Source organism: Rhizobium bangladeshense (assembly GCF_001662075.1).
Classification (GTDB): domain Bacteria; phylum Pseudomonadota; class Alphaproteobacteria; order Rhizobiales; family Rhizobiaceae; genus Rhizobium; species Rhizobium bangladeshense_B.
Genome location: NZ_LYPL01000012.1, coordinates 115,344 through 227,682 on the forward strand (window position 1 = coordinate 115,344; position 112,339 = coordinate 227,682).

Annotated in this window: 113 protein-coding genes and 7 pseudogenes (1 of these 120 running past the window's edge); 51 read left to right on the forward strand and 69 right to left on the reverse strand. The window is 61.8% G+C overall.

Annotation, left to right across the window (positions count from 1 at the left end; genetic code table 11):
• The 4 genes in view from A7X77_RS22420 to A7X77_RS22435 are tightly spaced (at most 8 nt apart) and all read left to right on the forward strand, a layout consistent with a single transcriptional unit that may run on beyond the window.
• On the forward strand, positions 1–1,242 hold the 3' portion of the coding sequence (locus tag A7X77_RS22420; RefSeq protein WP_064685037.1) for an HAD-IIIA family hydrolase. It extends 708 nt beyond the left edge of the window; 1,242 of the gene's 1,950 nt are visible here — the last part of the coding sequence; its start codon lies beyond the left edge, outside the window; its stop codon occupies positions 1,240–1,242.
• Positions 1,239–2,219 carry a GHMP kinase gene (locus A7X77_RS22425; protein WP_064685038.1) on the forward strand — a complete coding sequence of 327 codons (981 nt, stop codon included), beginning with the start codon at positions 1,239–1,241 and terminating at the stop codon, positions 2,217–2,219. Before A7X77_RS22420 ends, A7X77_RS22425 begins: the two co-directional genes overlap by 4 nt.
• A gap of 8 nt (positions 2,220–2,227) precedes the next feature.
• The gene (locus tag A7X77_RS22430; protein ID WP_064685039.1) at positions 2,228–3,445 is read left to right on the forward strand and encodes an NAD-dependent epimerase/dehydratase family protein; all 1,218 of its coding nucleotides are present in this window, start codon (positions 2,228–2,230) and stop codon (positions 3,443–3,445) included.
• A complete protein-coding gene (locus A7X77_RS22435; protein WP_064685040.1) occupies positions 3,442–4,968 on the forward strand; it encodes an FAD-dependent oxidoreductase in 1,527 nt (508 codons plus the stop codon). The genes A7X77_RS22430 and A7X77_RS22435 overlap by 4 nt, the downstream gene beginning before the upstream one ends.
• Before the next feature lie 91 nt (positions 4,969–5,059).
• On the opposite strand, the gene A7X77_RS22440 is transcribed toward A7X77_RS22435, so the two are convergent.
• The 15 genes and pseudogenes from A7X77_RS22440 to A7X77_RS22505 form a co-directional block, all read right to left on the reverse strand.
• Positions 5,060–6,514 carry an NAD-dependent succinate-semialdehyde dehydrogenase gene (locus A7X77_RS22440; RefSeq protein WP_064685041.1) on the reverse strand — a complete coding sequence of 485 codons (1,455 nt, stop codon included), beginning with the start codon at positions 6,512–6,514 and terminating at the stop codon, positions 5,060–5,062.
• Positions 6,515–6,524: 10 nt separating this feature from the next.
• A complete protein-coding gene (locus A7X77_RS22445) occupies positions 6,525–7,604 on the reverse strand; it encodes an ABC transporter ATP-binding protein (protein WP_064685042.1) in 1,080 nt (359 codons plus the stop codon).
• Positions 7,601–8,401 (reverse strand): ABC transporter permease, encoded by an 801-nt coding sequence (locus A7X77_RS22450; protein ID WP_064685043.1) that lies wholly within the window; start codon positions 8,399–8,401, stop codon positions 7,601–7,603. Before A7X77_RS22450 ends, A7X77_RS22445 begins: the two co-directional genes overlap by 4 nt.
• 1 nt (position 8,402) lies before the next feature.
• Complete coding sequence (locus tag A7X77_RS22455; RefSeq protein ID WP_064685044.1) at positions 8,403–9,275, reverse strand: ABC transporter permease; 873 nt, start codon at positions 9,273–9,275, stop codon at positions 8,403–8,405.
• A gap of 112 nt (positions 9,276–9,387) precedes the next feature.
• A complete protein-coding gene (locus tag A7X77_RS22460) occupies positions 9,388–10,398 on the reverse strand; it encodes a polyamine ABC transporter substrate-binding protein (RefSeq protein WP_064685045.1) in 1,011 nt (336 codons plus the stop codon).
• Between the two features lie 39 nt (positions 10,399–10,437).
• The gene (locus A7X77_RS22465; protein ID WP_064685046.1) at positions 10,438–10,770 is read right to left on the reverse strand and encodes an NIPSNAP family protein; all 333 of its coding nucleotides are present in this window, start codon (positions 10,768–10,770) and stop codon (positions 10,438–10,440) included.
• 4 nt (positions 10,771–10,774) lie between these two features.
• Positions 10,775–12,238, reverse strand: coding sequence for an aldehyde dehydrogenase (locus tag A7X77_RS22470; RefSeq protein ID WP_064685047.1), 1,464 nt, complete (start codon positions 12,236–12,238; stop codon positions 10,775–10,777).
• A 4-nt stretch (positions 12,239–12,242) separates the two neighbouring features.
• Positions 12,243–13,283, reverse strand: a complete 1,041-nt coding sequence (locus A7X77_RS22475; RefSeq protein WP_064685048.1) for an LLM class flavin-dependent oxidoreductase — start codon at positions 13,281–13,283, stop codon at positions 12,243–12,245.
• A complete protein-coding gene (locus A7X77_RS22480) occupies positions 13,280–14,215 on the reverse strand; it encodes a flavin reductase family protein (RefSeq protein ID WP_064685049.1) in 936 nt (311 codons plus the stop codon). The genes A7X77_RS22475 and A7X77_RS22480 overlap by 4 nt, the downstream gene beginning before the upstream one ends.
• Positions 14,212–15,057: an alpha/beta fold hydrolase gene (locus A7X77_RS22485; RefSeq protein WP_064685050.1), complete on the reverse strand. Its 846-nt coding sequence runs from the start codon at positions 15,055–15,057 to the stop codon at positions 14,212–14,214. The genes A7X77_RS22480 and A7X77_RS22485 overlap by 4 nt, the downstream gene beginning before the upstream one ends.
• A gap of 16 nt (positions 15,058–15,073) precedes the next feature.
• Positions 15,074–15,676, reverse strand: a complete 603-nt coding sequence (locus A7X77_RS22490; protein WP_064685051.1) for an amino acid synthesis family protein — start codon at positions 15,674–15,676, stop codon at positions 15,074–15,076.
• A 386-nt stretch (positions 15,677–16,062) separates the two neighbouring features.
• Entirely contained in the window at positions 16,063–16,251 is a 189-nt protein-coding gene (locus A7X77_RS34300; protein ID WP_348626303.1) for a hypothetical protein, read from the reverse strand.
• A gap of 5 nt (positions 16,252–16,256) precedes the next feature.
• Positions 16,257–16,481 carry an NUDIX domain-containing protein gene (locus A7X77_RS34305; protein WP_348626304.1) on the reverse strand — a complete coding sequence of 75 codons (225 nt, stop codon included), beginning with the start codon at positions 16,479–16,481 and terminating at the stop codon, positions 16,257–16,259.
• A gap of 187 nt (positions 16,482–16,668) precedes the next feature.
• Positions 16,669–17,364 carry a GntR family transcriptional regulator gene (locus A7X77_RS22500; protein WP_064685052.1) on the reverse strand — a complete coding sequence of 232 codons (696 nt, stop codon included), beginning with the start codon at positions 17,362–17,364 and terminating at the stop codon, positions 16,669–16,671.
• A gap of 145 nt (positions 17,365–17,509) precedes the next feature.
• Positions 17,510–18,878, reverse strand: a pseudogene (locus A7X77_RS22505) (FAD/NAD(P)-binding protein).
• 200 nt (positions 18,879–19,078) lie between these two features.
• Here A7X77_RS22505 and tauA point away from each other — a divergent pair.
• The 3 genes and pseudogenes from tauA to A7X77_RS22520 all read left to right on the forward strand — a co-directional run bounded on the left by tauA (position 19,079) and on the right by A7X77_RS22520 (position 21,790).
• Positions 19,079–20,092 carry a taurine ABC transporter substrate-binding protein gene (gene tauA / locus A7X77_RS22510; RefSeq protein ID WP_064685053.1) on the forward strand — a complete coding sequence of 338 codons (1,014 nt, stop codon included), beginning with the start codon at positions 19,079–19,081 and terminating at the stop codon, positions 20,090–20,092.
• Positions 20,093–20,149: 57 nt separating this feature from the next.
• Positions 20,150–20,939 (forward strand): annotated as a pseudogene (locus tag A7X77_RS22515) (taurine ABC transporter ATP-binding protein).
• Positions 20,936–21,790: an ABC transporter permease subunit gene (locus A7X77_RS22520; protein WP_064685054.1), complete on the forward strand. Its 855-nt coding sequence runs from the start codon at positions 20,936–20,938 to the stop codon at positions 21,788–21,790. The pseudogene A7X77_RS22515 and the gene A7X77_RS22520 overlap by 4 nt, the downstream one beginning before the upstream one ends.
• Positions 21,791–21,803: 13 nt before the next feature.
• On the opposite strand, the pseudogene A7X77_RS32570 reads toward A7X77_RS22520, so the two are convergent.
• The 5 genes and pseudogenes from A7X77_RS32570 to msuE all read right to left on the reverse strand — a co-directional run.
• Positions 21,804–22,104: pseudogene (locus A7X77_RS32570) on the reverse strand (hypothetical protein); the annotation flags it as partial.
• An 11-nt stretch (positions 22,105–22,115) separates the two neighbouring features.
• Positions 22,116–22,697, reverse strand: a complete 582-nt coding sequence (locus A7X77_RS22525; protein WP_064685055.1) for an RBBP9/YdeN family alpha/beta hydrolase — start codon at positions 22,695–22,697, stop codon at positions 22,116–22,118.
• Between the two features lie 161 nt (positions 22,698–22,858).
• Positions 22,859–23,023 (reverse strand): hypothetical protein, encoded by a 165-nt coding sequence (locus A7X77_RS33585; RefSeq protein ID WP_197486879.1) that lies wholly within the window; start codon positions 23,021–23,023, stop codon positions 22,859–22,861.
• Between the two features lie 12 nt (positions 23,024–23,035).
• Positions 23,036–23,224, reverse strand: a complete 189-nt coding sequence (locus A7X77_RS22530) for a hypothetical protein (RefSeq protein ID WP_064685056.1) — start codon at positions 23,222–23,224, stop codon at positions 23,036–23,038.
• Positions 23,225–23,258: 34 nt separating this feature from the next.
• A complete protein-coding gene (gene msuE / locus A7X77_RS22535; protein ID WP_064685057.1) occupies positions 23,259–23,819 on the reverse strand; it encodes an FMN reductase in 561 nt (186 codons plus the stop codon).
• Between the two features lie 186 nt (positions 23,820–24,005).
• On the opposite strand from msuE, the pseudogene A7X77_RS22540 reads away from it, so the two are divergent.
• Together A7X77_RS22540 and A7X77_RS32575 are read left to right on the forward strand one after the other, a co-directional pair.
• A pseudogene (locus tag A7X77_RS22540) lies at positions 24,006–24,286 on the forward strand (type II toxin-antitoxin system Phd/YefM family antitoxin).
• Positions 24,286–24,606, forward strand: a pseudogene (locus tag A7X77_RS32575) (type II toxin-antitoxin system RelE/ParE family toxin); the annotation flags it as partial. The pseudogenes A7X77_RS22540 and A7X77_RS32575, both read left to right, overlap by 1 nt.
• A gap of 42 nt (positions 24,607–24,648) precedes the next feature.
• On the opposite strand, the gene repC reads toward A7X77_RS32575, so the two are convergent.
• The 5 genes from repC to A7X77_RS22560 form a co-directional block, all read right to left on the reverse strand.
• On the reverse strand, positions 24,649–25,953 hold the full coding sequence (repC, locus tag A7X77_RS22545) for a plasmid replication protein RepC (protein WP_064685058.1): 1,305 nt from the start codon (positions 25,951–25,953) through the stop codon (positions 24,649–24,651).
• 199 nt (positions 25,954–26,152) lie between these two features.
• Positions 26,153–27,142: a plasmid partitioning protein RepB gene (gene repB / locus A7X77_RS22550; protein ID WP_064685059.1), complete on the reverse strand. Its 990-nt coding sequence runs from the start codon at positions 27,140–27,142 to the stop codon at positions 26,153–26,155.
• Positions 27,139–28,356 carry a plasmid partitioning protein RepA gene (repA, locus tag A7X77_RS22555; protein WP_064685060.1) on the reverse strand — a complete coding sequence of 406 codons (1,218 nt, stop codon included), beginning with the start codon at positions 28,354–28,356 and terminating at the stop codon, positions 27,139–27,141. The genes repB and repA overlap by 4 nt, the downstream gene beginning before the upstream one ends.
• 275 nt (positions 28,357–28,631) lie before the next feature.
• Positions 28,632–28,808, reverse strand: coding sequence for a hypothetical protein (locus tag A7X77_RS33590; RefSeq protein WP_197486880.1), 177 nt, complete (start codon positions 28,806–28,808; stop codon positions 28,632–28,634).
• A gap of 431 nt (positions 28,809–29,239) precedes the next feature.
• Positions 29,240–30,313: a hypothetical protein gene (locus A7X77_RS22560; protein ID WP_064685061.1), complete on the reverse strand. Its 1,074-nt coding sequence runs from the start codon at positions 30,311–30,313 to the stop codon at positions 29,240–29,242.
• Between the two features lie 121 nt (positions 30,314–30,434).
• On the opposite strand from A7X77_RS22560, the gene otsB reads away from it, so the two are divergent.
• The 7 genes from otsB (at position 30,435) to A7X77_RS22595 (ending at position 37,317) form a co-directional block, all read left to right on the forward strand.
• Positions 30,435–31,214: a trehalose-phosphatase gene (otsB, locus tag A7X77_RS22565; protein ID WP_197486882.1), complete on the forward strand. Its 780-nt coding sequence runs from the start codon at positions 30,435–30,437 to the stop codon at positions 31,212–31,214.
• Between the two features lie 202 nt (positions 31,215–31,416).
• Positions 31,417–32,301, forward strand: a complete 885-nt coding sequence (locus tag A7X77_RS22570) for a helix-turn-helix domain-containing protein (RefSeq protein ID WP_064685063.1) — start codon at positions 31,417–31,419, stop codon at positions 32,299–32,301.
• Positions 32,302–32,532: 231 nt separating this feature from the next.
• On the forward strand, positions 32,533–33,606 hold the full coding sequence (locus A7X77_RS22575) for an ABC transporter substrate-binding protein (protein WP_197486881.1): 1,074 nt from the start codon (positions 32,533–32,535) through the stop codon (positions 33,604–33,606).
• Positions 33,607–33,678: 72 nt separating this feature from the next.
• Positions 33,679–34,500, forward strand: coding sequence for an ATP-binding cassette domain-containing protein (locus A7X77_RS22580; RefSeq protein WP_064685064.1), 822 nt, complete (start codon positions 33,679–33,681; stop codon positions 34,498–34,500).
• A complete protein-coding gene (locus tag A7X77_RS22585) occupies positions 34,497–35,756 on the forward strand; it encodes a sugar ABC transporter permease (RefSeq protein ID WP_064685065.1) in 1,260 nt (419 codons plus the stop codon). The genes A7X77_RS22580 and A7X77_RS22585 overlap by 4 nt, the downstream gene beginning before the upstream one ends.
• 25 nt (positions 35,757–35,781) lie before the next feature.
• Complete coding sequence (locus A7X77_RS22590) at positions 35,782–36,510, forward strand: SDR family oxidoreductase (RefSeq protein ID WP_064685066.1); 729 nt, start codon at positions 35,782–35,784, stop codon at positions 36,508–36,510.
• Positions 36,511–36,552: 42 nt separating this feature from the next.
• Positions 36,553–37,317 carry an SDR family NAD(P)-dependent oxidoreductase gene (locus A7X77_RS22595; protein ID WP_064685067.1) on the forward strand — a complete coding sequence of 255 codons (765 nt, stop codon included), beginning with the start codon at positions 36,553–36,555 and terminating at the stop codon, positions 37,315–37,317.
• A 113-nt stretch (positions 37,318–37,430) separates the two neighbouring features.
• On the opposite strand, the gene A7X77_RS22600 is transcribed toward A7X77_RS22595, so the two are convergent.
• The 5 genes from A7X77_RS22600 to A7X77_RS22620 all read right to left on the reverse strand — a co-directional run bounded on the left by A7X77_RS22600 (position 37,431) and on the right by A7X77_RS22620 (position 43,210).
• The gene (locus A7X77_RS22600; RefSeq protein ID WP_064685068.1) at positions 37,431–39,320 is read right to left on the reverse strand and encodes a bifunctional sugar phosphate isomerase/epimerase/4-hydroxyphenylpyruvate dioxygenase family protein; all 1,890 of its coding nucleotides are present in this window, start codon (positions 39,318–39,320) and stop codon (positions 37,431–37,433) included.
• Between the two features lie 22 nt (positions 39,321–39,342).
• Positions 39,343–40,203, reverse strand: a complete 861-nt coding sequence (locus A7X77_RS22605) for a shikimate dehydrogenase (protein WP_064685069.1) — start codon at positions 40,201–40,203, stop codon at positions 39,343–39,345.
• A gap of 64 nt (positions 40,204–40,267) precedes the next feature.
• Positions 40,268–41,284, reverse strand: a complete 1,017-nt coding sequence (locus A7X77_RS22610; protein WP_064685070.1) for a TRAP transporter substrate-binding protein — start codon at positions 41,282–41,284, stop codon at positions 40,268–40,270.
• 71 nt (positions 41,285–41,355) lie between these two features.
• Positions 41,356–42,636, reverse strand: coding sequence for a TRAP transporter large permease subunit (locus A7X77_RS22615; RefSeq protein ID WP_064685071.1), 1,281 nt, complete (start codon positions 42,634–42,636; stop codon positions 41,356–41,358).
• Between the two features lie 10 nt (positions 42,637–42,646).
• The gene (locus A7X77_RS22620) at positions 42,647–43,210 is read right to left on the reverse strand and encodes a TRAP transporter small permease (RefSeq protein WP_064685072.1); all 564 of its coding nucleotides are present in this window, start codon (positions 43,208–43,210) and stop codon (positions 42,647–42,649) included.
• Between the two features lie 278 nt (positions 43,211–43,488).
• Here A7X77_RS22620 and A7X77_RS22625 point away from each other — a divergent pair, with 278 nt between their 5' ends.
• Complete coding sequence (locus tag A7X77_RS22625; RefSeq protein ID WP_064685073.1) at positions 43,489–44,127, forward strand: TetR/AcrR family transcriptional regulator; 639 nt, start codon at positions 43,489–43,491, stop codon at positions 44,125–44,127.
• A gap of 136 nt (positions 44,128–44,263) precedes the next feature.
• On the opposite strand, the gene A7X77_RS34080 is transcribed toward A7X77_RS22625, so the two are convergent.
• Positions 44,264–44,452, reverse strand: a complete 189-nt coding sequence (locus A7X77_RS34080; RefSeq protein WP_064685074.1) for a hypothetical protein — start codon at positions 44,450–44,452, stop codon at positions 44,264–44,266.
• 167 nt (positions 44,453–44,619) lie between these two features.
• Positions 44,620–45,339, reverse strand: a complete 720-nt coding sequence (locus A7X77_RS22635; protein ID WP_064685075.1) for an Ig-like domain-containing protein — start codon at positions 45,337–45,339, stop codon at positions 44,620–44,622.
• Between the two features lie 641 nt (positions 45,340–45,980).
• Here A7X77_RS22635 and rpsU point away from each other — a divergent pair.
• Genes rpsU through A7X77_RS22650 form a run of 3 tightly spaced genes read left to right on the forward strand, consistent with a single transcriptional unit; the run spans position 45,981 to position 47,015 of the window.
• Positions 45,981–46,214 carry a 30S ribosomal protein S21 gene (gene rpsU, locus A7X77_RS22640; protein WP_010027648.1) on the forward strand — a complete coding sequence of 78 codons (234 nt, stop codon included), beginning with the start codon at positions 45,981–45,983 and terminating at the stop codon, positions 46,212–46,214.
• 23 nt (positions 46,215–46,237) lie between these two features.
• Complete coding sequence (locus A7X77_RS22645) at positions 46,238–46,432, forward strand: hypothetical protein (RefSeq protein WP_064685076.1); 195 nt, start codon at positions 46,238–46,240, stop codon at positions 46,430–46,432.
• Between the two features lie 7 nt (positions 46,433–46,439).
• Complete coding sequence (locus tag A7X77_RS22650) at positions 46,440–47,015, forward strand: alpha-ketoglutarate-dependent dioxygenase AlkB (protein ID WP_064685077.1); 576 nt, start codon at positions 46,440–46,442, stop codon at positions 47,013–47,015.
• On the opposite strand, the gene A7X77_RS22655 is transcribed toward A7X77_RS22650, so the two are convergent.
• Complete coding sequence (locus A7X77_RS22655; protein WP_064685078.1) at positions 46,982–47,941, reverse strand: LysR family transcriptional regulator; 960 nt, start codon at positions 47,939–47,941, stop codon at positions 46,982–46,984. The genes A7X77_RS22650 and A7X77_RS22655 overlap by 34 nt on opposite strands.
• A gap of 98 nt (positions 47,942–48,039) precedes the next feature.
• Between A7X77_RS22655 and A7X77_RS22660 the strand changes: the two genes are divergently transcribed.
• Positions 48,040–48,915: an aldo/keto reductase family oxidoreductase gene (locus A7X77_RS22660; RefSeq protein ID WP_064685079.1), complete on the forward strand. Its 876-nt coding sequence runs from the start codon at positions 48,040–48,042 to the stop codon at positions 48,913–48,915.
• A gap of 173 nt (positions 48,916–49,088) precedes the next feature.
• On the opposite strand, the gene A7X77_RS22665 is transcribed toward A7X77_RS22660, so the two are convergent.
• The 8 genes from A7X77_RS22665 to A7X77_RS22700 form a co-directional block, all read right to left on the reverse strand.
• Entirely contained in the window at positions 49,089–49,280 is a 192-nt protein-coding gene (locus tag A7X77_RS22665) for a hypothetical protein (RefSeq protein WP_064685080.1), read from the reverse strand.
• Between the two features lie 221 nt (positions 49,281–49,501).
• Positions 49,502–50,416 (reverse strand): polyphosphate kinase 2, encoded by a 915-nt coding sequence (gene ppk2, locus A7X77_RS22670; RefSeq protein WP_064685081.1) that lies wholly within the window; start codon positions 50,414–50,416, stop codon positions 49,502–49,504.
• A 107-nt stretch (positions 50,417–50,523) separates the two neighbouring features.
• Positions 50,524–52,176: a GMC oxidoreductase gene (locus A7X77_RS22675; RefSeq protein ID WP_064685082.1), complete on the reverse strand. Its 1,653-nt coding sequence runs from the start codon at positions 52,174–52,176 to the stop codon at positions 50,524–50,526.
• Positions 52,177–52,260: 84 nt separating this feature from the next.
• On the reverse strand, positions 52,261–53,337 hold the full coding sequence (locus A7X77_RS22680; RefSeq protein WP_064685083.1) for an ABC transporter ATP-binding protein: 1,077 nt from the start codon (positions 53,335–53,337) through the stop codon (positions 52,261–52,263).
• Positions 53,338–53,344: 7 nt separating this feature from the next.
• Complete coding sequence (locus A7X77_RS22685; RefSeq protein ID WP_064685084.1) at positions 53,345–54,229, reverse strand: carbohydrate ABC transporter permease; 885 nt, start codon at positions 54,227–54,229, stop codon at positions 53,345–53,347.
• The gene (locus tag A7X77_RS22690; RefSeq protein WP_064685085.1) at positions 54,229–55,116 is read right to left on the reverse strand and encodes a carbohydrate ABC transporter permease; all 888 of its coding nucleotides are present in this window, start codon (positions 55,114–55,116) and stop codon (positions 54,229–54,231) included. The genes A7X77_RS22685 and A7X77_RS22690 overlap by 1 nt, the downstream gene beginning before the upstream one ends.
• Before the next feature lie 100 nt (positions 55,117–55,216).
• Positions 55,217–56,449: an ABC transporter substrate-binding protein gene (locus A7X77_RS22695; RefSeq protein WP_064685086.1), complete on the reverse strand. Its 1,233-nt coding sequence runs from the start codon at positions 56,447–56,449 to the stop codon at positions 55,217–55,219.
• A gap of 58 nt (positions 56,450–56,507) precedes the next feature.
• Positions 56,508–57,461 carry a sugar phosphate isomerase/epimerase family protein gene (locus A7X77_RS22700; RefSeq protein ID WP_064685087.1) on the reverse strand — a complete coding sequence of 318 codons (954 nt, stop codon included), beginning with the start codon at positions 57,459–57,461 and terminating at the stop codon, positions 56,508–56,510.
• A 222-nt stretch (positions 57,462–57,683) separates the two neighbouring features.
• Between A7X77_RS22700 and A7X77_RS22705 the strand changes: the two genes are divergently transcribed.
• The 10 genes from A7X77_RS22705 to A7X77_RS22750 all read left to right on the forward strand — a co-directional run bounded on the left by A7X77_RS22705 (position 57,684) and on the right by A7X77_RS22750 (position 65,590).
• A complete protein-coding gene (locus A7X77_RS22705) occupies positions 57,684–58,754 on the forward strand; it encodes a LacI family DNA-binding transcriptional regulator (protein WP_064685088.1) in 1,071 nt (356 codons plus the stop codon).
• A 96-nt stretch (positions 58,755–58,850) separates the two neighbouring features.
• Positions 58,851–59,129 (forward strand): CopG family ribbon-helix-helix protein, encoded by a 279-nt coding sequence (locus tag A7X77_RS22710; RefSeq protein ID WP_064685089.1) that lies wholly within the window; start codon positions 58,851–58,853, stop codon positions 59,127–59,129.
• A complete protein-coding gene (locus A7X77_RS22715) occupies positions 59,117–59,407 on the forward strand; it encodes a type II toxin-antitoxin system RelE/ParE family toxin (protein WP_064685090.1) in 291 nt (96 codons plus the stop codon). Before A7X77_RS22710 ends, A7X77_RS22715 begins: the two co-directional genes overlap by 13 nt.
• A 198-nt stretch (positions 59,408–59,605) precedes the next feature.
• Positions 59,606–60,037, forward strand: coding sequence for an acetyl-CoA carboxylase biotin carboxyl carrier protein (locus A7X77_RS22720; RefSeq protein ID WP_064685091.1), 432 nt, complete (start codon positions 59,606–59,608; stop codon positions 60,035–60,037).
• A complete protein-coding gene (gene accC / locus A7X77_RS22725; RefSeq protein WP_064685092.1) occupies positions 60,037–61,431 on the forward strand; it encodes an acetyl-CoA carboxylase biotin carboxylase subunit in 1,395 nt (464 codons plus the stop codon). Before A7X77_RS22720 ends, accC begins: the two co-directional genes overlap by 1 nt.
• A complete protein-coding gene (locus A7X77_RS22730; protein ID WP_064685093.1) occupies positions 61,428–61,841 on the forward strand; it encodes an acetyl-CoA carboxylase biotin carboxyl carrier protein in 414 nt (137 codons plus the stop codon). The genes accC and A7X77_RS22730 overlap by 4 nt, the downstream gene beginning before the upstream one ends.
• Entirely contained in the window at positions 61,838–62,545 is a 708-nt protein-coding gene (gene pxpB, locus A7X77_RS22735; protein ID WP_064685094.1) for a 5-oxoprolinase subunit PxpB, read from the forward strand. The genes A7X77_RS22730 and pxpB overlap by 4 nt, the downstream gene beginning before the upstream one ends.
• Positions 62,542–63,537 (forward strand): biotin-dependent carboxyltransferase family protein, encoded by a 996-nt coding sequence (locus A7X77_RS22740; protein WP_064685095.1) that lies wholly within the window; start codon positions 62,542–62,544, stop codon positions 63,535–63,537. The genes pxpB and A7X77_RS22740 overlap by 4 nt, the downstream gene beginning before the upstream one ends.
• Before the next feature lie 21 nt (positions 63,538–63,558).
• Complete coding sequence (locus A7X77_RS22745; protein ID WP_064685096.1) at positions 63,559–64,326, forward strand: 5-oxoprolinase subunit PxpA; 768 nt, start codon at positions 63,559–63,561, stop codon at positions 64,324–64,326.
• 61 nt (positions 64,327–64,387) lie between these two features.
• Positions 64,388–65,590 carry a pyridoxal phosphate-dependent aminotransferase gene (locus A7X77_RS22750; protein ID WP_064685155.1) on the forward strand — a complete coding sequence of 401 codons (1,203 nt, stop codon included), beginning with the start codon at positions 64,388–64,390 and terminating at the stop codon, positions 65,588–65,590.
• A gap of 6 nt (positions 65,591–65,596) precedes the next feature.
• Here the strand turns inward: A7X77_RS22750 and nac are convergent, their stop codons facing one another.
• Positions 65,597–66,502: a nitrogen assimilation transcriptional regulator NAC gene (nac, locus tag A7X77_RS22755; protein ID WP_064685097.1), complete on the reverse strand. Its 906-nt coding sequence runs from the start codon at positions 66,500–66,502 to the stop codon at positions 65,597–65,599.
• 230 nt (positions 66,503–66,732) lie between these two features.
• Here nac and A7X77_RS22760 point away from each other — a divergent pair, with 230 nt between their 5' ends.
• From A7X77_RS22760 to A7X77_RS22790, 7 genes are all read left to right on the forward strand, one after another.
• Positions 66,733–67,506 (forward strand): SDR family oxidoreductase, encoded by a 774-nt coding sequence (locus tag A7X77_RS22760; protein WP_064685098.1) that lies wholly within the window; start codon positions 66,733–66,735, stop codon positions 67,504–67,506.
• Positions 67,503–68,210, forward strand: a complete 708-nt coding sequence (locus tag A7X77_RS22765) for an amino acid ABC transporter permease (RefSeq protein ID WP_064685099.1) — start codon at positions 67,503–67,505, stop codon at positions 68,208–68,210. Before A7X77_RS22760 ends, A7X77_RS22765 begins: the two co-directional genes overlap by 4 nt.
• On the forward strand, positions 68,207–68,965 hold the full coding sequence (locus tag A7X77_RS22770) for an amino acid ABC transporter permease (protein WP_064685100.1): 759 nt from the start codon (positions 68,207–68,209) through the stop codon (positions 68,963–68,965). Before A7X77_RS22765 ends, A7X77_RS22770 begins: the two co-directional genes overlap by 4 nt.
• Positions 68,962–69,726: an amino acid ABC transporter ATP-binding protein gene (locus A7X77_RS22775; protein WP_064685101.1), complete on the forward strand. Its 765-nt coding sequence runs from the start codon at positions 68,962–68,964 to the stop codon at positions 69,724–69,726. The genes A7X77_RS22770 and A7X77_RS22775 overlap by 4 nt, the downstream gene beginning before the upstream one ends.
• Before the next feature lie 32 nt (positions 69,727–69,758).
• Positions 69,759–70,595 carry an ABC transporter substrate-binding protein gene (locus tag A7X77_RS22780; RefSeq protein ID WP_064685102.1) on the forward strand — a complete coding sequence of 279 codons (837 nt, stop codon included), beginning with the start codon at positions 69,759–69,761 and terminating at the stop codon, positions 70,593–70,595.
• An 88-nt stretch (positions 70,596–70,683) separates the two neighbouring features.
• A complete protein-coding gene (locus A7X77_RS22785) occupies positions 70,684–71,358 on the forward strand; it encodes a 4-carboxy-4-hydroxy-2-oxoadipate aldolase/oxaloacetate decarboxylase (protein ID WP_064685103.1) in 675 nt (224 codons plus the stop codon).
• 240 nt (positions 71,359–71,598) lie between these two features.
• Positions 71,599–72,783: a hypothetical protein gene (locus A7X77_RS22790; protein ID WP_064685104.1), complete on the forward strand. Its 1,185-nt coding sequence runs from the start codon at positions 71,599–71,601 to the stop codon at positions 72,781–72,783.
• Here A7X77_RS22790 and A7X77_RS22795 read toward each other — a convergent pair.
• Genes A7X77_RS22795 through A7X77_RS22830 form a run of 8 tightly spaced genes read right to left on the reverse strand, consistent with a single transcriptional unit; the run spans position 72,780 to position 80,966 of the window.
• The gene (locus A7X77_RS22795; protein WP_064685105.1) at positions 72,780–73,793 is read right to left on the reverse strand and encodes a succinylglutamate desuccinylase/aspartoacylase family protein; all 1,014 of its coding nucleotides are present in this window, start codon (positions 73,791–73,793) and stop codon (positions 72,780–72,782) included. The genes A7X77_RS22790 and A7X77_RS22795 overlap by 4 nt on opposite strands.
• 30 nt (positions 73,794–73,823) lie before the next feature.
• Positions 73,824–74,168, reverse strand: coding sequence for a RidA family protein (locus A7X77_RS22800; protein WP_064685106.1), 345 nt, complete (start codon positions 74,166–74,168; stop codon positions 73,824–73,826).
• A 35-nt stretch (positions 74,169–74,203) separates the two neighbouring features.
• A complete protein-coding gene (locus A7X77_RS22805; protein WP_064685107.1) occupies positions 74,204–75,514 on the reverse strand; it encodes an alanine racemase in 1,311 nt (436 codons plus the stop codon).
• Positions 75,507–76,463, reverse strand: a complete 957-nt coding sequence (locus tag A7X77_RS22810; RefSeq protein WP_064685108.1) for an amidohydrolase family protein — start codon at positions 76,461–76,463, stop codon at positions 75,507–75,509. The genes A7X77_RS22805 and A7X77_RS22810 overlap by 8 nt, the downstream gene beginning before the upstream one ends.
• Complete coding sequence (locus tag A7X77_RS22815; RefSeq protein WP_064685156.1) at positions 76,460–77,401, reverse strand: ABC transporter permease; 942 nt, start codon at positions 77,399–77,401, stop codon at positions 76,460–76,462. Before A7X77_RS22815 ends, A7X77_RS22810 begins: the two co-directional genes overlap by 4 nt.
• Entirely contained in the window at positions 77,398–78,360 is a 963-nt protein-coding gene (locus A7X77_RS22820) for an ABC transporter permease (protein ID WP_064685109.1), read from the reverse strand. The genes A7X77_RS22815 and A7X77_RS22820 overlap by 4 nt, the downstream gene beginning before the upstream one ends.
• Positions 78,357–79,871, reverse strand: coding sequence for a sugar ABC transporter ATP-binding protein (locus A7X77_RS22825; protein ID WP_064685110.1), 1,515 nt, complete (start codon positions 79,869–79,871; stop codon positions 78,357–78,359). The genes A7X77_RS22820 and A7X77_RS22825 overlap by 4 nt, the downstream gene beginning before the upstream one ends.
• Before the next feature lie 21 nt (positions 79,872–79,892).
• Positions 79,893–80,966, reverse strand: a complete 1,074-nt coding sequence (locus A7X77_RS22830; protein ID WP_064685157.1) for an ABC transporter substrate-binding protein — start codon at positions 80,964–80,966, stop codon at positions 79,893–79,895.
• Positions 80,967–81,217: 251 nt separating this feature from the next.
• On the opposite strand from A7X77_RS22830, the gene A7X77_RS22835 reads away from it, so the two are divergent.
• The 5 genes from A7X77_RS22835 to A7X77_RS22855 all read left to right on the forward strand — a co-directional run bounded on the left by A7X77_RS22835 (position 81,218) and on the right by A7X77_RS22855 (position 86,350).
• Entirely contained in the window at positions 81,218–82,003 is a 786-nt protein-coding gene (locus tag A7X77_RS22835; RefSeq protein WP_064685111.1) for an IclR family transcriptional regulator, read from the forward strand.
• A gap of 330 nt (positions 82,004–82,333) precedes the next feature.
• Positions 82,334–83,686 (forward strand): LLM class flavin-dependent oxidoreductase, encoded by a 1,353-nt coding sequence (locus A7X77_RS22840; RefSeq protein ID WP_064685112.1) that lies wholly within the window; start codon positions 82,334–82,336, stop codon positions 83,684–83,686.
• A 10-nt stretch (positions 83,687–83,696) separates the two neighbouring features.
• Positions 83,697–84,548 (forward strand): ABC transporter permease, encoded by an 852-nt coding sequence (locus tag A7X77_RS22845; protein ID WP_064685113.1) that lies wholly within the window; start codon positions 83,697–83,699, stop codon positions 84,546–84,548.
• Positions 84,549–84,586: 38 nt separating this feature from the next.
• Positions 84,587–85,570 (forward strand): ABC transporter substrate-binding protein, encoded by a 984-nt coding sequence (locus tag A7X77_RS22850; protein WP_064685114.1) that lies wholly within the window; start codon positions 84,587–84,589, stop codon positions 85,568–85,570.
• 9 nt (positions 85,571–85,579) lie between these two features.
• Positions 85,580–86,350: an ABC transporter ATP-binding protein gene (locus A7X77_RS22855; RefSeq protein WP_064685115.1), complete on the forward strand. Its 771-nt coding sequence runs from the start codon at positions 85,580–85,582 to the stop codon at positions 86,348–86,350.
• Positions 86,351–86,372: 22 nt separating this feature from the next.
• Here the strand turns inward: A7X77_RS22855 and A7X77_RS33165 are convergent.
• Positions 86,373–86,489 (reverse strand): annotated as a pseudogene (locus A7X77_RS33165) (VapC toxin family PIN domain ribonuclease); the annotation flags it as partial.
• A gap of 74 nt (positions 86,490–86,563) precedes the next feature.
• Between A7X77_RS33165 and A7X77_RS34085 the strand changes: the two are divergent.
• Positions 86,564–86,688 (forward strand): annotated as a pseudogene (locus tag A7X77_RS34085) (MarR family winged helix-turn-helix transcriptional regulator); the annotation flags it as partial.
• Between the two features lie 28 nt (positions 86,689–86,716).
• Here A7X77_RS34085 and A7X77_RS22860 read toward each other — a convergent pair.
• The 8 genes from A7X77_RS22860 to A7X77_RS22895 form a co-directional block, all read right to left on the reverse strand.
• Entirely contained in the window at positions 86,717–87,505 is a 789-nt protein-coding gene (locus A7X77_RS22860; protein ID WP_064685116.1) for an ABC transporter ATP-binding protein, read from the reverse strand.
• Positions 87,502–88,554, reverse strand: coding sequence for a FecCD family ABC transporter permease (locus tag A7X77_RS22865; protein ID WP_064685117.1), 1,053 nt, complete (start codon positions 88,552–88,554; stop codon positions 87,502–87,504). Before A7X77_RS22865 ends, A7X77_RS22860 begins: the two co-directional genes overlap by 4 nt.
• 69 nt (positions 88,555–88,623) lie before the next feature.
• Positions 88,624–89,742, reverse strand: a complete 1,119-nt coding sequence (locus tag A7X77_RS22870) for an ABC transporter substrate-binding protein (protein WP_064685118.1) — start codon at positions 89,740–89,742, stop codon at positions 88,624–88,626.
• Positions 89,743–89,916: 174 nt separating this feature from the next.
• Positions 89,917–90,825, reverse strand: coding sequence for a homocysteine S-methyltransferase family protein (locus A7X77_RS22875; protein ID WP_064685119.1), 909 nt, complete (start codon positions 90,823–90,825; stop codon positions 89,917–89,919).
• 76 nt (positions 90,826–90,901) lie between these two features.
• On the reverse strand, positions 90,902–91,591 hold the full coding sequence (locus tag A7X77_RS22880; protein WP_064685120.1) for an ABC transporter permease: 690 nt from the start codon (positions 91,589–91,591) through the stop codon (positions 90,902–90,904).
• A 12-nt stretch (positions 91,592–91,603) separates the two neighbouring features.
• A complete protein-coding gene (locus A7X77_RS22885) occupies positions 91,604–92,329 on the reverse strand; it encodes an ABC transporter permease (RefSeq protein WP_064685121.1) in 726 nt (241 codons plus the stop codon).
• Between the two features lie 12 nt (positions 92,330–92,341).
• Entirely contained in the window at positions 92,342–93,115 is a 774-nt protein-coding gene (locus A7X77_RS22890; protein ID WP_064685122.1) for a transporter substrate-binding domain-containing protein, read from the reverse strand.
• Between the two features lie 48 nt (positions 93,116–93,163).
• Complete coding sequence (locus A7X77_RS22895; RefSeq protein WP_064685123.1) at positions 93,164–93,943, reverse strand: ABC transporter ATP-binding protein; 780 nt, start codon at positions 93,941–93,943, stop codon at positions 93,164–93,166.
• Positions 93,944–94,105: 162 nt separating this feature from the next.
• On the opposite strand from A7X77_RS22895, the gene A7X77_RS22900 reads away from it, so the two are divergent.
• From A7X77_RS22900 to mctP, 5 genes are all read left to right on the forward strand, one after another.
• A complete protein-coding gene (locus tag A7X77_RS22900) occupies positions 94,106–94,570 on the forward strand; it encodes an Lrp/AsnC family transcriptional regulator (RefSeq protein WP_064685124.1) in 465 nt (154 codons plus the stop codon).
• A gap of 71 nt (positions 94,571–94,641) precedes the next feature.
• Positions 94,642–96,027 carry a cache domain-containing protein gene (locus A7X77_RS22905; RefSeq protein ID WP_064685125.1) on the forward strand — a complete coding sequence of 462 codons (1,386 nt, stop codon included), beginning with the start codon at positions 94,642–94,644 and terminating at the stop codon, positions 96,025–96,027.
• The gene (locus tag A7X77_RS22910) at positions 96,024–96,695 is read left to right on the forward strand and encodes a response regulator (protein ID WP_064685126.1); all 672 of its coding nucleotides are present in this window, start codon (positions 96,024–96,026) and stop codon (positions 96,693–96,695) included. The genes A7X77_RS22905 and A7X77_RS22910 overlap by 4 nt, the downstream gene beginning before the upstream one ends.
• A 248-nt stretch (positions 96,696–96,943) precedes the next feature.
• Positions 96,944–97,141, forward strand: coding sequence for a DUF3311 domain-containing protein (locus A7X77_RS22915; protein ID WP_064685127.1), 198 nt, complete (start codon positions 96,944–96,946; stop codon positions 97,139–97,141).
• The gene (gene mctP / locus A7X77_RS22920) at positions 97,131–98,606 is read left to right on the forward strand and encodes a sodium:solute symporter family monocarboxylate transporter (RefSeq protein WP_064685128.1); all 1,476 of its coding nucleotides are present in this window, start codon (positions 97,131–97,133) and stop codon (positions 98,604–98,606) included. Before A7X77_RS22915 ends, mctP begins: the two co-directional genes overlap by 11 nt.
• 76 nt (positions 98,607–98,682) lie before the next feature.
• Here the strand turns inward: mctP and A7X77_RS22925 are convergent, their stop codons facing one another.
• The 9 genes from A7X77_RS22925 to A7X77_RS22970 form a co-directional block, all read right to left on the reverse strand.
• Positions 98,683–100,653: a HAMP domain-containing methyl-accepting chemotaxis protein gene (locus tag A7X77_RS22925; RefSeq protein WP_064685129.1), complete on the reverse strand. Its 1,971-nt coding sequence runs from the start codon at positions 100,651–100,653 to the stop codon at positions 98,683–98,685.
• Between the two features lie 656 nt (positions 100,654–101,309).
• Positions 101,310–102,380, reverse strand: coding sequence for an LLM class flavin-dependent oxidoreductase (locus A7X77_RS22935; protein WP_064685131.1), 1,071 nt, complete (start codon positions 102,378–102,380; stop codon positions 101,310–101,312).
• A 247-nt stretch (positions 102,381–102,627) separates the two neighbouring features.
• The gene (locus A7X77_RS22940) at positions 102,628–102,966 is read right to left on the reverse strand and encodes a hypothetical protein (protein ID WP_064685132.1); all 339 of its coding nucleotides are present in this window, start codon (positions 102,964–102,966) and stop codon (positions 102,628–102,630) included.
• 88 nt (positions 102,967–103,054) lie between these two features.
• On the reverse strand, positions 103,055–104,152 hold the full coding sequence (locus tag A7X77_RS22945; RefSeq protein WP_064685133.1) for an ABC transporter substrate-binding protein: 1,098 nt from the start codon (positions 104,150–104,152) through the stop codon (positions 103,055–103,057).
• A 51-nt stretch (positions 104,153–104,203) separates the two neighbouring features.
• Positions 104,204–105,244, reverse strand: a complete 1,041-nt coding sequence (locus tag A7X77_RS22950) for an ABC transporter permease (RefSeq protein ID WP_064685134.1) — start codon at positions 105,242–105,244, stop codon at positions 104,204–104,206.
• Positions 105,245–105,262: 18 nt separating this feature from the next.
• Positions 105,263–106,759, reverse strand: coding sequence for a sugar ABC transporter ATP-binding protein (locus A7X77_RS22955; protein ID WP_064685135.1), 1,497 nt, complete (start codon positions 106,757–106,759; stop codon positions 105,263–105,265).
• Positions 106,760–106,862: 103 nt separating this feature from the next.
• A complete protein-coding gene (locus tag A7X77_RS22960; RefSeq protein ID WP_064685136.1) occupies positions 106,863–107,756 on the reverse strand; it encodes an NAD(P)-dependent oxidoreductase in 894 nt (297 codons plus the stop codon).
• A complete protein-coding gene (locus tag A7X77_RS22965; protein ID WP_064685158.1) occupies positions 107,746–108,300 on the reverse strand; it encodes a gluconokinase in 555 nt (184 codons plus the stop codon). Before A7X77_RS22965 ends, A7X77_RS22960 begins: the two co-directional genes overlap by 11 nt.
• A 13-nt stretch (positions 108,301–108,313) precedes the next feature.
• Positions 108,314–109,078, reverse strand: coding sequence for an SDR family oxidoreductase (locus A7X77_RS22970; RefSeq protein WP_064685137.1), 765 nt, complete (start codon positions 109,076–109,078; stop codon positions 108,314–108,316).
• Positions 109,079–109,205: 127 nt separating this feature from the next.
• Here A7X77_RS22970 and A7X77_RS22975 point away from each other — a divergent pair, with 127 nt between their 5' ends.
• Both A7X77_RS22975 and A7X77_RS22980 read left to right on the forward strand, forming a co-directional pair.
• Entirely contained in the window at positions 109,206–110,147 is a 942-nt protein-coding gene (locus A7X77_RS22975) for a 2-hydroxyacid dehydrogenase (RefSeq protein WP_064685138.1), read from the forward strand.
• Positions 110,148–110,157: 10 nt separating this feature from the next.
• Positions 110,158–111,189 carry an L-idonate 5-dehydrogenase gene (locus A7X77_RS22980; RefSeq protein ID WP_064685139.1) on the forward strand — a complete coding sequence of 344 codons (1,032 nt, stop codon included), beginning with the start codon at positions 110,158–110,160 and terminating at the stop codon, positions 111,187–111,189.
• Between the two features lie 10 nt (positions 111,190–111,199).
• On the opposite strand, the gene A7X77_RS22985 is transcribed toward A7X77_RS22980, so the two are convergent.
• A complete protein-coding gene (locus A7X77_RS22985; RefSeq protein WP_064685159.1) occupies positions 111,200–112,270 on the reverse strand; it encodes a LacI family DNA-binding transcriptional regulator in 1,071 nt (356 codons plus the stop codon).
• Positions 112,271–112,339 lie beyond the last annotated feature (69 nt).

Sequence of the window (112,339 nt, forward strand, 5' to 3'; positions counted from 1 at the left end):
GAGGATCTTCGCCGGGACCGTGTCCATGCAATCCACTTGTCGGTCCGAAGACCCGCGGTGTTCTTCGATTGCGACGGCGTGCTCAACGAAGACGTCGGCGGCCATGGCGTCATTCATCCCGATCAGGTGACGTTGGTCGGCCGCGCCGGCCAAGCGGTACGGCTCGCCCGCGAGGCAGGCTTCCTCGCGGTCGCCGTAACGAACAGGCCGCAGGTTGCCAAAGGCCTGCTTGACGAGGCCGGCCTGGATCATGTTCTCGGTCGTCTGGAGGCCGAGCTGGCCGAAGACGGCGGCGTGCTGGATCGCATCTACTTTTGTCCGCATCATCCGGACAAAGGGTTCCCCAACGAGGTGCCCGAACTCAAGATCGATTGCGCTTGCCGCAAGCCCGGAGATCTGATGATCCGCCAAGCCATGGCGGGATTGCCGATCGAAAAAACGAGATCCGCCATCATTGGGGATAGCCTGCGCGATATCGGTGCGGGCCGCAAAGCCGGAATCTGGGCCTATGGCGTCCGGACCGGTTACGGCCTGCGGGACGATAGGAGCTATCCTGCCGCAGAAACAGGAATCCCCCGCGCCGACCTGGTCTTCGACACGGTCTATGATGCTGTACGCTTTCAATGCAGCTACCACGACATTGGGCAAGCTCTCTTCAACGCGATTGATGAGCGGCTTTCCAATGCGGCAGGCCCGCTGCTCGTAGGCATATGCGGTCGTTCACGCTCGGGGAAAAGCACGTCCGCGCATGCCGCACAACGTCTTCTCTCGGAAGCCGGGCGCAGCGTGCTGCGGGTGGAGCTCGACCGCTGGATACTGCCGCTCGAGCAACGCCGACCCGATATGAATGCGGAAGAACGCAACAGGGTGGAGCATTATCCCGAGATCGTCAGAATGTTGCGTCAATCCGGACGGGTCGAGGCACCGGGTTACGACGCGGCAAGCCGTGGCCAGTATGCATCTCCGATCCTCTACGATGCGCGTGATGCCGACGTGATCCTTCTGGACGGCATCTTTGCCGGACATGCGTCGATCCGCGAGGACGTCGATATGACTGTCCTCGTCGAAGCCTCACAGCAGGCGCTGCTGGAGCGCTTTCATAAGTTTTACGCCTGGAAGGGCCTAACGCCAGCGGCGGCCGAAGAGCTCTGGCAGTCGCGAATTCAGGAAGAGTGGCCGAGGATCGATCTGCAGCGCACGTCGGCCGATATCATCATCAATCTCGAGGAGGCACTCCTTTGATCGTTTCATCCGCACCTTTTCGGGTCAGTTTTGCCGGCGGCGGCTCGGATATAGCGTCCTATTACCGTCGTCAGGCGGGCGCGGTATTGTCCTGCGCGATCGCCAAGTACAGCTTCGTGATCGTGCACAACTATTTCAACGAAAACAAATATCACCTCAAATACACTCGCACCGAACTGGCCGACACGCTGGAGGACATTGCGCATCCGCTGCTGCGCGAGGCCTTGCGCATGCATCGGGTCGAGCCTGGCATCGAAGTCGCCTCCGTCGCCGACATTCCCTCCGGCACCGGTCTCGGCTCTTCCAGCTCCTTTTCCGTGGCGCTGATCAATGCGCTTTATGCCCACAGGTCGCGCTTCGCCTCCAAGGATCAGTTGGCGGAAGAAGCCTGCAAACTCGAAATCGACATCCTGAAGGAGCCGATCGGCAAACAGGACCAGTACGCAGCAGCGCATGGCGGCCTGAACTTTATCGAGTTCAATTCCAATGGCGGCGTGAATGTTCAGCCCGTTGTCCTCAGCTCCGAGAAGATGGCTGAGCTCGAGAGCAATATCCTCTTGTTTTTTACCGGAAGCCAGCGCGATACGCGTTCTGTGCTGTCGACGCAGGTGCAGGCGATGGAGACGAACGAGGACAAGTTCCGAACCGTCGAGCGCATGGTGCAACTGGCTTACGAAATGCGCGACATCCTGATGAGCGGCGATCTCGGCGCCTTCGGCGAAGCGCTTCACCGTGGATGGATGATGAAGCGATCGCTGACATCGCAGATCACCAACAGCACGATCGACGAGTTTTACGATGCCGCGCGTGCTGCCGGCGCGATTGGCGGCAAGCTGGCGGGTGCCGGCGGTGGGGGCTTCCTCGTCCTCTATTGCCCGAAAGATCGCCAGGCAAAGGTCCGGCAAGCGCTGTCGCAACTCAAGGAGATCGAGTTTCGTTTCGACTGGAGCGGCGCGCGCATCGCCTTTGCACAGTAGAGGGTGTGATGGCATCGCGTCTCATCATCACGGGTTCGACAGGCTATATCGGCGCAAGACTTGCGGCGACAGCGCGTGAGCGCGGCTTCGAGGTGATTGAATTCGGCCGGCGCTCCGGAGCGAAATGGCGCATCGGCGATGAGCCCGTCGCATCCGATCTGGAGGGGGCGGCCGCAGTCATCCATCTCGCGCATTCCTGGGCGACCGAGCCGGAGGCGGCTGAAGAAAACAACATCAATATATCAGGAACCGTTAAACTGGCCGAAGCGGCAAAAGCGGCCGGCGTGCAGCACTTCGTCTTTTCCTCCTCCACCTCGTCCCGGCGGGAAGCGCTCAACGTTTACGGACGCACCAAGTTCAGGATCGAACAGCACCTGGCCGCCAGCTCTGCAGCACCCATCGTTCGCATCGCGCGGATCGGGCTTGTCTACGGCGGCCCACGGGTTGCGATGTACGGCTTGATGGCGAAGTTGGCAGCCTTGAGTCCGCTGCTGCCGATGATAGGGCTCAGCCGAAAGGTCCAGCCGATTCATCTCGATGAGGTTGCTGCAGGCCTTTTGGCGCTGGCGACCCGGGAAGACTTGCAGCCGCAAACATTCGTGCTCGCGCAGGAAAAACCGGTCAGCTTCGCCGCCTGGCTCAGCATTCTTCGCCGCAGCCAGGGCAAGGGCAAGCTTCATTTCATACCGATCCCGCTGGGCTTCGCTCTCTTTGCCTGCCGGATGACCAAGCTTGTGCCGTTGATCCCGACCGTCGACCCGGAGCGCGTCCTGGGGCTCGCGGGCGCAGCACCGATGGAGAGCGCGGAAAGCCTTAGGCTGCTGAGCTTGAACCCGGCCGATCCGATGACGGTGTTGACGCGGGAGTTTGCCGAAACAGACCAGGAAGAATTGCACTGTGAGGCGAAGGCTCTGTTGCAATATCTCGGCATCACGCCGACGGAGGCGCAATTACAGCGGCTCGGCGAAGGGCTTCGGCGCGAAGGGCTGTCGCCGCTCGGCCTCTCCCCAATGCTGATCCGGCGTCCGTGCCTGCTCGCCCTCTTCGAGCCACCGGCCAATCGCACGCAGCATCGCTTGGCGCGCGCCCTCTATCTCGCAGATCTCGCGAGCGAGCCGGAAAGATATTCGGCCAAAAAGACCGGACTTTTCGGCGCCATGTTGGCCATCACCAGCGATCTCCTGCTGTTCCCGCTCCGCGCGCTTTTGGCGGGACGATACCGATGAAGACGCCCGATGCCGACTTCATCATCGTCGGCAGCGGCCCGGCAGGCGTCTCCGCTGCGTTTCCACTGATAGCGGCCGGGCGCCGCGTGCTGATGCTGGATGCCGGCACTGATGCCGGATCGGAGGATGAGAGCCGCAGCGCCCGTGTCTTGGGACGCAATCTGGAATCGCTGCGCGCCGACGATGGCAGTTCACCGAAACTGCAGACCCCGGTGGCCCGCGGAATCCTTGAACGGTTCCGGCGCGAGTCAGAGATCACAGGCGATCGTTTCACGCCGGTCGCCAGCCTCGCCCGCGGCGGTCTCTCCAATATATGGGGAGCGCAAATCAGCTATCTCGATGCAGCGGACATCTTGGGTTGGCCGATCGATATCGACCCGCTGCAGAGATCCTACGAACGTATATCGCAACGCATCGGGATCAGCACGAATGCCGATTTGACCTCAGAGGCCGACAGCGGATCCGTCCTGCCGCTTGGCGCTGCAGCCGCCCATGTCCTTCATCGGCACAAGGCCGCAAAGCCGGCGGATGGCTCGTTTCGGCTTTTTCCCGCCGTCAACGCCATCCTTTCGGAGGCGAGGCCCGGGCGGGCGGCCTGCGACTTGCGCGGCGACTGTCTCTACGGCTGCCCGAGCGGCGCGATCTATAACAGCAGGCAGGATCTGCTTGCATTGCAAAAGTCGCCGCATTTTCGGTTGCTCGACAACGTGCGGGCCATATCTCTGGCATCCAACGCGGGCTGGACGATCGGCACGGCCGACGGATCGTCATTCTCTGCGCCGAGGATCATTCTTGCCGCAGGCGTGCTTGGAACCGCCGCCCTGCTGGCGGACCTCCTGCCGATCGGCGAGCGAGGACTTCGCCTTTTGAACAGTCCGACACTCGCCATTCCTCTGCTCTCTCCGGCAAGATTGCTGCGCTCGGCGACGGCGACCCACAGCCTGGCGCAACTTGGATTGTCGCTGCGTTACGGCGAGCGCGCATCCGATTATGTGACGGGAGCGATCTACGAAGTCAGCTCGCTGCCGACGCAGAGCTTCGTCAACAGGATGCCGCTCGGCAGAAAGGCCGGGCGCGCTGCGTTCGAAACGATCGCCGGCAGCCTGCTGGTTGCGACGATCTATTATCCTGGCGACCAAAGCCGGAGCTACATCCATCGCGAAGTTACAGGAAAGGACATGACCGTCCGCGGCGGTTTTGCCGACGGTTTCGATATCCGCGCGAAGGATCTGAAAAGAAGGCTTCGCCGCGAGTGGAAACGATTGGGGCTCGTTCCGCTTCCGGGCGCATCGCTGGCGGAACCGGGGGTCGATGCGCATTTTGCCGGCACCCTGCCTATGGGCGCAGCGGGGCCGTTCGGTACCTCTGTAGACGGCGAATTGAACCTCCATCCGGGTCTTCACGTCGTCGACGGCTCGATTCTTCCCGAACTCTCCTCGAAATACATCACAATGACAATTATGGCGAATGCCGATCGTATTGCCCACCGCCTCGCCGAGATGGAAGCAAACCCGGCGCTCTGACGCCCATCTGCCTCTTTCAGGGTCCGCAATTGCGGCAAGGCATCGCCGGCCAAGATAGCAGCTGCTCGGGGAAGCACCGTCGCCGACGAAATCAGGCAATGCCGCCGAGGCACACATATTTGAGCTCGGTATATTCGTCCAACCCATGCTTGGAGCCTTCGCGGCCGAGGCCGGACATCTTGACGCCGCCAAACGGCGCCTCGGCGGTGGAGACGAGACCAGTATTGACGCCGACCATCCCGTATTCGAGCGCTTCGGCCACGCGGAAGACCCGCGACAGATCGCGCGCATAAAAATAGGAGGCAAGTCCGAACTCGGTGTCATTTGCCTGCTCGATGACGTCCTGCTCGTCGCGGAACCGGAAAAGCGGTGCAAGCGGGCCAAAGGTTTCCTCACGCGCCACCTGCATGCCCGCAGCAACGTCACGCAGAATGGTCGGCTCGAAGAAATGGCCGCCAAGCGCGTGGCGCTTGCCTCCCGTTACGATCCCGGCACCCTTTGCCACGGCGTCCTGAATATGGCTTTCGACCTTGGCAACGGCATTGTCGTCGATGAGCGGGCCAAGCACGACGTCACGCTCCAGACCGTTGCCGACCTTCAACTGCGAAACAGCCTCGGCGAGCTTGGCTGCAAATGCCTCGTAGACACCGTCCTGGACATAAAGCCGGTTGGCGCAGACACAAGTCTGGCCGTTGTTGCGGAATTTGGCGATGATGGCGCCTTCGACAGCCGCGTCGAGATCGGCGTCATCGAATACGATGAAGGGTGCATTGCCGCCGAGCTCGAGACCGAGCTTCTTGATCGTCGGCGCACATTGCCGGTAAAGCAGCTCGCCCGTCCGGGTGGAGCCCGTGAATGTCAGGACCCGGACGTCGCGGCTGGCGGTCAGCGCCCCGCCGATTGCGGCTGCGTCACCCGTGACAACGTTGAGAAGCCCCGCCGGCAGGCCGGCGCGCTCTGCGAGGACGGCGATCGCGATCGCGGAGAACGGCGTCTGCAGCGCCGGCTTGAGAACGACGGCGCAGCCGGCGGCAAGCGCGGGGCCGATCTTGCGCGTGATCATCGCGTTCGGAAAGTTCCAGGGCGTGATCGCCGCCACGACGCCGGCCGGCTGGCGCAGCACAAGGATGCGCTTGTCCGGCTGATGCCCCGGCACAATCTCGCCGTTGATGCGTCGTGCCTCCTCGGCGAACCATTCGATGAAACTCGCACCATAGGTGATTTCCCCCTTGGCTTCGGCCAAGGGCTTTCCCTGCTCCAGTGTCAGGATCATCGCCAGATCGTCACGGTTCTCGATCATCAGGCGATGCCACGTCTTGAGCACGGTTGCGCGCTCGCCGGCGGTCTTCTTCGCCCAAAGCTTCTGGGCGACGACGGCGGCCCGGATGGCATCTTCCGTCTCCGCCGCACTGAGGTCAGGGACCGCACCCAGCACTTCACCTGTCGCCGGATTGCGGACCATGGCCGACGCACGACCTTCCGCTTCGATCCAGCGATCGGCGATGGGGCATGCCTGGCGGAACAGGGAGGGATCATTGAGTTTCATGGGACAACTTTCAACAGAATACGTGAGCAGCGCCGGGATCGAAATCGAGATGGACTATATCTCCACGATTGAGCCCGGCAATAGCCTCATGGCCGAACGGCAAGCGAACCGAAAGCGCCTCGCCTGTCGCCGTCTCCGTGGAGACGTGGATGTTGTTGCCGAGAAAGGTAATGTCGCTGACCGTCGCGGCAAGACCTGCGCCAGCGGCTCTCGTGCGCGACAGCCGAATGCGCTCCGGCCTCAGCATCAGCGCCGCCCTTGCGCCGGAGGTCCCCTTTCCATGCACCGGAATCTGGTTGAAGATGGTTCCGCCTCCGAGCGCTATGGTGGCTTGTCCATCGGAGGACGACACGAGGTCGCATGAAATGAAGTCACTATCGCCGATGAATTCGGCAACGAAGCGCGTCTTGGGATTGGCGTAGAGCTCCGGGCCTGTACCGATCTGATCGATGACGCCCTTGGAAAAGACGGCAATGCGGTCGGAGAGCCGCAGCGCCTCTTCCTGATCATGCGTGACATAAAGGATTGTCACTTCCGTGTGTTGGTGGATGCGGCGGATCTCGTGCTGGATTTCCTCGCGCAGCTTCTTGTCGAGCGCCGACAGCGGCTCGTCCATCAAAAGCACCGGCGGATCATAGGCAAGGGCTCTGGCAAGGGCGACACGCTGCTGCTGGCCGCCGGACATCTGCGCCGGCCTGCGATCCTCGAAGCCTTCGAGCCGGACGAGGCGCAGCATCTCCTTCACCTTGCTGTCGATCTCGGCCTTGGGCTTGCGCCGGACCTTCAGCGGAAAAGCAATGTTTTCGCCGACCGTCAGATGCGGAAACAGGGTGTAGCGTTGGAACACCATGCCGATATTGCGCTTGTGCGACGGCGTGGCGAGCAGCGTCTTGCCCTCGAGCGTAATGTCGCCTTTGGTCGGGTTTTCAAAGCCGGCCAGGATGTAGAGCGTCGTGCTCTTGCCGGATCCGGACGGACCGAGGAAGGTCAGGAATTCACCGCGCCGGACATCGAGATTGACGTCGTGGACGGCGACGACTGGGCCGTATTCCTTGCGTATTCCGCGGATCTGAAGGAATGGTTCGTTCATTGTTTCAGTACCTTACGCACGACGGCAACCAGCGCCATCAAGATGATCGTCAAAAGGATGAGAAGGGTCGAGGCCGCGGCGACAACAGGCGTCAGGTCTTGCCGCAGCGTCGCCCATACCTTCACCGGCAGCGTCTGCAGGGTCGGGCTGGACATGAAGATCGCCACCACCACCTCATCCCAGGAGGTCAGGAACGAAAAGACAGCGGCCGAAAACAGCCCATGGCTGATTGCGGGAAGAGTGACCCTGATCTTCGCTTCCAAAGGCGAGGCGCCGCAGAGCACGGCCGCGTCCTCGATCGACTTGTCGAAGCCTTCCAGCGCGCTCGATATGGATAGGATCGAGAACGGGAGCGCCAGCACGAGGTGCGAAATGACGAAGCCCGTCAGGGTGCCGCCAAGGCCGATCCTGAGAAAGAAGGCGTAGAGGGCAACCGCGAGAACCACGACCGGCAGGATCATCGGCGTCAAGAACAGCGCTTTCAGCGCATCGCCGAACATGAAGGAACCGCGCACCAGCCCGAAGGATGTCACCAGCCCGAGCAACACCGATAGGACCGTGACGATGACGGCGATCTTCAAGCTCGTCAAAGCCGATTCCAGCCAGCGCGGGTCGGCGAAGAGTTCATTGTACCACTGGAAGGTCCAGCCCGGCGGCGGAAAGATCAGCCATTGCGATGAGCCGAAGGACAGGGCCGCGATGAAGGCGATCGGCAGCAGCAGGAAGGCTGCCGTCAGAAGCGTTATGCCGAGAAGGATGTATTTCCACCAGCCGAGACGATCGAAATCGAGCAACATATCAACGTCCTCCCGGGTTCTGGTTGCCGAAGAAGCGCAGTTGCACGGCATAAAGCGAGAGCGTCACGACCAGGAGAACCAGCGCCGCAGCGCCCCCCATTCCCCAATTGACCAGCGACTGCACGAATTGCGCGATCAGCTCGGCGAGCATCATGTTGGCGGTACCGCCGAGAAGCGACGGCGTGACGAAATAGCCGAGCGACATGACGAAGACCATGAGTGCGCCGGCCGCCATGCCGGGCATGGCGAGCGGCAGGAGAACCCGCGTCAGGCACTGCCAGCGGTTGGCGCCGCAAAGGGCTGCCGCCTGCAGGGTCGACGGATCGATCTTCTTGACCACGCCGTAGAGCGGCAGGATGATGAAGGGCAGCATGATATAGGTCATGCCGATCGTCACACCGGTCAGATTGTTGACGAGCGCCAGCGGCTGGTCGATCAGGCCCATACCCATCAGCATCTTGTTGATCAGCCCGGTCCGCTGCAGCAGCACCATCCAGGCATAGGTGCGGGCGAGCAGGTTGGTCCACATCGACAGGAGCAGGATCGCAAAGATCACTGTGCTCAGCCGACCCGGCATGATCGCCAGCGCCCAGGCGACGGGAAATCCGATCGCAAGAGAAATCACGGTGACGAGGCCTGAGACGATGAAGGTATTGGCGAAAATCTTGAGATAGGTGGCAGAGCCGATCAGCTGGGCATAGTTTCCAAGGCCGGGAACAGGTTCCAGTACACTGCGCAGCAGCAGGATCGCCACCGGCGCGACGAAAAAGATGCCGACGAAGGCAAGCGCCGGAATGACCTCGCCAAAACCTGTTGCTCTGCGCGCCTTTGGCAAAGGCATGATTGCGCTGGAGGCATCGCTATACGTCGACATGACAGTCCTTCCCACCCGTCAATTCTGACAGCGCCGAGGTCCGATGGACGGTACCGCCGCTGCATGAGGCACGGCGAACGTTTCGCCGTGCCCGTTCATCTCAAGCTTCAGACTATTTCGCCTGCCAGGCGTACCACTTTTCGCCGATGGCATCGCGGTTATCAGCCCAGTAGTTCATATCGGCATTCACCTGGCTCGCGGTCTGCTGATCCGGCAGGGTCTTGGCCGTTTCCGGATCCATCAGCTTGGCCGAGTCAAGGTTGATCGGCGCATAGCCGGTGGCTTTTGCCAGGGCGGCCTGCGGTTCTGCCGAGGTCGCCAGCGCAATGAACTTCATCGCAGCCTCGGCATTCGGCGCGCCCTTCGGCACGACGAGCGCATCGGCGGCGGTGATATTCTGTTCCCAGGAGGTTTCAACCTTGATGCCGGTCGCCGCAAGCGCCGTCATGCGGCCGTTCCAGACGCTGCCGAAGGGCGCCTCGGCGGAGGCCAGCAGCTGCTGCGACTGGGCGCCGCCCGACCACCAGATGATATCCGACTTGATCGTATCGAGCTTCTTGAAGGCGCGGTCGAGATCGAGCGGATAAAGCTTGTCGGCCGGCACGCCGTCAGCAAGCAGCGCCGCTTCGATCACGCCGGGAGCCGACCACTTGTAGAAGGTGCGCTTGCCAGGAAATTTCGTCGTGTCGAACAGGTCGGCCCATGTCTTCGGGCAGGCTTTGACGGCATCGGCATTGCAGCCGATGACGAAGGAATAATAGAAGCTGCCGACCGAATAGTCGGTGACGAAGCGTGGATCGAGCTTCGACTTGTCGATGACCGAAAAGTCGAGCTTCTCGAGCTGGCCGTTCTTGCCGGCCTGGGCGGCATAGTCGCCTTCGACATCGACGACATCCCAATTGACTTCGCCGGCCTCGACCATGGCCTTGAGCTTGCCGTAGTCGGTCGGGCCGTCCTGCACGACGGTGATGCCGGTTTTCTCGGTGAACGGGCTTGCCCATGCTGCCTTCTGCGCATCCTGGGTCGTTCCGCCCCAGCTCGAGAAGACCATGCTGTCAGCGTGCGCCGGCGCGGAGACCGCCACGAATGCGGCAACCGCCGCGAAAGCAAATTTCGTTTTCATGTTCCCTTATCCTGTTCTGGTTTGTCCTGCGGGTATGCCTTATGCCGTCAGCGCGCCTCGCTCCCGGGGAGAAAAGCTTGCCGGCTTCATAATCTTGTTTTCCGCCACCTCGATGAGGTCGCGGATCTTGGGAAGGAAGGCCTGCCATTGCGGATCGGCCATGAGCCGCTGGCGTCTCGCCTCGCGGTCGTCCAGGCTCGTAAAGGCCCAGATGTGGACGATCTCGTTGATCGTGCCGATCTCCGAGAAGAAGTAGCCGACCAGCGTGCCGAGATGGCTCTTCTGGATTTCGATCCCTTCTTCCTCGACGACCTTGAGGTACTGGGGGACCGTTCCGTTCTTCAGCCGATAGGTGCGGATTTCGTAAAACATCGCGTCATCTCATCACGAAGGGATCGGGAATCGGATCGTCAGAGGTTCGGAGCCAGATCGTCTTGGTGCGGGTATAATCGAGCGCCGCGGCCATGCCGCCTTCCCTGCCGTGGCCTGACAGGCCAAAGCCTCCGAAAGGTGCGATGGGCGATACGGCACGGTAGGTGTTGACCCAGACGATCCCGGCGCGGATGCCCTTCATCAGCCGGTGCGCGCGGGTGAGATTCTGGGTGAAGATGCCGGAGGCCAGACCGTAGCGAGTGTCGTTGGCAAGCCGCAGCGCCTCGGCCTCGGTCTCGAAGGAGACGACGGAGAGGACCGGCCCGAAGAACTCCTCGATCAGCGACGGCGAAGCGACATCGTCGCAATCGAGGATCGTCGGCGGGAAATAATAGCCTTCGCCATCGATCTTGCGGCCGCCGGTGACCAGCCGCGCGCCGCTTGCGATCGATCTCTCGACGAGAGTGCCGATATTCTCCTGCTGGCGCTTGGTGGCAAGCGGACCGACTTCGGTTGCCATATCGAGCGGTGCGCCGATCCGGATCGCCTCCGCCTTCTCACGCAGCAGCGCGACGAACCTGTCCTTGACGCTGCGTTCGACGATCAGGCGCGAGCCGGCAACGCAGCTCTGCCCTGTCGCGGCGAAGATGCCCGCGACCTGAGCGTTGGCGGCACTTTCGAGGTCGGCATCGGCAAAGACGATGAAGGGCGATTTGCCTCCAAGTTCAAGCGAGGTGGAAGCGAGGTTTTCGGCCGAATTGCGAACGACATGGCGGGCGGTTTCCGGGCCGCCGGTGAAGGCGACGTGCGCAACTTTCGGGTGACGGCCAAGGGCCGCGCCGCAGGAGGCGCCAAAGCCGGTAATGATGTTAATGACGCCAGCGGGAAAGCCTGCCTCGTGCACCAGGCGGGCGAATTCGAGAAGCGGCGCCGGTCCGTCTTCCGAGGCCTTGACCACCATCGTGCAGCCAGCGGCGAGCGCCGGGCCGATCTTGACCGCAGACAGGAAAAGTTGGCTGTTCCACGGCACGACCATGGCGACGACGCCGATCGGCTCGCGGCAAAGCCAGACATCCATGTCAGGCTTGTCGATCGGCAGGTAGGAGCCTTCGATCTTGTCTGATATGCCGGCATAATAACGATAATATTCGGCGACATAGGCGATCTGCGCTGACGTTTCGCGGATGATCTTGCCGGTGTCGCGCGTCTCCAGTTCTGCAAGGATCTGGGCGTTTGCGGCAACCAGGTCGGCCAGCTTGTAAAGCAGCTTGCCGCGCTGCGTGGCCGTCATCTTCGGCCAGGGGCTTTGGTAAAGCGCCTTTTCGGCAGCGTTGACGGCCCGATCGACATCGGCTTCGCGGGCTTCGGGCATTTCAGCCCAGACCGCACCGGTCGCCGGATCGATGCTCGGATAGAAAGCCTCGCCATCCGAGAATTCGCCGTCGATAAAATGCTGGAAACGCCGCATGGTCCTACTCCTGAAATGCCGGCATGACTTCGGCGATGAAGCGCTCGAGCGACGCCTTCTTGCGCTCGAAACTCATGCCGGTGTCGATCCAGAAGGAATATTCGTCGTAGCCGAGGGCCTCATAGGCCTTGAGCCGGTCGATGACGGTCTGCACGTTACCAACGACGTTGTTGGTGCGCATGACCTCGTCCGACAGCATCGCGTTTGCGCGAATCTGCTCGTCCGGGATCCGCTCGATCAGGCCTTGCCTGATCGGCTTCTCATTCTTGAACCAGGCGAAGAAGTAGTTGTAGTAGACGCTGAGTTCATGGGCGGCCTGGGCGACGTCTTCTTCCGACGAACCGACATAGGTGTGGCGCAGCAGCATGATTTTCGGCCGCTCGACATCGGGATTCTTGGCGCAGGCAGCATTGAAGCGGTCCATCAGCGACTGGACCTCGTCATCACCCTGCCAGAGCGGCGTCACCTGAACGTTGCAGCCGTTGGCGACGGCAAATTCGTGCGAATTCGGATCGCGCGCGGCAACCCAGATCGGCGGTCTCGGCTGCTGCAGCGGCTTCGGCGCCGAGGTGGTCGCGGGGAATTTGAAGAACTCGCCATCATGGGCGTAGTCGCCCTTCCATATGCCCTTGACCGCCGGAATGAGCTCGCGCATACGCTGGCCGGCGCCCCAGGCGTCGAGGCCGGGCAGCAGACGCTCATACTCGAAGGAATAGGCGCCGCGGGCAATGCCGATATCGAGCCTGCCATCGCAGATGATGTCGGTCATCGCCGCTTCACCGGCGAGCTTGATCGGATGCCAGAAGGGAGCGATCACCGTCCCCGTCCCAAGCCTTGCCCGCGATGTGCGGCGCGCGAGATCGGCAATGGTCACGAACGGGTTGGGCGCAATGGTGAAATCCATGCCATGGTGCTCGCCCGTCCAGATCGCATGCATGCCGCCCTTGTCGGCGATCTCGCAGAGCGCGACGAATTCCTCATAGAGGCTCTTGTGGCTCTGGTTGGCATCGAGCCGTTCCATGTGGACGAAGAGAGAGAACTTCATGCTTTTGCGCCCTTGGCTGGAATGGGATGAATGGTGCCGCCGGTCTCATCGCCGAAATAGACGCCGAAATTGCCGATCGAGCTTTCCATCGCGAAGCGGTTGACGATATCGGCGGTCGAACTGGTCTTGAATTTTGCCGCAGTCAGGGCGTCGGGCTTTACGAACCTGCCGCCGGCGGGCTCACCGTCTCCGGCAACGGCGTGATAGACGATGTGCTGCTTGCCATCGCTCTTGCCCTCATAGACCGAATAGAGAAAGCCGATGCTGACCGTCAGCCCGGTGAGCGTCTCCAGATATTTTTGCAAAGCATCGGTCGGGTTGCCGTCATGGGCGTCGACGCTTGGCAGAGAGAGTACATCGTCGCCCAGCAGCAGAACTTCTCCGCGGCGCTCGACGACGGCCGCAAGTTCGATATTGCCCTCGCTTGCCGCGGAAACCGCCTTGCTTGCGAGCGTCGGCGTGAAATAACCGCCGCGAGCATAGCCGAGACCGTTGCGGCCGCTATTGTCGAAAGCCTCGATGCGACCCATCAGGATGACGTGGTCGCCGGCCTCGATGACCTCTTCCATGGCGCATTCGAACCAGGCGGCCACGTTCGAGAAGATCGGGCAGCCGGCCGATCCCTTGGCCCATTCGACCGCCGCGAACCTGTCTTCGACCGGCCGCGCAAAGGTGTTCGACACGTCCTTCTGCGTTTCCGAGAGCACATTGATCGCAAAATGCGACGCTCCGGTCATGATGGCGAAATTGCGCGAGGTCTTGGCAAGGCAGACGAGCAGCAACGGCGGATTGAGCGAGACCGAGGTGAAGGAGTTCGCGGTGAAACCGATCGGATTCTCCTCCCCGTCGCAGGCGGTGACGACGGTCACGCCGGTCGGAAAGGCTCCGAACGCATCTCGCAATGCTCTTGGATCGACAGTCTGGATTGTCATCGTTCATCCTCCCCGAACGACAGCCACTCGGCGAGCAGCGAATTGACGATATCAGGCGCGGTCAGGTTCACCATGTGGCGGTGGCCTTCGATGATGCGGACCCGGCCCTTGGGCGCCAGCGCCGCCATCTGCTCCGCCATCAGAGGCGTCGAATTCGGATCGTCGGAGCCTGTCAGGAACAAGGCCGGACCAGTCACGTCTTTCCAGCGATCGGCATAGGTCTCGTCTCCGCCGGCAAAAGCGGCGTAAGCGACCGCGTAGCCCTGGGGATCGACGAGGCTCAGCCATTTCCGCGTCATTTCGCGCGCAATGAGGCTGTCCGGATCGTCGCCGAACCAGCGAGCGAGGGGGCCTTCCTTGTCCACCCCCGTTACCGGAATGGCGGCAGCCCGCGCAAGGACGGCAGCCTTTGCTTCAGGGTCACGCCTGTACACACCGTTGAGGTAGGCGACGCGGCTGATCCGGTCGCCGAAGGTCGCCGCCGCCCCGCCGGAGACCAACGCTCCCATGGAATGTCCGGCGACACTCGCCGTTTTGATCGCCATCTCGTCGAGAAACTGCCCGAACCAGGCGACAAACTCCTCGAGGCGGCTGCCCGCCGGCAGCTTTACGCTCTCACCATGTCCCGGCATGTCGACGGCGATGACGCGATGACCGGCCGACAGAAACGCGATCTGCGGCGTCCAGGCCTCGAGCCGCATGCCGACGCCATGAATGAGAACCAGCGGTTCGCCGCTGCCGGCCTCGTGATAGGCCGTTCCGCTTGCCGTCTTCTTTCGGGGCAAGTCATTGGCGGCGCTTTTTGCTGCAGCGGCGCCCGAGATCGATCCGGCTGTCAGCATCTAAGCGCCCATCCTCTCAAACACCTGCAGGATTTGCGACGTCCTGCCCGAGATCTTTGAGATCCTGGTAGCGGTCGCCGATGCGGTGATGAGGACGTCCGCCCACCGAAGCGCCAAGAGCCACGACAATCTCGTCGGCGGCCGGCGCATCGGGTATCGAGGTCTGGATGGTGAGATAGTGCGAGCGGCGGCCTTCATCGTTCTTGTCCATCAAAGGGATCATGATTGGCGCATTGGCGGGACCGCGGGTGTTGCAGAAGGCGAGATAGGACTTGGCGCCGACAGCCTGACGATAAAAATTGCCGAAGCGCAGCGTGTGGATGAGCGCGGAGGCATGTTCGATCTCACCATCCAAACCGACGACGGCGGCCTTGCCATAGGCTTCGACAGCATCGCCGGAACCGACCGCATCGATGATCATCTTGGTCAGCAACTCACCGAGAACCGGTGCGCCGGCGTGGATTTCCGGCTTGAGGTCTTCGACAAAGCCGCGGCCCGCCCAAGGGTTCTTCACGACCGCGAAGGCGGTAAACAGCTTCAGCGGTATCGCCGCAGCCTTGCCGCCTTCGATCAGTGTCATTTCGATCTGCAGTCCCGTCTTGCGAATTTGAATGGCCATGGAACACCCTCGTATCTCAATTCTGATATTATGGTATACCATCATACTGGAGTGTCAAGTTGGTTTCCGCGAAGACGCAGATCGGGCTCGAGCATCTCCGAATCCGGCGCGTACGCTCGCGAACGCCCGGAACGTTTCTTCGTTCAGCCTGTTGTCAGGAGCTGGACGATGTGACGCCCGCCGTCGGCGACGCGATTTATCGGGAGGTCAAACTTTTCCCAGTCCATATGATGCCGCCATATATATTATTGATTATGGCATACCATCACATCGAGCAAAGTTGAGTGTCAAGCTTGGAGTTTGGATTCGTCTCGTGGCCCTGAACATTGAAGGGCACAGAAATACCGCAACTGACAGGTGCTCCTGTTCCGGAGAGGGAGCCGTTGTCAGGTTTGGATATGCAGCAACGGGTTCGGTTGCCGGTCAACAAACTCTTTCTTGATATGCTCAAGTGTGGCCCGCTGTCCGGCAAACGTCAGCAAGGCGACCGCCTCATCTAAAGGTAGCCAGCGGAAATCATCGTGTTCGTCGTTGAGCCGTACTGAGCAATCCGTCGGTGCAAAGGCGACAAACACCGGCGTCAGCGTGATTGCATCCCGATCGCCTCATAAAACTGCTCGCAAATGTCCGCGGAATAGAGTGCTTTCAGGGCGAGACCTGTCTCCTCCCTTGCTTCCCGAAGTGCCGTCTGCCAAGCCCTTTCTCCGTGCTGGATGCCACCAGCGATCTGACACCATTCGCCACTAAGGGTGCTACCGGTCCGGCGCAAAAGTAGGAGCTCGAAACTATCGTCTCGGGGCCTCAAAATGAACAGAGAAATGGAAAAGGATCTGATGGGATTTCGCGTTTCAACTTTATGCTCCCGACCGATATGGATCCGGCCTCATCCGCGGGACGTGATCGCGAATACCGGACAGGCATCGACAAATGTCGATGCGGAAGATGGCCTTGCGACCGTCTCCTGCGAAGACCGCAGCGGTCGACGCCCTGACCTATTCGGCGGGCTTCTGAGCGGACAGCACCGCTTCGGCAATGGCACTCGCCGCTGCGACATGATCCATCGCCGCCTGCTGGGCCCCCTCGCCGTCGCCGCGGCGGATGGCATCGACGATCTTCGACATCTGCAGCGGCCCTTCGATACCGCGCCGTTCCGTCTTGATCGTCATCGAGCGAAGATGGTTGATGCGCACAGTGAGCAGATTGACGACGCCCCAGGCGACATGCCGGTCGACCATGGTGAACAGTGTTTGATAGAAAGAAGAAGTATTGGCCAGCACGCCGGCCATATCGTTGTCGCGATAGCTGCCGCGGATTGCGCTTAGGGATTCCTCGAGCGCGGCGACGATCTCGGGGCTGCCGCGCTCAGCGCACAGCCGCGCCGCCATGCCTTCGAGCGCACCGCGGATTTCATAGATCTGTTTGGCTTCCTCGATATCCAGCTGGGCGACGATCGGTCCCTTATTCGGCAGATTGGCGACCAACCCTTCCGACTCCAGGTGTCTCAGAACCTCGCGTACAACCGTCCGGCTGACGCCGAGCTGGGCGCAGAGGTCGCGCTCGACAAGACGGTCTCCCGGACGGAAGTAGCCGTTGACGATGGCCTCGCGGACCTTGTCGAGCGCCAATTCCCGCAATGTCTTCGCAGGACGCTCGACCCTGATTGCTGCGTCCTTCAGAGCACCGCTCATGCTGTACCTCAGTGTTGGATTGACTTCGCCGGCTCAAGCTTTGCTGCGGCAGCCGAATTCAGGAATCGTATTATGGCCTACCAAACACTGTAGCTGTCGGCGGCCAGCAATTCAACAGCACCGTGCTGATCCCATGTTTGTCAGCCTACGCGTCGGAGTCGGGCCTCGCTTTGACGATCTCTTCGGCCACGGCCTTCGCCTGCACCCGGATGTCGGGGACGGCGGTGATCTCCCAGAATTGTCCCGCCGTCAAGGCGCCGACGGCAAACAGCCGCGCGGGCGAGATCCGGGACGGAGCCGTCACTTCTGAAGCCGCATTGACCTGGATGCCGAGGCCGAGAGGATCGGGGACGATCAGCTGAAACCGGCTCATTTCCTTCAGAAGCGGCGAATGGCTGATCCCGGCGCGCTCCATACCCGTGCAGTTGACCAGCCAGTCCGCCCTGATGTCGGCGATCTCGCGCTTGGCTCTGACCCTGTATCCGGCGACCAGCCTGTCATCTTCGGCCTCGAGCGATTTCAGGAAGCCCGCATGGAAGCGAACGGTTCCGTCTAAGACCAGTTTCTCGAACCCTGTGAACACGTCGGGCGCGACCCGGTGACGGTGGATATTCCACCAAGGAAGCGCATGCCGCGAACCGTGCTCGCTCCTCCTGCGAAAGCCGTTGCCAGAGAGCCTGCGTGGCCGGCCTCAGGCCGTCCATGATGCTCCGCCAGTCGGCGACCGACCTGCTCTTTACCCGCAAGATCTTCAACAGCCCGCTGATCGTAGCCGGAAGCGTGTGAACGTCGATCGGCAGCGGCGCGGGCGGCGTCCTCGCATGGCCGAGTGGCGCCAGGCCGCGTCGCGAAAGCAAGTCGATCCTGCCTCTGTGGCCATGGGCGCGAAGTGCCAGAACTTGATCGATCATCGTCAGGCCGGAGCCGAGAATACAGACCGCATCGGAGGGCGCGACGCGCCTCAGCCAGGAGAGCCGCCACGGGTTCTCGACGATCCGCGATCGCAGCGAAGACGGAACGCCAGTCGGTTCGACCGGAAGGTCGGCGTTTCCGACGCCGAGGCAAAGCACCACATTCTTCCCGGCGACCTCGTCGCCATTGCCGAGGTGAAAGGCAAGCGAGTTGGTGTAACGCTCCACGCACCCGGCTGCTTTGGCCTTGATGAAATCGACCCGGCAACGGCCATCCCGCTTTCGAAGCAGCCGCGCGAGCGTATCCCTGACATAAAGGCCGTAATCGCTGCGCGAGGCGAAATCGCCAGCCTGCATAGGGCGTCCATGGGCCTTCAGCCAATCGACGAAGTCGTCGGGATGATGGGGCAGCAGGCTCATGCGACCGGCGGGAACGTTGAGGCGATGGAGGTAGAGTTCCGTCCTATATGCCGTCCCGCGTCCGAAACCGGCATCGTCGCCGACGACCGCAATCTTCGCCGAAGCGGGAAGCAGCTCGACGAGATTGCAGGTCACAGCGATCGCTGAAAAACCGGAACCGACGACGATCACATCATATGTCAAGGCATTCTCCCTGAAGCTCGAACGCCGCTTCTTGTCACTCACCGCCACGCGGATGGCTCAAGCGGCAGCATCGCGGAAACAATTATCCCCGTAGTCTATAAATATAGTTTGTTATTCCTCCCGCCAGCCCCTTATCAACCTTTACCCTTTGGCAAGTGAGATCAAAGGGCCCGGAGGGCTCTCGAACAAAGGGGCTCAAGATGAATTTCAGAAATTTCCTTGCCGCAATCGCCGTCGGCGTCGGCACTCTCGCAGCGGTGATCGCGGCTGAGGCGGCGGACAAGAAGGTCGTCGTCGGCTATCAAACCGACGCCTTGCCGTCTTCGGTGGCAATCGCCAACGGCGAATTCGCCAAGGAAACGGGATACGATATCGACTTCCGCCGGTTAAATTCCGGCGCCGAGATTTTCGCAGCCATTGCGTCGGGCGACGTTCAAGTCGGCTATGTCGGCTCCAGCCCGTTTGCGGCTGCGGTGTCGCGCGGGCTGGAGGTCAAGGCCTTCTACCTCGCCTCCACCTCCGGCATCGACGAGGCTCTCGTCGTCCGCAACGGCTCGGGTATCGAAAGCCTGAACGATCTGAAGGGCAAGAAGCTTGCCGCCGCGCCTGTCTCCACGGACCACTATCAGCTTCTGGCGCTGATCAAGTCGCTTGGTCTAACCGAGAAGGACGTCCAGGTCTTCGCAATCCCCCAGCCTGAGATCGTTGCGAGCTATAACCGCGGCGATATTGACGGCGGTTTCGTCTGGGATCCGGCGCTCAGCGAACTCAAGAAGAACGGCAAGGTCCTGGTGACCTCCAAGGAGGTGGCGGACAAGGGAGCGCCGACATTCTCAGCCTGGGTCGCCACCTCGAAGTTCGCGACCGATAACCCGGAATTCCTGAAGGGCTTCGCCTCTGTCATCAACAAATACTACGCCTCCTTCGCATCGGATAAGGCCGCCTGGGGGCCTGACAGCGACAACGCCAAGGCGCTCGCCAAGCTTCTCGGCGGAACGGCCGAGCAGCAGGCCTCGGCGCTTAAGAACCTGACGCTGCTCACCCCCAAGGTGCAGGCATCGGACGCCTGGCTCGGTGGCGGCGAAAAGGCCGGCGCCGGCAAGATCCTCAAGGACACGGCATCGTTCCTGAAAGACCAGGGCAAGGTCTCCGACGTGCTGGCGAATTATGGCGCCTTCGTCACCGCCGACGCGCTTACCAGCGTCAGCAACTGATCCTCCCGATGCCAGCGCGACCATCATTGCGCCGGCATCGAACTTGCGAGTGGCACCATGCTCAAAGTCGATCACGCCAGCGTTTTCTATGCAGCCCGGGACGGGCGGACCGTCCATGCGCTCGATCGCGTTTCCTTCGATATCCCCGAACGGGGTTTCGTCGTCGCGCTCGGCGCCTCGGGATGCGGCAAATCCACGCTTCTCAACGCGATCGCCGGTTTCCTTCCGTTGTCCGATGGGCGGATCACGCTCGATGGCCGCGCGGTCGAACGGCCGGGCGCCGATCGCGGCGTCGTCTTTCAGAAAGATGCGCTGCTGCCCTGGAAAATCGGTGGCCGACAATGTTGCACTCGGCCTGAAATTTGCCGGCGTCAACCGCAAGGAGCGGCAAGTGCACGCGCTCGAACTGCTCCGGCTCGTCGGCCTCGACGAATTCGCCAATGCCTTTCCTTACGAGCTATCGGGCGGCATGCGCCAGCGGGTCGGCATCGGCCGGGCGCTTGCGACCAATCCGGATATTCTGCTCATGGACGAGCCGTTCGGCGCGCTCGACAGCCTGACACGCGAACAGATGCAGGAACTGCTGGTTTCCGTCTGGAACAAGACGGCGAAGAAGGTTTTCTTCATCACCCATTCGATCGAAGAGGCGCTATTTCTCGGCACGCAGGTGCTCGTCATGTCGCCTCGGCCGGGGCGCGTCGTCGCCCGCTTCGATCTCGATTTCATCAGCCGCTTCGCCGAAACCGGCGACGCACGATCGATCAAGGCGTCGCCGCAATTTGCCGAGCTGCGCGAAGAGATCCGCGCCATTGTCCACAGCAGCGAAGATTTGAGGAGCGCCGCATGAGCGATGTAATACAGGCCTCGCCGGCTGCGGCCCATGTCCAGGATCGTCAGGTCAAGCTGGTGAAAATGGCCGGCTTCGGCGCCGGCGAGAGATCAACGGTGGCCATCAGTGTTGCCACCGCCCTGGCAATCCTGCTGCTGTGGTGGCTCGTCGCGGCCCTTGGCATCGTCCCGCACCTTTTCCTGCCGCGTCCCGACGAGGTGCTGACGCAGATCGGCGTCATCTATCGCGATGGTTACGCCGGTGCATCGCTTTCTGAACACGTCGCTGCAAGTCTGTTCCGTATCGTTGTCGCGGCTCTCATCGCCATCTCCGCCGGCATTCCGCTCGGACTGCTGATGGGCCTGAACCGCTGGGCTAAAGGTGTGCTCGATGCGCCGATCGAGTTCTACTGGCCGCTTCCGCCGCTCTCTTACCTGCCGCTGATGATCATTTGGCTCGGCATTGGGGAGACGTCGAAGATCACGCTGCTGGTGCTGGCGATGTTCGCACCGATCTGCCTTTCGGCGCAGGCGGGCGTTCGCTCGTTGCCGATCGAGCGCGTCAATGCCGCCCGTTCGCTGGGTGCCAGCCGGCTGCAGCTCTTCATCGACATCGTTCTGCCGTCGGCCCTGCCCGAGATCCTCACCGGCATCCGCATTGCGCTCGGCGTCGGCTGGAGTACGCTGGTCGCCGCCGAATTGATCGCCTCGACGCGCGGGATCGGCTTCATGATCATGTCGGCATCGCAGTTCCTGGCAACCGATGTGGTCTTCGTCGGCATCGCCATCATCGCGGTCTGCGCCTTCACCTTCTCGGCCGCCATCCGCTTCCTGGAGACCTACCTTGTGCCGTGGAAGGGCAAGCTCTGACGGGGGTTAATGCCGTAAAACTGGCAGCGTCTGCCCGGCGCCGCTGCAGGCTGCGGATCAGCATCGCGGCCTGCCGGACGATCGCCGCAAATGTCGTATCGTCGGCCTCGGCGATCCTGTCCGTCATGTCGCGGATGATCGTCGTCTGATGGATGATCGACTGGCGATGTCGCGCCTCTTCCGGCCCGATTTCGGCATCGGCCATGGCAGGCAGCGTCTGCACTAACCGCTCCCATGATTTGCCGGCGCCGGGTTCTCGGGTAGGCATTCAGATATTCACTGAGGCGCAGGAGATCCTCGACAATGTCGGACATTCCGCTTCCGTTCACATCGCAAAAGCCGGCCGCGGAGAAACATTGCGCCTTCGATCGCCGGCACGCGCCTTCAAGGCATCCAGCAGCCGGTAGCCGGTTCGCCAACGACCAAAACCACTTGCGATATTGATGTGGCCGGCAAGGCCGATATTCCTGGTCTCGGCCTTCCACAGGCGGCCAAACAGGGCCAGCCGATCGATCGTCATGTAAGCGTCGTTCATGCTGCCGACGACGATGCTCGGAAATGGCAGAGGCGCCGTCGGCATGCTGCCGAACGAGATATGTCCGGGATGCAGAATTTCCGTGGCCGGCAGATCGCAGGGAGCAACGAGCAAGGCCCCTTTCACGCAACGGGCAGCGCTTCGACCGGCCAACCGGGCGGCGAGCAGGCATCCGAGACTATGGGCGACCAGATAGGCCTCACCGGCCTCTTCAAGCGCGCCTTCCAATCGCGGTAGCCAGCTGTCGAGGTCCGGATGATCCCAGTCGTCCTGGGCGACGCGACGGCTACCCGGCTGATCCTGCAGCCAGTGCTGTTGCCAATGCCCCTCTCCCGAGCCGAACAATCCGGGAAGAACAAGGACTTCGCTCATCGGATCAATCCGATCACCAAGGCGAACAGGAAGGTGAAGGACCCGGCGATCGTGCAGATCCCCGCCGCATGCCTGACCTGCGACATGAGGCTTCCCGTTGCTCTTCTCGCAGCCTGCCGACGGAGGCTGGTCTCAACGACAATCGCCACCCGCCACCCTCCTCAATACCAAAGTCCGGGCATTGCGCCCCAATAATGGAGCTCGTATTCGCGCGCCGACCGATCCTGCTCCTCGACGCTGTTGACCGGTGCGTTTGCAGGCTTCCGCGCGTTGCGCCGGAAGCGGGCGATCGCAAACGTCAGCCAGAAATGGAAATCGAGCTTCATGCGAACCTCCTGTCAGGAATCGGCAGACTGGGGAATGAACGAATGACGTTGCGCATTGGCGAGAAGATCGCGTAGCGATGCAGTCGGCCCGTAGAGCATGAACAGGCGGTTCTCCTCGCGCTCGGCCAACCGATATCGGCGAGCAAATTCAAAGACGCTCCAGATTTGCTCGCTTGATCCCTGCGGGCCTGCATCATCCATCGCTGCCTCCTGAGAACGAAGTGCGTGGCGCGCCTTATTCGGCTGCCGCTACTGCCGGTCTTGCCTCTGGAAAGAAGGCCGACAATTCGCCAACCACTTCGCCGATGCGGTTCGAAAGCGCATCGGATGAGACCGCGTAATCCGCAAAATCACGGTCGGACGCATAGACGGCCGTCGGCAGCGTATGGGCCATGAAGAAACCGAACAGCGGCCGAAGCTGATGCTCGACCATCAAGGCATGCCGGTCGCCGCCGCCGGTCGCCGTAATGATGATCGGCTTCGCGCGGAGCTCCTGCGGATCGATCAGATCGATGAGGTGCTTGAAAAGGCCGGGATAGGAGCCCTTGTAAGTCGGCGAACCTATAATCAGCACATCGGCCCTTACGATCTCGTCGACGACGCGCCTGGCCTGATCGTCAAGGTCCTTACGCCACAAGGCGTGACCCAGCGACGGACCGAGATCGTGCAGATCATAGGTCTTGCTCGAAAAGCGGTATCTGAAGCTCGCCCTTTCTGCCACATGCCTGACAAGGGCCAGTGTCTTCGATGGGCGGCTGAAGCTGCCGGCAATGCCGACGAGTTTGAAACCGGACATGGTTCTTCCTCTCTGTGGTTGCCTCAAATATTGTCTATAAAATTACTGGATTAAAGGAATGTGCGTCTCTCCTTCGCCGCTCCATTGAAAAAACATTCGTCTAAATGGTCGACCGCCATCACTTCAAAAGGCTTCTTTCAATCGACCATTCAACGATCTATATTGTGGTCAAAATGGAGCAACCGCATGAAGCTGTCAGAACAGGTCAAGCCGATCTGTATCTCAAGGCGCATGCGCCCGAGATCATCCGAACGCTGAAGGACAATCCGCAGCCAGTCGTCATTACCCTTCACGGCGAGGCGAAGGCCATTCTGCAGGACGTCCGCCAATACGAGGAAACGCAAGAGACCCTGGCGCTCCTGAAGGTGCTGGCGCTCACCAACCGGCAAGTCGAGGAAGGTAAGCTGCGCCCTGCTGCCGACACCTTCGCGCGCATCCGCAAGCGTCTGCCAGACAACCAGTCCTGATGCCCTATAGTGTACTTTTCGCCGAGGAAGCGGAACGCGACATCGAGGATCTCTGTCGTTTCATCGCGGGCCGCGACGGCACCGAGACCGCTGAGCCCATCCTGAGCGAAATCGAGAGTGCCTGCGCCGATCTCGAAGAATTTCCTGCGCGAGGAAATATTCCGAAAGAGCTCGCCGCTATCGGCTTCACCGAATATCGGGAACGGCACCATAAGCCCTGGCGACTGATCTATCGCATCATCGGCACCGACGTCATTGTCTACTGTGTGGTATTCGGGCGCCGCGACATGCAGGCTTTCCTGGAGCGAAGACTGATCCGCTGGCTCGGCAATCAAGCTGCTGCGGTCTCCAACCCTCGCACCTTATCCAGTTTTTCGGCCGGCCGGCGCATTTGCCCGCAACAGCGCCATCAGCATCGGGCCGATCGCGAATTCCCCCTTTTCGCTCCGCCGCGTCAGGTCCCGGAGGTAACCACCGGCCGAATTGATATGGCCGCCGCGCTCCAGGATGCATGCCATCACCGTCGCGGCATTTTCCGGACCCATTGCGTTTGCGGCCTCCTCGTAGGCTGACGGACTGACGCCGAGCATCGATCGAACGGTCACGGCGGCGGCCATCAAGTCGCGCCAGTTGCGGATTTCGCCATTCGCCCCGTAGGCAAGGATTTCCGGGCAGGCCTGCAGAACCAGGCCGAGGGGGAAGGATTTCAGCCCGCCGGCATCATCGCGCGACCCCGGTCGACGACCTTGCCTCTCCTCCTGCCTGCCCGGATGGGCAATCTCAGCCCTCCCCTCTTCCAGCGTCACGGCCCCTCGCCCATTGTCTTGCTCCGGCATCGCGCCCTGCTTCGTTTCGAAGCTTGGTTCAAATTCAGAGGTGGGTTCGGGGTTTGAATTCTGTATGTGACGCTCGATATAATCGGCATTGCCGCGCTGTTTTGTGGATTTAACTCGAATTTCCAGCCGGTTAAGGATATCCACCCTGAGCGCCGTCAATGCCTCTAGCAATTGTTCGAGCTGTGCCGTCGTCGGCGACCGGGGCAACCCCTCGACCAGATCCCGAAACTCCCGGTACAGGCCCTGCCAATCCCCCTGAACGTCTTCCTCGACAGCCGCTTCGATCAGCTTGGTGATATCGCGGCGGCAAAGCGTGATGCGTTCGCGCAGACGCTGAACATGCAGCCGCTCGGCCATCACCTCGGCGGCCAACTGTTCGATCTCCTCGGCGCGGGCAAGCAGCGGCGCCAGCGAGAAGCCGAAAGCGTCGTTGACCTCCCCTGCCCTGTCCCTGCGGACATAACGCTTGCCGTTAGGGCTGTCCTTACGCAGCAGAAGCCCCGCCTCGACGAGTGCTGCAAGATGCCGCCGCACGGTCTGCTCGGCCATGCCGTGCGTTCTGAGCGACAGCTGGATATTCGACGGGAATACGATCAGGCCGTTTTCCTGAGCCAGCTCGTTCTTCGGATAAAAGCTCAGGAGCGCATTGAGCACGGCAAGCGCCCGATCGCTGATGCCGAGCAATGGCTTTGCTTCGCACAGCGTACGAAATAGCTTCCATTTGTCCACCGACTGATCAGGCTTGATTTCACCCGCCATCACCTGGCTTGCGAGCATGCCAAACGTCATCGACCGCCGCCCGAACGGCGTCGTTATACTTCCGGTTTCCATCTCTTCCACCTCGACGAGGCAAAAGAAATCCGCTCACCAAAACGGCGCCAAAAACTCTTGACAGCGATTCTCGGAAGTGCGATTCTCGGAGGTGTTCAAGACTACGAGGAAAGCTTCCGTGACGGTGACGTTCGGGGGCTTTTTTCTTTTGCGCGTTATCTCCTATCCGAATTGTCAGCTGACAATCGGTCTAACTGCCTCATTTTCCCTCATTTTCCTCTTCGAACTCGGCGGCGAGGCCAACCAACCGCTGAGCCAGGAATTCTGAAAACGCCGCCGATTTGACGGTAATGCGAAAGGTTTTCCCGGACCGGGTCACCGAAGCAAGTTGCCTGCCGCCTTGGGTGCGAAGCGTTTGCTCGGCCCGCTGCGGTGCGCTCTTTTCCTCAAGCGCCTTCCAGATGGCGTCGAAGCGGCTATTGCTCTCCAGCGTTTGGAAAGCGGCGGCACCAATTGCGGCGCGCGCCTTCTTCTGACCGCCTGCCTCCCTGAATTTCTCGGCAAAGGCCAACCAGCGCGGACGCCCCACTTTGGGTGCCGGCCCGATGGCAAGAATGATCTCGGGGTCGATTGTCTGCGCCACCTGCAGCAGCCTCGACGTTTCCGGCTTGTCCGTCGCCAGCGCCTGGGCAATCATGTCGCGGCTGAAGCCGTGTTCATCCATGCGCCGCGCAAACAGCGCCCGTTCGATGAAGCTTAAGTCGACGCGCGGGCCGTTTTCCTGACCCTGTGCCAGGATTAGTTCTTCATCCGTCAACTTGCGCACCACGGCCTTGACGGGAACCCCGATCTCCGCCGCTGCGCGCAGCCGCCTATGGCCGTAGGCGGCCTGGTAATGCCCGGCCTTGACCGGATCCGGCCGCACCAGGATCGGAACCTGCTGTCCGCTTTCCTGGATCGATTGCTTCAGCCGCTCGAACTCCGGGTCCTTGTCGACCGGGATGCGGTCGCGGATAAAGGACATCTCGACGGCAGCCGGATCGATCTCCAGCACCTTGTCGCCGGAGGCCAGCGATTCCCGCAGCGCCTTGGCGGCTGCCGCTTCCTCACCCAACCGTCCGAGCGACAGGTTCATCGCCTTGACCGCTCCCGATGGGCGATGCGGCGGCGGCGCTCCCGGCGCCTCCGGCCGTGCCGGCTCAACAGCGCCGACCATGCTCTTCAGGATATCGCGACCTTTTGGGCTCATGTCCTGCTCCATGCACTGCGAATGAGTTGCTCGACCTCGGCATTGACATTGTCGACGGATTCGACGCCGCGGTCATAGGTCTGGCGATGCATCGTCTCGCGTCCGGCCTCGTAGATCGTCTGCTTGGACAGGCCTGCATCCGAAACCGCCGTTGACTTGACCATCATCGAGGTAAGTACACGTTCGCCGAACAGGCTGCGCAGGAAGGCGACGATCTGCGCCTGCGGTCCGTCATTGGCCTCATAACGAGTGATCAAATAGCGCATCCAGTCATAATCGAGATTGCCGCCAGCCTGCTTGACCACGGACAGAAGGTCGGAGGTCATCGTCAGGAACTGGTTCATCGAGGCTACGTCGAGCATCTGCGGATGGACGGTGATGAGCACGGAGGTGGCGGCGCAGAGAGCCGACAGCGTCAGGAAGCCGAGGGTAGGGGGGCAATCGATGATGACGACATCGTAGCTCTGCTCCAATGAATGCAGCGCATTGCCGACCCGCATGAAGAACATGTCCTTGTCGTCGCGGTTGGTATCGGCCAGCGCCTTGGGAGTATCGTGTTCGAACTCGTGCAGTTCGAGATTGCCGGGGATGAGATCGAGACCGGGGAAATAGGTCTGGCGGACGATGTCGGCGACGTCGCGTCGTGTCTCGTCATACTTGATGGCGCCGTAGAGCGTCTCGTTTTCGCCGACATCGAATTCCGGCTGATATCCGAGCATCGCCGACATCGATGCCTGCGGATCGAGGTCGACGGCAAGGACGCGGTAGCCGCGAAGCGCCAGGAACTGCGCCAGATGGATGGATGTCGTCGTCTTGCCGGAGCCCCCCTTGAAATTCGTGACGGCGATCACCTGCAGATGGTCGCCCGGCCGGCGCATCGGCAGATAGGATGGTTTGGTGCGCCCGAGATGCTGGCGCATCGCGTGAATTTCTTCGAGCGAGAACACCCGGCGGCCGGCGGCCGTCTTTTCGGGATTGATGCTTTCCACCTGGGCGGCGAGGTGGCGAACATAGCTGTCGGTGACCCCCAGCAGTTTGGCCGTCTCGGTGCTGCTGAACCGCCGCAGCGATTTACGGGCATCGGGGGAAAACAACCGCTCGAACAGCACCTGCAACTGGCTGCTGAGCATCGTCGAGTCCTGCGCAATCGTCTCGTCGATCGAGACCTGACTCGCTCTTTTGGCTTTCTCAACAATCGCGGCCTTGGTCGGCATTCACGCAAATCCTGATAAATCGGGTAATTTTGCGCAAATGATCGTGAGTCTGGTGATTCCGTCAAGCGATTTCTTGGTTAGCCAATCAATAACAAACCGGATTCGACGAAAAAATCACGTGGAATTCCGGAATCTTAGCGAAATTGTCAGCTGACAATGACGCCGGGACCGCATCTGCCGAAGCCGGCCGAACCGCCAAACCTCATTGCCGGCTCATCGCGGACTGGTTCCCTCGCTCGGCAACGGCACGACCGCCCGACTGAGGATGCCGTTTCTCACTTACAAACAGACGAACGGTACAGGCTTTCGGCCTCCAGCCCGCGGACGGGTTCATTGCCGGAGGACTTGTCATTTGCGTCTTGGGCTTCGGGATTGCGGCGTGACGGGGCAAGGCCGAGCATTTGTTCGAGACGACCGGCATTGAGCGGTGCGCTTATTCCCTTGAAGTTCATCTTCCATCTTTCGTCTGCGTATGGGCTTGCGAGGAGCCACAGAGATAAGCGCATTTCGAACCTGTGGAGAACTGCCCGCCGGCGTTATCACCATCTTTTCGATTCAAAGTCGGAAAAGGGAGGGGAGGGGGAGCGCGCCTGCAATATGGGGGGCAGGATTGCCCGGACAAAGATGATAAAAGCTCCTGCTAGGCGAATCAGGTGCCGCTGGATATGCTCGCCGGTAATAGACCAGATGAATGATTGCCGCTCTCCCAGCCCAGCCGATCTGCATATTTTGCTACAAACGAAAACGTCTCTAGCGGAACTTATGAGCGGCTTCACTTCCGTCTGCTAAATTCCTCCTTATTTACCGACTATTTACCATAAGCCTGCTGCCATGTCTGCGCCAGCCTTGGAGCTCGGAGACATGGCCAGCCGCTATCGCGCCTTCATCCCTCGCGATTGGTAAAATGAGCATTGCCCAGGCCCGTGCCGATTGTCAGCACCGCCCATCTCGACACGTCGTGCATGAAGGAGATTTGCGACAATCCCTGCACGACGGCGTCATTGTGCATCATCACGAATGTGCTGTGGTCACCGATCTCGGGAATGGCCTTTATGAGCGCGGCGGGGAGATTGAAGCTGTCGCTTTCCCAATTCCCGCCCGGCAGGTTCTGCCCACCGCGTTCGATCGAGCCGTCGGCCTTGATGATGCCGGGACAGCCGATCCCGATAATCGGCGCCGGTTTCAGATTGGCTTTTTCTGCCTTGTCGATCAGACCCTGCAACATCGCCGCCAGCTTCTCTATCGTCGCACTGCGGCTCGGCTCATCGTTGGCATGTCGCCAGATGACCGATTCCCAGACGCGCGCATCGGCAAAATCCGGCCCTTTTTCCTTTCCGAATTCGACGACGCCGGCGCGGACGTTGGTGCCGCCGATATCGACGGCCAGCATCGCCTCGTAGCCTTTGAACATCCAGGGCGGCATGAGATGCACGGAGCCGATCAGTCCCGCCTCGTCCGGATGGTGGACGATCGGCACGACCTCGATATTGATGCCCGCCGCCTTGAGAAGAACCATGGTCCTGGCGATCGTCAGCTCCCCGAAGCGGCTTTGCCTGAAGCCGCCGCCGACCACAATGCGCTCGGTCTTGCCCCAACGCTTGTCCTTCAGAAATTTTCCGATCACATCGGCAAAGGCCTGCGCGAAATCCTCCACCGCACCCATGACCAGTGCGGCGGCCTCCATATCGTCTCCCTTCAGCAGAGCCTCGATCTTTTTCTTGGAAAGCTTTGCTGTTGCAACCTTGCCGATCGGATCGTCTCCGAACTTGCGGACATGTTTTCTCCAATCCTCGAGCTTCTGCTGAAAGGTTTCCTTGTTGGCGTTGTCGCCGACGAAACCGTTCTTGTCGCGCAGTTCGTTGTTGTAGTCGTCGATGGTCACCAGCGGCAGAATAGTCGCACCATGCGCCAATGGCGCATTGACCTCCTCGCTATGCTTGGACCTGCTTTTGGCCATCAATGTACCTTTTACGGTGGGAGTGCTTGGACGGGCGGCCAGATAAAACGCCGACTTGCCTCTGGATGTTCCCGACTGCCGAGTCATCTTGTCGTTGCCGGCCCGCGACCTAGCTTCAATGATTGCAGGATTGGAGAATGCCGTGCAGGACGACACCGCCACACAGGAAATGCTTTCATTGGTTTTGGACGAGCCGGAGCGCTGGGCAATGTTTCTCGACATCGACGGAACGCTGCTCAATCTCGCGCCCACGCCGGATGCGATCGAAGTCCCGGAGGCTCTTCCCGGACAGCTTCACCGCCTGTCGAACAAGCTTGGCGGCGCCCTGGCGCTGGTGACCGGACGATCGCTTGCCTATGCGGACGCACTGTTTAAACCCTTTGCATTTCCGACAGCGGGCCTGCATGGCGCCGAGATCAGAAGTGCCGCTGGAATGCACACGCTTGAGGCGACACCCGAGTTTCAGGCTCTGAAACATGCCCTGACCGCCGAAGCTGAGCACTATCCAGGAGTGCTGATCGAGGACAAGGGTGCCGCCGTTGCCGCCCATTACCGGCTCGCGCCCGAATATGAAAAAGTGCTCGAAGAGCGCATGCATCACTATGCCAAGCTCGCCGGGCCGAACTGGGCGCTGCAGCTCGGCAAGATGGTCTTCGAGCTGCGGCCGGCACGCTCAAGCAAGGGTGATGCCCTGGAGCGGTTTTTTCAGTCCGACCCGTTCAAGGACCGCTGCCCGATCACCATCGGCGATGATCTGACCGACGAGTCGATGTTTGCGATCGCCAATGCCCGCGGCGGCGTTTCCGTACGCGTCGGGGCGATCGGCGCTCCGAGCTGCGCCACGAGCCGGCTGTCTTCGGCTGCGCTGGTCAGGAACGTCATCGCTGCCCTGGCGGCCTGACATAGGTCTTTGGGCGATCTCCGATCCGGATTGCCGTCGTCTTTTGCACCGCCTGCGCGGGGTCAACCATCAAAAAAGTATCGGATTTGACCGTGAATCGTGGTGGCAGGCGCGAAACGAGATCACTACACTCCGCTCAACAATAAAGCCAAAAAGGGAACTTGGCGGGTGGGCTTGGAACCCGTCCTCGGAGGAGGAAACGATGGAACCTGACTTGGAAGTCGTTCAGATCCGGCCGGGCGAATCTTTCGCAACGAAGGCCCACGGTTATCCTTATCATACGGTTCGCTGGCATTTTCATCCGGAATACGAGTTGCATCTCGTCGTGGCGACGACCGGTCGATATTTCGTCGGTGATTTCATCGGGGAGTTCGAACCGGGCAATCTCGTGCTTGCCGGCCCCAATCTTCCCCACAACTGGATCAGCGACGTCCCCAAGGGATCGAGCATTCCGCTTCGATGCCAGCTTATTCAGTTCAGCGAAAATTTCATCAGCGATACGATGAAGGTGCTGGCCGAACTCGGCCCCTTCGAGCCGGTCCTCGAAGCGTCCCGCCGCGGCGTGCTCTTCGGCGCCGAGACCAGCCGGCAGGTCGCGCCGCTGATGAACGAGGTGCAGCAGGCGCAAGGCGTGCGTCGCATCGAGCTCTTCATGATGATCGTCGGCCTGCTCAGCCGGGCGCAGGATGCCCAGATTCTCGCCAGCCCAAGCTATCTACCCGATCCATCCGGCTACATGTCGGCCGGCATCAACAAGGCACTCGCCTATATCAGGGAGAACCTGACCAAATCCTTCGACGAAGCCGATCTTGCCGGGATTGCCGGACAGTCCACCGGCGCCTTTTCGCGCGCCTTTCGCCGCCACACCGGCATGTCGCTCGTGCAATATGTGAAACGCCTGCGCATCAACCTCGCCTGTCAGATCCTGATGAGCGACGATCACGCATCGATCACCGATATCTGCTTCGAGGTCGGTTTCAACAATCTATCCAATTTCAACCGCCAGTTCCTCGCGGAAAAGGGCATGACGCCCTCCCGCTTCCGACGATTGCTGGGCGACAATATCAACGTGGTCAAGGCGGCGTAAGGGCGCCGGACGAGCACGGTTCCGGGTAAGGAAGCAACCATCCGCCGAAGAAGGCGATAGGGAGGACGGGAGGAGGGACAAAACTGACACTGGTTTGAGCGCGAACACGCAATGAGCGGTTCGCGAGAGTAGACGCTTGTCCTCAGAAAACTAAACCGCCGGGACAGGCGAGGCGGCTCGTTCAGAGAACACCGCAACGACGAAACTACACAAGTTTTCCAATGGGAGGATATGGAAATGATGAAGTTCTCGACAAAAGCGGCAGGCGCGGCAACACTTGTCCTGTCATTGCTCGGCAGTGCTTCCGCCTTCGCGCAAAGCGCCGTTGCGGATGCGACGGTCGCATTCCTTATGCCTGACCAGGGCTCGACCCGTTACGAAGAGCATGACCATCCGGGCTTCGTCGCGGAGATGAAAAAGCTCTGCGCCTCATGCAAGGTCATCTATCAGAATGCCGATGCCGATATCGCCAAACAGCAGCAGCAATTCAATTCGGCCATCACCCAGGGCGCCAAGGTCATCGTGCTCGATCCGGTGGATTCGGCAGCCGCCGCATCTCTGGTCCAGCTCGCCCAGAGCCAGGGCGTCAAGGTCATCGCCTATGACCGTCCGATCCCGAAGGGCAAGGCCGATTTCTACGTCTCCTTTGACAACAAGGCGATCGGCAAGGCGATCGCGGAATCGCTCGTCCGGCATCTGAAGGCGAAGAACGTGCCGACCGACGGCGGCGGCATTCTGCAGATCAATGGTTCACCGACCGATGCGGCCGCCGGGCTGATCAAGGACGGCATTCACGAGGGTCTCGCCAGCGGCGGCTACAAGACGCTAGCCGAATTCGACACGCCGAACTGGCAGCCGGCGAATGCGCAGCAATGGGCGGCCGGCCAGATCACCCGCTTCGGCAAACAGATCGTCGGCGTCGTCGCCGCCAATGACGGTACCGGCGGTGGCGCCATCGCCGCCTTCAAGGCCGCCGGTGTCGATCCCGTGCCGCCGGTGACCGGCAATGACGCGACGATCGCCGCGTTGCAGCTGATCATATCGGGGGATCAGTACAACACGATCTCCAAGCCGAGCGAAATCGTCGCAGCGGCCGCGGCCAACGTCGCCGTCAAGCTCCTGGCAGGAGAGACGATCAAGGCGGAGATGACGCTTTACGACACGCCGGCACAGCTCTTCGTGCCAGCTGTCGTCACCGCCGAAAACCTCAAGGCCGAGATCATCGACAAGAAGATCAACACGGCCGAGGAGCTGTGCACCGGCCGTTATGCCGACGGCTGCAAGAAGCTCGGCATCACCAAGTAATCGAGCCAAGGGAAAGCGCGGCCGGATCGCCGGCCGCGCTTCCGGTTTTCGCTTCTTCTGAAAGGCCAGGCGATGTCCGACACCTCTCATATTCTTGGCGGCTCCCGCCAGCCCGTTCTCAGCCTGCGCGGAATCTCGAAGAACTTCGGGGCGGTGTCGGCGCTCACCGATATCGAACTCGACGTGCATGCCGGCGAGGTCGTGGCGCTCGTCGGCGACAACGGCGCCGGCAAATCGACGCTGGTGAAGATCCTGGCCGGCGTGCACCAGCCGAGCTCGGGCACGATCCTGTTCGAGGGCAAACAGGCAGACCTGTCGAGCCCGAGTGCTGCCCTCGACCTTGGCATCGCAACCGTGTTTCAGGATCTGGCGCTTTGCGAAAATCTCGACGTCGTCGCCAATATTTTCCTCGGCAAGGAGCTCAACCCCTTCCAGCTCGACGAGGTCGCTATGGAGATCCGCGCCTGGAAGCTCTTAAACGAGCTTTCGGCCCGAATCCCCAGCGTGCGCGAGCCTGTCGCCTCGCTTTCCGGTGGTCAGCGCCAGACCGTGGCGATTGCCCGGTCGCTGCTGCTCGAGCCGAAACTGATCATGCTCGACGAACCGACGGCGGCGCTCGGTGTTGCCCAAACCGCCGAAGTGCTGGACCTGATCGAGCGCGTGCGTGAACGCGGCCTCGCCGTCATCATGATCAGCCACAATATGGAGGATGTGCGTGCCGTCGCCGACCGCATCGTCGTCCTTCGGCTCGGGCGCAACAACGGCACCTTCATGCCCGATGCTTCCAACGAGGCGCTCGTCAGCGCGATTACCGGCGCATCTAACAATTCCGTCTCGCGCCGCGCCATGCGCCGCCGGGCGCAAGGCCAGCAAAACGAGGAGGGCAGGCCATGATGAAGACGATTCCGAACGAACCGACAGCACCTCAGCTCCTCGACCGACGTGACGAAAGGGTGCTCCATGACGACAGCCTCGCCGGCTCGATCCGCGCCTTTGGGGATCGCATCCGCTCCGGCGACCTCGGCTCGCTGCCTGTCATTGTCGGCCTGGCGATCATCTGGACGGTGTTCCAGGCGCTCAATCCGGTGTTTCTCTCCAGCGCCAATCTCGTCAACATGCTGTTTGACTGCTCGACGGTCGGCGTCATCTCGCTCGGTATCGTCTGCATCCTGATGGTGGGTGAGATCGATCTTTCCGTCGGCTCGGTCAGCGGCTTCGCCTCGGCACTGGTCGGCGTTTTCTGGGTCAATCAGGGCTGGCCGGTGGTGCTCGCAGTCCTCGCCGCCATGGTGATCGGCGCCCTGATCGGCTCGCTCTACGCCTTCCTGTTCAACCGGTTCGGCATGCCGAGCTTCGTCTCCACCCTGTCGGGCCTGCTCGCGGTTCTCGGCCTGCAGCTTTATATCCTCGGAGCGACCGGCTCGATCAATCTCCCCTACGGTTCCTGGCTCGTCAATTTCGGGCAGATCATGGTCATGCCGGACCCGGTCGCCTATCTGCTGGTGGCGCTTGCCGGCATTACCTTCTTCCTTGCGAGCTACCGCACATCGGCGCGCCGCCGGACAGCAGGCTTGTCATCGAAATCGACCGGCGGACTGTTTCTGCGCGCCGTCGTCATCACGATCGCCCTGGAAGCAGTCGCATTCTATCTCAACCAATCGCGCGGCATTCCGTGGATGTTCGGCCTCTTCGTCGGCCTTGTCGCAGCCATGAACTATGCGTTGACGCGCACCAAATGGGGCCGCTCCATGCATGCCGTCGGCGGCAACAGGGAGGCCGCCCGCCGCTCCGGCATTAACGTATCACGTATCTATGCGAGCGCCTTCGTCGCCTGCGCGCTGCTTGCCGCGACTGGCGGTGTGCTCTCCGCAGCACGGCTGGCGACCGCGAGCCAGCAGGCCGGCACCGGCGATGTCAATCTCAACGCCATCGCCGCGGCGGTGATCGGCGGCACGAGCCTGTTCGGCGGGCGCGGCAGCGCTTATTCGGCCCTTCTCGGTATAATCGTCATCCAGTCGATCGCCAGCGGGCTGACGCTTCTCGATCTGTCGTCGTCGCTTCGGTACATGATCACCGGCGCCGTCCTTGCCGTCGCCGTCATCGTCGACTCGCTGGCACGCCGATCCCGCATCTCGCACGGCCGGGCCTAAAACACTCAAGAAACAGAGGAAGAAAATGGGACAGGATCTGTCTGGAAAGGTCGCGGCCGTCACCGGAGCCGCATCGGGTATCGGCTTGGAATGCGCCAAGACCTTGCTTGCCGCCGGCGCCCGAGTCGTGCTCGTCGACCGAAACGAAGAAGCATTGAAGAAAATCTGCTCGGCGCTCGGTGCCGATGCCATTCCCCAGATCATCGATCTCACGGACCCGAAAAGCGTGGCGCGGATGATGCCTGAGATTCTGGCGAAGGCAGGCCAGCTGGATATTTTTCACGCCAATGCCGGCTCCTATATCGGCGGCGAAGTGCTGACCGGCGACCCCGACGCCTGGGACCGCATGCTCAATCTGAACGTCAATGCTGCCTTCCGATCGGTGCACGCCGTGCTGCCGCATATGGTCGAGCGCAAGACCGGGGATATCATACTGACGAGTTCCGTCGCCGGCATGGTCCCCGTCGTCTGGGAGCCGATCTATACGGCCTCGAAACATGCAGTCCAGGCCTTCGTCCATACGCTGAGGCGGCAGGTGGCCAAACACGGCCTGCGTGTCGGCGCCATCGCCCCGGGCCCCGTCGTCACCGCGCTTCTCAGCGACTGGCCGCAGGAGAAGCTCGATGAGGCGCTCGCCGCCGGCGGCCTGATGGAGGCGAAAGAAGTGGCCGAAGCGGTGCTTTTCATGCTGACGCGGCCACGCAACATCACGATCCGCGATCTCGTCATTCTGCCGCAGAGCACGGATATCTGACGAGGGTGTGCCGGCCTCTCGCAATCATAGAAGGAAACGGACATGATCTTCGATAGGTTTCGACTGGATGGACAGGTGGCGCTTGTGACCGGCGGCACGCGCGGCATCGGGCTTGCAATCGCCGAAGCGCTCGGCGAGGCGGGCGCCAAGGTCCTCATTGCGGGAAGGGCCTGCAATGAGGCGGCGGAAGACCGGCTCGCCAAGGCCGGCGTCGATTGCGATTTCATCGCCGCCGACCTGATGAAAGCCGATGCCGCCGACGCGCTCGTCACCGAGACGCTCTCACGGACCGGCCGGCTCGACATCCTCGTCAACAATGCCGGCATTGCCATTCATGGCGACAGCGGTGAATTCCCCGATGCCATCTGGCGCGAGATCATGACCGTCAATGTCGACTCCGTCTTCCGCGCCTGCCGCGCCGCACTCGCTCCCATGCGGCGCCAGGGCCGCGGCGCCATCCTCAATATCGGCTCGATCTCGGGCATCGTTTCCAACATTCCGCAGAACCAGGTCGCCTACAACAGCTCGAAGGCGGCGGTCCATATGATGACCAAGAGCCTAGCGAGCGAAGTCGCCGCCGAGAACATCCGCGTCAACGCCATCGCCCCCGGCTACATCGAGACCGATCTGTCACGCGGCGGCATAGACAATCCCGACTGGTTCCCGACCTGGCGCAGCATGACCCCGATGGGACGCGTCGGGCAGCCGGAAGAGGTGGCCGGCGCCGCCCTGTTTCTCTGCTCGGCGGCGGCAAGCTATGTCACCGGCGAAGTGCTGGTGATCGATGGCGGTTACACCACGCGATAAACGTCGACGATGGTCTCGGGGAGGGGTCCCTCTGCGTCAATGCTGAGTCGCCTTGCTCTATCAGTCTTTCCGGCGGCGCTCTTATGCTGAGAACCTCGGCCTGACGGCGCGTTTCAGGCGCGGGGCAGTCCCGGCGGCCGCAAATGTTTCCTCAGTGCGGCAATCCTGAAGATGGCGTTGGCGGCGCCATAGCCGCGGTAACCGCGCCGTTCGACGAGCTCGAAGAACAGACCCTCGCCATAGGTCGGGCTGTAGAGCTGGAAATACTCGCCGGCCTCGTCGCGATCATAGAGGATGTTGTTGGCCTTGAGGCGATCGGCGAATTCGGCCTCGAGGCCGAAGCGGGCTTCGAGGTCGTCATAATAGTTCGGCGAGATCGCAAGCGGCACGAAGCCGTTGGCGGCAAGGGCGGCGGCGGTCGCGAAGATGTCGTCAGTCCTGAAGGCGAGATGCTGGATGCCGGAGCCGAAGGTTTCAGCAATGAAGCGGCCGGCCAGCGTGTTGCGGTTTTCCGCCCCGTTCATGGTGATGCGCAAGGATCCTTCCGCATTCTCCACCACCTGGCTGCGGACGATGCCGGAGGGATCGACGATATCGACCATTGGCGTCTTCTCGGCCTCGACGAGTGAGGTATAGAACAGCAGCCAGGTCAAAAGCTCCTCGTATTTCATGGTCTGCGCCATATGGTCGATCGATTGCAACCCGGCCGGCTGCGGAGCGGCTTGGTCTTCGATCGCATCGAATTCGATCTCCCAGATGCGGGAAAGCTCGGTCTTGCGATCGAGGAAATAGAGGACGCCGCCGCCGACGCCGCGCACGGCCGGCATCTCGATCTCGCCGGCATCGAGCGACTGCTCGAAGCGTTCTGCGCCAAGTGCGACGGCGCGCTGCAACGCCGCCTTGGCATCATCAACCATCAGGCCTGCAGCATAGGCCGAGGTGCCGTGCACGGCATAAGAGGCGCTGGCAAAGCCTTTCTGCTCGGTGTTGATGACGAGATTGATCGCGCCCTGTCGGAAGACCGTCACGCGCTTGCTCTTGTGTCTGGCTGCCTTGCGGAAGCCGAGGCTTGCAAACAGCGCCTCGAGCGCCGCCGCCTCGTCCACGTCGGCGGTGAACTCGATGAAGGCGATGCCTTCGACCTTGGCGCGCGGCGGCATGGCCGGCACCGGCAGGGCGCTCTCCGGCTGCTGGCGCTTGACCTGATCGCCGAGATAGATCAGCGAGCGGCGGCCGTCGACGGCAATGGCACTGGCAGATCCGCCGCGGAACTGGTCATTGAAGATCTCCAGCGACAGATAGCCGTCATAACCTGTGGCGGCGACGGCCTTCATGAAGTCGAGCACCGGCAGGTCGCCTTCGCCGGGCATGTTGCGGAAGTGCCGGCTCCAGTAGAGCAGATCCATGTCGATCAGCGGCGCATCGGCGAGCTGGATGATGAAGATCTTCTCCTTCGGGATCGAGCGGATCGAGTTGACGTCGATCTTGCGCGACAGCGTATGAAAACTGTCGAGGATCAGGCCGATATTCGGATGATCGGCCCGCCGGACGATCTCCCAGGCATCGCGGTGATCGTGGATGTGACGGCCCCAGGCAAGCGCCTCGTAGCCGACGCGCAGGCCGCGCCTGGCGGCGCGCTCGCCGAGTTCATGAAAATCCGCCGCCGCCCGGTCGTGACCGCCGAGTGCGGCCGGCGAGACGTTCGAACAGACCAGTACCAGATCGGTGCCCATCTCCTGCATGAGGTCGAATTTGCGTTCGGCCCGGTCGAAGGTGCGGCTGCGCAGCGGCTCCGGCATGCCTTCGAAATCGCGGAACGGCTGGAACAGCGTGATCTCCATGCCGAGATCGCGCACCATGCGGCCGACCTCCTTCGGGCTCTCGTCGAAGATCAGGAAATCATTCTCGAAGATTTCCACCCCGTCGAAGCCGGCTTTGGCGATTGCCTCCAGCTTGTCGAGGAGGTCGCCGCTCAGCGAGACGGTCGCTATCGATGTCTTCATCGCAGAGTCCTTCCGATACGCGTTAAGTCGTCATCGTCTTGAAATGCGCGAGCATACGGCCGGCATCGGGTTCCCTGCCGGTGATCAGTCGAAAGGCGCCGACGGCCTGGAAGACCGCCATGCCGCCGCCGTCGAGCGTCCTGCAGCCCCGCTGCCTCGCCTGCCGCAGAAGCTCGGTTTCCAAGGGAAAATAGACGATCTCAGCGACCCAATGCCCTGGTTCGAGGAGTTCGGGCGGAAGCGGCACGCCGGGATACTTGGCCATGCCCGTCGGCGTCGCATGGATTAGTCCGGATGCACCCTTCATCGCGGCGGCAAGGTCCTTTCCGGCGGTGACCGATGCACCGGGAAAGAGGGCCGACATCGTTTCGGCTAGGTCGAGGGCGCGCTCGTGTTCACGATCGAAGACGGTCAGCCGCTTAAGGCCGAGCATCAGGATCGCATAGGCGGTCGCCACACCCGCCCCGCCGGCGCCAAGCTGCACGGCGGCGGAAAGGTCTGCCTGCGGCAGCCCTTTCCGAAAACTCTCGGCAAAGCCCCACCAATCGGTGTTGTGGCCAAAGCGCCGGCCGTCCTTCAGGACGACGGTGTTGACGGCGCCGAGCGCCCGGGCCTCGGGCGACAACTCCTCGAGCAGGGGAATGACGAGCTGCTTACAGGGATGAGTGATATTGAGACCGGCCAGTCCGCGCGCTTCGGCATCGCCGATCAAACGCGGAAGATCGGCCGGCGAGGCATTCAGCTTGGCGAGATCGATCAGCTCATAATCGTAGTCCAGCCCCTGCGCCGCACCTTCCTTCATATGCATGGCAGGCGTCAGCGAGGCCTGGATGCCGGAGCCGATCAGCCCGGCCTTCAACGGGTTCAGGAGTGTCTCGGCCATGCGCCAGTTCCTGTCTTGCTCGTGATGGGAAAGGCCCGCGGGGTCGCCCGCGGGCCTGATCTGCTTACTTGCCACGAACCGTCTCGAGCTCCTTGAAGAGCTGCGTGACGGTATCGGCGCCGATCTGAGCCGCGAACTTGTCGACCAATGGCTTGACCGCATCGCGCAGCTTCTGCGTCTCTTCGGGGCTGAGTTCGGCGACTTCCATGCCGGTCTTCTTGATTTCCTCGATAGCCTTGGCATCCAGCTCCCTGGAAACCTTGCGCTGATAGTCGCGGGCTTCCGTCGCGGCCGACTGGAAGACTGCCCTTTCCTCATCATTCAAACCGTCCCAGAACTTCTTGCTGATGAGCACGATCTGCGGATTGTACTGGTGACGGGTCACCGTCATGTACTTCTGCACCTCGAAGAACTTGGCGTTGATGATGTTGGCGGCCGGGTTTTCCTGGCCGTCGACGGTGCCGGTTTCGAGCGCGGTATAAAGCTCGGTATAGGGCAGCGGGACTGCATTGGCGCCAAGGCTATTGAAGAGTTCGATCGGGATCGGCGACTGTATGGTGCGGATCTTCAGGCCCTTGATGTCTTCGAGCTTGCTGACCGCATGACGGTTGTTGGTGAGGTTGCGGAAGCCGAGCTCCCAATAGGCGAGACCGACGAGGCCTGTATCGGGCAGAAGCTTCATCAGGCTGGTGCCGAACGCGCCGTCCATCACCTTGTCCGCCTCTTCGCCGCTGTTGAAGAGGAATGGCAGGTCGACGGCGCCGAACTGCTTGACGTTGCTTGCGAGAATGCCGGCGTTGAGCACGGTCATCTCGATGACGCCGCCCTGCAGCGCCGACACCGTCTGGACGTCGCCGCCGAGCACGCCGCCCGGAAACAGCTTGACCTCGATCTTGCCGCCGCTCTTTTCCTTCACCAGCTCGGCGAACTTCTCCATGCCCATGACCTGGGGATGGCCCTTATTGTTGGCGGCAGCGAATTTGAGGCTGTGTTCGCGGATTTCGGCCATTGCTGGGCCGCTTGCCAAGAGGGCAATGGGCAGAGCCAGTCCCAGCGCCAGTTTCGTCAATCTATTCAGCATGTTTTCCTCCCAGGATAGAGCCGGCATCTCCCTCCGGCTGCGTTGAAATTCTATCGCCGTCATCAGCGACATCAGTGTCCGAACCAGGCGACCGGAGCGGTCACCAGCTGCGGGAAAAGGACGAGCAGAAGCAGAACGATCAGTTCGGCGATCATGAAGGGAATGACGCCCTTCATCAGATCCTCCATCGACAGCTTCGAAACGCCGCAAATGACGTTGAGCACCGTGCCGACCGGCGGCGTGATCAGCCCGATCGAATTGTTGATGATGAACAGAACGCCGAAATAGACTGGATCGATGCCCGCCTGCTTGATGATCGGCATCAGCACCGGCGTCATCACCAGGATCGTCGGCGTCATGTCCATGGCGGTGCCGACGACGACGATCAGCACCATGATGGCAAGCAGCAGCAGCGTCTGATTGTCCATCAGCGGTTCGACGAGGGCAGCAAGTTCGCCGGGTACGTCGGCAACCGTGATCAACCAGGCGGAAACGGCGGCGCAGGCCACCAGGAACATCACCACCGAGGTAATTTTCGCGGCCGCGACAAAGACCTCGAACAGCCGCGACGGCGGCAGCTCGCGATAGACGACCATCGAAACGAACAGCGAATAGACCGCCGCGACGACGCCGGCTTCGGTCGGCGTGAACACGCCGAATTTCAGGCCGACGATGATGATGACGGGAAGCATCAGCGCCCAGATGCTTTCGACGAAGGCCTTGATCCGCGCGGCGCCGCTCTGTTTCGGCGGCAGGGCGAATTGTTCCTTGCGGGCGACGATCAGCCAGGTGATGCAAAGAGCCGCCGCGATCAACAGGCCGGGGACAATGCCGGCCAGGAACAGCTTGGTGATCGAAACTCCGCCTATGACGCCATAGAGGATGAAGCCGATCGAGGGCGGGATGATCGGGCCGATGATCGAGGCCGAGGCGAGAAGGCCGCCGGCACGGGCCGGATCATGGCCCGATTTCAACATCATCGGGAAGAGCAGGGCGCCAAGGGCGGCGGCATCGGCGACGGCAGATCCCGAAAGGCTGGATAATACGCAGGCCGCAAAGATCGCGACGAAGCCGAGGCCGCCCCTAATATGGCCGACCATGGCCATGGCGAGATTGACGATACGGCGCGAAAGGCCGCCGGTATTCATGACCTCGCCGGCGAGAAGGAAGAAGGGCACGGCCATCAGCGGGAAGCTGTCCGCGCCGTTCAGCACATTCTGCGCGACGATCTGCGCATCGAACATGCCCAGATACATCATCAGCGCCACGCCTGTTATGATGAGGGCAAAGGCAATCGGCACGCCGAGCGCCATCGGGCCGAGAAGTGCGCCGAGGAAAATGGTGACGGTCATGACGGCCTCCTCAGTGCTTCGGCTTCAGCACGGGAAAAGCCGTGTCGGCGGGATCTTCGAGCGCAGCCTCTTCCTCGCTGTCACGCACGAGCGCCGCCGTCGTCACATCGATGCGGTCGGTGACGATCGCGAAGGCGTCCCACAGAAGGATGAAAAAGGCCGGCACACCGAAGGCAAGTCCGGCGCCGTAGAAGACACCCATCGAAATACCGGTTGCCGGCGCCGACACATGAAGATTGATCAGCGTCTGGGTCCAGCTGCCGCTGATCATCAGCCATGTGGCAGCGAGCATCATGCCATAACCGAGAAGCACGGCGAGTTTGGCGACAGGCTTCGGTAGGCGCGTGATCAGGGAGTCGACGCCGAGATGGGCGTGCTCGCGCATTGCGACCACGGCGCCGAGGAAGGTCAGCCACACGAAAAAAATGCGCGAGAGTTCCTCCGAAGAGGTGATGCCCTGGTTGAAGGCATAACGGAGGACGACATTGCCGAAAACCAGCAGGACCATAGCTGCCAGCAGGAGCGCAATCGCCACCTTCAGCGCGAAGAAATAGAAATCGATGATACGAATCATTCGCTCCTCCAAGCGTGGCCTTGCCCTATCGGCCGACCGTCGTCAGACCCGCCAGGGCGCGTCTTGACCGAAATATTGTCGTCGCGATCAAATCCTCCACTGGTCGCCTCTTCAAAATGTACTAACTAGTTCGTATGTCAAGCGGCATCTATTGAAACATGTCGACAACGTGAATAAGACTGACAGCAATCGGAAACAGAAAAGGCATGCTTAACCGAAGCCGACGACCGAGATTCGATTGACAAAACAATAGATTAGAAAGTGCGGTAGCGAGGTCCATGGCGGAACGGGGCGAAAACGGCCGGAAGAACGATCCACAGCAGACGAAGGAGGACATCCTCCTCGTCGCAACCGAAGAATTCTCGACCCATGGCCTCGCCGGCGCCCGCGTCGACTCGATCGCCGAGAAGACCCGCACCTCGAAACGTATGATTTATTATTATTTCGGCAGCAAGGAGGGGCTCTACCTCGCCGTCTTGGAGCAGTCTTATCGCAAGATCCGCTCGCTGGAATCCGATCTGCATCTCTCCGACCTCGAGCCGGAAGAGGCGTTGCGGACGCTGATCTCGACGACCTTCGATCATGATGAGGCCAATCCGGATTTCGTTCGCCTGGTCAGCATCGAGAACATCCATCACGCCGCCCATATGCTTCGCTCGGAGGCGATCCGCGATCTCAACGTTTCGGTTATCGAAACCATCGCCGGCATATTGGAGCGCGGCTTCGACCAGGGTATCTTCCGGCGCAAGGCCGACCCGATCGACATCCATATGATGATCAGCGCCTTCTGCTTCTTCCGCGTTTCCAATCGTTATACGTTCGGCACGATCTTCAGGCGCAATCTCTCGGACGGCGACACCATCGAACGCCATCGCGGCATGATTGCCGACGCCGTCGTCAGCTATCTGAAAAGCTGAGGGCAGAAGCTCCACCTCAACGCGCGGCGATGGCGCGGGCGGGCAGTCGCCCGCGAACGCGTGTCAGCGCCTAACCTCGAGCGTGTCGACGCCGTTCGTCGTCCGCAAGCAAGGGGCTAAGGAATTAAGAAGGACACTATCGGAATCGCTGTGCACGTCTGGCATTGTGCAGCAGCTCGCAGGCTGTCGCGAAGGGCCCGAAAAGTTTGAGCAGCATCGCTTGTTCCTCGGCATCTATATAGTGACGAGCGCAGAATTCCGTGACGGACCAAACTTTCGTCAGATCGTCCGTTTCGATTTGCCTGGGTTCGATGTGTTCGGTCAACGGCGTGTCCTCCGAACAACAAGACTACGCCCCTGAGGATTTTATAAGAACTAGCTAAAAAGGATTACGAGCAACTATATCCAGGAAGCAAGTATCAGCAACCCGGATGCGAAAACGCCCGCCGATTTTGCGGCGGGCGTCTTGTCTTGCTGATCTATTGCTGCGGATCAAACACCGACGCCGTCGGGATGAGCGTCCGTGCCGATGATGTTGAGCGTAACCTTGGCCGTGTCCGTATTGCCTTCCCCGTCGGAGATCTTGTAGTAGCGGAGAACTTCCGTGTAGGTCACGCCTGCATCCAGATCGGCCGTCAGGTCGTAGGTGAACGTGCCATCCGACTTGACATGGAACGTGCCATAGGTGCCGGCAACGTCGGTTACGGCGTCGGCAGCAGCGTCTACCTTGGTGCTCAGGAACTGGCGCAGGAACATCTTCCCGTTGTCACCGGCAATGTCATTGTCCAGAACGTTGCCGCCGATGGGCTGGCCTTCGGTGAAGTCGTAGGTGTCATCGACCGCAATCGGCTTGACCTGGGTCACGCCCTGGATATTCAGGGTGAACAGGCCCACATCCGTGTGACCGCTGCCGTCAGAAATTTTGTACGATACCTTCTCCTGGAGCAGTTCGCCGTTGGAAAAGCCGATCTTGGCAGCATCGCTCAGAACATAGGTATAGCTGCCGTCCGGCTTTACGAAGAAGGTGCCATACTCACCCTGGATTTCGGTGATCTGGCTCATTCCGCTCTTGGCACCAACACTTGCACCGTCGAAAGCGCGGAGGAACAGGTGACCGTTGTCGGAGGAATCGTTGGACAGAAGATTTCCAGAAATTACGTCGGTTTCTTGAAAAGTTGCACTATCGTCAGTTGCGTGAATCAGGGAAGCCATTAGTTTCTCCTAAAATTGTTTTATCAGTGGGCCATTTTGACCTCAGCGAGCGGCTTCTTTAACAACTTATTAATACTGCAAGTCAATGGGGTATTTAATGCAAGGTTAACATTCATCCATAACGTGCATCAACGTTTCATGAAGCGACCATTACGTTATCTACTTCAGTCAAATTTGAAGCAAATTCGACCGATTTACACCCGGTAAACTTGAAGGAACCTGCCCGGTGACTATACTGCGGCCGCACTCTTCTGACGCTGCTTCTATCCCGGCTGCACACGGTTGCAATCCTGGACACCGGCACCTACCTTAGAGCCGCAGCCGATCTCACCGGACACTCAAGCCGTGCCGACACGGGAATGAACGCAGATGGATCGGCGGCATGCGCCATCCGGGCGCCCCACGGGCAATCCAGCAGCAAGATGATTCTGGCTAGGCCGTCACAGGATTTCTTTTTGAACCTACGAAATATGGCGACTACGGCTGCGGTCGTTGATCGGCCGGCGCAAGGGTCGCGGTGCTGTCCCAAACTGCTGGAGCGTGAAGGGCATTTGCCTCTTTAGCCGCCGTGAATGCAGGCCTGATTGCTTGATAACGCGGCTGACGGAGATCGGCCCACCATCCAAACAAGGAGAATGCGAATGCAGGTACTCGTCAGAGACAACAACGTCGATCAAGCCCTGAGGGCGTTGAAAAAGAAAATGCAGCGCGAAGGACTGTTCCGCGAAATGAAAGAGCGGCGCGCCTATGAAAAGCCGTCCGAGCGCCGCGTCAGAGAAAAAGCCCAGGCGATCAGCCGACAGCGCAAGGCCGCACGCAAGAAGATGCAGCGCGAAGGACTGCTGGCCGGGCGGAAGCAGGCGGCAGCGCGTTGATAGCTTTCCCGAAAGGATAGAAAATGGACGAATTGAATAGCCTTGCCATTTCAGAAGAACGCCTCGAGGATTGCCGTGATGTGGTCGAGCCGGATCTGCAGGATCTGATCCAGCGTGCGCTGACATCGGGCTTTTCACGGGAAGAAATCCTCATAGCCGTTAGCGAACTGGTCGCAGAAGACTTCGCAATGGTCATGGAAACCCCAAGCGTCCATTGAGGAATGAATGGTGACGGGGCAGGAGGATCTCTTTGGTCAGGCCGGCGACCGCTTTCCGGAGGGATTCCGATATTCGCAGGATGTCGTTCCCCCGGATCTGCAGCGCTCCGTTCTCGAAGCGATACCCGCCCTGCCGTTCAAAGCCTTCGACTTCCATGGGTTCGAAGGCAAGCGCAGGACGGTTTCCTTCGGCTGGAAATATGACTTCGACAGTCAGAGCATCAGGAAAGCAGAGCCGATACCGTCATTGCTGCTACCCATTCGTGAGGTCGCGGCAGGTTTCGCGGGAATAGAGGCGGAGGCGCTCGAGCATGCACTCGTGACCGAATACGCACCCAGGGCTCCAATCGGCTGGCACAGGGACAAATTGGTATTCGGCCGTGTCGTTGGCATTTCCCTGCTTTCGTCCTGCACCTTCAGGCTGAGACGTCGGAATGGCGACAAATGGCAAAGGCAATCGCTCGTGCTAGATCCCGGCTCAGCCTATCTTCTGGCCGGCGCGTCAAGAAAGCTCTGGGAACATTCGATCCCGCCCGTCGACGCTCTGCGTTATTCGGTCACCTTCCGGGAGTTGGCGCGGTAAGGCCGGGCACTTCGTTCAGGTTGGGTAGCTGACACCTTGACGAAATCGATGAAGGCGCGGAGCGGTGCGGGCACCAGACGCCGTCCGGGATAATAGAGAAACGGCCCGGAAAAGCGCTGCCACCAGGGTTCGAGAATGGGCTCGAGAACGCCACTGTCAAAATACGGGCGCAGCCAATCTTCGAAAATGGTGATCACGCCCGTGCCCGCTATGGCGGCGTCGACAGACAGATCGGTTGCTCCGCCGACTTTGACAATCAGTGGTCCTGATGGTTCGACCCGCACCACTTCGCCGTCCCGCTCATATTCCCAAGGCGTCGTCAGCGCGCCGCTGTCAAAACGGCCCAGCAGGCAGGCATGGTCGAGGAGTTCGCTCGGATGTTGCGGCCGGCCATGGCGGTCGAGATAGTCGGGGGACGCGGCAGTGGCAAAGCGCTGCTGGCGCGGCCCGATCGCTATTGCGATCATATCCTGCTCCAGCCGCTCGTCGTAACGGATGCCGGCATCGCATCCGGCAGCAAGCACGTCGACGAAGCTCTCCTCGGCGACGATCTCGAGGCGAATATCGGGATAGGCGGCGAGGAATGGGGGAACGATGGCTGGCAGCACCAGGCGCGCCGCGCTGACCGGCACATTAAGCCGCAGCGAACCGGCCGGCCTGTCGCGAAATCGGTTGACCACGTCGAGCGCGGCCTCCACCTCCGTCAAGGCAGGGCCAAGCCGTTCCAGCAAGCCTTTGCCTGCGTCGGTTGGAACGACGCTACGCGTCGTGCGGTTGAGCAGCCTAACGCCGAGCTCAGCCTCCAGGCGACGCACCGCCTCGCTCAAGAAGGAGGCGCTGCTGCCGCCGGCACGCGCCGCCTCGCGAAAACCACGGGCCCGGGCCACCGAGACAAAGGCGTTGAGATCACTTAGATCTGCTTTCACTGTTCGCCACTCCGCACGGCCTGTACAGATTATACCCAATTTTCACACGCGCTGCCAAGGCTTAATCTTGACCTCATTCTCTTGAAAGGAGTGAGATCATGTCCATTATCGATCAGTCCGGCACCTTCGATCTCGGTGACCGCAGCGTGAAACGGCTTGGCTACGGCGCCATGCAACTCGCTGGGCCTGGCGTGTTCGGCCCGCCCAGAGATCGTGGTGCTGCCCTGGCGGTGCTGCGCGAGGCGGTCGCGAGCGGTGTAAACCACATCGACACCAGCGACTTCTACGGCCCGCACGTGACCAACCAGATCATCCGCGAAGCGCTTCATCCCTATCGCGACGATCTCGTCATCGTCACCAAGGTCGGCGCACGGCGCGGCGCGGACGGGTCGTGGAATTCAGCCTTCTCGCGCGAGGATCTGACTCAGGCCGTGCATGACAACCTCCGCAATCTGCGCCTTGACGTGCTTGACCTCGTCAACCTCAGGATCATGTTCGACGCGCATGGCCCTGCCGAAGGGTCGATAGAAGCGCCCCTGACGGTGCTTGCCGATCTTCAGCGGCAAGGCCTTGTCCGCCACGTGGGCTTAAGCAACGCCACACCGAGACAGATCGCCGAAGGCCGCGGAATCACCAAGATCGTCTGCGTGCAGAACCACTACAATTTGGCGCATCGGGCCGACGATCGGCTCATCGACGACCTCACCCGCGAGGGCGCCGCCTACGTGCCGTTCTTCCCGCTCGGCGGATTCACACCGCTGCAGTCGTCCACGCTCTCCGATGTCGCCGCACGCCTCGACGCCACGCCGATACAGGTGGCTCTCGCCTGGCTGCTGCGTCGGGCACCAAACATCCTGCTGATTCCCGGCACCTCATCCGTCGGCCATCTCAGGGAAAACCTCGCCGCCGCCCGCCTCGTGCTGCCCGATGAGGCCATTGAGGAATTGAACCGGATGGCCGATATCGCCGCCTGACGACATGTGATGGCCGCAGACGGTCTACGGCTACGCCACGCCTCGCGCGGCGTAGCCGGCGGACTGCGGATTATCGATGTTTCGGCAAGCCGCCTGCATGTGGCTCGGTGTGAGGCCAGATCAAAAATCCGAGGCGATTAAAAGAGCCTTGCGTGGCAAGCGGCATGGCCGCATCAGGACGACTTCCCGATGATAAGTTCATAGGCCACGAACGCCGCCGACATCATCAGAAAAACCCCGATTGCCAGGGGATAATTGGCCGCCGTGTTCGGATCGATCAACTTGGGGATGCCGATCACGCTGCCGGCCGCCAAGACTGCCGACAGCGCGACCTCCTGGACAATCAATCTCGAACGGCGTGTCATGATCGACCTCCCGTCGCTCGGCCTTCTCCGCCAACCGGAGCGGAGCCTGGTCCTTTGCCTCACCGGGGCAAGCTTAGAGCAATCAGGAGCGGTATCAAGGTCAATTCGGCAATTTATGCGAGGCAAAGCGCGTGATCCCCCCAAGGATCATCCAGTGAAACCAGGGACCATCCGGTCCCTGCTTTCGATGCTGCGGCAGCTGACCCGTCGCGCCATTGCCTTCAATAACGTTCCGGCACATACATATCCGGCGGAACGGGCGCTCTGTTGTAATCGGCGTGACGGATACGATCCGGCAGCTGAATCTCCGGCTTCGGAACATCTTCATAGGGGATCTGTTCGAGAAGGTGCGCGATGCAGTTCAGTCGCGCCCGTTTCTTGTCGACGGCCTGCACCACCCACCAGGGCGCTTCCTTTGTGTGTGTGCGCGCCAGCATGTCTTCCTTGGCTTTGGTATATTCCTCCCAATGGACACGGCTTTCCATATCCATTGGCGAAAGCTTCCACTGCTTCAGCGGATCGTGGATGCGCATCTTGAAGCGGAATTCCTGTTCCTCGTCGGTGATCGAGAACCAGTATTTGATCAGCACGATGCCGGAACGGACGAGCATGCGTTCGAACTCCGGCACCGAGCGGAAGAATTCCTCGAGTTCATCGGGGGTGCAGAACCCCATCACCCGCTCGACGCCGGCACGGTTGTACCAGCTGCGGTCGAAGAGCACGATCTCGCCGGCGGTGGGAAGGTGCGGGACGTAACGCTGGAAATACCATTGATAGCGCTCGCGCTCGGTCGGGGCGGGCAAGGCGACGGTTCGGCAGACGCGCGGGTTGAGCCTTTGGGTCACGCGTTTGATCGCGCCCCCCTTGCCGGCTGAATCGCGGCCTTCGAAAAGCACGACCACCTTCAGCTTCTTGTGCTGAACCCAGTCCTGCAGCCGCACAAGCTCGTGCTGCAGCCGGAAAAGTTCCCGGAAATAGATCCTTCGATCGAGCGTCTGCTCCGCCGGTTGGGTCATTCCTTCGACGACTAGATCGTCCAGCCGGTCCTCCTCCATCTGCATTTCCAGCTCCTCATCGAAGCTGTCGGCGATTTCGGCCTTTATCCGGTTGAGTTGGTCCTGCTGTGATTGAGACATGGGTTTTCCTTCCTGCTTTGTTGACAGGAGCATGTCAGTGCGAAGCATATATGACGACCACTGATCGAATTGAAACGGTTACCCGCGTCTGTCGTTCCAAGCGCCCCTTACAACAGCCCCGCCCGATACTGGTCGACAAGGTTGCGGCAGGCGCGGACAGTCAGCGCCATGACGGTGAGCGTCGTGCCGGCGATGCCGCTGCCGGGGAAGGCGCTGGCGTCGGTAACAATGAGGTTCGGGGTATCCCAGACCTGGTTGAAGGGATTGAGTACCGACGCCTCCGGGCTTTCGCCCATGCGGGCACCGCCGGTTTCATGGATGGCCGCGCCCATGCACATGGTCTTGCGGAACCATGTGCGGAACATGAAGCGGCTAAAGGCGTCGGCATCGGGAAAGGCGCCCTTGCCCATCTCCTTGAGGCCGGTGGGCGAGCCGATGAATTCGAGCTCGCCGCCGATCTTGCTCACCATGGCGATCAGCGTCTCCTCCTGCCGGCGGAGCAGCGCCTGCTCCTCCGCCTGCATGACGCAGCGGATATGCGGCACGGGAATGTTCCAGGCGTCCTTGCGCCTGATATCGAGGGTAATGCGGTTGTCGTCATAGGGCAGCATGCGGCCGAAACCGAAGAAAGCGAGACGCGCATCGGTGTCCCCGGAAACAGGTGCCCGGCCGACGCTGCCCTGGAAGTCGAAATCGCCGCGGGCGGCGTCACCCTCGCCGAAGCGGGGGATGAAGATTCCGCCCGACGGGTTGTAAAACGGGTCGGCCGGAGCGGATTCGTCGGGCGCCCAGCCCTTCGCCTTCGAAAAGGATCCGAAGGCGAGGCAGGGAAGCTGATCCATGAAATAGCGGCCGAGCGCGCCAGAGCTGTTGCCGAGCCCGTCAGGATGGCGTGCCGACGCCGAATTCAACAGCAGCCGCACGCTCTCGATCGGCGAGGCCGACAGCACCACGGTCGCGGCGCGGGCGGTCGATATCTCCCCCGTATTGCGATCGATGAATTCCGCACCGGTGGCGCGGCCGGTTTTCTCGTCGGTGGTGATCCGGCGAACGACGGCGTCGTGGCGGACCGTCAGCCGGCCGGTGGCCTCGGCGTCCCTGAGCGGCCGCGGCATGCGTTCGGCGTCCGGCGCGATGTAGCGCCAGGAAACGACGCGCCTCTCCGGCCAGCGGCTTTCAACCGCTTGCTTGAATATCTGTTCGGCGGGCGTCAGGCTTGCCGGTTTGGCATAGATGCCGTCCGGCAGGGTCGGCGCATCGTCCTTATTCCCGTAGAGCCCGAGATAGGTCTCCACCTCGTCGTAGAAAGGTACGAGCTCGTCATAGGAGACCGGCCAGTCCACGCCCTTTCCAGAGCGTGACCGGATCTTGAAATCATCGTCGGTCCAGCGCAACAGCACGCGGCCGAAACTGTGCAGCCGCCCGCCGCCCTGGCGGCCCCGGATCCACAGGAAAGGCTCGCCCTTCGGCGTCGTATAGGGGTTCTTGCGGTCGTTGACGAAGAAGTGGCTGAAGCGCTCGGTAAAGAAGGCTGCACGCGCCTGGATCGGCTGCCCCTTGATCGTGGCGCGGGCACGCTCCCAGATATTGATGCTGCTGGCCGGCTCTTTCTTGCGCGCCGGGTCGAAATCCCTAAGCCCGACGGCGGGACCGGCCTCCAGAAGCAGCACCGACAGTCCTTGCGCCGTCAGTTCTTTGACCGCGAAGGAACCCGCCGCGCCGGAGCCGATCACCAGCGCATCATGGACGATCTCAGACATGTCTTTTCAATTCCTGTCCTGAAGCGATTGCTCAAAATGGCGCAGAGCGCTTCGGCAATTGCGAGAAAACAAAGCGACGGCCCATCAGAGCCGCGATCCGTCGGCGCCGAAGAGCGACGCCTTGGCGATATCCAGCCCAGGAGCCACGGCATCGCCCGGCTGCAGGGCCACGTCACCCATCAGCCTGAGCGAGAGGCTTTGATCGGCCCACTCGAACCAGACGACCGCGTCCGACCCCATAGGCTCGATGACGGAAACGCGGCCGGGAATGGTGGGCAGGCCGGCTGCCGGTCTGTCGAGCGCGAGATGCTCAGGGCGAAATCCAAGCGTTGCCGGTCCTTCCGCCGCAGCGGCTTGAGAGGAATAACCGGAGAGATCGACTGCGAGCCCCTTGCTCCGAAAGACCGGCGCGCTGTCGCCGCGCTCGATGCGGCCTTCGACGAAGTTCATCGCCGGCGCGCCGATAAAACCGGCGACGAAGAGGTTTGCCGGGCGGCGATAGATCTCAGCCGGCGAGGCAAGCTGCTGGATGACGCCGTCGCGCATGATGGCGATGCGATCGGCAAGGGCCTCGACCTGATCATGGGTCACATAGATCATCGTGTTGCCGAGACGCTGATGCAGCTTCTTGATCTCGACGCGCAATTCATTGCGCAGCTTGGCGTCGAGGTTCGACAACGGTTCGTCGAAGAGAAAGACATCGACTTCGCGCACCAGCGCCCTGCCAATGGCCACACGCTGACGCTGGCCGCCGGAGAGTTCGGCCGGGCGCCTATCGAGCAGCGTGTCGAGATGAAGGAGAGCGGCGGTGCGGGCGACACGGGCCTCGATCTCGGCCGTCGGCAGGCCGGCAACGCGAAGGCCGAAGGAGAGGTTTTTGCGAACCGACATGCGCGGGTAGAGCGCGTAGGACTGGAACACCATGCCGATGCCGCGGTCCTTCGGCTCCTCCCAGCTGACGTTCTTGCCCGAGATCCATATCTCGCCGGCAGCAATGTCCTGCAGCCCGGCAATGGCGTTCAGCAGCGTGGACTTGCCGCAGCCGGAAGGGCCGAGCAGCACCAGGAACTCCTGCGGGGCAATATCGATCGACATTTTTTCGATCACCGTATGGTGGCCATAGGCGATCTTCAGATCCTTGACGGAGACGGCGGATTGCATGGAAGCGTTACCCCTTGACTGCGCCGGCGGCGATGCCGCGCACGAACCAGCGACCGGACAGGAAATAGATGGCAAGCGGAACGATGGCGGTCAGGATCGTCGCCGCCATGTTCACATTGTAGGTGCGCTCGCCCATTGTCGTGTTGACAATATTGTTGAGCTGGACGGTCATCGGCAGGTTGTCGCGCCCGGCAAAGACGAGACCGAGCAGGAAATCGTTCCAGATGCCGGTGAACTGCAGCATCGAGACCACGACGATTATCGGCACTGCGATCGGCAGCATGATCTCGAAAAAAATGCGCCAGAAACCGGCGCCATCGACGCGCGCCGCCTTGCAGAGCTCTTCCGGCACGCTGACGAAATAGTTGCGGAAAAGCAGCGTCACCAGCGGCAGACCGAAGATGACATGTACGAGAATGATGCCGGCAAGCGAGTTGTAGAGCTCGATATTCGCCATCGCCCGGACCATCGGATAGAGGAAGATCTGGTAGGGGATGAGGCCGCCGGCCATCAGCAGGCCGAAGAGCAGGTTTGCCCCGCGCGGCCGCCATAGCGACAGCGCATAGCCGTTGACGGCGCCGACAAAGACCGAGAGCGCGACTGCGGGAAGGGTGATTGCCACTGAATTCCAGAAGCCGCTGCGAATGCCGACGCAGACGGTTCCCATGCAGGCGCCTGACCAGGCGGTCGCCCAGGCGGAGAAATCGAGTCTAGCCGGCAGCGCGAAGATCTGCCCGAGCCGGATTTCGTCCATGGACTTCAGCGAGGTGACGACCATGGTGTAGAGCGGCAGAAGGAAGAAAAGTGCTGCGACGACCAGGAAGGCGTAGAGGCCGATGCGCCCGGAGGTGAGCCGTGCCGGCTTCGGGCCGTTCGGATGAGGACCGGCCATCAGGCGGCTCCCTTCGCTCTTGCGCGCATATGCATCGCATAGCGGAAAGGGGCGACCGCGATGATCACGCCGAGGACGAGCACCGTCGCGCCAGCTGTGGCAAGCCCGAGATTCTGGCGCCCGAACAGATTGTCCATGATGAATTTCGCGGGCACCTCAGTCGCATTGCCGGGGCCGCCATTGGTCATGGCGACGACGATGTCGTAGGTCTTGATCACGCCCATGGCGAGCAGCATGCCGGCCGCCGCCAGCGCCGGCCCGAGCTGGGGCAGGATGATCGAGACATAGATCCGCCAGACGGGAATGCCGTCGATCCGTGCCGCCTTCCATTGCTCGGTCTCGATGCCTCGCATGCCGGCAAGCGCAATGACCATGACGAGCCCCGCACCCTGCCAGACGCCGGCAAGCACCAGCGCGTAGATCGCCATGTCGCGATTGACCACCCAATCAAGGACGAAGCTTTCCCAGCCGAGCGACCGCACGCTCGCCTGGATGCCGAGCGTCGGATTGAGCATCCATTGCCAGATCAGCCCGGTCACCACGAAGGACATGGCGTAGGGATAGAGAAATATGGTCCTGAATGCGCTTTCGAAGCGGATCTTGCGGTCGAGCGCGGCGGCCAGCAGAAAGCCGAGCAGCAGACAGCCGGCGACGTAAAGCACGCCGAAGATCAGCACGTTCTGCAGCGATGCGAGCCATTTGGCGGAAGAGAACAGCTTCGAATACTGCGCAAGGCCGACATAGGTCGAGGACGGAAACAGCGTCGAATTGGTGAAGGACAGTCTGATCGACCAGGCCATGGTGCCGATGAAGACCACCACCGCGACGAACCATGTCGGCAGCAGCGCGATAGTGGCGGAAAGATTGGGCTTGCGTTTGATGGACATCGGCCAGCTCTCGACAGATGAAAGGGGCGCGCCGCCGTTGCACAATCGCGGCGGCCGGCAGCCGTGGCGTCGGCATCAGGCCGACGCCACAAAAGCTATCCTATTCGAAGATGGCGAAGAAGTTTTCGGCCGCAGCGGCTGCGTCATTCGAGCCGCCGCTCCAGAATTCGTCGACGTAGTCGTCGAGAGCGCCGACCTGCTGGGGTGTCAGCACAATCGCCTGGTCCGGCACGATCACGCCCGCAGCCATAAGCTCCGCCCCCTTCTGGGCACAGACGTCGAGCTTCGACTTGTCGACGTCGGTTCGCATCGGCACCGAGCCCTTCTTCAGCGCGAACTCGACCTGCACGGCCGGATCCATGACGACCTCGGCGAGAAGTTTCTGCGCCTTGTCCGTCGCGGCATTGTTGGTCTTCGGGAACCAGAGCGAGTCGGCGATATAGACCATGCCCTTCGATTCCGGCGCGAGCATGCAGCCATAGTCCTTGCCCGGCTCCTTGCCGGCGACAGTGAATTCGCCCTTGGCCCAATCGCCCATGAACTGCACGCCGGCCTTGGCGGTGATCAGCATTGCCGTTGCGTCGTTCCAGTTACGGCCGGCGGAACCGGCATCGACATAACCGCGCAGCTTGCCGAGGATCTCCAGGGTCTTCTTCACCCCCTCGACGGAAGCCTCGCTTTTATCCTTGTCGACATAGATCTTCAGGAAGCCGTCGATCCCGACCTGCGAGAGCAGGATCATGTTGAAGACCTTGGTCTGCTGCCAGGGCTGACCGCCCCAGGCAACCGGAACGACGCCGGCAGCCTTCAGCTTGTCAAGATCGGCGAAGAACGCGTCCCAGCTCTTGGGCTCCTCGGCGATGCCGGCCTTGTCGAAGGCTTCCTTGGAGTAAAAGACCCAGCTTTCGCCATGGGCGCCGGTCGGCGCGAGATAGACCTTGCCGTCATAGGAAATGAGATCGGTGATCGATTTCGGTAGGACGTCGGCCCATTTGCCGGCGGCCGCGACGTCATCGATCGGGCTGAAAAGACCCTGGCCGACGAAATCCGCAGCCGCAAGGCCGATGACGCCTTGTTTGGCGCCAGGCGCGTCGCCGGCGACGATCCGGTTCTGGAATGCCGCATCGGCCGCGCCGAAACCGGCGATGGACGAATCCTTCCAGACGCCGCCGCGCTTTTCGAATTCGCTTCTGATGACATTGAGGGCCGCTGCCTCGCCGCCCGACGTCCAGGACGACATGATCTCGATCGTCGGCTTGTCCTCGGCCTGTGCCGAAGCGCAGAGGCCGGCAACTGCCACGCCGGCAAGAAAAAGTTTCATCATGGTCTTCATAGTTCCACCTCTTGAAAATGCCCTCTTTGCGGGGCGTTCGTCGTCTTCGCAATGATTGTCAGCGATAGATCGGCAGGAGCGCCTGCCGGACTAGCGTAAGCCCGTTGGCGATGTCGCGGACGGGATCCGGCGCGGCATCGAGTTCGAGGATCGCCCAGCCTTCATATGCGCGGTCGCGCAACAGCCGGATCCAGGCTGGCCAGTCGACCCGTCCGAGGCCAAAACCGCAGAAATAGGGGCGGTGGCGATCGTGAATGTGCTTGTCGATCGGGGTGTCGGCGGGCATCGGGCCGATCGCGTCCTTCCAATGGGCGATGATCATCCGCTCGTGATGACGGTCGACGAGCTGGACGGGATCGGAGCCTGCAACGATGATATGGGCCGTGTCCGGGCACATATGCACATAAGCGGAATCGGTCAGAAGCATCATCAGGTCGACGTCGCGCGCGCCGGCAAAAATCGAATGCGCCTCGGTATGCAGCGCCAGCCGCACGTCCCTGGCATAGAGGGTCGCGCCGAGACGGTTCAGAAAGTCGGCAATCGCCTTGGCGCGGTCGAAATCATAAAACTGCACCGGCTGGGCGCCGAGCGTCTGGCGAAGCGGGGCACCGATCACCATGATGTCGCTGCCGCAGGCTTTCAGGAAGTCGGCATAGCGCTCCGCCTTGCCGACCAGCGCGCGCTGGGCCTCGGGGTCGGTGAAATCGCCCGCCGCCTCCAGTTCCGCGAAGAAGCCGCTGCAGAGCGTCAGGCCGCGCTTCGCCAGTTCGGCCGCGAAGGCCTCCATCGAACCATAGGTCTTGATCGCATCCTGCCAGTTGAAGGGCGAGAAGGTCAGCTCGACGCCGGTGACGCCCGAGGCCTGGACGCTGTCGAGGATCTTGTCCCAGAAGACGCGCGGTTCGGCGCGCGCATAGGCGACGATCGCATCATCGCTGTCGACACCCCAGAAGCCTGGATGAAAGAACGTCACGAGATCGACGCCGAAACGCAGCCTGTCGGCAGTAGCCATATTTATCCCATTTCTCAAGGCACGGCTTACCTGTCTGAGGAACAGTAGTTCCCCATCCAATAAGTCGTGATTTTCCAATGCATTATGGCATGGCAATCGTTTGCCATTGAGAGATGATAGCCAAGCTGGTTTTTTTGGCAAGCGATTTTTGGCAAACGTTTGCTATAAGGCGCCGCCTATCTTAGAGTTGCAGATCGAAGCATCCGATGGAAAGAAATAATCGTGAATAAAAACAAGGATGTAATGGGAGAGGAACCATCAGGGGCCTTGATGGCGGACGTCGCGCGGCTCGCTGGCGTTGCCATTTCAACGGTAAGCCGTGCGCTCGCCAACCCCGGGCGGGTCAATGAAAAGACGCGCGCTAAGATCAACGCGGCCGCCAAGCAGCTCGGCTATACGCCCAATGCAATGGCGCGGGGCCTCAGGGTCGGCAAATCCAACATCATCATGATCGTTCTGCCCGGATCGCTCTATTACGGCGTCTCGCAGATCATCCCGCAGGTCCTGCAGAGCATCAACAAATCGCTGATCCAAGGCGGCTACAATCTGATGATCGCCAACCTCGATCGCGACGAAGTTTCCGAGCGGCACATTCTCGATCTTGCCTTCGGCGGCAGCGTGCGCGGCGCGATCATCCTGTCGTCGAAGCTTCCGGAGGTCGACGGCCGCTCGCTGGCAAATTCCGGCCTGCCAATCGTTTCGATGCTGCTCGACATGAGCGATGCGGGCCTGCAGAGCGTCATCACCAACGACCGCGAGGCTGTGCGCGAGGTAACGGCCGAACTGATCCGGCTGGGCCACCGCCGGTTCTTCTATCTTGCAGGACCTGAAGGCAACTATCACGACGTCGAGCGCTATGGCGGCGTGCTCGAGGCGCTGGAGGCGGCCGGCTTACCGAAGGAGTCGGTGCATCGCTCGGGTGGTCGCCTCGATTATCAGCATGGTTTCGATATCGGCGTGCAGGCGGCTGACGATTTCGCAGAGCTGGCCCAGAAACCGACGGCGGTCATCGCCACCAGCGACGACATGGCCATTTCATTCGTCAGCCGCATCAAGCGCGCAGGCCTGAGCATTCCCGATGATCTGTCCGTCGTCTCCTTCGACGGCTCTCCGGTCTGCGAATTCTCCGCGCCGCCGCTCTCGACGATCGAGCAGCCGGTGGAAGAAATGGGGCGCACGGCGGTGGAACTCCTGCTCGACGCCATTGGCCAGAGACAAAACCCGGCTTCCGTGCGAACCGTCATCCGCAGCAAACTCATCCTGCGGGAGAGCATCGCGCCTCCGAAGAGTTGACGATAGCAGAACTGCTTCATGAATTCATTCATGGACAAACAGGGCAAGGAAGCCTAAATTAGCGTCAGGTATTACCCCTGACTAAGGAGTTGCCTCATGGCATCGCCGACCTCGCTCAAGCTCGATGATGAGCTGAAGGGCCGCGTCCAACAATTGGCCGAGGCTCGCCGCCGCTCGTCCCACTGGATCATGCGCGAAGCCATTGCGCAATATGTCGAGCGCGAGGAGAAGCGCGAGACGCTGCGGCAGGAGACGCTTGACGCCTGGAATGAATTTGAAGCGACGGGATTGCACGTCACCGGCGTCGAGGTCGAAAAGTGGCTTTCGACCTGGGGAACTGACGACGAGTTGTCCGCCCCCGAATGCCACAAGTAATCTTCTCCCCGGCCGCAATCCGCGACCTCGAGCGGCTGCGAGAGTTCTTACGCCCGAAAAATCCGTTAGTCGCCAGGCGGGCGGGCGAAACTATTCTCAAAGGCGTCAGCCTCCTCGGCGCACATCCCCATATGGGACGCCTCATCGAAGACTTGCCCGAGCAATATCGGGAATGGCTCATCGATTTCGGAGATAGCGGATACGTCGCGCGTTATCGCGTGGATGGCGACATTTTGACGATCCTCGCCGTGCGGCACCAGAGGGAAGCAGGGTTCTGATCCGGGCTCCGAGGTTCCGTCTGCCGGTCTGGAAATTTGCAAGCGTCTGGTGATATGGCCGCCCATAGGGCGCCGATTGCACTCCATCAAAACTTCGTCTGACCCCATCAGCCGGCGCATCGTGCTACGAATTCACAACACCGGGCGACATGCAGTTCAGGCTTGCGCGCGGTGGAATTTGAAATTCCGAGCACGCCCATGGACCTCTCGAAGATCAAGACGCTGATCGACTTTGTCGGACGATCGAATATTACCGAGCTGACCGTGACGGAAAAGGACGTGACGGTTCGGATTTTCCGCTCGTCGCCGGCAGAGGCAGGCGTTGCCAAGCCCCCACAGAAGCCGGAATCGACGTTTAGCCTTGTCTCTAATGCGCCTTCGAGCGCCGAGAAAACCTCCCATGCGGTTAAGGCGCCCGTCTTTGGCGTCCTGCACCGGGCGCCGGCGCCCGGCGAGCCGCCATTCGTCGCGATCGGCGACGCGGTGGAGGAAGGGCAGACCCTGTTCATCATCGAGGCGATGAAGGTCTTCAATACCATCGCCGCGCCGCGATCAGGGCGGATCACGCACCTGACTGATATCGACAATGGCGAGATCGAGACCGGCGACCTGCTGGCGGAGATCGCCTGATGCCGGAAACATCTGAACAATCCGCTGCTTCAGGGCGCCGTTTCGACACGGTCCTCATCGCCAATCGCGGCGAGATCGCCGCCCGGGTTCAGCGCGCCTGCCGCGAACTCGGCCTCAGGACAGTCGCCGTCTGCTCCGAGGCGGACAGGCAAGCGCCCTATATCAAGACCGCAGACAGTTTTCTCTGCATTGGCCCGTCGGCTGCGGGCAGGAGCTATCTCAATCAGGACGCCATTCTTCTCGCCGCACGCCTGACCGGCGCGTGCGCCATCCATCCCGGTTATGGTTTTCTGTCTGAGAACGCCGCATTCGCCGACGCCGTCGAAAAGGCCGGGCTGACCTTCATCGGGCCGACGGCATCATCGATCGCAACCATGGGCGACAAGATCGCGGCGAAGCGGGCGATGATGGCGGCCGGCGTTCCCTGCGTTCCCGGTACCGATAGCGCACTGCCCGACGACCCGGCCGCCATCGAGCGCATCGCGCTGGAGATCGGCTATCCCGTCATCGTCAAGGCGTCAGGGGGCGGCGGCGGACGCGGCATGCGCGTCGTGGCGAAGGCCGATCAGCTGCATGAAGCGATCGCGCTGACCCGGGAAGAGGCACGCAAGGCCTTTGGCTCGCCTTCGCTCTACATGGAGAAATTCCTAGAGCATCCGCGCCATATCGAGATCCAGGTCATTTGCGACGATTACGGCAATGCCGTGTGGCTGGGGCATCGCGACTGCTCGATGCAGCGCCGCCATCAGAAGGTGGTGGAGGAAGCACCGGCGCCGGGAATCGCGCCCGACATCATCCAGCCGGTCGGAATGGCCTGCGTAGAGGCTTGCCGCCAGATCGGCTATCGCGGCGTCGGCACCTTCGAATTCCTCTATGAGGGCGGCGCTTTCTATTTCATCGAAATGAACACGCGGCTTCAGGTCGAACATCCCGTCACCGAAATGACGAGCGGGGTCGATATTGTCCAGGCGCAGATGAAGGCGGCACAGGGCGAGGTTCTGGATCTCGCCCAGAGCGATGTCACCTGCGAAGGTCACTCTTTCGAATGCCGCATCAACGCCGAGGATCCCGACACTTTCCTGCCCTCGGCAGGCGTCATCACCCGTCTCGCTTTGCCGCAGGGGCCGGGCATCCGGGTCGATACGCATATTCATCCCGGCTACAGGGTCTCGCCCTATTACGACTCGCTGATCGCCAAGCTAATCGTCCATGCACCGACGCGGGCGAAAGCAATGGCCAGAATGTGCGAGGCGCTTGCCGGCACCGAGATCGAGGGCATCGCTACCAATATCCCCTTCCTGCGCGCCCTGTTCGAGGACCACGCATTCGCGCGCGGTGAGACCGATATCCACTATCTCGAGCACTGGCTGAAGCTGCGGAGGACGGCGGCATGAGCGCCATCGACTTCAGCGATCCCGCAACCACTGCATTCCTCACCGAGGCGCTGACGGCCGCCGGCGTGGGGGGCCTCGAAATCTCCCGGCCGGACGGGCAGCTTCGTATCGTCGTTTCAGGGGAGGGCGGCGCGCAAGTAGCCGCACTCCGCGCTCCGGGCTCCCCACCTGTTGACGTGAAGGCGCCGCTGGCGGGGCATTTCTGCGTCGAACATCCGGCCGCCGCCGTCACGCCGCAAACTCTGCCGCGCTCGGTATCCGACGCCGATCTCCTCGGCTTCATCAGGGTAGGGCATGTACTGCTTCCCCTTCGCGCCGGCCGTTCCGGTGTCTTGACTAGGCTGCTCGCCGAGCCCGGCGCCCTGGTCGGCTTCGGTGATCCTCTGTTCGAAATCGAGCTGCCATCATGATTGCCACGACGAACAGACATGCCTCGCAACGCGAAATCGTTCCGGCCACCCAAAGCCGGGCGAAGGTTTCCTCGATCGGCGCCAGATCCTTTCTGCTCGAGGCGCCAGGCGATTTCGATCTCATTGCACAGCGGCGAATCTGGGCCCTGTCCCAGACGGTGAGAGGCTGGGATGACCTTGCCGAAAATATTCCGGGGATGACCAACCTGCTGGTGATCTTCAAGGAGACGCCCGAGGATCCCGATGCGGCGGTCGCCCGGCTGCTGGAAGCGTGGGAGAATGCGCAGAGCATCGATCTCAACGGCAAGACCATCGAGATTCCCGTCCATTACGGCGGCGAACATGCGACCGATCTTCCGGCCCTTTGCGATCTATCAGGCTTAAGCGACCGCGAGGTCGTCCGCATCCATCATGAGGCCACCTATCGTGTCTTCGCCTTGGGCAGCGCGCCGGGTTTCGGCTATCTGCATGGCCTCGATCCACGCATCTACATGCCGCGAAAGACCGTGCCGTCGTTGAAGATGGCGAAGGGCTGCGTGACCATCGGCGGCATGCAGACCGGCGTCGCCATGCTCACGGGCCCCAACGGGTGGAATTCCATCGGCTTCGCGACGCTTGAGATGTTCGACCCGACCGCGCCGACCCCTGCCATGATGGCGCCCGGAGACACGGTGCGGTTTCTGCCGGCAAGGATCGAGCTATGATCGAGATCTTGGAAACCGGGCCCTTCAACACGGTGCAGGATCTGGGGCGCCCCGGCTATCGCGATATCGGCGTGTCAGCGAGCGGCGCGATGGATCCGCTTGCGGTCAGGATCGGTAATATTCTCGTCGGCAATGACGAGAAGGCTGCGGTGATCGAGGTGCAGACCTTCCCGTTCAGCCTGCGTTTCGAGAGCCGCACCGTCTTTGCCGTGACCGGCGCCGACGGCCATCCTCACCTCGACGGATCGGAACTCATTCCTTGGTGCGCCTATACGGCAGAGCCCCGACAGGTTCTCCTGCTGCAGCAGCCCCCGCGGCTGGCCCGCTCCTATATTGCGATTGGAGGCGGGCTGGATATACCTGTTGTCATGGGTTCGCGAAGCACGTCGCTGCGCGGCGGCTTCGGCGGCAATGGCGGCCGGCCTCTGGCGAAGGGCGATCGGATCGCGGTCGGCGAGGATTTGGAGATGGCCATGCTGCCGGCCACGGGCCTCGCCGCCGTCGAGCCGGCCGTGGCGCTGCGCGAGGTCTTTCCGGCGCCCGTCGACGGCGCCTTGCCGATCCGCGCCCTGCCTGCCGGCGAGCATGATCTTTTCGCCGGAGACGGCGAAGCCTTCTGGAGCCAGACCTGGAGGATTTCCTCCCGAAGCGACCGCACAGGCTACCGCCTGTCCGGCGAGCCGATCACGCCGACCGCATCCATCGAGATGCGCTCCCACGGCGTCGTGCCCGGCGTCATCCAGGTTCCGCCCGGCGGCGAACCGATCGTGCAGATGAGCGATGCGAATACGGCCGGCGGCTATCCGAAGATCGCCGGTGTGATCGAATGCGACCTCTGGCGGCTCGGGCAGGCCCGCATCGGCGCCCGCCTGAAATTCGTCCGGTCGACGCATGCGGAAGCGCGCGCAGTCGAGAAGGCCGTCGCCCGCTATGTCGAGGATATCAGGCTGACATCCGGGATGGTCAAGCGCGCCCTGAAGGCGATGGCCTAGGGGAGGCGAAAGGAGGAACTGATGAAGATCGATCTGAATTCCGACATGGGCGAAGGATTTGGTCCCTACCGGCTGTGCGACGACGAAGCGATGATGAAAATCGTCTCCTCGGCCAATATCGCCTGCGGTTTCCACGGTGGCGACCCGGATACGATGGGGCGGATGGTGCGGCTGGCGAAGCAGAACGGCGTCGGCATCGGCGCCCATCCCGGTCTGCCCGACCGGCTGGGCTTCGGCCGGCGCGAAATACCCTTCCAGGCGGACGAGCTTCGCCAGCAGATGCTCTACCAGCTCGGCGCGCTGATGGCGATCGCCAGAAGCGAGCGCGTCGCCGTCTCCCATATCAGCTTTCATGCGGCCATGGGCAATATGGTCAACCGCGATCCTGTCCTCGCCGACCTGATGATGGATGCGATCGCAACCGTCGACCCCAGTCTCGTCGTCTTCGTCACGTCAGGCAGTGAGATCCAGCAGGCGGCGAAACGCGCGCGCCTGAAGACACTGGCGCTTTTCCTTGCGGACCGGGCTTATGACGCCAGCGGCAGGCTTGTCACGCGCGGGCTCCCGGGCGCCGTCATCAAGGACGAAACCGCCGTACGTGCGCGCGTGCGAAAATTCCTCGTCGGCGGCAGCGTCGAGACAATCGATGGCGGCGTGATCGCCATGCCGGCGCGCTCCATCCTCGTCCACAGCGACACGCCGGGCGCCCTCGAGCTTGCCGGCATCGTACGCGGTGAAATCGAAGCCACCGGTGCCACCCTCGCACATGCCGCCGAACTCGCCGACTGACGCAATTCCGATCGCCTGCGGGCGGTCTCTCGTTTCAATCCCTCATCGAAGGATCATGTCGATGTCCGTCATCGCCGACCGTCTGAAAAACGTCTCCATATCCGCATCCGCCGCCATGACCCAGCGCGCCCGGGAATTGGCCGCCAAAGGGGTCAAGGTCGTCAGCCTCTCCTCCGGCGAGCCGGATTTCCCCACCCCGGCGCATGCGATCGAAGCGGCCCATGCGGCTGCACTTGCCGGCGATACGAAATATCCGCCGATGGATGGGACGCCGGCGCTCAAATCCGCCATCATCCGGAAATTCAAACGCGACAACAATCTCGACTACGATGCCAGCCAGATCGTCGTCTCGGGCGGCGGCAAGCAGGTGATCTTCAACGCCATGCTGGCGACCTGCAATCCGGGCGACGAGGTCGTCATTCCAACACCCTCCTGGGTGAGCTATGCCGACATCGTCAAATTCGCCGGCGGCGTGCCGGTCGCCGTCCCGTGCCACGAGCAGACCGGTTTCAAGCTGCGCCCGGAGGATCTGGAGGCGGCGATCACGCCGCGCACGAAATGGCTCTTCCTGAATTTCCCGAACAATCCGACGGGAGCCGCCTGCTCCCGGGCGGAAATGGCCGCCATCGCCGAGGTCATGCTGCGCCATCCCGATGTCTGGATCATGACCGACGATATTTATGAACACCTGGTCTATGACGACTTTCAGTTCTGCACGATCGCGGAGGTCGAGCCGAGACTGTATGACCGCGTCCTGACGATGAACGGCGTCTCCAAGGCTTACGCAATGACCGGCTGGCGCCTCGGTTTTTGCGCCGGCCCGAAAGAGCTGATCTCGGCCGTCAGCAACGTCAACGGCCAGAACGGCGGCGGCATCGCGACGCTGACCCAGGCGGCAGCGACCGCGGCGCTGGACGGGCCCCAGGACCTGCTGAAGGAGCGGGCGGCGATCTACAAGCAAAGACGCGACTTCGTCCTCGACAAATTGTCGGAGGTGGAAGGGCTGCGCTGCCATCGGCCCGAGGGCGCCTTCTATATCTATCCCAACATATCGGGGCTGATCGGCAGGACCAGCAAGGGCGGGCGCAAGATCGAGAGCGACGTCGATTTTGTCATGGCGCTGGTGGAGGAGCATCATGTCGCGACTGTGCAAGGTGCGGCTTACGGAATGAGTCCCTTCTTTCGCATTTCCTACGCAACAAGCATGGAAAAACTCGGCGAGGGCTGCGCGCGGATCGCCCAGTTCTGCAAGGACATGCGCTGACCGCTGTTAACCCTTCAGCCGCGCCGTCAACTCGAGAAGGATATCTCGGACGGCAATGGCCGGTTCCGACAGGGGATTCTGATCGGAAACGCAAAGCGACAGAGTTTCTTCGATCCGCGGCGAGACGAGCCGGCAGATCAGCGGCTCGCTCGATTCCGAGACAATGCGATCGGCAATCGCCTTCGGCATGATCGTCGCGCCGAGGCCGCTGCCGACCGCGCGGGCGAGGGTGCGCACGATCTCGACTTCCGCCACGACCTTCAAATTGGTGCGGGTGCGGGTGAAGGCGGTATCGACCGCGCGGCGGACGAAATTATAGGACGGCGGCAGGAGCAGCGGTATGCCGTCGAGAGCGTTGACCGCAACAGGTTTCGTATCCGCTTCGATGGCAAAATCGCGATGGGCGACCAGGAAAAACTCTTCGCTGAGGATCGGTTCGAAGCGCACGCCCTTGATCGGCCCGGTTCCATGCAGAAGCGCCATCTCCAGCCGGCCGTTCATGATCATCTGGCTATAGGTTTGGCCGACGCTTTCGGTCAGATGCAGCAGGATGCCGGGATGCCGTTTGCGGGTCTCCGCCAAAAGGTCAACCGAGAGCGTCGCCGCGCTGCTGAACGGCACGAGGCCGACGGAGACGCGCCCGGCAAGCGAATTTCCGGCGGCGGAAGCATCGGCCTGCGCCTGCTCCATCTGCCGAAGGATGATCTGCGCATGGCGATATACCGCATGGCCGGCATCCGTCATGCTGACGCCCTGCTGGCTGCGGATCAGTAGCTTGTGGCCGAAATGCTCCTCAAGTGCTGCGAGCTGCTGGCTGAGCGCCGGCTGGGCGATGTGCAAAAGATCCGCCGCTCGTGTGATGCTGCCGCTGTCGACGATCACGATGAAGGATTTGAGGCGTCTGATGTCCATGGGGATCGGGGTACCATTCTGATCTGCGGATCATGTTTGCAGAGGCGCATTGCTTTTGCAACGCGACGGGATCCGAGGCAAGGCCGAGAGAGAGTATCGGCATCGCCGCATTCTCTTCTTCGGCAGACCGCACGTGCTCCATAACCGTTGCTTATTGCTCCAGAGATAATCGGTCTTAGGCAAGGGGTTAAAGCTTCGCTACTGTCTTAATCAACCACAAGGGAACGACAATGCCATTCTCCGATTACAAGACCGCACTGGTGACCGGCGCATCCTCCGGGATCGGCGCAGCCGTGGTTGAGCGGCTTCGCCGGGAGAACATCGAGGTCCATGCCGTTGCCCGCAGTGCCCAGACGCTGCAGCAGCTGGCCGAGCGCACGGGCTGTATCGCCCATGCCATCGATGTGACCGACCGCCAGGCAATGGCCGAGCTCGCCGGTCGAGTGGAGTTTGACATTCTCGTCAACAATGCCGGCGTCGACCGGCCGAAGAAGTTCCTTGAAGCCGAAGAGGGCGATATCGACCTCATCGTCGACGTCAATCTCAGGGCGGTTCTGCACCTCTGCCGCCTCCTCGTGCCGGGCATGGTGGCGCGGGACCGCGGCCACATCATCAACATCTCGTCGATCGCCGGCGCCTATAATTTCGGCGGCAACTCCTCCTATCACGCCACCAAGGCCGGCGTGAGCATGCTGTCCAACCAGCTGCGCATCGATGCTTTCGGCAAGCGGGTGCGGGTAACCGAAATCTGCCCCGGCCGGGTCGCCACCGACATTTTCAATCACGTCCACGGCAACGATCCGAGCATTCGGGAACGGTTTATCGACGGTTTCGAACTGCCGCAGGCCACCGATATCGCCGATGCGATCGCCTTCGCCATAGCAGCTCCGGTCGCCGTCAACATCGGACATATGGAGATCACGCCGACGCTGCAGGTCATGGGCGGCCTGCAGACCGCAAAACCGCAGTCGAAGCCGGATCCATCCACGGAGCCAAAACCGTGAGCGGTTTCGACCTTTCGGCAATCCTCGGAAATCCGGACTATGCCGCCATGCTGCTGCATGGCATCGAGATGACCTTCATCATCTATGCCGGGTCCTGGTCGCTGGCGATGGCGCTCGCCCTGCTGCTGCTCGGCGTACGCCTTTCGCCCTTTCGCTTCGGCGATCCGTTGGTCGCCGCTTACGTATCCTACCACCGCAACGTCCCCACCCTGGTGCAGCTGATGCTGTGGTATTTCGGGATCTTCACCCTGATGCCGAACGGGGTGGCGACTTGGCTAGCAAGCCATAATGCGGAAGCGATTTTCGCGGTGATCGGGCTCGGGCTCTGCCAGGCAGCCTATTTCAGCGAGGATCTTCGTTCGGGCGTACGCTCGGTCAGTGACGGCCAGATGCAGGCGGCGCGTGCGCTCGGCCATGGCTACGTCTCGGCGATGCGTTTCGTCATTATGCCGCAGGGCGTACGCAACGCGCTGCCGCCGCTCATCAATCACAGCGTTTCCCTGTTCAAAAACAGCAGTCTTGCCGTCGTCATCGGCGCGTCGGAACTGACGCATGCCGTCAAGGAAATTGAAAATCTCAGCTTCCGGACCTTCGAGATCTACCTGGTCGGCACGGTTCTCTATCTCTTCTTCTCGCTCGTGATCATGAGCATCGGCGCCTATCTGTCGATGCGCGCCGATCCTGCCCGGAGTGCGCGCGGATGATCCAGGACATGATCGCCATCGTCCGCGACTACTGGCTGCTGCTCCTGATCGGCCAATATCCGAACGGACCGCTCGGCGGGCTCGCCAATACGCTGATCCTTTCGGCGCTCAGCATCGCCCTCGCTTTTCCGGTGAGCATCCTGTTCGCAATGGCGCGGCTCTCCAAATCGCCGCTGCTGCGCTGGCCGGTCACCGCACTTGTCTATTTCACCCGCGGCGTGCCGCTCCTGATGCTCATCCTGTGGAGCTATTTCCTGGTTCCGCTCCTGACAGGCGCCGACGTGCCGAGCTTCGTCACCATGCTGACGACGCTCGTCGTCTATCAGAGCGCGTTCCTCAGCGAAGTCGTCCGCGCCGGCATCGTCGCGCTCGGGCCGGGCCAGATGGATGCCGCGCGTGCGCTTGGCCACGGCCATATCGGCGCGATGCGTTACATCATCCTGCCGCAGGCGCTCTACAATATGATCCCGAGCATCATTTCCACCTTCGTCTCGACGATCAAGGATACGACGCTCGGCTACGTGATCAACGTGCCGGACCTGACCTTCGCGGCAAGCCAGGTCAACAACCAGCTTCTGACGCAGCCCTTCCAGGTCTTCCTCATCCTGGCGATCGTCTACTTCATCATCTGCTGGACGCTCACCTACTTCGCAAATCGCCTCGAGCGGCGCATCACGTGGCGGCGTGCGGGACTTCTCAACGTTCCGACTGCGTCCCTGGTCACGCCGGCGAAAATCGTATCGGAGCAGCTATGATCATGTCAGTTTCCGCGCCGGAATCGCAGACGATCCGGCTTTCGCAGGTCTGCAAGAGCTATGGCGATTATCCGGTTCTAAAGAACATCGATGCGCAGGTGGCGCGCGGCGAGGTTGTGGTCATCTGCGGACCTTCCGGCTCCGGAAAATCGACGCTGATCCGGACGATCAATCGCCTGGAAGAGATCAACAGCGGATCGATCACGCTCGACGGACAAAATATCCACGCATCGATGCGGGCGAAGGAGCTCAACTCAATGCGCAGCCGGATCGGCTTCGTATTCCAGAACTTCAACCTCTTTCCGCATCTTTCGGTGGCTGAAAACGTGTCGATGTCGCCGATCCGGGTGAAAGGCGTGGCACCCGATGTCGCGCATGAAAAGGCGCTCAAGCTCCTTGATCGGGTCGGCCTCGCCGACAAAGCGCGGGCCTATCCCGGCCAGCTCTCGGGCGGCCAGCAGCAGCGGGTGGCGATCGCCCGCGCTCTTGCGATGGAACCGCCAGTGATGCTGTTCGACGAACCGACGAGCGCGCTCGATCCAGAAATGGTGGGCGAGGTGCTCGCCGTCATGAAGAGCCTGGCGTCCGAAGGCATGACCATGCTCTGCGTCACCCACGAAATGGGTTTCGCGCGCGACGTCGCGGATCGGATCTGGTTCATCGATGCCGGCCAGATCATCGAAAAGGCGACCCCCGAAGAATTCTTCAGCAATCCACGCCATCCCCGGGCTCAGCGTTTCCTCGCCGATCTCAGGCATTGAAAACCAAGCACCAAAAACAATGGAGAACAGCAATGAACTGGAAATACCTGACCCTCACCGCCGCATTTGCCGGCCTGGCAGCTGCCGCACCGGCGAAAGCCGATCAGCTCGACACCATCATGTCGGCCAAAACCCTGCGCTGCGCGACTTTCGCCGACGTTCCTCCCTTCGCTTCGCCCGATCCGAAGACCCGCGAAATGGCCGGTTTCGACGTCGATCTCTGCGGCGCCATCGCCAAGGAATTGGGCGTCAAGGCTGAAATCAAGCCGGTTTCGGTCGAGGCGCGCGTGCCCGAGGTCAAGCTCGGCCGCGTCGACATCACCGTTGCCAACCTTGCCTATACACTAAGCCGCGCCGAGCAGATCCAGTTCAGCGATCCCTATTATCTCGCCAAGGAAATGCTGATCGTGCCGGCCGATGATGCCGGCAAGACGAAGGCCGATTACGCCGGCCAGCGCATCGCTTCGACCAAGGGTTCGACCTCGGAAATGTCGATCAAGCTCAACAAATCCGACCCGCTGACGTTCCAGGACACCGCTTCTGCCTATCTCGCCGTCCAGCAGGGCAAGGCCCGCGGCATGGTCGCCAACACCATGACGACGACCAAGTTCGTCAATGAATCGAAGAGCAAGGGCAAGGAAATGCGGATGATCGAAGAGCCGATGCTCTACCAGCCGATCGGCATCGGCATGGCCAAGGATCAGCCGGCGCTGACAGCGAAGATCAACGAGATCCTGCACAAGCTCGACGCATCAGGCGAGATCAACAAGATCTGGGATAAGTGGCTCGGCCCGAACACCGAATACAAAATGACCCGCACAGACAAAGTCGTGCCGCTCACCGAGCTGAAGTTCGACCCGATCCCGTAGACCGAGCGGTCTCGGAACCTCCTGAGGACAATGCAACCGAGATAAGACGGCGGGACTTGCCGCCGTCTGCCAACGATGTGAGGCATCCATGATCCATATAAAAGATATCCCCGAACGGCCCGGCAAAGCTGACATCGAGGCCGTTTCCAAATTTTCGCCGGCGACCATCCACGAAGCGCAAGGCCGCCGCGGCGCGCTTTCCTCCCGCCTCAAGCCCGTCGACTACCGAATGAAACTCTGCGGTCCGGCCTTTACGGTCAAATGCGCGCCGCGCGACAACATCATGCTGCAACTCGCCATCAACTATGCAAAGCCGGGCGACATCATCGTCGTATCGGCGGGCGAATACGAAGAGGCCGGCTCCTTCGGCGACGTGCTTGCCAATGCCTGCCTTGCCAAGGGCATCGGTGGTCTGGTGACCGACACCGGCGTGCGCGACACGCTGCAGCTGCGGGAACTCGATTTCCCGGTCTTCTCGCTCAGCGTCTGCATCAAGGGCACGGTGAAGGAAACCATCGCCGCGGTAAACGACCCGATCATCGTCGGCGGCGAAACCATCAATCCCGGCGACATCATCGTCGGAGATGCCGACGGTCTGGTGGTCGTGCGCAGGCAGGAAGCCCAGGAAGCCGCCCGACTGTCGCAGGCGCGCGAAGATGCCGAAGCCGGCTATATCGCCGCCTACAAGCAGGGCAAGTCGGTCATCGAGGTCAGCAATCTAGCGCCGGTGCTGAAAGCCAAGGGCCTTGTCGTCGACATTTGAGTTACTCCCCGATGCCTGGGCGCGCAGCAACGCCACCTTGGTGTCGACTGACGGATCGTTCTTGCCAATCTCCCTGTGAAGGCTTTTCCGCGAAGCCGGATCGATGAACGCGCAACCTTGGCGGAACGCTGGGACAGACGGCGGCGATACCGGCCTGCCATGGCCGGCGCTGACAGATCAGCCTGGACACTATTATGGACAGATGTTCTATAAGCTGGACAGATTTGACCGGAGCGGGCCATGCATCTTTCCATGTGGACTTACCCCTGGGATATCCAGGACCAGGGGCTCGATGCGATTGCCGCCGAGTTTCGCAACCGCGCCGGCCTCAACACGATCAGCATGGCGACCTCCTATCATGCAGGCCGCTTCCTCCAGCCGCGCAGCCCGCGGCAGAAGGCCTATTTTCCCGAGGACGGCACGGTCTACTTCCGGCCGGACGAAAGCCTGTGGCAGGACAAGCTGATCCGGCCGCTGATGGCGGGGAATGTCACCGAGCGCGGCGACATGCTGGAGGCGCTGACCAGGGGACGCGACGTGACGGGTCTCAAGGCCTCCTGCTGGACGGTCTGCCTCCACAATAGCCGTCTCGGCATGCTGCATCCCGACCACGTGACGCGCAACGCCTTCGGCAATCCCAACTATTACAATCTCTGCCCCTCCAGCCCGGCGGCGCGCGCCTATGCTGTCACCCTTGTGCGCGACATCACCGTGAATTACCGGCCGGATATGGTCGAACTCGAAAGCCCGAACTTCATGGGCTTCGCGCATGAATACCATCATGAGAAGGACGGCGTCGGCCTGAATGCCGAAGACGATTTCCTGCTGTCGCTCTGCTTCTGCGACCATTGCACGGCGCGCGCGGCAAGGGCCGGTGTACCGGCCGAAGGCGCGCGCCGAACGGTTGTGCGTTTCATCGCCGAACTCTGCGAGCGCGACGTCCCGGAACGGCAGTTCCCGGATTTTCCGGCAGCCGGCATCGATGCCTTCCGCGACCACCTCGATCTGCATGCCTATCTCTCATGGCGCAGCGAACCGGTGACCAGCCTGATCGGCGAGATCAAGGCGGCGGCCGATCCGGCGAGCCGGATCGTGCTGATCGACCTGAAGGACGGCTGGCTCGGCGGCGTCGATCTCTCAGCTGTCGGCGAGCTCTGCGACGGGGCGATCCTCTGCTGCTACGACATGGAACCGAATGCGATCGGCGATGTCATCCGCGCCGGCAGGGCGACGATCGGGCCGGAGAAATTCCTCGGCGTCGGCCTGCGCGTCTTCTATCCAGAGGTCGGTGAAGCTGCGGTCCTGGCGGCACGCGCCAAGGCGGCCGTCGATGCCGGCGCCGACGGCGTGAACTTCTACAATTACGGCCTCATCCCGGCAAAGCGCCTCGACTGGGTCAGGGCGGCGGTCGACGGGCTTCTCTAAGCGGCAATCGGTTCGGCGACCTGAATCAGGCAGTCACCGGCCTGGCTGTCGCAATGCAGCCGGTGGGAAATGACGATGCCGCCCTCGGCAAAACGCAGCTCCTCCTCTGGTTGCTCCAGACGTTCCAGATCGTGATACCATCCGGCGAGGTCGCCGGCCGAAACGGTGGCGCCAAGGGCTGCAGCCGGCTCGAACCAGCCGCTGCGATCGGCATAGATACCCTGGCTGTGCCGGGAGAGCGACAGGAGCTGCAGCGGCCCAGGCTCAGCAAGCGGTGCGCGGGAGAGGACAGGACGCCCGATAATACCGAGCGTTACGAGCAGTCGGTCGATCGCTGCCGCCGTGAAAGCCATCGTCGCGGGCGTCACGGTTCCGCCGCCGCCGAACTCGCCGGAAAGACCGATGATGCCGGTCCTTGCCGCAGCCCCCATCGATGTCGGCGCCGCCGGCCCGTTGTCGGCGATGAAGGCATGCGATGCACCGATCGCCCGCATCAGCGAGACCGACCGCTCGAAGCGGGTGGCGTCGGCCTGCCGCTCGACCAGCGTGCAAGGCAGGTGCGCCATCGACGTGCCGCCCGAATGCAGGTCGAAGACGACGTGGTGGCGCGGGAAGAGTTCGTGTTCAAGGAAATGCGCCAGGCGCACCGTCGGCGGTCCCATGGGATCGCCGGGAAAGGCCCGATTGAGGTTGCCGCCATCGAAGGGCGAGCAGCGTTTGGCCGCCATCACCGCCGGCAGGTTCGCAATCGGCAAAATGGTGACGGCGCCACTTATGTCAGCAACGTCAAGCAGGCGCATCAGCCGGCCGAGCTGCAGTTCGCCCTCATATTCGTCGCCGTGGTTGCCGGCCATCAGCAGCAAAGACGGCCCCTCGCCATTTTTGAGGCGAAGGATCGGAATGCGGATTTGATAGTAGGGCGAACGGTCGATCGAATAGGGAATGGCGAGATGACCGGCCTGGCTACCCTCGCGCGAAAAGTCGATCGGATTGACGAGACCGCTGTGCATGATGTCTCCAGTTCGGGCGCTTGCCTTCGATCAGAGGGCGGCGACCGCGGTCATTTCGACGCGCAGGTCCGGGTCGGCAAGGCGGGCTTCGGTGCAGGCGCGGGCCGGTGGGTTTTCGATGTCGATCCAGCTGTCATAAACGCCGTTCATCGCCTCGAAATCGGTAATCGCCGGCAGGAAGACGTTGACAGCGAGGAGACGCGAGCGATCGGTGCCGGCTTCCTGCAAAAGGGCGTCGATCTTGCCGAGCACGTCGCGGGTCTGCTCCTCGATATCAGCCTTGCGATTGTCCGCGACCTGGCCGGCAATATAGACGAGACCGCCATAGCTGACGGCCTGGCTCATACGCGAGCCCTTCTGATAACGCTGGATCATGCAGGTTTTCCTTTTCTTGGTTTTACAGGGAGAATTCAGCCGAAGCTGGTCAGATAGGCCGCCGTCACCGAATGATCCGGGTCGAGGCCATAAAGGATCGCATGCCGGTCAAGGCAGGTGCAGGGATGCGAGATGCCGAACTCGATCACATCACCCACGGCGACGTCGCTGTCATCGGCAAGTGTCAGGAAGGCGTGCTGATCGTTGAGGCGGAAAACTCTCGCGCCTTCGAGATCGGCAAGGCGCACGCCATTGCGATAGAGCGCCAGCGGCCGCGGCAGGTCCTGGTCCATTGCTACGTCGCGCATGCCCATGCCAGCGATAGCAAGCTTTGGTTCCGGCCGCGACAGGATCTCGGCCCAGACCCTGAGCGCCGGACGGAAACCCGCCGCCGCGGAAACGATCTCGCCGCCGATGCGAAGGCCGCCGCGTGCATCGAGGGCAGCAAGGCCGCGCTCATAGATGCCGTGGTCGTGGAAGAAGATCGCGCCGCTGCGCAGCACGAGCCGGCAGGCTGGATCGGCGGCGACGGCGGCTGCAAGCCGCGCCACCACGATGTCGAAAAACACTGAACCGCCTGATGTGACGAGGAGCGGCCGTTCGCTGCCGATGCGGGCGCGGATCTTCGGCAGGAAATCGGCCGTCATCGCCATCAGCGCGTCGATCCGATGCATCGTTTCTTCCGGATCGGCGGTCGCGGCCGCACCCTCATAGGCGGCGATGCCGCTCAGCCGGAAAGCCGGCGTCTCCGCGGCCAGGATCGTGTCGAGGATCGCGGCGGCGGCATCGGCGCTGCGGAGACCGGCGCGGCCGGCGCCGAATTCCACCATCAGGCCGAGAGGCGGCAGATCCGTGCGTTCCAGCCAGGCAGATGCAAGCGCCTCGACCAGCCTCGTCGAATCCACGAAGGCATGGAGCTCCGCATCGGGATAATGGCCGAGCAGCGCCGCCAGCCGGCGGGCTGCGGCGGCCCCGCCGATCTCATTGGCGAGGATCAGCCGGCGCTGTCCCGCCCTGAGCAGCACGGCGGCCTGGCGGATGTCGGCGACAGTCGTGCCCCAGGCGCCGGCTGAAAGAAGCATGTCCGCCAGCGCCGTCGACATCGGCGTTTTGGCGTGCGGTGCAATCTCGGCACCATTGCTCTTCAAATAGGCCATCATCAGTTCGACATTCCCGGCGAAGGCCTGCCGGTCGAGCGAGAGCAGTGGAAGCGCCATCCTGCCGTCATATGGTTTCCACCCCTGCTGTCCGATGGCAGCAGGCGAAAGCGGCGAATGGCCTGGCGGGAAGCCGCGCACCCGCTCGTCGATCAGTATGTTTTCGTTCACGGCATGAAGATCAGACATGGGAGCCTCTCCCGATCTCGGCCGGACCAGCGATGCCGAGGCGATAGGTGTCGTTGGCGGTGGCAAAGAACAAGGCGCGCTGGTCGTTGAGGGAGAGCTCGGCGGCGACGGTGCGGAACACCTGATAGACCTCATCGAACGAAGCATGCAGCCCTGCGACGGGAAAATCGCTCGCAAACATCGAACGTTCAGGGCCGAAACAATCGAGGCAATGTTCAATCACCGGCCGCAGGCTTTCAACCGTCCACGCATGGTCATAGGCGACGAGGTCGGAGATCTTCAGGCGAATGTTCGGCTCTTTGCCCAGAGCCCGCAGGCCGCTGCGCCAGAGCGCCATGCCGTCCTTCGTCCGGTCAATAGGGCTGCCGCCGTGGTTGAGGACGAAATGCGTTTGCGGAAAGGCCCGCACCAGGTCGAGCGCCTCATCCATCTGCCAGGGATAAAGCATCAGGTCGAAGACCAGCCCGAGCCGGGTGACCGCGGCCAGTCCCGCGCGCCACGCGGGATCGCTCATGCGATCCGGACGCGGCGCAAAACGCTTCGCCGCATCGGGATGCCAGCTCAGAATATCGCGAATACCGACGACGTTTGGGTTTGCCGCTTCCGCCTCGAGCAGGCGCGGGGCATCCGGGCCGTCGAGGGGAACGCGGGCGATATAACGGTGCGCCACGCCGGAGCTGCGGTCGAGACCATCCAGCCAGCGGCTCTCCTCCAGCGGGTAGGCAACCGACCAACCGGCCTCCACGTGCACCGTCGCAACGACGTTCTGTTGCGCGGCATCGGCGCGATAATCGTCGATGCCGTAATCGCGCAGGATCGGCCCGAGGTTTCCGACTGCCATCTCCTCGGCGGAAGCCCGCGCCTTTTGAAGCCAGGGATAGCGCTGCAGGCTGAGGTCCCAGAGATGGTGGTGCGGGTCGATCACCGGCCCGCCATAGCGCTTCGTCATCGACGCGCCTCGCGGCCGGAAACGAGCAACAGGGCGAGGATCAGCGTGCCGAACATGATCGAGCGCCAGCCGGGCGAGGCGTTGACGACGGTGATCAGCGCCGTCGTGGTGACGAGCAGGATCGCCCCCGGGATGGTGCCGGCATAGGTGCCGCGGCCGCCGAGGATGGATGTTCCGCCGAGCACCACGGCGGCGATCGAGGTCAGCAGATAGGGATCGCCAATGCCGACATAGCCTTGCCGGTTCATGCCCAGCACGAGAATGCCTGCAAGTCCCGCAAAGAAGCCGGACAAGGTATGGACGATCAGCGTATTGCGGGTGACGCTGACGCCGGAAAGCCGGGCGGCGAGCGGGTTTGCCCCAAGTGCGAGGAAACGCGCGCCGATCGGCATGCGATGGACGAGCAGCAGGACGACGATCGAGACGGCGAGCCAAAGAATGATGCCCGAGGGAATGCCGAGCGGCCGCGCCTGGCCGAGCAGGATGACGGCCGGATTGCTGACGGTGACGGCGCTGCCGCCGGCGACGATGACGAGCAGGCCCTGCAGGAAGGTCGCCATCGCAAGCGTCATGATGATCGGCGGCACGCGAAGATAGGCGGCACCCGCGCCGTTCATCAGGCCGATGCCGGTGGCAATGGCAAGCGCCGCCGCGATGCCGGCAAGGCCGGTCGGGTCCCAGGCGGGCGAGATCAGCGGCAGCAGGATCGCCGTAACCGTGATAACCGCGCCGACCGAAAGATCGATGCCGCCCATCAGGATGACGAGCGTCTGCCCGGCCGCGACGATGCCGATCACCGCGGCGAGTTCAAGGAGGTAGCGCAGATGGCCATAGGCGCCGAAACCGCGCAAAGTGAAGCTGGCGACGACCCAGACGAGCGCGACCAGAAGGAAGGTCAGCAGCGGCGGATTGCGAAACGCGGATCGGACGATGTTCATCGCCTTGCCCTCCATACGCCGAGAAGTTCCGGAACGGCGACCGCCCCGACGATAATCAACCCCTGAGCGACATATTGCGCCACCGGCGGGAAGCCCAGGAAGAACATCACGTTGATCATGACAGAGAGCAGCAGGCTGCCGCAGATCGCGCCGCGCATCGTGCCTTTGCCGCCGAGGAAACCGACACCGCCGAGCACAGCCGCGGCGATCGAGTTAAGTGTGAAGGGCGTGCCGATCACCGGATCGCCCGAGCCTGTCTGCGCCGCGACGAAGAGGCCGGCCAGTGCCGCAAGCAGACCGGAGAGCGCGAAGGCAGCAACCTTCACCCTTTCGACCGGGACGCCGGAGCGGAATGCGCCGACCGGGTTGTCACCGGCCGCATAGATACCAAGGCCGAGCGGCGTTGCGAGAAAGACCTTCCAGAGCATGAGGATCGCGACCAGCAGCAGGAAGGCGACGGGCGTGTGGCCGGCAAGCATCGTCGACAGCCAATCGGGAATGGCCCCGCCCGGCCGCGGCAGCAGGATCAGCGCGACGCCGCTGATGATGAAGGAGCCGGCCAGCGTAACGATAATCGCCGGCAGCCTCAGATGGGTCACGATCGCGCCGATGACGGCGCCGATCGAAAGACCAGCAAGCGCGACAGCCAGAATGCCGCCAGGCACGCCGAGCACCCCTTGCATCGTCGTCGCCGCGATCACCGCGCCGAGGCTGACGAGCGGGCCGATCGCCAGCGTGATGCCGCCGTTCAGCATCAGCAACGCCTGCGCCATGGTGACGAGCGCGAGCGGGAACCAGTTCTGCGTGAACTTGGAAAAGCCGCCGATGGTCAGGATGCCGGGAAAGAGCAGCGCATAGAGGATGAGAAAACCAGCGACGACGAGATAGAGGCCGGCGAGGCCCCGGTTGCGGCGCAGTTGGATCGACCTGTAGAGCCGGGATGATGAAATCGTGCTCATGCAGCCTCTCCCTGCGTCGTGGCCGCAATACCCATGGCCGCGCCGACGATCGCTCCTTCGCTGATCGCATCCTGCGACAGCGTTGCCGCGACGCGGCCCTCGCGCAGAACCACGACGCGGTCGCAGAGATGCACGAGCTCCGGCGTATCGGAACTGACGAGAATGACGAGCCGCCCCTCGGCGGCGAAGGCGCGCAGCATCAGGTAGATTTCCCGCTTGGTTTCGATGTCGACGCCGCGGGTCGGATCGTTGAGCAGCAGAACGGAGGGATCGAGCGGCAGCCATTTGGCAAGCGCCACCTTCTGCTGGTTGCCACCGGAAAGCGCCTGCACCGGACGGGCCGTATCGCCCTTGATCGTCAGCCGGCGCGCGAGCTCGGCGACCAGGCCGCTTTCCGCCGGCCGGTCGCGCAGCCCCTTGCGGGCAAGCCGGCCGAGCGAGGGCAGGATGAGATTGGCGGCGATGGAATGCGGCAGCACCAGCCCCTCGTGTTTGCGGTCGGCGGGCACATAGACGAGGCCGGCTGCATTCGCCGCACCAACATCGGCGGGGAGGCCAGGTTTGCCTGAGACCTCCGCCCGGGCGGCGGACGCGGGAATTGCGCCGTAGAGGCCGAGCAGCAGGTCTTCCTGCCCTTGTCCCACCAGCCCGCCGATGCCGATGATCTCGCCGGTGCGGGCAGAGAAAGCGACATCACGCACCATGCCGGCCGAAAAACCTTCGACGCTGATGCGCATCGCACCGGGTGCCGCGGCCGGGCGCGGCGGGAACAGATCGCCGGTCTCGCGGCCGACCATCAGGCGCACCAGACCCTCGCCGTCGATGCCGGACAGCGACTGATCCGCCGTGACGACGCCATCCTTCAGCACGGTAACATGCGAGCAGAGCGCCTGCACCTCGTTGAGGCGGTGGGAAATGTAAAGAATGGCGGTGCCGCAGTCCTTCAGCGTCTCGATGAGCCTGGCCAGGATGCCGGCTTCGTGCGCCGAGAGCGACGAGGTCGGCTCGTCCAGGATCAGCACGCGCGGCTTGCGGAACAGCGTCTTGGCGATTTCCACCATCTGGCGGCGGCCGAGCGCGAGATCGGCGACCGGCATGTCGAGCGGCTCGGTCAGTCCGACCATGTCGCAGACCTCTCGTACGCCGCGATGCAGCGCTCGATAGTCGATGAGACCGAACCGGCGCGGAAAGGCGCCGGTCCCGATGTTTTCGGCAATCGACAGGCTGGCCGTCAGACTCAGCTCCTGCTGGACCACGGCGATGCCGGCCGCGCGCGCCGCCGCCGGGCTGATACGGCCGACAGGCCTGCCGTCGACGAGGATGGAGCCGCTGTCCGGTTGGAGGGCGCCGGACAGCAGATTGATCAACGTCGACTTGCCGGCGCCGTTTTCGCCGAGCAGGGCGTGAACCCTGCCCGGCAGAAGGGCGATGTCGACGCCCTTCAGAACGGGATTGCCGAAAAATCCCTTGAACACCTGCCGGGCTTCCAGCAGGGGTCGTTCTTCCGTCATGGCGGCGTCCCTCAATCCGGGTTATTTGGTGGCAAGCAGCTTGTCGAAGAGCGCCTTGTCGTAATCCGAGTAGATATAACCGTCAGCCGGGAACTTGTCGGCTCGGGCGAGGTAGCTGCCGATCGTGCTGTCGTCGATGACGGGCAGCGGCACCTTGACGAAGGAGGGCACGTCCTTGCCTTGCAGCGCCTGCACGGCGGTATAGACGGAAAGCGCACCGAGCCAGTTCGGCTGCATCGTCGCCCAGCCCTTCAAGCCCTTCTCCTTCCAGAGTTCCAGGAACTGCCGGGCATTTTCGCCTGTCGTCGGTACCTGGTCGCGGCCCTGGCGCTCGAAGGCGAGGACGGAGCCGGCCGAGAGCGCGCCGCCGAGCGACAGCACACCGTCGATTTCGGGATTGGCGAACAGCAGGCTGGTCATCGCTTCCTGTGCCGGCGCGACGTTATATTCCGTGTTGGTCTCAGTGATTACCTGCAGACCCGGATTGGCATCGAGGACCGGCTGGGCGCCCTTGCGACGGTCGTCGCTGACCGAAATGCCGGCCGGGCCGTTCATGATGATGATCTTGCCTTTGCCGCCGAGCTGGCTGACCATCCATTTGGCCGCTGTCGCGCCCCATTCGTTGGAATCGGTGTTGATCTTCGCCGTCACCTTGTCGGTATTAACAAGGCTGTCGAAGTTGACGACCGCAATGCCCTTGTCGCAGGCATCCGAAATGACGCGGTCGAGTGCGTTGGATGAGCCGGCGATGACGACGATCGCGTCGATATTGGCGTCGATCATCGACTGGATATGCTGGATCTGCGTCTGGGCATTGCCCTGCGCGTCGGTGATCATCAGGTCCTTGACGAGGCCCGCCTTCTTCAGCTCCTCCACCTCGGCGGTGATGGTGCCTTCGGTCTGCTTCATCCAGGTCGGCACCGAATAGATGTTCGCCCAGCCGATCGTATAGGGCGCCTTCCTGTCTCCCTTGATGCAATTCGCGGCGGCCGATGCCGTGCCGGCCGAAAAGGCAAGCAAGGTGGCTGCGGCGGCAGCGCCGGCGAGAAGGCGGCGGCGCAGTGAAACGGAAATGCTTTCTTCAAAATTCTTCATGTCGATCCCCTTTTTGCGGCAGCGCTGGCGGCTTGCCATTTGTTTTTGTCCGCTATATTGTACATATGATCTTTATACCGGACGAGCCGATCTTATGCCGATTTTTTTACCCCGCAAGAGGGGGTGGGAAGATTTCATTCGCGAAGCATGACTGCATCGATTGACAGATGCGGCCGACGGCTTGAAAAGCTTCGCCGGACAAGAACAGAGCCCGACAACAACAGGGCCCAAGAAGAACGGGATTGACAGCGATGGATGCAGTTCAGGACGAAGCAGCCGGCAAGCGCGCCCGAGGGCTCGACCGCGCCTTCGAGATCCTCGACTTCCTGCGCCAGAAACGGCAGGCCTTGAAGCCGAATGAAATCGCCGCGCAGATCGGCGCGCCGCGCTCATCGGTCTACGAACTCGTCAACCTGCTGCTGAGCAATGGCATCCTCGAATTCACCGGCGGGGAGGGCCGCGTCTATCTCGGCCGCAAGCTTTATTTCCTCGGCGCCGCCTATGAGAACCATTTCGATTTTACCCGCGAATGCGAGGCGGCGCTGGAACAACTTGCCGACGAGACGCGGGAGACGGCGCAGTTCTGCATGCTTGACGGGAACAAATATACGGTCGTGCGCATGCGCGAGGGCGCGCGGCCCTTCCGCATCTCGACCGATATTGGTCAATCGGTGCCGATCCCGTGGACTGCGTCGGGCCGCCTGCTGGTCGCGCATCTTTCGGATCAGGACATCCTCAACTTCATTCCGCCGCAGGATTTCCGCCTGCCGGGCGGCGAATGGCTCGAGCCGCAGACCTTCATCGCCGAGGTGCGCCAGGCCGAGCGTGAAGGTCTCTTCACCTTCAACAGCATCGTCGACAGTTTCACCCATTGTTTTGCCGTGCCGGTGCGCGGCGAGGAAGGCCATGCCGCCGCAACGCTCTGCCTCGTCACGCCTCGCGACGACGGCATCGCCAACCGGGACCGCTATCTTGACTGCCTGAAGAAGGCCGCCGCCGGCCTGGAGCATGCCCCGGCGCGGCCACGACGGAACTGACGCCTTATTATATCAAGGTATCTCTGCCAGCACGGACATCCGTCGACAAGCCGGTGCGTCCGCAGCGTTCAGCGGCAGCCGCTAGAGCGCCGCTGCACCCGCCTGACGCAGCCCGCAGCGACCGGGCGCAAGACGCCATCTTGCGGACGGCGCCGATCTCCGATTTCCAGATTCAGACCGATCCCGCAAAACTATTCACTCTTCTCCCGCAATTTGGAAATGAAGTTTCTCTATAAAATCTATGGAGAACGTACTCTAAGGTCCTGACAGCCAAACTGACCTCGGCCCCGAAACGACGGAGCCGTTGGCGGCAAACGGAGAGGGCGCGAAATGACACGGAAAATCAGGCTTGGGGCATTTCTTCCTGGTGGCGGACAGCATGTTGCATCCTGGCGCCACCCCGACCAGCCGGCCGATGGCGCCACTAGTTTCGAATTTCACAAAAAACTCGCTCTGACAGCCGAACGCGGCCTCTTCGACGCCTATTTCCTGGCCGACAACCTGGCTGTCGGTTTCGGCGGCGCGCGTGAAGGCGGCAACGCCCGCGTGGCGGGCTTTGAACCCGTCACATTATTCTCCGCGCTCGCGCCTCTGACCACCCATCTCGGCTTTATCGCGACGTCCTCAACCACCTACGAGGAGCCTTATACCACCGCCCGCAAATTCGCTTCGCTCGACCTGATTTCGGACGGCCGCGCCGGCTGGAACGTCGTCACCACGACAGGCGATCCGACGGCGCAGAATTTCAACCGCGATACCCAGCTTCCGCATGCCGAGCGCTATCGCCGCGCCGCCGAGCACGTCGACGTCGTCCGCAAACTCTGGGAAAGCTTCGAGGACGACGCCTTCATCCGCGACAAAGAGACCGGCGTGTTCTTCGACCCGGCGAAGCTGCACGACACCGACCATCGCGGCGAACATTTCAGCGTGCGCGGCCCGCTCAATGTGTCGCGCTCACCGCAGGGCCATCCCGTCATCGTGCAGGCCGGGCAGTCCGAAGACGGGCGCGGGCTCGCCGCAGCAACGGCCGAGGTGATCTTCACCGCCCATCAGCACATCGAAACCGCCCAGGAATTCTACCGCGATATCAAGGCACGTGCCCGCGGCCTCGGCCGCAACCCCGATCACATCCTGGTCATGCCCGGCGTTTCCGCCTTCGTCGGGAAAACCGAAGCGGAGGCTCGGGAGAAATACGACCGTCTGACGTCGCTCATCGTCGAAGAGGACGGGATCGGCCTCCTCAACGGCCTGACCGGCGGCACGCTGGACCTGCACGGCTACGACCTCGATGGACCGCTGCCGCCGGCGCCGCCGACCGAGGGCATGAAGAGCCGTCAGGCCCTGATCCGCCAGATCGCCGACGAAAACAACTTCACCATCCGCCAGCTCTATCAGTGGATTGCATCGGCCCGCGGTCACTACACCATCGTCGGCACGGCCGAACAGATCGCCAACACACTGCAGCAATGGTTCGAGAACGAAGCCGCCGACGGCTTCAACATTCTGCCGCCCTGGCTGCCGACCGCCCTCGATGACTTCGTCGATCTCGTCATCCCGGAATTGCAGCGCCGCGGCCTGTTCCGCACCGCCTATGAGGGCAAGACGCTCCGGGAAAATCTCGGCCTGCCTTTCCCCGTCACTCGATGGGCTGCCGGACGTGCAGCTCTCCAGGCAGCAGAGTGAGGAGCGATCCATGGCCTATGAAATCAATCAGGTTCTCCCCAGAAGTTTCAGCCGCCTGAAGAGCGGCGAAAGCAATATGCCCACTTTCGCGTCGCATGTGCGCGGTGTGCTCGCATCGCTTTTGCCGCGCTACGGCCTGCTCATCGCTTTTCTGGTGCTCTGGCAGGTGTCGAGCACCAGGGGCTGGGTCAATCCCGCCGTCTTCCCGCCCCTGAACGTGATCCTGTCGGCTCTTTGGACCAACCTTGCCAGCGGCGCGCTGCTCGATGACATCGCCATCAGCCTGCAGCGATCCGGCACCGCCTTCGCCTTCGCCGTCGCGATCGGCATTCCGCTCGGTCTGTTCATGGGGCAGTTCCGCGCAATCGAACAGGCACTCGATCCGATCCTGCAGCTCTTCCGCCAGACCTCGGCGCTGGCGCTCTACCCGGTGTTCATCCTGCTGCTCGGCCTCGGCGAAACGTCGAAGATCTTCGTGATCTTCTGGGCGACGTTGTTTCCGGTGCTGCTATCCACGATCGGCGGCGTCAAGGAAGTGGACCAAAAGCTCATCGAGATGGCGCGAACCTACGGCGCCGGATCGGCAACTGTCTTCCGTCGCGTCATCCTGCCGGCCTCCATTCCAGCGATCTTCGTCGGTCTGCGCCTCTCGGCGACCACGGCGCTGCTGTTGCTGATCGCCGCCGAGATGATCGGCGCCAACAAGGGCATCGGCTTCCAGGTGATGAACGCCCAGTATAATTTCCAGATCCCGCTGATGTTTGCGGCGATCCTGCTGCTTGCCTTCCTCGGGCTAGTCGCCAATGCCTTGCTCGTTCTCCTGCAGCGCCGCCTCTGCCGCTGGTCTCAGCCGCGCGCCTGACCGCTTCAACCGACTTTTCTCTTCCGAAAGGACACGTCATGACTTTCCATCCCCGCAACCTGCTGCTGCCGGCCGTGATCGCTCTCGGACTTGCCACGCCAGCCGCCGCCACCGATACCGTGAAGCTGCGCTATCTCGCGAGCCAGGGCGGCCTTGCCGCCCATGAACTCGCCGACGCGCTCGGCTATTTCAAAGACACGGGCATTACGTTTCAGAACGTCGGCTATGCCCATGGCGGCCCGGCCTCTCTCATCGCTCTTGCATCCGGTGACGTCGAGATCGGCAGCGCCGCCACCTCCGCCGTCCTGAATTCGATCATCGGCGGCAATGATTTCGTCGCCGCCTATCCATCGAACGGCATCAATGACGAAGTGCAATCCACCTTCTACGTGCTGGAAGACAGCCCGATCAAAAGCATCAAGGACATTGTGGGCAAGAGCATCGCCGTCAACACGCTCGGCGCCCATCTCGATTACACCATCCGTGAAGCCCTGCATTCCGTCGGCCTGCCGAGCGACTCCGCCAATCAGGTCGTCGTTCCCGGGCCGCAGCTCGAGCAAGTGCTGCGCTCCAAGCAGATCGATATCACCGCCTTCGGCTATTGGCAGACGACCTTCGAGGGTGCGGCGCTGAAGAATGGTGGCCTGCGTGCGGTCTTCGACGATACCGACGTGCTCGGCGACATCGCCGGTGGCTTCGTAGTCCTGCGCCGCGATTTCATTCAGCAGCATCCCGAGGCGGCGAAGATCTTCGTCGAGCAATCGGCTCGTGCCCTCGATTATGCCCGCGAACATCCCGAGGAAACCAAGAAGATCCTGGCAAAGGCGCTCAGCGAGCGTGGCGAGAACCCTGACATCGCGCAGTATTTCCGCGGCTACGGCGTGCGCGCCGGCGGCCTGCCTGTCGAGCGCGACATCCAGTTCTGGATCGACGTCCTGGTTCGTGAAGGCAAGCTGAAGCAAGGTCAGCTGGTTGCCAAGAACATCATCTATACGGCCGATACGAAGCCGGCAAGCAACTGAGGAACTGCAATGAGCCTCGCCCAGGACATTCGCCGCGGAGAGGTGACGATCCGTCACCTCTCCAAATCCTACAAGCTGAACGGCAGCCATCTGCAGGTTCTGAAAGATATCAACCTCCACATCCGCTCCGGCGAAAGCCTCGCCATCGTCGGTGCCAGCGGCTCGGGCAAGACGACGCTGCTCAGGGTGCTAGCCGGTCTCGAAGAGTCCGATACCGGGGAGGTGCTCGTCGACGGCAAGGCAATCCGCGGCGTCGGCGCGGAACGCGCCGTCATCTTCCAGGAGCCGCGCCTTCTTCCCTGGCTTGACGTCCTCGGCAACGTCGCCTTCGGGCTGGAAACGAGAGGGCTCACCCGCGAGCAGGCGAGGGCGCGTGCGCGTCACTACGTCAAGCTCGTCGGCCTGCAGCAATTCGAGGCGGCCTATCCAAGGCAACTGTCTGGCGGCATGGCGCAGCGCGTCGGCATCGCCCGGGCGCTTGCCGTCCAGCCTGAGATTTTGCTGCTCGACGAACCTCTCGGCGCGCTCGACGCGATGACCAAGATCGGTATGCAGCAGGAGCTCGCCCGGATCTGGCGTGATGAGGATGTGACGACCATTCTCGTCACGCACGATCTCGAGGAGGCGATCTATCTCGCCGACCGGATCCTGATCCTGCCGCGGGAGAAAGGAGGCGAGCCGCGCCTGATCGACATCGATCTGCCGCGTCCGCGCGACCGCAGCGCGCCGGAATTCGTCCGCCACCGCGAGGAGCTACTGAACTTGTTCGGGCTGCATTGAAAGCTGTCGGCAGCTTCCAGGACTACACGGTCCAGGGGTCGACGAGATCGATCCCAAAGCCTTCGAAATCTCTGGTGTTGCGCGTCGCAAGGCTGAGATCGTGAGCAATTGCGGTTGCAGCAATCAGGCTGCCCATCGCCTGCTCGATGCCGGATCGACGATCGGGATACGGCTATTTGTCCGTCGACAGCATCAGGTCGGCGATGAAGGCGACTCGTCATGACTGAGAAGGCGGATGAGCTTCTGATGAGGCTTGCGCCGTCCATCTTTCAGAAATCAGGGTAATCACGCCGAAGCTTATCGAACTTCTGCTCGAACTTCAGAAAACGGCAAAATGAACTGCCGCGTTGGTCGTCAGCATCACCCTCAGGCGTTTTCGGCGATCAGCGGCTGAATGACGGGCTGGCCGCGCCGATCGCGCAATATCTCGACCTCTACGCCATAGGTCTGCGCGATGAGCGACGGCGTGACGATCGATTGCGGATGGCCACTCGCTTTCATCGTGCCGTTCGCGATCACCAGCAAATTGTCGGCATATTGGCAGGCCAGATTGAGATCGTGCAGCACCACCATCGTAACCCAGCCATTGGCGCGCGTTTCGCGGCGCACCAGATCGAGCAGGGCAAGCTGATGCTTCAGATCAAGCGCGCTGACCGGCTCGTCCAGCAGCATGACTTTCGGCTCGCGCATCAGCACCTGGGCAAACAGCGCCATCTGCCTTTGTCCGCCGCTCAGCGACGCGATGTCGCGGCCGGCGAGATGGTCGATGCCGGTCTGTGAAAGCCGCGTCATCGCCATGTCGAGCGTCTCGTCATCGATGTGCAGCGAGAGCCGGCCCAGCCGGCCGAGAACCACGACTTCGAGAACGGTGAGCGCGATGTCCGTGGCGGTGTCCTGCGGCATATAGGCGAAGCTCTCACGCCACGTTTTCATCGCCCGTGCGCTCGTCCGCCCGGCGGAAAGGCTTTCGCGGCCGAGCGTGAATCTGCCATCGGCAAGCGGCAGGTCGCCGAAGAGGGCGCGCAGAAGCGTGGTCTTGCCGGTGCCGTTCGGACCGATGACAGCATGGATCTTTCCAGCTTCCAGACAGGTGTCGATACCGGAAACGATCCTCTGCCCGCCGCGCTCGATGGCGATGTTTTCGAGGCGGATCATGCGCCTGCTTTCCTCGGCGAAAAGATCAGCCACAGCAGGAACGGTACGCCGACGATTGCGGTGACGATGCCGACGGGAAAGAGCGCGCCCGGAATGATCGACTTCGAGACGACCGAGGCCGCCGACAGCATCAGCGCGCCGCTGACGACAGACATCGGCAAGAAGAAGCGCTGATCCTCGCCGACCGTCATGCGGGCGATGTGCGGTGCGACGAGGCCGATGAAGCCGATCACGCCGACGAAGCTGGTCGCGGTCGCGGTCATGACCGCAACGATGACGAGGACCTTCATACGAAGCAGCCGGACGTTGACGCCGAGACTCGCGGCCCGCATCTCGCCCATGCGCAAGGCCGCCAGCTTCCAGGAATCCGCCATCAGCATGGTGCAACAGATGAACGTCACCGCCGCGGTCAGGCCAAGCGTCGGCCAGGTCGCTTTCGTCAGGCTGCCGAACAGCCAGAACAATATCTGCTGCGACAGCTCCGGCGAGGAGAGGAACTGGATGAGCGATAGAAGCGACTGGAACAGAAACAGAAGGGCGATGCCGCCGAGAATGATGGTTTCGGCCGTCATGCGGCGCATCGAAGCGAGCGTGAAGAGAAAGAGCGCCGCCAGCATGGAGAAGACGAAAGCGCCGAGCGGCACGGCGATCATCGCCTCGAGGCCGAAGCCGCCGAGCGCCAGGACGAGTGCTGCGCCGAACCCTGCAGCCGCCGCCATGCCGAGCGTGTAAGGGCTCGCCATCGGGTTGTTCAGAAGCGTCTGCATCTGCGCGCCTCCGGCCCCCAGCGCCGCACCGACGGCCAGCGCCATCAGCGCCATCGGCAGGCGCAAGCCGCGAACGATGGCGTCCGTCATGGCCGCCCGCTCACCGAGCCCTGTCAGCGAGCGCACCACTTCGGCCGGCGACAGCAGCGACGGACCCGTCGCAATATCCAGAACGAGGCATACCGCCATCAGGAGCACGAAAATCAGAAGGTTGCGCCAGCGCCTGCGCTCACGCAGCCTGTGCGCGCCGATCGCTTCGGCATTGCTGCCGGTTACAGTCATGGGAAACCCTGTCTCGACGGGAAACGAGCGCCATGGCTATGGCGCCCGCAGAAGGTAGACGGATCGGGATCAACCTTTGACGGCGATGGCGAAGGTGCCTTCCGGAACCACCGGCAGGTACTTCTTGTAGTAGCCGAGGTAGTCGGCGACGGGATCGACGTCCTTGAACTGCTCGGGATAGAGCTGCTTGGCGATGTACTGCACCATGGCGAAATCCGAGAGCGTGCGGGACGCGCCCTGATAGACGCCGAAGAGATGGCCGTCCTTGACGGCCGGCAATTCGCTCCAGCCCTGGCGGGTTTCGAACGCCTTGAGCTTTTCGCGGGCCTCGTCGGCCTTCACGCCCTGGCCCATCGGCAGGGCTGTCTCGCTCTTGTTGTTCTCACGGCCGGAGATGAAGATGGCATCGGGCTTGGACGCCAGGACCTGCTCCGGATTGATCGGACCCCACCACTCCACGAAGGGCGCAGCGATATTGTCACCGCCGGCCGCGGTGGACATGGCGCCCCACATGTTCTTGCCGTAGGTGAAGGAATATTCCGCCGGTCCCTTGTTGCCGAATTCGACATAGACCTTCGGCTTCGGCTTGCCCGATGCGGCGATGCGGTCGGCGACGTCCTTCAGGGCGCCGGCGTAGAAATCGGCGATCTCCTTGCCGCGCGCATCCTGGCCGGTCAGTTGCCCGAAAAGCAGCGTCGAAGCGACATGGCGCTCGACCGTCTGGGCGTTGTAATCGACGACGACAACCGGAATCCCGTGCTCTTCCAAGCGATGGGCGTCCTGGCCGAGCGCCTGGTACTGCCAGTCCGCGAGGATGACGAGGTCGGGATTGAGGCTCAACACCTTCTCGATGGAAAAGGTCTGCGCTTCTACTTCGCCGACATCGGCGATGTCACCGATCGAAGCGCGGTGGGCAAGATGCATCTTCCAGTTCGCCGGAACCCAACCCTCCCAGGCTTCGCGGGAAATCCCGACGACCGAGTCGTAAGCCTTCTCGCCGCCGACGGCCATGTAATCCTCGAAATAGAAACCGAGGACCACGCGCTTGGCCGGAAGATCGACCTTCACCTCGCGGCCGATCACATCGGTGATCGTCTTCTGTTCCGCCATGGCGGACGGTGCGAAGAAAACAGCGGAAACAGAAACAAGCGAGGCAGCCAGCCAGCCGGCCACGGATCTAGAATTCATAACGACCTTCCATCAGTTAAAATAGGAGATCGAGTTATTAAAGTTGATCAACTAAATCAAGTTATTTATCGATGGGCTCTTCATCAGAGGAAACAGAAGCTTACGTGCTGGAAATAGAGGCCGGCGTAGAGTGATCGGCACATGGTGAAGCCGGCCCGTTGCCGGCCTGCCGCGTCAGCCTGAGAGCGTCTTCCTCAGGCGATGGATATGGGCCGTGCCGATGCCGCAGCAGCCGCCGATGATCGTGGCACCCGCTTCGGCCCAGGAGCAGGCAAAGCGCGAATAGGCGTCACCGTTCAGGTCGTCGCGGGTATCGTGCAGGCCTTCATTGGCGGCTGCCTCGCCGGTTTCGCCTTCGAAGGCATTGGCATAGACGCCGATTTCGATGCGAGCATTCCTCTCCCGGAACAGGCGTGCCGCCGTCTCGACCGCGCCCTGCATGACCTCCGGTTTGCTGCAATTGAACAGGAAAGCCGCCGCACCCGAGGAAACCGTCCAGGACGCCGCGTCCTCGACGCTTTCGCCGGAGCGAAGTTTCGCTTCGCCGCTCGCGATATCTGCCTCGTCATCCGCCAATGTGAAGGAAATCCAGAACGGCTTGCCCGATGCCGCCACCGCCTCGCGGACAGCCTCACCCTCGGCAATCAGGCTCAATGTCTCGCCGAGCCATAGGTCGACGAAGGGAGCGAGGTTTTCGACCAGCACCTTGAGATAGTCCTGCACCCGGGAAGGCTGGAAATTCTGCGGCTCGTAGGAGCCGAAGATCGGCGGCAGCGAGCCGGCAACCAGCACCTTCTTGTCGGTCACGGCATCGGCAGCCTCACGCGCAAGGCGACCTGCGAGGCGGATCAGCGCCGGCCCCTCCTGTTGAAAGCGGTCTTCGCCGATATGAAAGGGCACGAGCGCATAGCTGTTCGTCGTGATGATCTCAGAGCCGGCGGCGATGAATTCCTGGTGCACCTCTCGCACGATCTCAGGCGAATTCATCAGCGCCAGCGCCGACCATTCCGGCTGCTTCAGTTCGGCGCCCAGCCGCAGAAGCTCGCGGCTCATGCCGCCATCGAGAATGCGCGTTGTGCTCATGAGGTAGTCTCCATTCAGGCTGTCGCGCCGTCACCGGCGCGGGCTTTTCAAAACAATGCGGCGAGCTTCCGCCGGCCTAACGGCGAACCGGCACCTGCGCTTCGAGACCTCGAAAGACGCGGGCGATCACGGCGGTCAGGGCGAGATAGAAGAGGGTGACGACGATCAGCGGTTCGTAGACGAGCAGCGTGTCCTGGCGAACCTTGTTGGCGACGGCATAGAGATCCATCACCGTTACCGTGAAGGCGAGCGGCGTCGCCTTCAGCTGCATGACGATCTCGCCGGCAATGGTCGGCAGGGCGATGCGAATAGCGCGCGGCAGCCAGATGCGGCGGGTCAGCTTCCACGGCGAGAGGCCAAAAGCCCGGCCGGCTTCGAGCTCGCCCTTGGGAACCGCAAGCAGCGCACCGCGCAGCACCTCGGCCTCATAGGCCGCGTAGTTCAGCGTGAAACTGACGGAGGCGAAGAAAAAGCCCTCGCGCAGGATCGGCCAGAACAGGCTCTGGCGGATGCCGGGGATCATGGGCAGCAGCGAGCCGACGCCGTAATAGAGGAGCCAAAGCTGGATCAGCAGCGGTGTGCCGCGGAAGAAAGTGCAGTAGCCGCGAGCGAGAAGCCGCGTCAGCCTGCCGCCGCTGACCTGCGCGAAGGCAAGGCCAATGGCGAGGACGAAACCGAACACCACCGATATGACAAGCAGCGCCACGGTCTGCCAGGCGCCGGTCAGAAGAAGCGGCCAATAGGAAAAGATCCAGGCGAAACTCATGAGGCGCTTTCTTCAGGCAAGACGCGGCTGTCCCCGCCGCACCCGCCCTTCGATCAGTTTGAAGACGACGTTGGAAGCGAGCGTGATGGCGAGATAGAGAAGGGCGGAAGCCAGGAAAAAGACGAAATAATGTTTGGTGCTCGCCCCGGCGAGGCGGGTGGCGAGCGCCAGTTCCTGGTAGCCGACGACCGCCACCAGCGCGCTGTCCTTGGTAACCGACATCCACAGATTGGCAAGGCCCGGCAGCGCGTTCGGCAAAAGCGCCGGCAGCAGGACACGGCGGAAACGCAGCATCGGTCCCATGCCGAAGGCCTTGGCCGCTTCGATCTGGCCGGCGGGAATGGCAAGGATCGCGCCGCGCAGCACCTCGGTCATATAGGCGCCTTGCACGAAGCCGAGCACGGCGACAGCGGCGACGAAGCCGTTGACATTGACCGGCGGCAGCTGCAATGCCGCCAGCAGCCGGTTGAGGCCGTCGGTGCCGGCATAATAGAGGCCGACGATCAGGATCAGCTCGGGAACGGCACGGATGACAGTGGTGTAGAGATCGAGCAACAGGCGGAGCGCGCGATTGCCAGAGAGCTTTCCAAGCGCGCCGCCCGTGCCGAGCAACAGGCCGACCGCAAAGGCGCAGGCCGAGATGGCGACCGTGGAGACTGCACCTGTCAAGAGAACGCCGCCCCATCCCGGAGGATAGGGAGACAGCAGGTCCAGAATGCCTTGTTGCGCGGTCGCCATCGTCGGGATTGCTTACTTCGCGCCGTAGATGTCGAAGTCGAAATATTTCTTGGTGATCGCGTCATACTGGCCGTTGGCGCGAACCGCAGCGATCGCCGCATTCAGCTTGGCTTTCAGCTCCGTATCTTCCTTGCGCAGACCGCCCGAAACGCCGGCTCCGAGAATTTCCTTGTCGTCGGCGACATCGCCCATCTTGGCGCAGCAATCCTTGCCGCCGTCGCTTTTCAGGAAAGCGTCGAGCGCCAGGGAATCGCCGAAGACGTAGTCGATACGGCCGGAGGCCAGATCCTGGAAGGCCTCGTCGAGCGTCTGGTAGGTCTTTTCGTCGGCAGCGCCGGCAAAATACTTCTTGTAATATTCAGACTGGATCGTCGACACCTGAATGCCGATGGTCTTGCCCTTCACATCTTCAGCGGTGGCGCCCGGCTTCTGGTCCTTGGGACCGATCAGGGTGCTCGGCGTGTTATAATATTTGTCGGTGAAGTCGATCACCTTCGAGCGTTCCGCCGTGTTCGACATCGACGACCAGATCACGTCGAATTTCTTGCTCTCAAGAGCCGGAATGAGACCATCCCAGGAAATGTCGACGATCGAGCATTTCTCCTTCATCTCTGCGCAGACGGCGTTCATCAGGTCGATTTCCCATCCGTGCCATTCGCCCGAGGCGTCCTTGGCGAAGAAGGGCGGATAGGATTCGTTCATGACGCCGAAGCGGACTTCGGCCTGGGCGGCGACGGCGGAAAGGGCAAGTGCCGCGCCGGCAAAAAGCGTGGGGAGCAGTTTCATTCGCAGGATTCTCCTGGTTCGTGTGTTGTCGATGATGGCTGGTGTGGATCAATGGGCGCTGAGACGGGTGAACTCCCGGCAGCGGGCGCTGACCGGCGTCCCGAAAACCTGTTCCGGCGGCCCTTCCTCCTCGATCCGCCCCTGATGCAGGAAGAGAACGCGGCTCGAGACATCGCGGGCGAAGCGCATTTCATGCGTGACGATCAGCATGGTCCGGCCTTCCTCGGCGAGATCGCGAATGACCTTGAGGACCTCGCCGACCAGCTCCGGATCGAGCGCCGATGTCGGCTCGTCGAACAGCATGACGGCGGGGTCGATGCAGAGTGCCCGCGCAATCGCCGCGCGCTGCTGCTGGCCGCCGGAGAGAAAAGCGGGATAGGCGTCGCGCTTGTCGAACAGCCCGACCTTGTGGAGCAGGGCTTCCGCCTTTTCGATCGCCTCGCGCTTGGAAATGCCCATGACATGCACCGGCGCCTCGATGACATTTTCCAGCACGGTGCGATGAGCCCAGAGATTGAAGCTCTGAAAGACCATGCCGAGCCCGGTCCGCAGCCGCTCGATCTGCCGCCAGCTGTGCGGCTGCAACCGCCCGCCGCGACCGGCTTTCAGCGCGACGTCCTCGCCGTTGACGGCAATGCGGCCGCGATCCGGCGTTTCCAGGAAATTGATGCATCGAAGGAAGGTGCTCTTGCCGGAGCCCGACGAGCCGATGATCGAAATCACGTCGGACTTGTGGGCCTCCATCGAGATACCCTTGAGAACCTGTTGCGAGCCGAAGCTTTTATGGAGATCTTCGACGCGAAGAGCAGGAAAGGGCTGATCCGACATACATAGGTCCGGCTGAACTGAGTTTGCAAAGGATAATGATAAAGGAACGCGGTTTTTTCGCGCAATTATCACCTATTTTGCATATTTTGTGCAAAATAACCTTCCTCACGCATCGAATGCGGCAGAAACTATGAAATGCCATAACTGGAATTGGACTGGACAATGGAACAGCTGGATCGTTTTGACCGTGACATTCTCGATATCATTCAGCGCGACTGCCAGCTGAAAGCCGAAACGATCGCCGAACGGATCGGACTGTCGGTCTCGGCAGTGCAACGGCGATTGAAACGGCTGCGCGAAGAGGGGATCATCAAGGCCGAGGTCGCGGTCGTCGATCGGAAGGCGACAGGAACAGCGATGGTGTTCATCGTCGGCATGGAGATCGAGCGGGACAATTACGACGCGTTGGCGAAGTTCCGCGTCTGGGCGGAGAAGCAGGATCATATCCAGCAGGTCTATTACGTTACCGGCGCAGTCGACCTGATCGCGATCGTTACCGCCCGAGACGTCGAGCATTATGACGACATCGCCGCCCTGATCATGGCTGACAATCCGCAGATCCGCCGCATGCACACCAATGTCGTGCTGCGCGACGTCAAGCTCGGCCTGTTCGTGCCGCTCGAATAGCTCCGGAAGCCGCTGGACTCGCCTTCGGCAAAGGGCATAATTCCGGGCGCAAATTTCGGGAGGGACGATCCTTGACGTTACGACACCAGATCATCGCATTGGCGATCGTCCCGCTCGTCATCTCGATCCTTGCGATCACGGCCTTCATCACCTGGCAATCGGCAAACCTCGCCAAGAACAGCATCGATACGTTCGAGCAGAACATGCTGAAGACCAAGGAAGCCGAGATCCTCAATCTGACCAATCTTGCCCTCTCCGCCATCCAGACGATCTACGACAAGGCCGGGGCCGACGACGAAGCCGCCAAGCGGCAGGTCGCGGCAATCCTGACTTCGCTCGACTACGGCAAGGACGGGTATTTCTTCGTCTATGACTATGACGGCAACAATATCGTCCATCCGCGCCAGAGCTTCCGGCATGGGCAAAACTGGCTCGACCTTACCGACCCCGATGGCGACAAGGTAATTGCCGAGCTGATCGCCACGGCAAAGGCGGGCGGCGGCCTGCACCAATACAAATGGCAGAAACCTTCGACCGGACAGATCGCCGACAAGCTCTCCTTTGTCGTCAGTCTCGACAAATGGCACTGGGTGGTGGGAACCGGCGTTTATCTGGACGACGTCTTCGCCCAGAGTGCGGCCGCCAACAAGGTGATGCGCGCCAATATTAGACGGACTTTCGTCATCGTGGCGCTGATCGCCGTGCCCGCGGTGCTGGTCGTGTTCACCACCTGCATGCTGCTGACCTTTCATGAGCGCCGCATGGCCGACAGCCGGCTTAAGGAGTTGACGCAGCGGGTCATCGACACCCAGGAAGAGGAGCGCACCCGGCTGGCGCGCGAGCTGCATGACGGCATCTCCCAGACCCTTCTCGGTGTGCGTTACGCGATGGATCTCGCCGGCCGCAAGGTCAGGACCAATGTCGACGAGGCGGCGCTGACTATCGAGCGCGGCGTCGAGGCGCTGAACGGCGCCATTAAGGAAATCCGGCTGCTCTCGCATGATCTGCGCCCGCGCGTGCTCGACGATCTCGGCCTGACGGCGGCGCTGGAGGCACTGTGTCATCACTTTGCCGAACGGACGGGGATCGAGACGACGATCGACGCCTCAGGCTTTGCCGGCATGCTGAAGGCGGAAGCCAGCACCGCCCTTTATCGCGTCGCCCAGGAAGCCTTCAACAATGCCGAACGGCATTCGGGCGCCTCGAAGCTTTCGGTCAAGCTCTGGAATGACGGCGGCCGCGCCCGCATGACCATCTCCGACAACGGCACCGGCTTCGATGGCGCTAAGGATGGCGCATCCGGCGGCTCGGGCCTCGGCCTGCGCAACATGCAGGAGCGGATGGCGCACTTCCGGGGCCTACTGCTCATCAACAGCAGCGAGGCCGGCACGACGCTGACGGCGATGATGCCGAGATCGGCCAATCTTGCCGCCGGCAAGCAGGCGGAAGCCGCATGACGGGACGCCCGAAAATCAGGGTGCTGCTGATCGACAACCATCCGCTGGTGCTGGACGGGCTGAAAGCCGTGCTCGAAACATTCGACCATATCGAGGTCGCCGGCACCGCCGGGCTCGCACAGACCGGGCTCGATATCGCCCGGCAGATCCAGCCGCAGGTGGTGCTGATGGACATCAACATGCCGAAGCTCAGCGGCATCGATGCGATCGAACTGTTCAGGATCGAACTTCCTGAGACCCGCGTCGTGATGCTCTCCATGCATGACAGCCGCGAGTATATCTCCTCTTCGGTCATGCGCGGCGCCGCCGGTTATGTTCTGAAGGACGTCTCCACGGAGGAGATCGTCGCGGCGATCGAAACCGTCGCGGATGGCGGCACCTATTTCTCCTCCGGCGTCTTCGACGTGCTGATGGGCGAACGGGCGGAGGAGGGCAGCGATCCCTTGACGCCGCGCGAACGCGATATCCTCGGGCTGATCGTTGCCGGCCGGAGCAACCGCGAGATCGCCGACGTGCTCGGGATTAGCTCTGCCACGGCGGAAACCCATCGCAAGAACCTCAAGAAGAAACTTGGCATCGCCACCACCGCAGGCCTCATCCGCTACGCGCTCGATCATGGCATAGCCTCGAAAATCGACGCGAATTCGCGCCTACCCACTTCTGGGTAGAGCCCGGTATTTCGGCTCTGCGCCCATCTTGTGAGGATAAAACCGACGCCCTAGGACTCCATTCGCGGCTGGCCAAACGCCAAGCCGTTGGGAGGAATTCACATGCGTTACATCTGCTTCCGATCCGCCGGAAAAGCTCGAGCGACCCGAACCGGGCCTGCCGCCGCCGCCGGCTGACAAACCTGCCTTCCACGCCGACAACTGGAACATGGCGACCGCCGACCGCGGCGCCTGAAAGGTACTCCGACATGGAAAAACCACGTAGCAAGGCAGCGCTATGGCTGCTGATCATTCCGTACATAGGTCTGCTCTGGCCGCCGTTCTACAATTTTCGCGAGCCGTCGCTTTTCGGCTTCCCCTTCTTCTACTGGTATCAGCTTCTCTGGGTGCCGATCACCGCGACGCTGACCTGGATCGCCTATCGGAGCGTTCGCCATGACGACTGACATCAACGGCACGGCGCTCGCCGTCTTCATCTTCTTCTTCGCCCTTGTCACCGTCATGGGCTTCGTCGCCAGCCGCTGGCGTAAGCCCGCGACGCTCGCCCATATCGATGAATGGGGTCTCGGCGGCCGCAACTTCGGCACCTGGATCACCTGGTTCCTCGTCGGCGGCGACTTCTATACCGCCTATACGGTCATCGCCGTCCCGGCGCTTGTCTATACCGTCGGCGCCTACGGTTTCTTCGCGCTGCCCTATACGATCGTCGTCTATCCCTTCGTCTTCATGGTCATGCCGATCCTGTGGAAACGCGCCAAGGATTTCGGCTATGTGACGGCGGCCGACGTCGTTCACGGCCAGTATGGATCGCGCGGTCTCGAGCTCGCCGTCGCCGCAACGGGCGTCATCGCCACCATGCCTTACATCGCCCTCCAGCTCGTCGGCATGACCGCGGTCTTGAAGGCGCTCGGACTGCACGGCGAGCTGCCGCTGGCGATCGCCTTCATCGTGCTGGCGCTCTACACCTATTCGGCGGGCCTGCGCGCCCCGGCTCTGATCGCCTTCGTCAAGGACATCATGATTTATATAGTGGTGATCGCAGCCGTGGCGCTCATCCCGTCGAAGCTCGGCGGCTACGCCAATGTCTTCGCATCGGCTGACGCGGCCTTCCAGGCCAAGGGTTCCGGCAACCTGCTGCTCGGCAGCAATCAATATGTCGCCTATGCCACGCTCGCTTTCGGTTCGGCACTCGCGGCCTTCATGTATCCGCATACGCTGACCGGCATCTTTGCCTCCAACAGCGGCAAGACGATTCGCAAGAATGCGATCATGCTGCCCGCCTATACGCTGCTGCTCGGGCTTCTGGCGCTGCTCGGCTATATGGGCCATGCCGCAAACCTGAAGCTCGACAGTGCCAATGATGTCGTTCCGACCCTGTTCAAGACGCTGTTTTCGGGCTGGTTCTCCGGCTTCGCCTTTGCGGCGATCGCGATCGGCGCCCTGGTGCCAGCGGCGGTGATGAGCATCGGCGCGGCCAATCTCTTCACCCGCAATTTCTGGAAAGCTTATGTCGACCCCAAGGTCAGCGATGCGGGCGAAGCCAAGGTCGCGAAGGTGACGTCGCTTGTGGTGAAGGTCGGGGCACTTCTCGTCATTATTTTCCTGCCGACGCAGTTTGCCCTCGACCTGCAGCTGCTCGGCGGTATCTGGATCCTGCAGACGCTTCCGGCCCTGGTCTTCGGCCTCTACACCAACTGGTTCCGTGCGCCCGGGCTGCTTGCCGGCTGGTTCGTCGGCTTCTGCGGCGGCACCTACCTCGTCTGGGATGCCGGCTGGAAGCCGCTGCATATGATCAGCCTCGGCGGTGAACCCTTTACCGTCTATACCGGACTGCTGGCGCTAGCGGCAAACATCGCCGTTGCGGTCGTGGTCAACGCCCTGCTTCCGGCCAAGGTCCCGGCCCGGGCGTAAGATAAAAACACGAAGGGCAGCAAACGCTGCCCTTCGTCGCTTATCTTTTCAGCGGAGGCTGAAGAGAGATTTGTGATTAAAACTCTTCCCAATCGCCGGCCAATGCTGCGTTCCCCTGGGTCGCATTCCCCTGGAACGACTTGCTCACTCTGGCAACCATCTGGCGGGCCGGCGAAGCCACGGGCTGAGCATGCTGCGCCGCGGGAGCCGGCTGCGATATGCGCCTCGATGCCACCGCTCCGCCAATGTTGAACTGGCCCAGAAGCTGAAACAATGCGTCGGCTTCCTTGGCGAGTTTGTGAGCGGCGGCTGTGGCTTCCTCCACCATGGCGGCGTTCTGTTGCGTGCCTTGGTCCATCCTGTTGACGGCGGTATTGATTTCCTTCAGCCCGGTCGCCTGCTCCTGCGAGGCGCCGACAATGGCGCCGACATTGCCATCGACCTGCTGCACCTGTACCGCAATCTCCTGCAGGGCCCTTCCGGTTTCGCCAACCAGGGCGACTCCGTTTTTGACATGGCCGTTCGAAGCGTTGATCAGCTCCTTGATTTCCTTTGCCGCCTTGGCGGAGCGCTGCGCCAGTTCGCGGACTTCCTGGGCGACGACGGCAAAGCCCTTGCCGGCTTCACCGGCGCGGGCGGCTTCAACGCCGGCATTAAGCGCCAGCAGGTTGGTCTGGAAGGCGATCTCGTCGATGACGCCGATGATGCTGCCGATCTCGGTGGCCGACGATTCGATCTTGCCCATGGCGTCGACCGCGTCGCGCACGACGCTGCCCGAGCGTTCCGCATTGTCCTTCGTCTTGCGGACGAGCTGGCCTGCTTCCTGAGCCCTGTTGCTAGAGTCGGCAACCGTGGTCGTGATTTCCTCCAGGGCAGCGGCTGTTTCCTCGACCGAGGCTGCCTGCTGTTCGGTCCGCTTGGCAAGATCGTCTGAAGCGGAGCGGATTTCCTGGGCACCGGCCGCGATGGCGCTGGCGTTGTGGGAAACCTCCTGCATGGCAGCACGCAGCTTTTCGATCGCGGAATTGAAATCGGTCCTGAGCTTTTCCAGGGACGGAATGAACGGCATGCCGATCTGCTGCGTGAGGTCGCCAGCAGCCAGCGCCTGCAACGCGGTGCCGAGCTGGCTGACAGCCTGGTCTGTCTGCTCGGCAAGGGTGCGGCGTTCATCGGCATCCTGTTCCAGCCGATGCCGTTCCGCGACCGCTCGCTTGCTTTCCGCATCGGCTTCCCGTTCGGCCTTCGCCGAAATAGCGTCACGCAAGCCGGCCACGGCGCGCGCAAGCTTGCCGATCTCATCACCCCGCGCCTCGAGACGACGATCGCCGTCGAGATTGCCTTCCGCCATCGCCTTCAGCGAAAGCTGGAGTTTTGCCAGCGGGCCGACGATCGTGCGAGATGTGATGGCGGCAGCGACGACGGAAAGAAGAGCCGCGATGCCTAGCGCTGTCAGCGCTATCGGCTTGAAGCCGCTTGCCGAACTGCGAACCTCGCCGCCGATCGATTTGTTCAGCGCTTCCTGGTAGTCGATGAATTTATTGATGGCGCCGAGCCACTCCACGAAGGCAGGCCGGGCCTGTTCGAGCAGGATCTTGCGGGCCGCGTCGCCATCGCCCTTCTCCTGCAGCGCGATGATTTCCGCGACCAGTGGATTGGTCTTCGCCTGGATGCCGGCAATCTGGTTCAGAATGGCTTTTTCCTGGTCCGTCGCACCGGCCGGCGATGCAACCATGTCGGCCATGCGCTTTTCATTCTCGGCATAGGTGGCCGCCAGCTTTTCGATCAGTGCCTCGGCCGCCTTGCGTTCGTCCGCCGAGGTCACCAGGGTCACGTCGCGAATGGCGATCGCCCGATCGTGCACGCTGCCGCGATAATTGATGGCAAACCGCTGCTTGACGCTGTTAACGTCGTTGATTGTTTCAAGATTGCTGTTGATCAACGCAACCTCTAGGACCGAATAGATGGTCAGGCCGGCCATCAGCAGCACCAGGAAGCTAAAGCCGAGGGTGAGACGCACCGCGATCCCGAAACTCTTAATGCTGTTCATTGGCACTCTCCATCGTTGGCGAGGTTTGTCAAAAGTGGCTGGGGCGCCAGGATCGCTCGACACATGTCATTCAAGTGCGCGGCCTCGGTCCGTACCCCCGAATGCGCCCGGCCGCGGCTCGTCGCGCCGGACATGCCCCTTCGCATGCGCGCTGCCTACCCGGAACGGCCGAAGCCCGTGCTCCGAGACGCGAAAGCGCACGTGAAGGAACAACCTCGATTTCATGCAAAATTTTCGGATGCCTGGACCGCCGTCATGGCGTAGCTGACGATCCTGAGAACGTCGTTCCGATATCCTAAAAATTTAGGGGAATATATTTTAGAGAGTGTAAACGGAGCCGGCGGAGAGCCAGTATGTTGCTATTTTCGTATACTTTATGGGCATTTTGCACACGGACGCCATGCGGGAAGTGTATGCCAAGTTGTTTTGCAGAAACCTACGACATCTGCTGTTGTAAATCCGGCGCTCAACCCTCTCGGCGCCTTGCACTCGGACAATGATCCGAGGAACGACGAACGGAAACTGCGAATCATTTGGATGCACTGCAGGCGCGCGGACGATGCTTGGCGCCGACGCTACGTCAGCAACAATTCCGGCCGCAGCCAATGCGCCGCAGCGACCTGGCATCCATGCTCATGGCATTGCCCCCTGCGGCGTCAGCCACGCAGCAGCGGCAGAAGCCGATCGCCCTGGCGCTTGATCTCGGAGAGGTAAGGCGTATCCGAAAGCACGTAATGCGTGATGCCGAGATCCTGGTATTTGCGCAGCGAGCGGGCGACGTCTTCCGCTGAACCGACCAGCCAGGTCGTGCCGGCTCCGCCGCCGCCGAATTTGCCCGGCGCGGTATAGAGATTATCGTCAAGTACATCGCCGCGCTCGTAAAGGGAGAGCAGCCGCTGCTGGCCGACGGCGAGCCCACGCTCGTGATCGTGCCAGCCGGCGCCTTTGTTCTTCGCCATCTCGGCGACTTTCGCCTCGGCGTCGGCCCAGGCCTCGTCCGTCGTGTCCCGGACCAGCGTCGTTATCCGCAGCCCGAATTCCAGCGGCGGAAGGTCGCGGTCGAGTTCCCGGCTCAGTTGCTTGAGCCGCCCGATCCGCTCCCGGACGCCGTCGAGCGGTTCGCCCCAGAAAAGCTGAACATCGGCCTCGGTCGCCGCCACCCGCTCGGCCGCTTCAGAGGCGCCGCCGAAATAGAACTTAGGGTGCCGGCGATCGCCGCGGACCTCGATCCGCGGTACCACGGTGGCTTCGGCGACACGGAAATGATCCCCCGCCGAAGTGACATTTTCCTCTGTCCACAATCGGCGGACCAGCCGCATGAATTCCTTGGTTCTGGCATAGCGATGCGCCTGGTCGCCTTCGCTGTCGCCATAGGCGGCCAGATTGTCCTTGCCCGAGACGATGTTGATCCGCACCCGGCCGCCCGTCAGGTGGTCGAGCGTCGCCGCGGCGGAAGCGAAGTTCGCCGGCCGCCAGTAACCCGGCCGGATCGCAATCAGCGGCTCGAAGGTGGTGGTGCGCGCAGCAAGCGAGGCTGCGACGGTGAATGTGTCGGGCCGGCCCCAGCCGGTGCCGATGAGCGCGCCCTTCCAGCCATGCTCTTCCAGCGCTTTCGCGTGGCTGGTCAGCGTTTCGAGGCTGTTGTGGTTGTCGACGGCGGAATCACCGCGGTGCCCGGGTCTGACGTCGTTCGGAATATACCAGAGAAATTCGGAATGATTGCTCATGCGATGCTGCGGTTCCGTGTGGCTGCAAAGAATGGCTGCAGGAACGATGCACGGCAGGATGGATATTATCTACAAAATAAATAGAGTATTTAGTTTAAGAATGACGCCGCTGATAGAAAATTGTCCCAAAGCGCAGGAAGCCCGAATTGGGCATCCGTCGGATTGCCGAAGCCAAACACGAAAAAGCGCCTGGGACGCTTGTCCGCAGGCGCTTTTCCGGCCGCTTGATCACCAGTATTCCTTGATGTCAGGCAGCGGTCGGCGGGTATTCGTTGGCCTGAAATACGTGGTGATGCACCTTGCCGGTGAAGAGCTTCAGGAGCTCGCCGGTGACCTCACGGCTTTCAAAGCGCACATCGGAGCGTAGCGCTGCGCTCACCGCATCCATATCGGGATAACGGATCGCCAGGGCCATTGCATAGACCGGGGCGCCTTCGTCGCGCTCCATCCCGTCCAGGATACGTATTTCCTCGGCGCCCGGAAATTTCGTCCAGAGCGGGACGAGCCGCTCTCTGACAAAGGCGCGGAATTCCTCTTCTCTGCCGGGATGGATTTCGCCTTCAAACAAAGCATAACGAATGATCATAGGTTCTCTTTTCCAAAACTCGCCGGAGCTGGATCGATGGTGATGCGGGAAGGGGAGGGCGAATCGGTCGATACGCCCTCGTTAAGGTTTATTTGCCCCAGATCTTCTTGTATTGATCGCGATAGCCATTATCGGGATCGAAGCTGTTCTTCGGTCCGCCGTCGAATTCGACATTTTCACTGGTCACCACGTGCAGCGGCGACACATAGCCCGACCACGGAGCACCGGCAAAGGCGCGGTTCAATTCATCGACGAGCTGCCAACCCTGCAGGTTGAGCGGCTCGGCCACCGTGACGGCCTGGAACTGCTTGGCGCGGATGCGCTGATAGGCGCTTTCCGAACCATCACCGGCCGCGACGTTCACCGGTTTTCCGTCACCGGCAATGCCGGCCGAGGCAAGCGACGGTCCCATGAAGTCATAGTAAAGGTCGTTGATCGCGAGAGAATGCGTCCACTTGGCGCCATACTTCTGCAGCAGCGACGTGGTGAGCTGCGGCATGCGCTGAGAGGTTTCGGCGATCGGCGTATCGACATATTCCAGCACCGTGCCGCCGAGATCCTCGATCTCCTTTTTCATCCGGTCTGCCTTGGCAATGGCGATTGCATAGGTGGAGTCGGTGAAGATGATGACGCCAGGCTTGCCGCCGGCATCGGCGAAGGCCCAATCGGCCGCGGACTTCGATACTTCCATCGCATCGGTGGTGACGTTGGCGAACACGCCGACGTCGGCAACCGGGCCGACGGCCGAGGCGGCGTGCCAGGAAACCATCGGAATGCCCGCAGCCTTGGCCGCTTCCATCGCCGGCTTCTGCTCGACGGCGTCAAAGCCGTTAATGATAATGCCATCCGGCTTCAGCGCCATGGCCTGGCCGAAAGCCGCGGTGCGCCCACCGATCGAGCCGGCGCCGTCGAGCACCTTGACCGTCCAGCCGAGCGCGCCGGCCGCTTCCTCAACGCCATTGGCCACGCCGAGGATGCCGCCGTTCTTCATGTCGCCGGCAAGAATGACGATGTTCTTGGCGGCGGCGCCCTTGGGGCCGCTCGTCGGGCCATCCCAGGCGCTCACCTTGGACGCATATTTCTCGACCACAGCCTTGGCGTCAGCCATGGAATCGGCCATTGCCGGCCCACTGAGCATAACGGCGGCGGTTGCGACCGTTGCCTGCAATAAAGTCCTGCGCTTCATGTTCACTCCTCCTTTTTTGTTTGTTCTGGAATGCCGGATGAGCCGGCATCCTCATTTGGATGCGGGTGTGATCCTCCTCACAGCTCCGCGCTTGCGCTGGGCATAACCTGCTATGCCGATGGCAATCAGCAGGGTCACGCCGTTGAACAGCGGTTCGACGAAGAACGACCCGCCGAATTGCTGAATTCCCGAAATGCCGACCGCCAGGATGATGACGCCGATCAGGGTGCCCCAGACGTTCACCCGCCCCGGTTTGATCGTCGTCGATCCCAGGAATGCGCCGACAAGCGCCGGCAGCAGATATTCGAGCCCAACGCTTGCCTGGCCGATGCGCAGCTTCGAAGCGAGAAGAACGCCGGTCAGAGCCGCCAGCAGGCCCGATGTAACGAAGGCGCCGATCACGAATTTGCGGACCGGAATGCCATTGAGGGCCGCAGCCTTGGGATTGGCGCCGATGGCATAAAGATAACGGCCGATCGGCAGGTATTCGAGCACGATCCACATGCAGATGGCGATCAGGAGCACATAGAAGCCGGTGATCGGCAGGCCGAACAGCATGGTGCCGTTCAGCGCGTAGAAACCTTCCGGCAGGACGCCGACCACCTGCCGCCCGCCGGTGTGCCAAAGGGCAAGCGCGTAAAGAACCGTGCCGGTGCCGAGCGTGGCGATGAAACTGTCGATCTTGGCGACTTCGACCAGCAGGCCGTTGATGAAGCCTGTGAGGACGCCGAGCGCGAGAACGATGACGACCGCGACCGGCCAGGGCAGGCCGTAGGCCGTCTGCAGGCTGATGGCAAGGATGTGCCAGAGCACGATGCCGTAGCCGACGGTCAAGTCGATGCGGCCCGATGCCATCGGGATCATTGCGGCGAGCGACAGCAGCGCGATGATCGCCTTGTCGGAGACGATCGAGCGGACGTTCAGCACGGTCGGGAAGGTATCCGGCAGGAGTATCGAGAAGATCACGATCAGGCCGGCGGTCAAGATGACCAGGCCGTAAACCGGGATCAGGCGTCCGATCTTCTGGCCGGTGGACAGGCCGGCCATTTCGCTCTTGGTCGGCTCCAGCGCGGTGGATTCAATGGATTGCATGGCTGTTCTCCCGATGGCTCAAGCCGCTTCCGATGCGGAGGCGGCGGTGATGACCGCCTCCGTCGTCAGAGCGCTTCCACTCAGTTCGCTGACGATTTTGCCGCGCGAGAAAACCAGCGCGCGGTGACAGATATGGGCGATTTCCTCGAAATCCGTCGAGACCACGACGACCGCGAGCCCGGCTTCCAGCGCCTGGGTGATCAGGCGGTAGATTTCCGCACGCGCGCCGATATCGACGCCGGCGGTCGGGTCTTCGGCAACCAGCAGCTTGCGGCCGGTCGCCAGCCAGCGGCCGACGACCACTTTCTGCTGGTTGCCGCCCGACAGCGCTTCCGCCGGCAGATCCGGATCGTTCGGCCTGAGGCCGACCGAATGGCCGATCGCATGGGCAAGATCGGCTTCGCCGCGCGGCGACAGGAAGGAAAAAAGCCCGCGGCCGACGGCGCCTGGATTGAGATAGGTGTTTTCCCGAATGGAAAGCGAGAGCGCGACCGATTCCTCGGTCCGGTCACGGGCGATCAAACCGATGCCCGACGCCATGGCCTGTCGCGGGCTGGAAAGATCCGGAGCCTGGTCATGCAGCAGAACCGAACCGCTGAAGGGTTCGCAGCCGAACAGCGCCCGGCCGATCCGTTCCTGGCCGGCGCCGCGCAGCCCGGCCAGGCCCAGCAGCTCGCCCTCGCGAATATCGAAGGAGATCGGACTGGTGCCGGCGCAGACGAGGTCGCGGACCTTGACGATCGCCTTGCCGGGCTTGATCTCACTCTTCGAAAAGAGACTGTCGCCGCTGCGACCGATGATCATCGTCACCAGTTCGTCGGGAGTGGTCTGGCTGACCGGCTTCTGCCCGACCATGCATCCGTCGCGCAGCACGGCGACGCGATCGGCGACGCGGAAAATCTCGTCCAGCCTGTGGGAGACGTAGATCATGCCGACGCCGCGCTCCTTCAGCGGGCGGATGGCATTGAACAGCCGATCGACTTCGTCGGCGGGAAGGCTCGCCGTCGGCTCGTCGAGCACCAGAACATCGGCTTCGACGGCAAGCGCGCGGGCGATGGCGACGAGCGATTTTTCGGTGCGCGACAGGGCCGAGACCCGCGTCGTCGGATCGAAGTCACAACCGACCAGTTTCAGCGCTTCCCTGGCGCGCGCCTGCGTCCTTCCCCAATCGATCAGGCCGCCGCGCAGCGAAAAGCCCTGCGACAGGCCCATATTCTCGCCCACCGTCATCCACTCAATTAGACCGAGATCCTGATGGATGAAGGCGACCGGCTGCCGCTCGTTCGGTTTCGGCGGGCGATGATGGTAGCTCTGGCCGCGAAAGAGGATGTCGCCGCTATCCGGCTTGTAGATGCCGGCAAGCGTCTTGATCAGCGTCGATTTGCCGGCGCCGTTTTCGCCGAGCAGCGCAAGGATCTCGCCCTCGCGCAGATCGATCGATACGTCACGCAGCGCCTGCGTGCCGCCGAAGCTCTTGGTGATCGATTGGAACTCCAGGAGTCTCTTGGCTTCCACTGTTTGCTCCTCCCAAAGCTGCAGCTCTTACAAAAATATGTTATCGATAACATCGATCGGTAGTCAAGCGGAAAGTGACCATCCGCCACACCGCGAGATGAGGTCAGCCGGGCCGAAATCCATCGAGAAGATGCATCATCTCGGCGGAGTCCTTCGGCCCAAGGCCGGCGGCGCACAGCAGGCGATGAATCTCCACCACCGCGCCCGTCATCGGCAGCGGCGTCTTGGTCTTCAGCGCAAAGGCCTGAAGCGAGTCCAGATCCTTCAGCATATTGTCGATCCTGCCGGTCGGCGAGAAATCCCGCGCGGCGAATTTTGCCATGAATTCCTGCAATATCCGGCTGTCTGCCCGCCCACCGGCAAGCGCTGCCGGAATTGCGGCGGGATCGACGCCGCCGGCTTCCGCGAGCTTGACGGCTTCCGCGACCGCCTGAAACAGCACGGCGCAGAATAGCTGATTGATCAGCTTGGTGGTCTGCCCGGCGCCAGAGGCGCCCATCAGCGTATAATTGGCGGCAAGATGCCGCATCACCACGCGCGCCCGCTCGAAATCCTCAGGACTGCCGCCGGCCATGATCGTCAATTTGCCGCCGAGCGCGCCGGGCACGCCGCCCGAAAGCGGGCAATCGACCCATGCCATGCCCGTTTCCGCATGCAGCCGCTTCGCCATGTCGGCGGTTTCGGCGGGGTCGATGGAAGACATGTCGATCAACAGCTTGTCGGCGCTTGCCGCCGCAGCAACACCCCTCTCGCCGAAAACGACGGCGCGGACGATGCTGGCGTGATTGAGACTGAGCACGCAGAATTGCGAGGCGGAGACCGCCGCCTCCACGGAAGCAGCTGCGCGAGCCCCCTTGGCTTCCAGCGCCGCAAGCTTTTCGGCATCGAGATCGAAGACCGTTACTTTGTGGCCGGTCTCGATCAGGCGGGTGATAATCGCCGTGCCCATGATGCCCGCACCGATGACGGCGACATCTGCTCTGTAATCATCCTGCATGAAATCCTCCCTTGTCGGCCACGCCTCTCAGCCCCTCACAAGCCAGCGCCACCATATCATCCAAAGCCATATCGATCGCCACCGTCACGACACCGGCTTCACCGGTCGGCGGCTCCAGCGTCTGCAGCTGGCTATCAAGCAGCGACGCCGGCATGAAGTGGCCCTGACGGGCCTGCATCCGCGACAGCAACAGATCGAGCGATCCTTCCAGGAATACGAAGGCCAGGTACCCGCCTGCCGCTTGCCTCAGCCTGTCCCGATAGCTTCTCTTCAGCGCCGAACACGAAATCACCAATCCCTGCGACGCCTTTTGCGCGGTCTTTATCTCCGCGCCGATCCGGTCGAGCCAGGGCAGGCGGTCGGCGTCGGTAAGCGGTATGCCCTCAGCCATCTTCGCGACATTGCGAGCCGGGTGAAGCTGATCGCCCTCCACAAACCGCATGCCGTTTCGAGCGGCGATGCCCGCCCCAACAGAAGATTTGCCGCAACCGCTCACGCCCATGACCACGACAGCCGGAGGCGGTGCTTCCTTCTCGAGCTCCATCATCGCGTCTCTGTCAAAGGCAGGTCGTGATGCCGCCATCGACATAAAGCGTGTGGCCGTTGATGAAAGACGAGCCGCGGCCCGAGAGGAAAACGGCGGCACCGACCAGTTCCTCGACATTGCCCCAGCGACCGGCCGGCGTCCGCATCTCGAGCCAGGACGAGAATTCGGGATTGTCGACGAGCGCCTGGTTGAGCGGCGTCTTGAAGTATCCGGGCGCGATCGCATTGATCTGCAGGCCGTGCTTGGCCCAGTCGGCGCACATGCCGCGCGTCAGGTTGCGCACCGCGCCCTTGGTCGCCGTATAGGGGGCGATGCCCGGGCGGGCCAGTTCGCTCTGTACGGAGGCGATGTTGATAATCTTGCCCTGACCGCGGGCGATCATGGCTTTGGCAGCCGCCTGGCTGACGTAAAACACGCTCGAAATATTGGTGGTCAGCAGCAGTTCCCATTTGTCCGCCGGGAAATCCTCCAGAGGCGTGCGAAACTGCATGCCGGCATTGTTGATCAGGATGTCGAGCGGCCCGATATCGGCCTCGATCGCATCGATGCCCTGTTTGGCGGCGTCCTTGCTGGTTACATCGAAGATGGCTGCATGGGCAGACAGTCCTTGAGCCTTGAGGCTCTCGACGGCGCGTTTGACGCTTTCGGGCGTGCGGCCGTTGATGACGACCTCCGCGCCATGCTGCGCCAGGCCCTCGGCCAGCGCATAGCCAATCCCCTGGCTGGAGCCGGTGATCAGGGCAAGTCGTCCGGTCAGATCAAACAGGTTCTTCATGCAAATAACTCCTCCGGTGTCGCTGTCGGCTTATACCGCCACTTCAGGTGAAACTCACTTGACATCGCTTGTCCGGATTATATGTTATCGATAACATAATCAACTGTCAAAATGTGGCGGAGACGGAATGCCTGAGGTAGCGATCTTGATGACCGGAGCCTATCCGGAATGGGATATGGTCGATCTGGAGGCGAAGTATCGCGTTCACCGCCTGTGGGAAGCGACAGACCGGCAGGAGCTGATCACAAGGGTCGGCAAGGATATTCGAGCCATCGCGACGCGCGGTGAACTTGGCGCCTCCGCCGAGCTGATGAAGCAATTGCCGAAGCTGGAGATCGTCTCCTGTTACGGCGTCGGCACCGATGCCATCGACCTCTCCCATGCCCGCGCCAACGGCATTCGCGTCACCAATACCCCCGACGTGCTGACCGAGGATGTCGCCGATATCGCCATCGGACTGCTGCTTGCCACGGCGCGACAGATTCCGCAGGCCGATGTTTTCGTCCGCGCCGGCCAGTGGGGCAATGTCGCCATGCCGCTGGTGACCCGGGTAGCCGGCAAGAAGGTGGGGCTCGCCGGCATGGGGCGGATCGGCAAGGCGATCGCCAGGAGGGCTGCCGCTTTCGGCTGCGACATCGCCTATTTCGCCCGCAATGAACACGCAGATGTCGCCTATGCCTACCAGGCGGAACTGGTCGCACTTGCCGATTGGGCCGATTTCCTGATCGTCATCGTCCCCGGCGGGCAGGCGACGATGAAGATCATCAATGCCGAGGTGCTGGAAGCGCTCGGACCCAACGGCATGTTGATCAATGTTTCGCGCGGAACGACGGTCGACGAAGAGGCGCTGATCACGGCCCTGCAGAACGGCACCATTAAGGCTGCCGGCCTCGACGTCTTCCTCAACGAACCGAAGATCGATGCGCGTTTCCTGACGCTTCAAAACGTGGTGTTGCAGCCCCATCACGGCTCCGGTACCGTCGAAACCCGTAAGGCCATGGGCCAGTTGGTCAGAGACAATCTCGCCGCGCACTTTGCCGGCAACCCGCTTCCAACTCCCGTCGTGTGAGGGTTTCGCTATGAAAGCCATCGTCATTCATGCCGCCAAGGATCTCAGGATCGAGGAGCGCGAGCCGGAAGTTGCGGGAGAGGGGCAGGTGGAAATCGCCATCGAAGCCGGCGGCATTTGCGGCTCCGACCTGCATTATTACAATCATGGCGGCTTCGGCACCGTGCGCCTGCGCGAGCCGATGATCCTCGGCCATGAGATCGCCGGCACGGTCAAGGCACTGGGTGCCGGTGTGAGCGATCTTGCCGTCGGAGACCGTGTTGCCGTGTCTCCGAGCCGGCCGTGCAATCATTGCCAATGTTGCCTGAAGGGACAGCAGAACCACTGCCTCAACATGCGGTTTTATGGCAGCGCCATGCCGATGCCGCATATTCAGGGCGGCTTTCGCCAGAGGCTGGTGGCGGAGCGCTGGCAATGCCACAAGGTCACTGAGGGCATTTCCATTCACGAGGCCGCCTTCGCCGAACCCTTTGCCGTGACGCTGCATGCGGCCAGCCGCGCCGGATCGCTGCTGGGCAAACGTGTGCTCGTCACCGGTTGCGGCCCGATCGGGATGCTGGCGATTGTTGCCGCGCGCGTTCTCGGCGCCCGCGAAATCGTCGCGACCGATGTGACCGACAGCGTGCTGGCGATCGCCCGCACCAGCGGCGCGGATCGAACGATCAATGTTGCCACGAATGCCGCCGACCTGGCCGCCTACGGCGCCGACAAGGGATATTTCGACGTCATGTTCGAAGCATCAGGCAATGAGCGGGCGGTGCGCGCCGGCCTGGAGGCGTTGAAGCCCCGCGCCGTTCTCGTGCAGCTCGGCCTTGGCGGCGATGTCTCCATCCCGCAGAACACGATCGTCGCCAAGGAAATCGAGATGCGCGGAACATTCCGCTTTCACGAGGAGTTTGCGCTTGCCGTCGAACTGATCAACGCGCGCCGCGTCGACCTGAAGCCACTGCTGACAGAGGTTTTTGCCATCGACGACGCCGTCGCCGCCTTTGAATTGGCCAGCGACCGCAGCAAATCGATGAAAGTCCAGATAGCCTTCTGACAAGGGCCGATTATCGGGCGCCGCGCTCCGTGCTTTCGCGCAGCACAACCCTGTAGCCGGTCAATGTGATCTCGTCGGCGCTCGCCTCGCCGCCATCCTGCAGGGCATCCAGCAGGCGGGCGGCGGCCTGGCGGCCGATGCCGTAACAGTCGACATTGATCGTGGTGATGCTGGGATAACAGATCGACGAGATCTCGTAGTCGCCGAAGCCGGCAATGGCGATATCCTCCGGCACGCGCATTCCCCTGCGCTTGCATTCCATGATTGCGCCGAAGGCGGACAAGTCGGAGACGCAGAGAACCACTTCCGTGTCCGGCCAGCGTTCCAGGAGGCTCACCACCGCCTGGCCGCCCTGTTCCATCGTGATCGGCGGTACGCCGAAGGAAATCGCCCGTCCCGGTCCCAAGCCCAATTCTTCGACAGTCTTCAGGAAACCGCTTCGCCGCTGGCTGCCGCGCGTATCGCGCGCCGTTGTACCGCCGATATAGCCGAACCGCCGGTAGCCCTGGCTTGCAAGCGCGCGCACCAGCAGAGACATCGCCTCGCTGTTGGAAAAGCCGACGACATGATTGATCGGTTCTTCCGGAATTTCCCAGGTTTCGACCACCGGAATGCCGGCCTTATCAAGCATGCGCCGCGCCCGGTCGGTATGCGAACCACCTGTCAGGATGATGCCTTCGGGGCGCCGCCGCAGCATCGCTTCGATCAGCTTTTCCTCCTTTTCGGCGGAATAATCGGTATAGCCGAGAAGGAGCTGAAGGCCGGTATTTTCCAAGGCATCGGTGATGCCGCGTGCGGTGTCGGAAAAATTCGAATTGTTGATGGAGGGCACCAGCGCCGCGATGAAGCCGCTGCGCCGAGAGGAAAGGCTGCCGGCGGAGAGATCGAGCACATAACCGAGCGCATCGACCGCTTCCATGATGCGCTTCCGGGTCTCTTCGGAAACGCTCGCATCCTGGCGAAAGGCGCGCGAAACGGTCATGGCCGACACGCCGACATATTTGGCGACTTCGGCCATCGTCAGCTTTTGGGCGTCTCCTCCCTTGAGACGTCTGCCTTTTGACTCATCCTCGTCTTTCACCGGCTCCGCTTTCAAACAGCTTCCGAGTTGGGGCAACTCAGGACACGATAAAGTTATCGCTATCATCGC

Coding starts and splice junctions, on each gene's coding strand:
- A7X77_RS22775 (WP_064685101.1), top strand. CDS start 68,962: ATGATCATGTCAGTTTCCGCGCCGGAATCGCAGACGATCCGGCTTTCG.
- A7X77_RS22430 (WP_064685039.1), top strand. CDS start 2,228: ATGGCATCGCGTCTCATCATCACGGGTTCGACAGGCTATATCGGCGCA.
- A7X77_RS22865 (WP_064685117.1), bottom strand. CDS start 88,554: ATGACTGTAACCGGCAGCAATGCCGAAGCGATCGGCGCGCACAGGCTG.
- A7X77_RS22840 (WP_064685112.1), top strand. CDS start 82,334: ATGACACGGAAAATCAGGCTTGGGGCATTTCTTCCTGGTGGCGGACAG.
- A7X77_RS22810 (WP_064685108.1), bottom strand. CDS start 76,463: ATGACGAAGCGCTATGGCGGGCCGGTGATCGACCCGCACCACCATCTC.
- A7X77_RS22530 (WP_064685056.1), bottom strand. CDS start 23,224: ATGGATGATGCAGGCCCGCAGGGATCAAGCGAGCAAATCTGGAGCGTC.
- A7X77_RS22475 (WP_064685048.1), bottom strand. CDS start 13,283: ATGAAGTTCTCTCTCTTCGTCCACATGGAACGGCTCGATGCCAACCAG.
- A7X77_RS22805 (WP_064685107.1), bottom strand. CDS start 75,514: ATGTCTGATCTTCATGCCGTGAACGAAAACATACTGATCGACGAGCGG.
- A7X77_RS22885 (WP_064685121.1), bottom strand. CDS start 92,329: ATGGCGACCGCGCAACAAGGCATTCTGGACCTGCTGTCTCCCTATCCT.
- tauA (WP_064685053.1), top strand. CDS start 19,079: ATGAATTTCAGAAATTTCCTTGCCGCAATCGCCGTCGGCGTCGGCACT.
- A7X77_RS22750 (WP_064685155.1), top strand. CDS start 64,388: ATGTCCGTCATCGCCGACCGTCTGAAAAACGTCTCCATATCCGCATCC.
- A7X77_RS22800 (WP_064685106.1), bottom strand. CDS start 74,168: ATGATCCAGCGTTATCAGAAGGGCTCGCGTATGAGCCAGGCCGTCAGC.
- A7X77_RS22445 (WP_064685042.1), bottom strand. CDS start 7,604: ATGAACGAACCATTCCTTCAGATCCGCGGAATACGCAAGGAATACGGC.
- A7X77_RS22980 (WP_064685139.1), top strand. CDS start 110,158: ATGAAAGCCATCGTCATTCATGCCGCCAAGGATCTCAGGATCGAGGAG.
- repB (WP_064685059.1), bottom strand. CDS start 27,142: ATGAGCCCAAAAGGTCGCGATATCCTGAAGAGCATGGTCGGCGCTGTT.
- A7X77_RS22620 (WP_064685072.1), bottom strand. CDS start 43,210: ATGATTCGTATCATCGATTTCTATTTCTTCGCGCTGAAGGTGGCGATT.
- A7X77_RS22440 (WP_064685041.1), bottom strand. CDS start 6,514: ATGAAACTCAATGATCCCTCCCTGTTCCGCCAGGCATGCCCCATCGCC.
- A7X77_RS22760 (WP_064685098.1), top strand. CDS start 66,733: ATGCCATTCTCCGATTACAAGACCGCACTGGTGACCGGCGCATCCTCC.
- A7X77_RS22690 (WP_064685085.1), bottom strand. CDS start 55,116: ATGTCCATCAAACGCAAGCCCAATCTTTCCGCCACTATCGCGCTGCTG.
- A7X77_RS22490 (WP_064685051.1), bottom strand. CDS start 15,676: ATGGCCATTCAAATTCGCAAGACGGGACTGCAGATCGAAATGACACTG.
- A7X77_RS22915 (WP_064685127.1), top strand. CDS start 96,944: ATGGAAAAACCACGTAGCAAGGCAGCGCTATGGCTGCTGATCATTCCG.
- A7X77_RS22975 (WP_064685138.1), top strand. CDS start 109,206: ATGCCTGAGGTAGCGATCTTGATGACCGGAGCCTATCCGGAATGGGAT.
- A7X77_RS22870 (WP_064685118.1), bottom strand. CDS start 89,742: ATGAATTCTAGATCCGTGGCCGGCTGGCTGGCTGCCTCGCTTGTTTCT.
- A7X77_RS22935 (WP_064685131.1), bottom strand. CDS start 102,380: ATGAGCAATCATTCCGAATTTCTCTGGTATATTCCGAACGACGTCAGA.
- A7X77_RS22580 (WP_064685064.1), top strand. CDS start 33,679: ATGTCCGACACCTCTCATATTCTTGGCGGCTCCCGCCAGCCCGTTCTC.
- A7X77_RS22435 (WP_064685040.1), top strand. CDS start 3,442: ATGAAGACGCCCGATGCCGACTTCATCATCGTCGGCAGCGGCCCGGCA.
- msuE (WP_064685057.1), bottom strand. CDS start 23,819: ATGTCCGGTTTCAAACTCGTCGGCATTGCCGGCAGCTTCAGCCGCCCA.
- A7X77_RS22525 (WP_064685055.1), bottom strand. CDS start 22,697: ATGAGCGAAGTCCTTGTTCTTCCCGGATTGTTCGGCTCGGGAGAGGGG.
- A7X77_RS22715 (WP_064685090.1), top strand. CDS start 59,117: ATGCCACAAGTAATCTTCTCCCCGGCCGCAATCCGCGACCTCGAGCGG.
- A7X77_RS22465 (WP_064685046.1), bottom strand. CDS start 10,770: ATGTTTTACGAAATCCGCACCTATCGGCTGAAGAACGGAACGGTCCCC.
- A7X77_RS22695 (WP_064685086.1), bottom strand. CDS start 56,449: ATGAAGACCATGATGAAACTTTTTCTTGCCGGCGTGGCAGTTGCCGGC.
- A7X77_RS22900 (WP_064685124.1), top strand. CDS start 94,106: ATGGAACAGCTGGATCGTTTTGACCGTGACATTCTCGATATCATTCAG.
- A7X77_RS22450 (WP_064685043.1), bottom strand. CDS start 8,401: ATGTTGCTCGATTTCGATCGTCTCGGCTGGTGGAAATACATCCTTCTC.
- A7X77_RS22950 (WP_064685134.1), bottom strand. CDS start 105,244: ATGCAATCCATTGAATCCACCGCGCTGGAGCCGACCAAGAGCGAAATG.
- A7X77_RS22785 (WP_064685103.1), top strand. CDS start 70,684: ATGATCCATATAAAAGATATCCCCGAACGGCCCGGCAAAGCTGACATC.
- A7X77_RS22680 (WP_064685083.1), bottom strand. CDS start 53,337: ATGCAATCCGCCGTCTCCGTCAAGGATCTGAAGATCGCCTATGGCCAC.
- A7X77_RS22815 (WP_064685156.1), bottom strand. CDS start 77,401: ATGAACATCGTCCGATCCGCGTTTCGCAATCCGCCGCTGCTGACCTTC.
- A7X77_RS22770 (WP_064685100.1), top strand. CDS start 68,207: ATGATCCAGGACATGATCGCCATCGTCCGCGACTACTGGCTGCTGCTC.
- A7X77_RS22685 (WP_064685084.1), bottom strand. CDS start 54,229: ATGGCCGGTCCTCATCCGAACGGCCCGAAGCCGGCACGGCTCACCTCC.
- A7X77_RS22605 (WP_064685069.1), bottom strand. CDS start 40,203: ATGGCCGAGACACTCCTGAACCCGTTGAAGGCCGGGCTGATCGGCTCC.
- A7X77_RS22895 (WP_064685123.1), bottom strand. CDS start 93,943: ATGTCGGATCAGCCCTTTCCTGCTCTTCGCGTCGAAGATCTCCATAAA.
- A7X77_RS22820 (WP_064685109.1), bottom strand. CDS start 78,360: ATGAGCACGATTTCATCATCCCGGCTCTACAGGTCGATCCAACTGCGC.
- A7X77_RS22790 (WP_064685104.1), top strand. CDS start 71,599: ATGCATCTTTCCATGTGGACTTACCCCTGGGATATCCAGGACCAGGGG.
- A7X77_RS22910 (WP_064685126.1), top strand. CDS start 96,024: ATGACGGGACGCCCGAAAATCAGGGTGCTGCTGATCGACAACCATCCG.
- A7X77_RS22675 (WP_064685082.1), bottom strand. CDS start 52,176: ATGTCTGAGATCGTCCATGATGCGCTGGTGATCGGCTCCGGCGCGGCG.
- A7X77_RS22965 (WP_064685158.1), bottom strand. CDS start 108,300: ATGGAGCTCGAGAAGGAAGCACCGCCTCCGGCTGTCGTGGTCATGGGC.
- A7X77_RS22745 (WP_064685096.1), top strand. CDS start 63,559: ATGAAGATCGATCTGAATTCCGACATGGGCGAAGGATTTGGTCCCTAC.
- nac (WP_064685097.1), bottom strand. CDS start 66,502: ATGGACATCAGACGCCTCAAATCCTTCATCGTGATCGTCGACAGCGGC.
- A7X77_RS22660 (WP_064685079.1), top strand. CDS start 48,040: ATGTCCATTATCGATCAGTCCGGCACCTTCGATCTCGGTGACCGCAGC.
- A7X77_RS22460 (WP_064685045.1), bottom strand. CDS start 10,398: ATGAAAACGAAATTTGCTTTCGCGGCGGTTGCCGCATTCGTGGCGGTC.
- A7X77_RS22730 (WP_064685093.1), top strand. CDS start 61,428: ATGAGCGCCATCGACTTCAGCGATCCCGCAACCACTGCATTCCTCACC.
- A7X77_RS22455 (WP_064685044.1), bottom strand. CDS start 9,275: ATGTCGACGTATAGCGATGCCTCCAGCGCAATCATGCCTTTGCCAAAG.
- ppk2 (WP_064685081.1), bottom strand. CDS start 50,416: ATGTCTCAATCACAGCAGGACCAACTCAACCGGATAAAGGCCGAAATC.
- A7X77_RS22740 (WP_064685095.1), top strand. CDS start 62,542: ATGATCGAGATCTTGGAAACCGGGCCCTTCAACACGGTGCAGGATCTG.
- A7X77_RS22945 (WP_064685133.1), bottom strand. CDS start 104,152: ATGAAGCGCAGGACTTTATTGCAGGCAACGGTCGCAACCGCCGCCGTT.
- A7X77_RS22635 (WP_064685075.1), bottom strand. CDS start 45,339: ATGGCTTCCCTGATTCACGCAACTGACGATAGTGCAACTTTTCAAGAA.
- rpsU (WP_010027648.1), top strand. CDS start 45,981: ATGCAGGTACTCGTCAGAGACAACAACGTCGATCAAGCCCTGAGGGCG.
- A7X77_RS22795 (WP_064685105.1), bottom strand. CDS start 73,793: ATGCACAGCGGTCTCGTCAATCCGATCGACTTTTCGCGCGAGGGTAGC.
- A7X77_RS22850 (WP_064685114.1), top strand. CDS start 84,587: ATGACTTTCCATCCCCGCAACCTGCTGCTGCCGGCCGTGATCGCTCTC.
- A7X77_RS22650 (WP_064685077.1), top strand. CDS start 46,440: ATGGTGACGGGGCAGGAGGATCTCTTTGGTCAGGCCGGCGACCGCTTT.
- A7X77_RS22595 (WP_064685067.1), top strand. CDS start 36,553: ATGATCTTCGATAGGTTTCGACTGGATGGACAGGTGGCGCTTGTGACC.
- A7X77_RS33585 (WP_197486879.1), bottom strand. CDS start 23,023: ATGAAGCTCGATTTCCATTTCTGGCTGACGTTTGCGATCGCCCGCTTC.
- A7X77_RS22470 (WP_064685047.1), bottom strand. CDS start 12,238: ATGCGGCGTTTCCAGCATTTTATCGACGGCGAATTCTCGGATGGCGAG.
- A7X77_RS22585 (WP_064685065.1), top strand. CDS start 34,497: ATGATGAAGACGATTCCGAACGAACCGACAGCACCTCAGCTCCTCGAC.
- mctP (WP_064685128.1), top strand. CDS start 97,131: ATGACGACTGACATCAACGGCACGGCGCTCGCCGTCTTCATCTTCTTC.
- A7X77_RS22570 (WP_064685063.1), top strand. CDS start 31,417: ATGGAACCTGACTTGGAAGTCGTTCAGATCCGGCCGGGCGAATCTTTC.
- A7X77_RS22480 (WP_064685049.1), bottom strand. CDS start 14,215: ATGACAATCCAGACTGTCGATCCAAGAGCATTGCGAGATGCGTTCGGA.
- A7X77_RS22615 (WP_064685071.1), bottom strand. CDS start 42,636: ATGACCGTCACCATTTTCCTCGGCGCACTTCTCGGCCCGATGGCGCTC.
- A7X77_RS22575 (WP_197486881.1), top strand. CDS start 32,533: ATGGAAATGATGAAGTTCTCGACAAAAGCGGCAGGCGCGGCAACACTT.
- A7X77_RS22720 (WP_064685091.1), top strand. CDS start 59,606: ATGGACCTCTCGAAGATCAAGACGCTGATCGACTTTGTCGGACGATCG.
- A7X77_RS22845 (WP_064685113.1), top strand. CDS start 83,697: ATGGCCTATGAAATCAATCAGGTTCTCCCCAGAAGTTTCAGCCGCCTG.
- repC (WP_064685058.1), bottom strand. CDS start 25,953: ATGGAAACCGGAAGTATAACGACGCCGTTCGGGCGGCGGTCGATGACG.
- A7X77_RS22665 (WP_064685080.1), bottom strand. CDS start 49,280: ATGACACGCCGTTCGAGATTGATTGTCCAGGAGGTCGCGCTGTCGGCA.
- A7X77_RS22860 (WP_064685116.1), bottom strand. CDS start 87,505: ATGATCCGCCTCGAAAACATCGCCATCGAGCGCGGCGGGCAGAGGATC.
- A7X77_RS22560 (WP_064685061.1), bottom strand. CDS start 30,313: ATGGCCAAAAGCAGGTCCAAGCATAGCGAGGAGGTCAATGCGCCATTG.
- A7X77_RS22485 (WP_064685050.1), bottom strand. CDS start 15,057: ATGCTGACAGCCGGATCGATCTCGGGCGCCGCTGCAGCAAAAAGCGCC.
- A7X77_RS22780 (WP_064685102.1), top strand. CDS start 69,759: ATGAACTGGAAATACCTGACCCTCACCGCCGCATTTGCCGGCCTGGCA.
- A7X77_RS22610 (WP_064685070.1), bottom strand. CDS start 41,284: ATGCTGAATAGATTGACGAAACTGGCGCTGGGACTGGCTCTGCCCATT.
- A7X77_RS22825 (WP_064685110.1), bottom strand. CDS start 79,871: ATGACGGAAGAACGACCCCTGCTGGAAGCCCGGCAGGTGTTCAAGGGA.
- A7X77_RS22625 (WP_064685073.1), top strand. CDS start 43,489: ATGGCGGAACGGGGCGAAAACGGCCGGAAGAACGATCCACAGCAGACG.
- repA (WP_064685060.1), bottom strand. CDS start 28,356: ATGCCGACCAAGGCCGCGATTGTTGAGAAAGCCAAAAGAGCGAGTCAG.
- A7X77_RS22835 (WP_064685111.1), top strand. CDS start 81,218: ATGGATGCAGTTCAGGACGAAGCAGCCGGCAAGCGCGCCCGAGGGCTC.
- A7X77_RS22940 (WP_064685132.1), bottom strand. CDS start 102,966: ATGATCATTCGTTATGCTTTGTTTGAAGGCGAAATCCATCCCGGCAGA.
- A7X77_RS22970 (WP_064685137.1), bottom strand. CDS start 109,078: ATGAAGAACCTGTTTGATCTGACCGGACGACTTGCCCTGATCACCGGC.
- A7X77_RS22500 (WP_064685052.1), bottom strand. CDS start 17,364: ATGAGCGGTGCTCTGAAGGACGCAGCAATCAGGGTCGAGCGTCCTGCG.
- A7X77_RS22645 (WP_064685076.1), top strand. CDS start 46,238: ATGGACGAATTGAATAGCCTTGCCATTTCAGAAGAACGCCTCGAGGAT.
- A7X77_RS22880 (WP_064685120.1), bottom strand. CDS start 91,591: ATGAGTTTCGCCTGGATCTTTTCCTATTGGCCGCTTCTTCTGACCGGC.
- A7X77_RS33590 (WP_197486880.1), bottom strand. CDS start 28,808: ATGAACTTCAAGGGAATAAGCGCACCGCTCAATGCCGGTCGTCTCGAA.
- A7X77_RS22855 (WP_064685115.1), top strand. CDS start 85,580: ATGAGCCTCGCCCAGGACATTCGCCGCGGAGAGGTGACGATCCGTCAC.
- pxpB (WP_064685094.1), top strand. CDS start 61,838: ATGATTGCCACGACGAACAGACATGCCTCGCAACGCGAAATCGTTCCG.
- A7X77_RS22925 (WP_064685129.1), bottom strand. CDS start 100,653: ATGAACAGCATTAAGAGTTTCGGGATCGCGGTGCGTCTCACCCTCGGC.
- A7X77_RS22960 (WP_064685136.1), bottom strand. CDS start 107,756: ATGCAGGATGATTACAGAGCAGATGTCGCCGTCATCGGTGCGGGCATC.
- A7X77_RS22875 (WP_064685119.1), bottom strand. CDS start 90,825: ATGAGCACAACGCGCATTCTCGATGGCGGCATGAGCCGCGAGCTTCTG.
- A7X77_RS22520 (WP_064685054.1), top strand. CDS start 20,936: ATGAGCGATGTAATACAGGCCTCGCCGGCTGCGGCCCATGTCCAGGAT.
- A7X77_RS22600 (WP_064685068.1), bottom strand. CDS start 39,320: ATGAAGACATCGATAGCGACCGTCTCGCTGAGCGGCGACCTCCTCGAC.
- A7X77_RS22830 (WP_064685157.1), bottom strand. CDS start 80,966: ATGAAGAATTTTGAAGAAAGCATTTCCGTTTCACTGCGCCGCCGCCTT.
- A7X77_RS22700 (WP_064685087.1), bottom strand. CDS start 57,461: ATGGCTACTGCCGACAGGCTGCGTTTCGGCGTCGATCTCGTGACGTTC.
- A7X77_RS22710 (WP_064685089.1), top strand. CDS start 58,851: ATGGCATCGCCGACCTCGCTCAAGCTCGATGATGAGCTGAAGGGCCGC.
- accC (WP_064685092.1), top strand. CDS start 60,037: ATGCCGGAAACATCTGAACAATCCGCTGCTTCAGGGCGCCGTTTCGAC.
- A7X77_RS22590 (WP_064685066.1), top strand. CDS start 35,782: ATGGGACAGGATCTGTCTGGAAAGGTCGCGGCCGTCACCGGAGCCGCA.
- A7X77_RS22890 (WP_064685122.1), bottom strand. CDS start 93,115: ATGAAACTGCTCCCCACGCTTTTTGCCGGCGCGGCACTTGCCCTTTCC.